Annotated in this window: 109 protein-coding genes, 3 pseudogenes and 1 riboswitch; of the genes and pseudogenes, 49 read left to right on the forward strand and 63 right to left on the reverse strand. The window is 65.9% G+C overall.

Annotation, left to right across the window (positions count from 1 at the left end):
• Nucleotides 1-17: 17 nt before the first annotated feature.
• Nucleotides 18-821, reverse strand: coding sequence for a lipase family protein (locus PTT45_RS06080; protein WP_273812107.1), 804 nt, complete (start codon nt 819-821; stop codon nt 18-20).
• 185 nt (nt 822-1,006) lie between these two features.
• On the opposite strand from PTT45_RS06080, the gene PTT45_RS06085 reads away from it, so the two are divergent.
• Both PTT45_RS06085 and PTT45_RS06090 read left to right on the forward strand, forming a co-directional pair.
• Nucleotides 1,007-1,195 carry a hypothetical protein gene (locus PTT45_RS06085; protein ID WP_273812108.1) on the forward strand — a complete coding sequence of 63 codons (189 nt, stop codon included), beginning with the start codon at nt 1,007-1,009 and terminating at the stop codon, nt 1,193-1,195.
• A gap of 2 nt (nt 1,196-1,197) precedes the next feature.
• On the forward strand, nt 1,198-1,428 hold the full coding sequence (locus tag PTT45_RS06090; RefSeq protein WP_273812109.1) for a hypothetical protein: 231 nt from the start codon (nt 1,198-1,200) through the stop codon (nt 1,426-1,428).
• Here the strand turns inward: PTT45_RS06090 and rnk are convergent.
• From rnk to PTT45_RS06110, 4 genes are all read right to left on the reverse strand, one after another.
• Nucleotides 1,425-1,832, reverse strand: coding sequence for a nucleoside diphosphate kinase regulator (rnk, locus tag PTT45_RS06095; protein WP_273812110.1), 408 nt, complete (start codon nt 1,830-1,832; stop codon nt 1,425-1,427). The genes PTT45_RS06090 and rnk overlap by 4 nt on opposite strands.
• Before the next feature lie 120 nt (nt 1,833-1,952).
• Nucleotides 1,953-2,156: a DUF1289 domain-containing protein gene (locus PTT45_RS06100; RefSeq protein ID WP_273812111.1), complete on the reverse strand. Its 204-nt coding sequence runs from the start codon at nt 2,154-2,156 to the stop codon at nt 1,953-1,955.
• The gene (gene cyaY, locus PTT45_RS06105) at nt 2,128-2,460 is read right to left on the reverse strand and encodes an iron donor protein CyaY (protein ID WP_273812112.1); all 333 of its coding nucleotides are present in this window, start codon (nt 2,458-2,460) and stop codon (nt 2,128-2,130) included. The genes PTT45_RS06100 and cyaY overlap by 29 nt, the downstream gene beginning before the upstream one ends.
• 10 nt (nt 2,461-2,470) lie before the next feature.
• Nucleotides 2,471-3,523 carry an AraC family transcriptional regulator gene (locus PTT45_RS06110; protein WP_273812113.1) on the reverse strand — a complete coding sequence of 351 codons (1,053 nt, stop codon included), beginning with the start codon at nt 3,521-3,523 and terminating at the stop codon, nt 2,471-2,473.
• Nucleotides 3,524-3,685: 162 nt separating this feature from the next.
• Here PTT45_RS06110 and lptM point away from each other — a divergent pair, with 162 nt between their 5' ends.
• From lptM to PTT45_RS06140, 6 genes are read left to right on the forward strand one after another with little or no spacing between them, the layout of a single operon-like run.
• Nucleotides 3,686-3,823 (forward strand): LPS translocon maturation chaperone LptM, encoded by a 138-nt coding sequence (lptM, locus tag PTT45_RS06115; protein ID WP_043307945.1) that lies wholly within the window; start codon nt 3,686-3,688, stop codon nt 3,821-3,823.
• Nucleotides 3,824-3,832: 9 nt separating this feature from the next.
• Nucleotides 3,833-5,080, forward strand: coding sequence for a diaminopimelate decarboxylase (gene lysA, locus PTT45_RS06120; protein WP_273812114.1), 1,248 nt, complete (start codon nt 3,833-3,835; stop codon nt 5,078-5,080).
• Between the two features lie 10 nt (nt 5,081-5,090).
• Nucleotides 5,091-5,921: a diaminopimelate epimerase gene (gene dapF / locus PTT45_RS06125; RefSeq protein WP_273812115.1), complete on the forward strand. Its 831-nt coding sequence runs from the start codon at nt 5,091-5,093 to the stop codon at nt 5,919-5,921.
• Nucleotides 5,918-6,613, forward strand: a complete 696-nt coding sequence (locus tag PTT45_RS06130; RefSeq protein WP_273812116.1) for a DUF484 family protein — start codon at nt 5,918-5,920, stop codon at nt 6,611-6,613. The genes dapF and PTT45_RS06130 overlap by 4 nt, the downstream gene beginning before the upstream one ends.
• A gap of 44 nt (nt 6,614-6,657) precedes the next feature.
• Nucleotides 6,658-7,554 (forward strand): tyrosine recombinase XerC, encoded by an 897-nt coding sequence (gene xerC / locus PTT45_RS06135; RefSeq protein ID WP_273812117.1) that lies wholly within the window; start codon nt 6,658-6,660, stop codon nt 7,552-7,554.
• The gene (locus PTT45_RS06140; protein ID WP_273812118.1) at nt 7,551-8,246 is read left to right on the forward strand and encodes an HAD family hydrolase; all 696 of its coding nucleotides are present in this window, start codon (nt 7,551-7,553) and stop codon (nt 8,244-8,246) included. The genes xerC and PTT45_RS06140 overlap by 4 nt, the downstream gene beginning before the upstream one ends.
• 72 nt (nt 8,247-8,318) lie before the next feature.
• Here PTT45_RS06140 and sutA read toward each other — a convergent pair whose 3' ends face one another.
• The 5 genes from sutA to glnK all read right to left on the reverse strand — a co-directional run bounded on the left by sutA (nt 8,319) and on the right by glnK (nt 12,320).
• Nucleotides 8,319-8,645 (reverse strand): transcriptional regulator SutA, encoded by a 327-nt coding sequence (gene sutA / locus PTT45_RS06145; protein WP_273812119.1) that lies wholly within the window; start codon nt 8,643-8,645, stop codon nt 8,319-8,321.
• A 93-nt stretch (nt 8,646-8,738) separates the two neighbouring features.
• Entirely contained in the window at nt 8,739-9,158 is a 420-nt protein-coding gene (locus PTT45_RS06150) for a secondary thiamine-phosphate synthase enzyme YjbQ (RefSeq protein ID WP_273812120.1), read from the reverse strand.
• Nucleotides 9,159-9,285: 127 nt separating this feature from the next.
• The gene (locus PTT45_RS06155; RefSeq protein ID WP_273812121.1) at nt 9,286-10,536 is read right to left on the reverse strand and encodes an ammonium transporter; all 1,251 of its coding nucleotides are present in this window, start codon (nt 10,534-10,536) and stop codon (nt 9,286-9,288) included.
• A gap of 93 nt (nt 10,537-10,629) precedes the next feature.
• Nucleotides 10,630-11,946 (reverse strand): ammonium transporter, encoded by a 1,317-nt coding sequence (locus tag PTT45_RS06160; protein ID WP_273812122.1) that lies wholly within the window; start codon nt 11,944-11,946, stop codon nt 10,630-10,632.
• A gap of 35 nt (nt 11,947-11,981) precedes the next feature.
• A complete protein-coding gene (gene glnK, locus PTT45_RS06165; protein WP_021700071.1) occupies nt 11,982-12,320 on the reverse strand; it encodes a P-II family nitrogen regulator in 339 nt (112 codons plus the stop codon).
• A gap of 413 nt (nt 12,321-12,733) precedes the next feature.
• On the opposite strand from glnK, the gene PTT45_RS06170 reads away from it, so the two are divergent.
• From PTT45_RS06170 to PTT45_RS06180, 3 genes are all read left to right on the forward strand, one after another.
• Nucleotides 12,734-12,994 carry an accessory factor UbiK family protein gene (locus tag PTT45_RS06170; protein WP_273812127.1) on the forward strand — a complete coding sequence of 87 codons (261 nt, stop codon included), beginning with the start codon at nt 12,734-12,736 and terminating at the stop codon, nt 12,992-12,994.
• Between the two features lie 33 nt (nt 12,995-13,027).
• Nucleotides 13,028-14,524, forward strand: coding sequence for a YifB family Mg chelatase-like AAA ATPase (locus PTT45_RS06175; protein ID WP_273812128.1), 1,497 nt, complete (start codon nt 13,028-13,030; stop codon nt 14,522-14,524).
• 113 nt (nt 14,525-14,637) lie between these two features.
• Complete coding sequence (locus PTT45_RS06180; RefSeq protein ID WP_273812131.1) at nt 14,638-16,614, forward strand: BCCT family transporter; 1,977 nt, start codon at nt 14,638-14,640, stop codon at nt 16,612-16,614.
• Between the two features lie 46 nt (nt 16,615-16,660).
• Here PTT45_RS06180 and PTT45_RS22300 read toward each other — a convergent pair whose 3' ends face one another.
• The 4 genes and pseudogenes from PTT45_RS22300 to PTT45_RS06195 form a co-directional block, all read right to left on the reverse strand.
• Entirely contained in the window at nt 16,661-17,521 is an 861-nt protein-coding gene (locus PTT45_RS22300; RefSeq protein ID WP_443218154.1) for a methyl-accepting chemotaxis protein, read from the reverse strand.
• Nucleotides 17,519-18,637: pseudogene (locus PTT45_RS22305) on the reverse strand (Cache 3/Cache 2 fusion domain-containing protein); the annotation flags it as partial. The gene PTT45_RS22300 and the pseudogene PTT45_RS22305, both read right to left, overlap by 3 nt.
• 211 nt (nt 18,638-18,848) lie before the next feature.
• On the reverse strand, nt 18,849-19,652 hold the full coding sequence (locus PTT45_RS06190; protein WP_273812133.1) for a gamma-glutamyl-gamma-aminobutyrate hydrolase family protein: 804 nt from the start codon (nt 19,650-19,652) through the stop codon (nt 18,849-18,851).
• A 355-nt stretch (nt 19,653-20,007) separates the two neighbouring features.
• A complete protein-coding gene (locus PTT45_RS06195; RefSeq protein ID WP_273812272.1) occupies nt 20,008-20,931 on the reverse strand; it encodes a LysR substrate-binding domain-containing protein in 924 nt (307 codons plus the stop codon).
• 142 nt (nt 20,932-21,073) lie between these two features.
• On the opposite strand from PTT45_RS06195, the gene PTT45_RS06200 reads away from it, so the two are divergent.
• On the forward strand, nt 21,074-22,456 hold the full coding sequence (locus PTT45_RS06200) for a NorM family multidrug efflux MATE transporter (RefSeq protein ID WP_273812134.1): 1,383 nt from the start codon (nt 21,074-21,076) through the stop codon (nt 22,454-22,456).
• 1 nt (nt 22,457) lies between these two features.
• Here the strand turns inward: PTT45_RS06200 and PTT45_RS06205 are convergent, their stop codons facing one another.
• Complete coding sequence (locus PTT45_RS06205; RefSeq protein WP_273812135.1) at nt 22,458-24,131, reverse strand: putative bifunctional diguanylate cyclase/phosphodiesterase; 1,674 nt, start codon at nt 24,129-24,131, stop codon at nt 22,458-22,460.
• Between the two features lie 297 nt (nt 24,132-24,428).
• Between PTT45_RS06205 and rep the strand changes: the two genes are divergently transcribed.
• Nucleotides 24,429-26,438, forward strand: a complete 2,010-nt coding sequence (rep, locus tag PTT45_RS06210) for a DNA helicase Rep (protein ID WP_273812137.1) — start codon at nt 24,429-24,431, stop codon at nt 26,436-26,438.
• Nucleotides 26,439-26,538: 100 nt separating this feature from the next.
• Entirely contained in the window at nt 26,539-27,111 is a 573-nt protein-coding gene (locus PTT45_RS06215; RefSeq protein ID WP_273812273.1) for a xanthine phosphoribosyltransferase, read from the forward strand.
• Between the two features lie 3 nt (nt 27,112-27,114).
• Here PTT45_RS06215 and PTT45_RS06220 read toward each other — a convergent pair whose 3' ends face one another.
• The 6 genes from PTT45_RS06220 to dadA all read right to left on the reverse strand — a co-directional run bounded on the left by PTT45_RS06220 (nt 27,115) and on the right by dadA (nt 33,331).
• The gene (locus PTT45_RS06220) at nt 27,115-29,250 is read right to left on the reverse strand and encodes an acetyl-CoA hydrolase/transferase C-terminal domain-containing protein (protein ID WP_273812139.1); all 2,136 of its coding nucleotides are present in this window, start codon (nt 29,248-29,250) and stop codon (nt 27,115-27,117) included.
• A gap of 113 nt (nt 29,251-29,363) precedes the next feature.
• The gene (locus PTT45_RS06225) at nt 29,364-29,789 is read right to left on the reverse strand and encodes a c-type cytochrome (RefSeq protein WP_273812140.1); all 426 of its coding nucleotides are present in this window, start codon (nt 29,787-29,789) and stop codon (nt 29,364-29,366) included.
• A 127-nt stretch (nt 29,790-29,916) separates the two neighbouring features.
• Nucleotides 29,917-30,465 carry a cupin domain-containing protein gene (locus PTT45_RS06230; RefSeq protein ID WP_043307632.1) on the reverse strand — a complete coding sequence of 183 codons (549 nt, stop codon included), beginning with the start codon at nt 30,463-30,465 and terminating at the stop codon, nt 29,917-29,919.
• A 103-nt stretch (nt 30,466-30,568) separates the two neighbouring features.
• On the reverse strand, nt 30,569-31,642 hold the full coding sequence (alr, locus tag PTT45_RS06235; RefSeq protein WP_273812141.1) for an alanine racemase: 1,074 nt from the start codon (nt 31,640-31,642) through the stop codon (nt 30,569-30,571).
• Nucleotides 31,643-31,704: 62 nt separating this feature from the next.
• Nucleotides 31,705-32,058, reverse strand: a complete 354-nt coding sequence (locus tag PTT45_RS06240) for a RidA family protein (protein WP_273812142.1) — start codon at nt 32,056-32,058, stop codon at nt 31,705-31,707.
• Nucleotides 32,033-33,331, reverse strand: a complete 1,299-nt coding sequence (gene dadA, locus PTT45_RS06245; protein WP_273812143.1) for a D-amino acid dehydrogenase — start codon at nt 33,329-33,331, stop codon at nt 32,033-32,035. The genes PTT45_RS06240 and dadA overlap by 26 nt, the downstream gene beginning before the upstream one ends.
• Nucleotides 33,332-33,545: 214 nt before the next feature.
• Between dadA and PTT45_RS06250 the strand changes: the two genes are divergently transcribed.
• The gene (locus PTT45_RS06250; RefSeq protein ID WP_273812144.1) at nt 33,546-34,034 is read left to right on the forward strand and encodes an Lrp/AsnC ligand binding domain-containing protein; all 489 of its coding nucleotides are present in this window, start codon (nt 33,546-33,548) and stop codon (nt 34,032-34,034) included.
• Between the two features lie 57 nt (nt 34,035-34,091).
• Here PTT45_RS06250 and PTT45_RS06255 read toward each other — a convergent pair whose 3' ends face one another.
• The 3 genes from PTT45_RS06255 to PTT45_RS06265 form a co-directional block, all read right to left on the reverse strand.
• On the reverse strand, nt 34,092-36,605 hold the full coding sequence (locus tag PTT45_RS06255) for a TonB-dependent siderophore receptor (RefSeq protein WP_273812146.1): 2,514 nt from the start codon (nt 36,603-36,605) through the stop codon (nt 34,092-34,094).
• 111 nt (nt 36,606-36,716) lie between these two features.
• Nucleotides 36,717-37,559 (reverse strand): FecR family protein, encoded by an 843-nt coding sequence (locus PTT45_RS06260; RefSeq protein WP_273812147.1) that lies wholly within the window; start codon nt 37,557-37,559, stop codon nt 36,717-36,719.
• Nucleotides 37,556-38,092, reverse strand: coding sequence for an RNA polymerase sigma factor (locus PTT45_RS06265; protein WP_273812148.1), 537 nt, complete (start codon nt 38,090-38,092; stop codon nt 37,556-37,558). Before PTT45_RS06265 ends, PTT45_RS06260 begins: the two co-directional genes overlap by 4 nt.
• Nucleotides 38,093-38,311: 219 nt before the next feature.
• Between PTT45_RS06265 and PTT45_RS06270 the strand changes: the two genes are divergently transcribed.
• On the forward strand, nt 38,312-39,634 hold the full coding sequence (locus tag PTT45_RS06270; protein ID WP_273812149.1) for an NAD(P)/FAD-dependent oxidoreductase: 1,323 nt from the start codon (nt 38,312-38,314) through the stop codon (nt 39,632-39,634).
• A gap of 1 nt (nt 39,635) precedes the next feature.
• Here PTT45_RS06270 and PTT45_RS06275 read toward each other — a convergent pair whose 3' ends face one another.
• A complete protein-coding gene (locus tag PTT45_RS06275) occupies nt 39,636-39,872 on the reverse strand; it encodes a DUF1127 domain-containing protein (protein WP_273812150.1) in 237 nt (78 codons plus the stop codon).
• Between the two features lie 159 nt (nt 39,873-40,031).
• Here PTT45_RS06275 and PTT45_RS06280 point away from each other — a divergent pair, with 159 nt between their 5' ends.
• Together PTT45_RS06280 and PTT45_RS06285 are read left to right on the forward strand one after the other, a co-directional pair.
• Nucleotides 40,032-41,453, forward strand: a complete 1,422-nt coding sequence (locus PTT45_RS06280) for an aminotransferase-like domain-containing protein (protein ID WP_273812151.1) — start codon at nt 40,032-40,034, stop codon at nt 41,451-41,453.
• Nucleotides 41,454-41,510: 57 nt separating this feature from the next.
• Nucleotides 41,511-43,055, forward strand: a complete 1,545-nt coding sequence (locus tag PTT45_RS06285; protein ID WP_443218152.1) for a phospholipase D family protein — start codon at nt 41,511-41,513, stop codon at nt 43,053-43,055.
• Here PTT45_RS06285 and PTT45_RS06290 read toward each other — a convergent pair.
• Both PTT45_RS06290 and PTT45_RS06295 read right to left on the reverse strand, forming a co-directional pair.
• Entirely contained in the window at nt 43,052-44,194 is a 1,143-nt protein-coding gene (locus PTT45_RS06290) for an MFS transporter (protein ID WP_273812153.1), read from the reverse strand. The two genes, PTT45_RS06285 and PTT45_RS06290, sit on opposite strands and share 4 nt — an antisense overlap.
• A gap of 131 nt (nt 44,195-44,325) precedes the next feature.
• The gene (locus PTT45_RS06295) at nt 44,326-45,819 is read right to left on the reverse strand and encodes an aldehyde dehydrogenase (RefSeq protein ID WP_273812154.1); all 1,494 of its coding nucleotides are present in this window, start codon (nt 45,817-45,819) and stop codon (nt 44,326-44,328) included.
• A 216-nt stretch (nt 45,820-46,035) separates the two neighbouring features.
• Between PTT45_RS06295 and PTT45_RS06300 the strand changes: the two genes are divergently transcribed.
• The gene (locus tag PTT45_RS06300; protein ID WP_273812155.1) at nt 46,036-46,398 is read left to right on the forward strand and encodes a cupin domain-containing protein; all 363 of its coding nucleotides are present in this window, start codon (nt 46,036-46,038) and stop codon (nt 46,396-46,398) included.
• A 133-nt stretch (nt 46,399-46,531) separates the two neighbouring features.
• Here the strand turns inward: PTT45_RS06300 and rpmG are convergent, their stop codons facing one another.
• The gene (gene rpmG / locus PTT45_RS06305) at nt 46,532-46,687 is read right to left on the reverse strand and encodes a 50S ribosomal protein L33 (RefSeq protein WP_021702025.1); all 156 of its coding nucleotides are present in this window, start codon (nt 46,685-46,687) and stop codon (nt 46,532-46,534) included.
• A gap of 10 nt (nt 46,688-46,697) precedes the next feature.
• A complete protein-coding gene (gene rpmB / locus PTT45_RS06310) occupies nt 46,698-46,934 on the reverse strand; it encodes a 50S ribosomal protein L28 (protein WP_021702024.1) in 237 nt (78 codons plus the stop codon).
• A gap of 323 nt (nt 46,935-47,257) precedes the next feature.
• Between rpmB and PTT45_RS06315 the strand changes: the two genes are divergently transcribed.
• Nucleotides 47,258-48,829 carry an ABC transporter substrate-binding protein gene (locus PTT45_RS06315; protein WP_273812158.1) on the forward strand — a complete coding sequence of 524 codons (1,572 nt, stop codon included), beginning with the start codon at nt 47,258-47,260 and terminating at the stop codon, nt 48,827-48,829.
• Here PTT45_RS06315 and PTT45_RS06320 read toward each other — a convergent pair.
• Nucleotides 48,826-49,032 (reverse strand): annotated as a pseudogene (locus PTT45_RS06320) (JAB domain-containing protein); the annotation flags it as partial. The gene PTT45_RS06315 and the pseudogene PTT45_RS06320 overlap by 4 nt on opposite strands.
• Nucleotides 49,033-49,193: 161 nt before the next feature.
• Here PTT45_RS06320 and PTT45_RS06325 point away from each other — a divergent pair.
• The 3 genes from PTT45_RS06325 to PTT45_RS06335 all read left to right on the forward strand — a co-directional run bounded on the left by PTT45_RS06325 (nt 49,194) and on the right by PTT45_RS06335 (nt 51,683).
• Complete coding sequence (locus PTT45_RS06325) at nt 49,194-49,892, forward strand: hypothetical protein (RefSeq protein WP_273812159.1); 699 nt, start codon at nt 49,194-49,196, stop codon at nt 49,890-49,892.
• A gap of 598 nt (nt 49,893-50,490) precedes the next feature.
• Nucleotides 50,491-50,766: a hypothetical protein gene (locus PTT45_RS06330; protein WP_273812160.1), complete on the forward strand. Its 276-nt coding sequence runs from the start codon at nt 50,491-50,493 to the stop codon at nt 50,764-50,766.
• Complete coding sequence (locus PTT45_RS06335; RefSeq protein WP_273812161.1) at nt 50,763-51,683, forward strand: hypothetical protein; 921 nt, start codon at nt 50,763-50,765, stop codon at nt 51,681-51,683. Before PTT45_RS06330 ends, PTT45_RS06335 begins: the two co-directional genes overlap by 4 nt.
• On the opposite strand, the gene PTT45_RS06340 is transcribed toward PTT45_RS06335, so the two are convergent.
• Together PTT45_RS06340 and PTT45_RS06345 are read right to left on the reverse strand one after the other, a co-directional pair.
• Entirely contained in the window at nt 51,680-53,413 is a 1,734-nt protein-coding gene (locus PTT45_RS06340; protein WP_273812162.1) for a recombinase family protein, read from the reverse strand. The two genes, PTT45_RS06335 and PTT45_RS06340, sit on opposite strands and share 4 nt — an antisense overlap.
• A 14-nt stretch (nt 53,414-53,427) precedes the next feature.
• A pseudogene (locus tag PTT45_RS06345) lies at nt 53,428-53,931 on the reverse strand (JAB domain-containing protein); the annotation flags it as partial.
• Between the two features lie 167 nt (nt 53,932-54,098).
• On the opposite strand from PTT45_RS06345, the gene coaBC reads away from it, so the two are divergent.
• The 4 genes from coaBC (at nt 54,099) to argB (ending at nt 59,345) form a co-directional block, all read left to right on the forward strand.
• The gene (coaBC, locus tag PTT45_RS06350; RefSeq protein WP_273812164.1) at nt 54,099-55,307 is read left to right on the forward strand and encodes a bifunctional phosphopantothenoylcysteine decarboxylase/phosphopantothenate--cysteine ligase CoaBC; all 1,209 of its coding nucleotides are present in this window, start codon (nt 54,099-54,101) and stop codon (nt 55,305-55,307) included.
• Nucleotides 55,308-55,330: 23 nt separating this feature from the next.
• Nucleotides 55,331-55,786, forward strand: coding sequence for a dUTP diphosphatase (dut, locus tag PTT45_RS06355; protein WP_273812165.1), 456 nt, complete (start codon nt 55,331-55,333; stop codon nt 55,784-55,786).
• 1,217 nt (nt 55,787-57,003) lie between these two features.
• Nucleotides 57,004-58,413 (forward strand): phosphomannomutase/phosphoglucomutase, encoded by a 1,410-nt coding sequence (gene algC, locus PTT45_RS06360; protein ID WP_273812275.1) that lies wholly within the window; start codon nt 57,004-57,006, stop codon nt 58,411-58,413.
• A 23-nt stretch (nt 58,414-58,436) separates the two neighbouring features.
• A complete protein-coding gene (argB, locus tag PTT45_RS06365) occupies nt 58,437-59,345 on the forward strand; it encodes an acetylglutamate kinase (RefSeq protein WP_273812166.1) in 909 nt (302 codons plus the stop codon).
• A gap of 18 nt (nt 59,346-59,363) precedes the next feature.
• On the opposite strand, the gene PTT45_RS06370 is transcribed toward argB, so the two are convergent.
• Together PTT45_RS06370 and pyrE are read right to left on the reverse strand one after the other, a co-directional pair.
• Entirely contained in the window at nt 59,364-59,966 is a 603-nt protein-coding gene (locus tag PTT45_RS06370; protein ID WP_273812167.1) for a DUF4124 domain-containing protein, read from the reverse strand.
• A 20-nt stretch (nt 59,967-59,986) separates the two neighbouring features.
• Nucleotides 59,987-60,628, reverse strand: coding sequence for an orotate phosphoribosyltransferase (pyrE, locus tag PTT45_RS06375; protein WP_273812168.1), 642 nt, complete (start codon nt 60,626-60,628; stop codon nt 59,987-59,989).
• Between the two features lie 91 nt (nt 60,629-60,719).
• On the opposite strand from pyrE, the gene PTT45_RS06380 reads away from it, so the two are divergent.
• A complete protein-coding gene (locus PTT45_RS06380; protein ID WP_273812169.1) occupies nt 60,720-61,499 on the forward strand; it encodes an exodeoxyribonuclease III in 780 nt (259 codons plus the stop codon).
• 22 nt (nt 61,500-61,521) lie between these two features.
• Here the strand turns inward: PTT45_RS06380 and PTT45_RS06385 are convergent, their stop codons facing one another.
• Genes PTT45_RS06385 through rph form a run of 3 tightly spaced genes read right to left on the reverse strand, consistent with a single transcriptional unit; the run spans nt 61,522 to nt 63,624 of the window.
• Nucleotides 61,522-62,457, reverse strand: coding sequence for a DUF808 domain-containing protein (locus tag PTT45_RS06385; RefSeq protein ID WP_273812171.1), 936 nt, complete (start codon nt 62,455-62,457; stop codon nt 61,522-61,524).
• Between the two features lie 57 nt (nt 62,458-62,514).
• Nucleotides 62,515-62,880 carry a DUF4870 domain-containing protein gene (locus tag PTT45_RS06390; RefSeq protein ID WP_043307658.1) on the reverse strand — a complete coding sequence of 122 codons (366 nt, stop codon included), beginning with the start codon at nt 62,878-62,880 and terminating at the stop codon, nt 62,515-62,517.
• Between the two features lie 24 nt (nt 62,881-62,904).
• Nucleotides 62,905-63,624 (reverse strand): ribonuclease PH, encoded by a 720-nt coding sequence (gene rph / locus PTT45_RS06395; RefSeq protein WP_273812173.1) that lies wholly within the window; start codon nt 63,622-63,624, stop codon nt 62,905-62,907.
• Between the two features lie 158 nt (nt 63,625-63,782).
• On the opposite strand from rph, the gene PTT45_RS06400 reads away from it, so the two are divergent.
• The 7 genes from PTT45_RS06400 to PTT45_RS06430 all read left to right on the forward strand — a co-directional run bounded on the left by PTT45_RS06400 (nt 63,783) and on the right by PTT45_RS06430 (nt 69,374).
• Nucleotides 63,783-64,646: a YicC/YloC family endoribonuclease gene (locus tag PTT45_RS06400; RefSeq protein ID WP_273812174.1), complete on the forward strand. Its 864-nt coding sequence runs from the start codon at nt 63,783-63,785 to the stop codon at nt 64,644-64,646.
• Nucleotides 64,647-64,685: 39 nt separating this feature from the next.
• The gene (gene gmk, locus PTT45_RS06405) at nt 64,686-65,306 is read left to right on the forward strand and encodes a guanylate kinase (RefSeq protein ID WP_273812175.1); all 621 of its coding nucleotides are present in this window, start codon (nt 64,686-64,688) and stop codon (nt 65,304-65,306) included.
• 105 nt (nt 65,307-65,411) lie between these two features.
• Nucleotides 65,412-65,678, forward strand: a complete 267-nt coding sequence (gene rpoZ / locus PTT45_RS06410; protein ID WP_273812176.1) for a DNA-directed RNA polymerase subunit omega — start codon at nt 65,412-65,414, stop codon at nt 65,676-65,678.
• Between the two features lie 62 nt (nt 65,679-65,740).
• Nucleotides 65,741-67,849: a bifunctional GTP diphosphokinase/guanosine-3',5'-bis pyrophosphate 3'-pyrophosphohydrolase gene (spoT, locus tag PTT45_RS06415; RefSeq protein ID WP_273812177.1), complete on the forward strand. Its 2,109-nt coding sequence runs from the start codon at nt 65,741-65,743 to the stop codon at nt 67,847-67,849.
• Between the two features lie 45 nt (nt 67,850-67,894).
• The gene (locus PTT45_RS06420) at nt 67,895-68,275 is read left to right on the forward strand and encodes a RidA family protein (protein ID WP_043307666.1); all 381 of its coding nucleotides are present in this window, start codon (nt 67,895-67,897) and stop codon (nt 68,273-68,275) included.
• Nucleotides 68,276-68,280: 5 nt separating this feature from the next.
• Nucleotides 68,281-69,012, forward strand: a complete 732-nt coding sequence (locus PTT45_RS06425) for a hypothetical protein (RefSeq protein ID WP_273812178.1) — start codon at nt 68,281-68,283, stop codon at nt 69,010-69,012.
• A 5-nt stretch (nt 69,013-69,017) separates the two neighbouring features.
• The gene (locus PTT45_RS06430) at nt 69,018-69,374 is read left to right on the forward strand and encodes a hypothetical protein (RefSeq protein ID WP_273812179.1); all 357 of its coding nucleotides are present in this window, start codon (nt 69,018-69,020) and stop codon (nt 69,372-69,374) included.
• Here PTT45_RS06430 and PTT45_RS06435 read toward each other — a convergent pair.
• Entirely contained in the window at nt 69,371-70,222 is an 852-nt protein-coding gene (locus PTT45_RS06435) for an SDR family oxidoreductase (RefSeq protein WP_273812180.1), read from the reverse strand. The two genes, PTT45_RS06430 and PTT45_RS06435, sit on opposite strands and share 4 nt — an antisense overlap.
• Nucleotides 70,223-70,391: 169 nt before the next feature.
• Here PTT45_RS06435 and exbB point away from each other — a divergent pair, with 169 nt between their 5' ends.
• The 6 genes from exbB (at nt 70,392) to PTT45_RS06465 (ending at nt 77,275) form a co-directional block, all read left to right on the forward strand.
• The gene (gene exbB, locus PTT45_RS06440; RefSeq protein ID WP_273812181.1) at nt 70,392-71,504 is read left to right on the forward strand and encodes a tonB-system energizer ExbB; all 1,113 of its coding nucleotides are present in this window, start codon (nt 70,392-70,394) and stop codon (nt 71,502-71,504) included.
• 3 nt (nt 71,505-71,507) lie between these two features.
• Complete coding sequence (gene exbD / locus PTT45_RS06445) at nt 71,508-71,933, forward strand: TonB system transport protein ExbD (protein ID WP_273812183.1); 426 nt, start codon at nt 71,508-71,510, stop codon at nt 71,931-71,933.
• The gene (locus tag PTT45_RS06450; RefSeq protein ID WP_273812184.1) at nt 71,930-72,643 is read left to right on the forward strand and encodes an energy transducer TonB family protein; all 714 of its coding nucleotides are present in this window, start codon (nt 71,930-71,932) and stop codon (nt 72,641-72,643) included. Before exbD ends, PTT45_RS06450 begins: the two co-directional genes overlap by 4 nt.
• A gap of 118 nt (nt 72,644-72,761) precedes the next feature.
• A complete protein-coding gene (locus PTT45_RS06455) occupies nt 72,762-73,694 on the forward strand; it encodes a hydrogen peroxide-inducible genes activator (RefSeq protein ID WP_273812185.1) in 933 nt (310 codons plus the stop codon).
• Entirely contained in the window at nt 73,691-75,766 is a 2,076-nt protein-coding gene (recG, locus tag PTT45_RS06460) for an ATP-dependent DNA helicase RecG (protein WP_273812186.1), read from the forward strand. The genes PTT45_RS06455 and recG overlap by 4 nt, the downstream gene beginning before the upstream one ends.
• A 102-nt stretch (nt 75,767-75,868) precedes the next feature.
• The gene (locus tag PTT45_RS06465; protein ID WP_273812187.1) at nt 75,869-77,275 is read left to right on the forward strand and encodes an aminoacyl-tRNA deacylase and HDOD domain-containing protein; all 1,407 of its coding nucleotides are present in this window, start codon (nt 75,869-75,871) and stop codon (nt 77,273-77,275) included.
• A 42-nt stretch (nt 77,276-77,317) separates the two neighbouring features.
• Here the strand turns inward: PTT45_RS06465 and PTT45_RS06470 are convergent, their stop codons facing one another.
• The 4 genes from PTT45_RS06470 to PTT45_RS06485 form a co-directional block, all read right to left on the reverse strand.
• Entirely contained in the window at nt 77,318-78,046 is a 729-nt protein-coding gene (locus tag PTT45_RS06470) for a hypothetical protein (protein ID WP_273812188.1), read from the reverse strand.
• A 68-nt stretch (nt 78,047-78,114) separates the two neighbouring features.
• Complete coding sequence (locus PTT45_RS06475; protein WP_273812189.1) at nt 78,115-78,513, reverse strand: helicase; 399 nt, start codon at nt 78,511-78,513, stop codon at nt 78,115-78,117.
• A gap of 140 nt (nt 78,514-78,653) precedes the next feature.
• Entirely contained in the window at nt 78,654-78,926 is a 273-nt protein-coding gene (locus tag PTT45_RS06480; protein ID WP_043307679.1) for an HU family DNA-binding protein, read from the reverse strand.
• Nucleotides 78,927-79,208: 282 nt separating this feature from the next.
• A complete protein-coding gene (locus PTT45_RS06485; RefSeq protein ID WP_273812190.1) occupies nt 79,209-79,376 on the reverse strand; it encodes a rubredoxin in 168 nt (55 codons plus the stop codon).
• Between the two features lie 154 nt (nt 79,377-79,530).
• Here PTT45_RS06485 and PTT45_RS06490 point away from each other — a divergent pair, with 154 nt between their 5' ends.
• From PTT45_RS06490 to PTT45_RS06515, 6 genes are all read left to right on the forward strand, one after another.
• Entirely contained in the window at nt 79,531-80,079 is a 549-nt protein-coding gene (locus PTT45_RS06490) for a chorismate--pyruvate lyase family protein (protein ID WP_273812191.1), read from the forward strand.
• 61 nt (nt 80,080-80,140) lie between these two features.
• Nucleotides 80,141-81,034: a 4-hydroxybenzoate octaprenyltransferase gene (gene ubiA / locus PTT45_RS06495; protein ID WP_273812192.1), complete on the forward strand. Its 894-nt coding sequence runs from the start codon at nt 80,141-80,143 to the stop codon at nt 81,032-81,034.
• Between the two features lie 86 nt (nt 81,035-81,120).
• On the forward strand, nt 81,121-81,810 hold the full coding sequence (gene phoB / locus PTT45_RS06500) for a phosphate regulon transcriptional regulator PhoB (RefSeq protein ID WP_043307681.1): 690 nt from the start codon (nt 81,121-81,123) through the stop codon (nt 81,808-81,810).
• 75 nt (nt 81,811-81,885) lie between these two features.
• Nucleotides 81,886-83,139: a phosphate regulon sensor histidine kinase PhoR gene (gene phoR, locus PTT45_RS06505; RefSeq protein WP_273812277.1), complete on the forward strand. Its 1,254-nt coding sequence runs from the start codon at nt 81,886-81,888 to the stop codon at nt 83,137-83,139.
• A gap of 73 nt (nt 83,140-83,212) precedes the next feature.
• Entirely contained in the window at nt 83,213-84,553 is a 1,341-nt protein-coding gene (locus PTT45_RS06510) for a hemolysin family protein (RefSeq protein ID WP_273812193.1), read from the forward strand.
• Nucleotides 84,554-84,696: 143 nt separating this feature from the next.
• Nucleotides 84,697-84,945: a hypothetical protein gene (locus PTT45_RS06515; protein ID WP_273812194.1), complete on the forward strand. Its 249-nt coding sequence runs from the start codon at nt 84,697-84,699 to the stop codon at nt 84,943-84,945.
• Nucleotides 84,946-84,964: 19 nt separating this feature from the next.
• Here PTT45_RS06515 and PTT45_RS06520 read toward each other — a convergent pair whose 3' ends face one another.
• The 14 genes from PTT45_RS06520 to PTT45_RS06585 form a co-directional block, all read right to left on the reverse strand.
• Nucleotides 84,965-85,348 carry a VOC family protein gene (locus PTT45_RS06520; RefSeq protein WP_273812195.1) on the reverse strand — a complete coding sequence of 128 codons (384 nt, stop codon included), beginning with the start codon at nt 85,346-85,348 and terminating at the stop codon, nt 84,965-84,967.
• A gap of 79 nt (nt 85,349-85,427) precedes the next feature.
• Nucleotides 85,428-85,904, reverse strand: coding sequence for a DUF2569 domain-containing protein (locus PTT45_RS06525; RefSeq protein WP_273812196.1), 477 nt, complete (start codon nt 85,902-85,904; stop codon nt 85,428-85,430).
• Nucleotides 85,905-86,015: 111 nt separating this feature from the next.
• The gene (locus PTT45_RS06530) at nt 86,016-86,858 is read right to left on the reverse strand and encodes an ABC transporter ATP-binding protein (protein WP_273812197.1); all 843 of its coding nucleotides are present in this window, start codon (nt 86,856-86,858) and stop codon (nt 86,016-86,018) included.
• A 5-nt stretch (nt 86,859-86,863) separates the two neighbouring features.
• Nucleotides 86,864-87,700, reverse strand: coding sequence for an ABC transporter permease (locus PTT45_RS06535; RefSeq protein WP_273812198.1), 837 nt, complete (start codon nt 87,698-87,700; stop codon nt 86,864-86,866).
• Nucleotides 87,697-88,449, reverse strand: a complete 753-nt coding sequence (locus PTT45_RS06540; protein ID WP_273812199.1) for a hypothetical protein — start codon at nt 88,447-88,449, stop codon at nt 87,697-87,699. Before PTT45_RS06540 ends, PTT45_RS06535 begins: the two co-directional genes overlap by 4 nt.
• Entirely contained in the window at nt 88,446-89,072 is a 627-nt protein-coding gene (locus PTT45_RS06545; RefSeq protein WP_273812200.1) for a cysteine hydrolase family protein, read from the reverse strand. The genes PTT45_RS06540 and PTT45_RS06545 overlap by 4 nt, the downstream gene beginning before the upstream one ends.
• Nucleotides 89,069-89,833 carry a creatininase gene (locus PTT45_RS06550; RefSeq protein ID WP_273812202.1) on the reverse strand — a complete coding sequence of 255 codons (765 nt, stop codon included), beginning with the start codon at nt 89,831-89,833 and terminating at the stop codon, nt 89,069-89,071. The genes PTT45_RS06545 and PTT45_RS06550 overlap by 4 nt, the downstream gene beginning before the upstream one ends.
• On the reverse strand, nt 89,830-90,717 hold the full coding sequence (locus PTT45_RS06555; protein WP_273812203.1) for a DMT family transporter: 888 nt from the start codon (nt 90,715-90,717) through the stop codon (nt 89,830-89,832). Before PTT45_RS06555 ends, PTT45_RS06550 begins: the two co-directional genes overlap by 4 nt.
• Before the next feature lies 1 nt (nt 90,718).
• Nucleotides 90,719-91,468 carry an SDR family NAD(P)-dependent oxidoreductase gene (locus PTT45_RS06560; RefSeq protein ID WP_273812204.1) on the reverse strand — a complete coding sequence of 250 codons (750 nt, stop codon included), beginning with the start codon at nt 91,466-91,468 and terminating at the stop codon, nt 90,719-90,721.
• Nucleotides 91,468-92,241, reverse strand: a complete 774-nt coding sequence (locus PTT45_RS06565) for an SDR family NAD(P)-dependent oxidoreductase (protein WP_273812205.1) — start codon at nt 92,239-92,241, stop codon at nt 91,468-91,470. Before PTT45_RS06565 ends, PTT45_RS06560 begins: the two co-directional genes overlap by 1 nt.
• A 2-nt stretch (nt 92,242-92,243) precedes the next feature.
• Nucleotides 92,244-93,269, reverse strand: a complete 1,026-nt coding sequence (locus PTT45_RS06570) for a fatty acid desaturase family protein (protein WP_273812207.1) — start codon at nt 93,267-93,269, stop codon at nt 92,244-92,246.
• A gap of 47 nt (nt 93,270-93,316) precedes the next feature.
• Nucleotides 93,317-94,324, reverse strand: coding sequence for an ABC transporter substrate-binding protein (locus PTT45_RS06575; RefSeq protein ID WP_273812208.1), 1,008 nt, complete (start codon nt 94,322-94,324; stop codon nt 93,317-93,319).
• A 46-nt stretch (nt 94,325-94,370) separates the two neighbouring features.
• A riboswitch (guanidine-I (ykkC/yxkD leader) is annotated at nt 94,371-94,475 on the reverse strand.
• A gap of 225 nt (nt 94,476-94,700) precedes the next feature.
• On the reverse strand, nt 94,701-96,500 hold the full coding sequence (locus PTT45_RS06580; protein ID WP_273812209.1) for a sensor domain-containing diguanylate cyclase: 1,800 nt from the start codon (nt 96,498-96,500) through the stop codon (nt 94,701-94,703).
• 94 nt (nt 96,501-96,594) lie between these two features.
• On the reverse strand, nt 96,595-97,491 hold the full coding sequence (locus PTT45_RS06585) for a peptidoglycan DD-metalloendopeptidase family protein (protein WP_273812210.1): 897 nt from the start codon (nt 97,489-97,491) through the stop codon (nt 96,595-96,597).
• A gap of 242 nt (nt 97,492-97,733) precedes the next feature.
• Here PTT45_RS06585 and PTT45_RS06590 point away from each other — a divergent pair, with 242 nt between their 5' ends.
• Nucleotides 97,734-99,227, forward strand: a complete 1,494-nt coding sequence (locus PTT45_RS06590; RefSeq protein WP_273812211.1) for an acetyl-CoA hydrolase/transferase family protein — start codon at nt 97,734-97,736, stop codon at nt 99,225-99,227.
• A 117-nt stretch (nt 99,228-99,344) separates the two neighbouring features.
• Here the strand turns inward: PTT45_RS06590 and PTT45_RS06595 are convergent, their stop codons facing one another.
• The 7 genes from PTT45_RS06595 to PTT45_RS06625 all read right to left on the reverse strand — a co-directional run bounded on the left by PTT45_RS06595 (nt 99,345) and on the right by PTT45_RS06625 (nt 108,616).
• Entirely contained in the window at nt 99,345-100,253 is a 909-nt protein-coding gene (locus tag PTT45_RS06595) for a response regulator (protein ID WP_273812212.1), read from the reverse strand.
• A gap of 96 nt (nt 100,254-100,349) precedes the next feature.
• Entirely contained in the window at nt 100,350-101,078 is a 729-nt protein-coding gene (gene phoU / locus PTT45_RS06600) for a phosphate signaling complex protein PhoU (protein ID WP_043307706.1), read from the reverse strand.
• 55 nt (nt 101,079-101,133) lie between these two features.
• The gene (gene pstB / locus PTT45_RS06605; RefSeq protein ID WP_273812213.1) at nt 101,134-101,967 is read right to left on the reverse strand and encodes a phosphate ABC transporter ATP-binding protein PstB; all 834 of its coding nucleotides are present in this window, start codon (nt 101,965-101,967) and stop codon (nt 101,134-101,136) included.
• Nucleotides 101,968-102,029: 62 nt separating this feature from the next.
• Nucleotides 102,030-103,646, reverse strand: a complete 1,617-nt coding sequence (pstA, locus tag PTT45_RS06610; protein ID WP_443218155.1) for a phosphate ABC transporter permease PstA — start codon at nt 103,644-103,646, stop codon at nt 102,030-102,032.
• 82 nt (nt 103,647-103,728) lie between these two features.
• On the reverse strand, nt 103,729-106,008 hold the full coding sequence (locus tag PTT45_RS06615) for an ABC transporter permease subunit (RefSeq protein WP_273812215.1): 2,280 nt from the start codon (nt 106,006-106,008) through the stop codon (nt 103,729-103,731).
• Nucleotides 106,009-106,186: 178 nt separating this feature from the next.
• Nucleotides 106,187-107,152, reverse strand: a complete 966-nt coding sequence (locus PTT45_RS06620; RefSeq protein ID WP_043307711.1) for a PstS family phosphate ABC transporter substrate-binding protein — start codon at nt 107,150-107,152, stop codon at nt 106,187-106,189.
• 153 nt (nt 107,153-107,305) lie between these two features.
• A complete protein-coding gene (locus tag PTT45_RS06625) occupies nt 107,306-108,616 on the reverse strand; it encodes an MFS transporter (protein ID WP_273812216.1) in 1,311 nt (436 codons plus the stop codon).
• 201 nt (nt 108,617-108,817) lie between these two features.
• Between PTT45_RS06625 and PTT45_RS06630 the strand changes: the two genes are divergently transcribed.
• On the forward strand, nt 108,818-109,222 hold the full coding sequence (locus tag PTT45_RS06630; RefSeq protein ID WP_021702135.1) for an acyl-CoA thioesterase: 405 nt from the start codon (nt 108,818-108,820) through the stop codon (nt 109,220-109,222).
• Nucleotides 109,223-109,325: the final 103 nt, after the last annotated feature.

Genomic DNA, 109,325 nt, shown 5'->3' on the forward strand with positions numbered 1-109,325 from the left:
CCCGCCGCCGCTCACGCTCAGCCGTTCATCGGTGCCTGTGGATGCTCCAGGGCGTACAGGTAGCTGCCTTCGAGACTGTGATTGGCCTCCACCCCGGCATAGCTGGCAGTGAAGCTCACCGGCAGCCCCAGGTGCTGGTAGAGCAGGCCATCGACCGCCGCCGCCGGCACCTCGGTCACCAGATCGCTGTCGTTGGCCACGCGGAAGGTAGTGACGCCGAGCGCGTTGTACGCGGCGGCGAAATCCGGGGAGGCCAGCCGCGGGCTGGCGAAGTTGTAGTGCTGCAGCACCTGATCCGGCCAGCGCTCGTGCAGGTCGAGCACCGCCATGCTGGACAGCGCGCAACCCAGGCTGTGCCCGCAGACCCACAGCGGGCCAGTGGGCTGCAGGCTGTCCAGCGCCGCCAAAGCCAGGTCGCGCAGCGAGGTGTAGAGCTTGAGAAAGCCGGCGTGCACCTGGCCCTGGGCATCGTCCGCCCAAGGCCAGGGTGCCTGCTCCGCATCGAGATCATCGAGCCAGTCCTGGGCCGACTCGGTGCCGCGCAGCACCAGGTAGGTCTCGCCCTGGTCATTGGCCGCGGCGAAGCCGAAGGGCTCCGACTCGTTGATGAAGTGCAGGTCGCTGAGGATGCTCCAGATCGGCTGGGAGAAACGCCAGCCCGGCAGGCTCGGCGGGGTCCAGACGAAGTCCTGGGGCCGCCGCGGGCGATCCTGGGTCTGCCACTGGCGATATTGCGCGTAGGCCTGGTCGACCAGCTGCGCACAGAGCAGCGCGCGGTCCAGAGAGAAGTTTTCGGGGAAATAGAGGGGCAGGCTGGACATGTTCGGCCTCCTTGCCGGCGGTGGTTAAGACACTCTAGTCCAGTGACTGAATGACGCCGGCGGAGTTCACCGCAGCCTACAAACAATCAATTTCACTGATACTTGATACGAAGAACGACCATTATTCAATCGACTCAGCCTGAGTGAAGCTGGCGCTACTCCAGCAATCTCCCAGGCAGAGCGACATGGCCAGACTCATTCGCAGACACGCAGACAGCGGCGCCCTCGCCGGCCTCGGCCTGTTCGCCATCGCAGCCAGTGTCGTGCTCGCGCTGGGTCTGAGCAGCATCGATCTGCCGCTGCAGCAGCACGGCACGCCGAACCTGGCGCAGACGCTGCAGAACCTGCTCTCGGTCATCCGGGTGAGGGGCTAGCCATGCAGCTCTCCACACCCAGGGCGTTGTTCCTCTCGTTGTTACTGGCGCTGATCAACGGTCCGGCGCTGGCCGGCAAGGGCCAGATCTCCGGCGGCGGCGTGGCACGCACCATCGAATGCAATCAGAACATCGCGCGCTCTCTGGAACTGGACGACCAGCTCCGGCGCGGCAGCGACACACCGCCCTGCCGCGAGCCGCAGACGTTGCCGCGGCGCTTCTTCCTGGCCTAGCGCTGGTAGGCGCCAGCCGCCTCGGGCTGGTACTCGACCGCCAGCAGCGTCAGCTTCAGCGGCTTGCCGGCCGGGCCCGGCCAGTCGATGTGCTGGCCGACGGACAGGCCGAGCAGCGCGCAGCCCACTGGCGCGAGGATCGAAACGCGGCCTTCGCCACCAGCGTCCTCGGGGAACACCAGGGTCAGGTGCCAGTCCTTGCCGCTGCCTTCCTCGCGGCAATGGACCCGCGAGTTCATCGTCACCACCCCCGAGGGAACCTCGTCATGGCCCACCACCTGGGCGCGCGCCAGCTCCCTTTCCAGTGCCTCGGCGGTCGGGCCGAAGTCCTCCAGGCTGTCGAGCAAGCGCTCCAGGCGCTGCAGGTCGAGACGGGTGATGGTGATCGCGGGGGTGCTGCTCATGGCGTGGATATTCCTCCTTGGGCCAGATAAAGCAAAACCCCGCCCGGAGGCAGGGTTTTGATCGGTTGGTCAGCTTCAGCCGACCCTACCACAAGCCCATCAATAAGCAAGACCGCCCGGTCAAGCACGGCCCGGCGACGCCTGCTGGCGCCCTTGCGCGGCCTGGCAGATCTGCCGGCGCCGGCCGTTGTCCGCCTTGCCCCATTCGAGGATCTCGGCCAGCGAGCGGCCGCAGCCCAGGCAGATGTCCTGATCGTTCAGGCAGCACTGCCGGCGGCAGGGCGACTCGACGGCCTCAGAGCTCGTCGAACTCGAGGTCTTCACCGGCCTGCTCACGGGTCACCCGGTTCAGCAGCTCGCCCAGCGGCTCCTCGCTGGTGTCGCAGATCCACAGTGCCTGGGCTTCGTCGTAGTCGAAGTGGAAGCCACCGGAGCGGGCCGCGACCCACAGCTGGCGCAGCGCTTCCTGGCGGCTGAGGATCACCTGGGTGCCGTTCTCGAAGCGCACGGTGAGCACGCCGGCGGAGTTCTCCAGATCGAGGTCCAGATCGCTGTCGTCGAAAATGTCTTCCACGGCCTGCTGGGCGGCATCGACCAGATCGTGGAAACGGGCTTCGCTCAAACTCATAACAGCATCCTCAGGAATGGGGGGCGGAATCTAACAGACTTTGCCGGTAGGCGCCGGGACTCTGCCCCGTCCAGCGGCGGAAGGCGCGAGCCAGCGAGCCGGCCTCGCTGAAGCCGACCAGGAAGGCGATCTCCGCCAGTTCCAGCGCCGGGTCGCGCAGGTAGTGCAGCACCAGCTGCTGGCGGGTCTCGTCGAGTAGCTCGCTGAACGATAGACCGCCCTCGCGCAGGCGCCGTTGCAGGGTGCGCGCGCTGAGGTCGAGGGTCTGCGCCAAGCGCTCCAGGTCAGCGCCCTGCTCCGGAAGCTGGCGCGCCAGTTCGCGGCGCGCGCGGTCGAGCACGCTGTGGCCCTGGTTGAGCTGGCCGAGCAGACGGTCGGCGTGCGCATCGAGCAGCTGGCGCAGTTGTGCGTCGGCCTGGCCCAGCGGCGTGGCCAGCAGGCGCTTGGGGAACACCAGGGCATTGTCGGCCTGGCCGAACAGCACCGGGCAGCCGAAGATGCGCTCGTGCTCCGAGATATCGGCCGGCGCCGCATGCTGGAAGCGCACCTCGGTGGGCGGAATCTGCAGGCCGGTGATCCAGCGGCCGAAGGTCAGCCAGCCGGCCAGGGTCTCCTCGCTGTGCTGGCGCTGCTGCTCGAGCACCAGCGGCTCCCAGCTGTGCGCCACCTGCGGCTCCAGGCCGTCACGCGGTGGCTCCTCGTCCAGGTCGACGCGCCCCAGGTTGCCCACCAGCGCAGCATAACGGGCCTGGCGATGCAGGGCGTCGGCCAGGGTCGCGCAACTCATGATCAGGTAGCCGAGCACGCCGTAGTAGCCGGGGCGCATGGCCTCGCCCAGGTGCAGGCCGAGGTGGCTGTCGCCGGTCAGGCGCACGCCCTCGCCCAGCAACTCGAGATAGGTGCTGACGGCGATGCGCTGGTCACGCTGGGCCAGGATGCTCGGGCTCAGCTGGACCTTGGCCAGCAGCGTTTCGCTGGCGAAACCCTGGCGGGCGAGATAGTCCAGCAGGCCCTGCAGGTAGGCGACCGAGACCGAGCTGGCGAGTGTGGCGGGGGCGTCCATCGGGGCTCCGTTTTTTTCGCCATGCTAGCCGCAAACGCCCCGCTGCGGGCAAGCCCGAGACGCCAGCCGGACGGTCCCGGCGGGCCCGCCGGGCGTACATAGGCAAGGCGACAGGGGGTCGGTATACTCCGACCCATTCTCGTTTTCGCAAAGGATTCCACCATGAAGCGCCTGCTGCTGCCCTTCATCGCGCTCGCCGTGCTCACTGCCGCCCTCACCGGCTGCGGTCAGAAAGGTCCGCTGTATCACCCGGACGACCAGAAGACCTCGGAAAAACGCGACAAAGACGTCTTCCTCTAAGGGGGTTCCATGCAAGCCTTTACCAGCCGCGACGGGCAACTGTTCGCGGAAGGCGTGGCCCTGTCCGCCATCGCCGAACGCTTCGGCACGCCCACCTACGTCTACTCGCGCGCCCACATCGAGGCGCAGTTCCGCGCCTATGCCGATGCTTTGGCCGGCATGCCGCATCTGGTCTGCTTCGCGGTCAAGGCCAACTCCAACCTCGGCGTGCTGAACGTCCTGGCCCGCCTCGGCGCCGGCTTCGACATCGTCTCGCGCGGTGAACTGGAGCGCGTGCTGGCCGCCGGTGGCGACGCCGCCAAGATCGTCTTCTCCGGCGTCGGCAAGACCCGCGACGACATGCGCCGCGCCCTCGAAGTGGGCGTGCACTGCTTCAACGTCGAGTCGGTGGACGAGCTGGAGCGCCTACAGATCGTCGCCGCGGAAGTCGGCAAGACCGCCAGCATCTCGCTGCGGGTCAACCCGGACGTGGACGCCGGCACCCACCCGTACATCTCCACCGGCCTGAAGGAAAACAAGTTCGGCATCGACATCGAGCAGGCGCCCGCGGTGTATGCCCGCGCCGCCCAGCTGCCGAACCTGAAGATCGTCGGCGTGGACTGCCACATCGGCTCCCAGCTGACCAGCCTGCCGCCGTTCCTCGACGCCCTCGAGCGCCTGCTGCTGCTGGTCGACCAGTTGGCCGCGCAAGGCATCCAGATCAAGCATCTGGACCTCGGTGGCGGCCTCGGCGTGCAGTACCGTGACGAGCAGCCGCCGCTGGCCGGCGACTACATCGCCGCCGTGCGCGAGCGCCTCAAGGGCCGCGAGCTGGCCCTGGTGTTCGAACCGGGCCGCTCCATCGTCGCCAACGCCGGCGTACTGCTGACCCGCGTGGAATACCTCAAGCACACCGCGCACAAGGACTTCGCCATCATCGATGCGGCCATGAACGACCTGATCCGCCCGGCGCTGTACCAGGCCTGGATGGACGTCACCCCGGTGCAGCCGCGCCAGGGCGAGGCACGCAACTATGACCTGGTCGGGCCGATCTGCGAGACCGGCGACTTCCTGGCCAAGAACCGCGAGCTGGTCCTGGCCGAAGGCGACCTGCTGGCCGTGCGTTCGGCCGGTGCCTACGGCTTCGTCATGAGTTCCAACTACAACACCCGCGGCCGCGCCGCCGAGGTGCTGGTGGATGGCGAGCAGACCTTCGAGGTGCGCCGCCGCGAGACCATCGAGGAACTCTACGCCGGCGAAAGCCTGCTGCCGCAGTGAGGGCGCGATCATGCTATTGCGCTTCACCAAGATGCACGGCCTCGGCAACGACTTCATGGTCCTCGACCTGATCAGCCAGCACGCGCACATCCAGCCCAAGCACGCCAAGGCGTGGGGCGATCGCCACACCGGCGTCGGCTTCGACCAGCTGTTGCTGGTGGAAGCGCCGACCAGCCCGGACGTGGACTTCCGCTACCGCATCTTCAACTCCGATGGTTCGGAAGTGGAGCAGTGCGGCAACGGCGCACGCTGCTTCGCCCGCTTCGTGGTGGACAAACGCCTGACTGTGAAGAAGCAGATCCGCGTCGAGACCAAGGGCGGCATCATCGAGCTCAACCTGCGCCCGGACGGCCAGGTGGTGGTCGACATGGGTGCGCCGCGCCTGAACCCGGCGCAGATTCCGTTCCAGGCCGAAACCGAGGCGCTGAGCTATGCGGTCGAGGTGGACGGACAGAGCCATGAGCTGGCCGCCGTATCCATGGGCAACCCACACGCCGTGTTGCGCGTCGATAACGTCGACAGCGCGCTGGTGCACAGCCTCGGGCCCAAGCTGGAACACCATCCGCGCTTCCCGCAGCGGGTCAACGTCGGCTTCCTGCAGGTCATCGACCGCCAGCAGGCGCGCCTGCGCGTGTGGGAACGTGGTGCCGGCGAGACCCAGGCCTGCGGCACCGGCGCCTGCGCCGCCGCCGTAGCCGCGATTCGCCAGGGCTGGATGGATTCGCCGGTGCAGCTGGAACTGCCGGGCGGCAAGTTGTCCATCGAGTGGGCAGGGCCCGGCCAGCCGGTTATGATGACCGGACCCGCCGTTCGCGTGTACGAAGGACAGGTTCGTCTATGAGTGATCAGGATCAGCTCGTGCAACTCGACTCCGAGAGCGTCGCCGCCTACCTGCGGCAGCACCCGGAATTCTTCGTCGATCATGACGAACTGATCCCAGAGTTGCGCATCCCGCACCAGCCCGGTGAAGCCGTGTCGCTGGTGGAGCGCCAGGTCAAACTGCTGCGCGAGCGCAACATCGAGATGCGCCATCGCCTGTCGCAGCTGATGGATGTGGCCCGCGACAACGACCGCCTGTTCGACAAGACCCGCCGCCTGGTGCTCGACCTGCTCGACGCCACCAGCCTGGAAGAGGTCATTGGCGCGGTGGAAGACAGCCTGCGCCACGAGTTCCAGGTGCCCTTCGTCAGCCTGATCCTGTTCAGCGAGACGCCGCTGGGCGTGGGCCGCTCGGTCAGCTCGGCCGAGGCCCACCAGGCCATCGGCGGCCTGCTCGGCGGTGGCAAGACCACCTGTGGCGTACTGCGCCCCAACGAGCTGGAGTTCCTCTTCGGTGCTGACGAGTTCGCCCAGGTCGGCTCGGCCGCGGTGGTCAGCCTCAGCCATCAGGGCCTGCACGGCGTGCTCGCCATCGGCAGCCCGGACCCGCAGCACTACAAGAGCAGCCTCGGCACCCTGTTCCTCGGCTACGTTGCCGAAGTACTGGCCCGCGTACTGCCGCGCTTCGCCGCGCCACTGCGCTCGGTACGCTGATCCCGGGCCGTTCGCGGCCCACCCCGTCGTCTGCCGGAGTCGCCATGCAGAGCAGCCTCGACGCCTTCCTCGATCACCTGCGCCGCGAGCGCCAGGTCTCCGTGCACACCCTCGACGGCTACCGCCGCGATCTGCTCAAGGTGCTCGCCCTGTGCGAGAAGCACGGCATAGCCAGCTGGGACGCCCTGGATACCCGCAGCCTGCGCAGCATGGTTGCGCGCCTGCATGGCCTGGGGCAGTCCAGCCGCTCGCTGGCGCGCCTGCTCTCGGCGGTGCGCGGTTTCTACCAGTACCTGAACCGCGAAGGCCTGTGCCGGCATGACCCGGCCAACGGTCTGTCCGCCCCCAAGGGCGAACGCCGCCTGCCGCGCGCGCTGGATGCCGACCGTACGGCGCAGCTGCTCGACGGCGGCGTGGAGGATGACTTCATCGCCCGTCGCGACCAGGCCATGCTCGAGCTCTTCTATTCCTCCGGCCTGCGCCTGTCCGAGCTGGTCGGGCTCGACCTCGCCGGCCTCGACCTGCCCGCCGGCCTGGTGCGCGTGCGCGGCAAGGGCAACAAGGCGCGCGAGCTGCCGGTCGGGCGCAAGGCCCGCGAGGCCATGGAGGCCTGGCTGCCACTGCGTGCCCTGGCCAACCCGGTGGACGGCGCGGTATTCGTCAGTCGCCAGGGCAAGCGCCTGAGTCCGCGGGCCATCCAGCTGCGGGTGCGCGAGGCCGGCGTACGCGAGCTGGGCCAGCACCTGCACCCGCACATGCTCAGGCACTCCTTCGCCAGCCACATGCTGGAGTCGTCGCAGGACCTGCGCGCCGTGCAGGAGCTGCTCGGCCACGCCGATATCGCCACCACACAGATCTACACCCACCTGGACTTCCAGCACCTGGCCAAGGTGTACGACGGCGCCCACCCGCGCGCCAAGCGCAAGAGCGAGACCCCATGAGCATCCGCCTGATCACCTTCGACCTCGACGACACCCTGTGGGACGTGGCGCCGGTGATGCACGGCGCCGAAGCCGCCCTGCGCGACTGGCTGGCCGTCGAGGCGCCGCGCCTGGGACCGGTGCCGATCGAGCACCTGTGGGCGATCCGCGCGCGCCTGCTGGACGCCGACCCAGGCCTCAGGCACCGTCTCAGCGAGCTGCGCCGACGCATCCTGTTCCACGCCCTGGAAGACGCCGGATACGCCCACGGCGAGGCGGACGAACTGGCCGAGCAGGGCTTCCAGGTGTTCCTCGCCGCACGCCACCAGGTACAGCTGTTTCCCGAAGTGCACCCGACCCTGGAACGCCTGGCGCTGCGCTACACCCTCGGGGTGATCACCAACGGCAATGCCGACGTGCGCCGCCTGGGCCTGGCCGACTACTTCCGCTTCGCCCTGTGCGCCGAGGAGCTGGGCATCGGCAAGCCCGATCCGCATCCCTTCAACACCGCCCTGCAGCGCGCCGGCATGCAGGCGGCGCAGGCGGTGCATATCGGCGACCATCCGAGCGACGACATCGCCGGGGCCAAGTCCGCCGGCCTGCGCGCCATCTGGTTCAACCCGCTGGGCAAGGACTGGAGCGGCGAGACTGCGCCGGACGCCCAGATCCGCAGCCTGGCCGAGCTGCCGGCCGTACTGGAGCGCTGGGACTGAACCCAGCGTAGCGCTGCCGGAGAAATGAAAAAGCCCGCCGATTGGCGGGCTTTTTCATGGCGGCGACCGTCCTCAGATGGGGCGGCTGCCGTACTTGCTGTCTGGCTTCTTGGGCGGATCGGCGACCACGTTGGGCTCGATCTCCTGCACGGCGCCACCGCGCGAAAGGAACTCTTCCATGGCCTTGGCCAGGGCGTCGCGCTCCTTCTGCTTGGCTTCAACGCTCGGCAGTTCATCGACATCGTCAGCGGCCTTGGCCTTCTTGCCGGACTTGCCGGAAGGGGCCGCGGACTCGCCATCGTCCTCTTCGGCATCGCCGTCATCGGCCGCCGCCAGCTCCTCGCCTTCGTCCTCGTCGCCAGCTTCGAGTTCGTCTTGTTCCAGTTCTTCGTCGCTCATGTTCTACCTCATGACTTGCGCAAAGCAGGTTACTTATAGCCCAGCGGCACGCATTGCAAAAATGCCGCTGGAAAAAATTCTTTACCCTCGGGACTACTCGCCCTGCAGGGTCGCCAACACCCGGCGCGAACCGCCTTGGTCGCGGTGCTCGCCGAGATAGATGCCTTGCCAGGTGCCAAGGTTCAACCGGCCTGCAGTGACCGGCAGAGTCAGCTGGCAACCGAGCAGGCTCGCCTTGAAATGCGCTGGCAGATCGTCCGGGCCTTCGTAGTCGTGCTCGTAGCCGCTCTCGCCCTGAGGCACGAGACGGTTGAAGAAGCGCTCGAAGTCACGCCGCACCGCAGCATCGGCATTCTCGTTGATGGTCAACGAGGCCGACGTGTGCTGCAGCCACAGGTGCAGCAGGCCGATCCGGCACTCGGCCAGTTCGGGCAGCGCCGCGACTATCTCGTCGGTCACCAGATGAAAACCGCGCGCACGTGCGCGCAGGCTGATCAGCCGTTGTTGCCACATACCAGGCCCCTGCAGCATCCGATGGCGGCGCATTTTAGAGCCTGTCGCCGGCCATTTCACCTGGCCGGAGCGGGAATTTTCCGCGTTTTGTGCAGGATGAAAAAGGGCGCCCGAGGCGCCCTTTGGTCTACTTGCGAGTGAACTCGGGATAGGCCTCCATGCCGCACTCGACTATATCGACCCCCTCGTACTCATCCTCCTCGCTGACGCGCAGACCCATGACCAGCTGGATCACGCCCCAGATCACCAGGCTGGCGACGAACACCCAGGCGAAGATGCAGGCGGCGCCGAGCATCTGCACGCTGAGGCTGGCGCTGCTGTTGGTCAGCGGCACGGCCAGCAGGCCCCAGATGCCGCTGGTGCCATGCACCGAGATAGCACCCACCGGATCGTCGATGCGCAGGCGCTCCAGCATCAGGATGCTGAACACCACCAGCACGCCTCCGACCGCGCCGATCAGCACCGCCTGGGCGGCGCTCGGCGTGGCCGGCTCGGCGGTGATCGACACCAGGCCGGCCAGGGCGCCATTGAGGACCATGGTCAGGTCGGCCTTGCCGAACAGCACGCGGGCCACCACCAGCGCCGCCAACAGACCGCCGGAGGCGGCCAGGTTGGTGTTGACGAACACCGTGGCCACCGTATTGGCGTCCTCGATGCTGCTGACGCTGAGCTGCGAGCCGCCATTGAAGCCGAACCAGCCGAACCAGAGGATCAGCGTGCCCAACGTCGCCAGCGGCAGGTTGGCACCGGGGATGGCGTTGATCTGCCCCTGGCTACCGTACTTGCCCTTGCGCGCGCCGAGCAGGATGACGCCAGCCAGGGCCGCCGAGGCGCCCGCCAGGTGGACGATGCCGGAGCCGGCGAAGTCCTTGAAGCCGAGCTGCTTGAGGAAGCCGCCGCCCCAGGTCCAGTAGCCCTCGATCGGGTAGATCAGGCCGCACATGACCACCGCGAAGGCGAGGAACGCCCACAGCTTCATGCGCTCGGCCACTGCGCCGGAGACGATCGACATGCAGGTAGCGGTGAACACCACTTGGAAGAAGAAGTCGGCGCGCTTGGAGTAGCCCGGCGCCTCCTCGCCACCGGCGGCCACCACATCGACCGCATGCTCGCTGCCGATCAGGAAGCCGAAGTTGGGCAGCACGCCACCGTGGGCGCCGCCGTACATCAGGTAGTAGCCAACGAGCAGGTACATCACCCCGGCCAGGGCGTAGAGGACGATGTTCTTGGTGAGGATCTCGGCGGTGTTCTTGGCCCGGACCAGGCCGGACTCGAGCATGGCGAAACCAGCCGCCATCCACATCACCATGGCACCGCAGATCAGAAGATAGAAGGTATCCAGCGCGTACTGCAGGGGAATCAGGGCCGTGCTTTCCATCTAGTACTCCGTTGTACCGGTTGCACAGTGCGCCGCCGTTGGCGCGGAAAGAAAAACGCCCGGCGAACCGGGCGTTTGGTGTTGCTGCAGGGCTTACAGGTTGTAGCCGCGCTCGTTGTGCTCGGAGAGGTCGAGACCGACGGTCTCGGACTCCTCGCTGACGCGCAGGCCCATCACCAGGTCCAGCACCTTGAGGATCACGAAGGTGACGATACCGGTGTAGACCACGGTGACCAGTACGCCGACGATCTGGATCCAGACCTGACCACCGATGTCTTCCACGGTGCCGAAGCCACCCAGGGCCGGAGCGGCGAACACGCCGGTCAGGATGGCGCCGACGATACCGCCGATGCCGTGCACGCCGAAGGCGTCCAGGGAGTCGTCGTAGCCCAGCTTGCGCTTCAGGCTGGTGGCGCAGAAGAAGCAGATCACGCCGGAAGCCAGACCGATTACCAGGGCGCCCATCGGGCCGGCGGTACCAGCAGCCGGGGTGATGGCGACCAGACCGGCGACCACACCGGAGGCGATGCCCAGGGCGCTCGGCTTACCGTGGGTGATCCACTCGGCGAACATCCAGCCCAGGGCGGCGGCGGCGGTGGCGATCTGGGTGACCAGCATGGCCATGCCGGCGGTGCCGTTGGCGGCTACTGCGGAGCCGGCGTTGAAGCCGAACCAGCCGATCCACAGCATGGCAGCACCAATCAGGGTGTAGCCCAGGTTGTGCGGAGCCATCGGGGTGGTCGGGTAGCCCTTGCGCTTGCCCAGCACCAGGCAGGCCACCAGGCCAGCGATACCGGCGTTGATGTGCACCACGGTGCCGCCAGCGAAGTCGAGTACGCCTTCGTCCCACAGGAAGGCACCGTCACCGGACCAGACCATGTGGCACATCGGGGCGTAGACGACGGTGAACCATACGGCCATGAAGATCAGCATCGCGGAGAACTTCATGCGCTCGGCGAAGGCACCGACGATCAGGGCCGGGGTGATGATGGCGAAGGTCATCTGGAAGACGATGAACACGCTCTCCGGGAAGGCAGCGATCAGGCTGTCAGTGGTCAGGCCACTGAGGAACGCCTTGTTCAGGCCGCCGACGAAGGAGTTCAGGTTGGTAACACCCTTCTCCATGCCGGTGGTGTCGAAGGCCAGGCTGTAGCCGTAGACCACCCAGAGGATGCTGATCAGGCCGGTGATGGCGAAGCACTGCATCATCACCGACAGAACGTTCTTGGAGCGAACCATGCCGCTGTAGAACAGCGCCAGGCCAGGGATGGTCATGAACAGCACCAGAGCGGTGGCGGTCAGCATCCAGGCGGTGTCGCCGGAGTTGAGGACGACCTCGTCAGCCATGGCCAGGCCAGGGGTTACGAGGGACAAAAGGGCTCCTAGCCCTGCGATCTTACGCAGAGTCATGTGTTTTTCTCCTGGGGCGTGTTGGGTTCTGAGGCTTAAACTGCGTCGGTGCCGGTTTCGCCGGTACGGATGCGGATGGCCTGTTCCAGGTTGACGACGAAGATCTTGCCGTCACCGATCTTGCCGGTGTTGGCCGCCTTGGTGATCGCCTCGATGACCCGATCCAGCTGGTCGTCGGCGATGGCCACGTCGATCTTCACCTTGGGCAGGAAATCGACCACGTATTCCGCGCCGCGATACAGCTCGGTGTGGCCCTTCTGCCGACCGAAGCCTTTGACTTCGGTCACGGTGATGCCCTGCACGCCGATCTCCGACAGCGACTCGCGCACGTCGTCCAGCTTGAACGGCTTGATGATGGCAGTGACTAGCTTCATGAAACTCTCTCCCGTATGGATGGACTCGCCCCAGGAAAAACGAACCCGGCTCAAGTCTAAGCGCAGTGTCTGGCTTTTGAAACGCATCGCCCGCCCTGGTACCGAACGATTCGATGCCAACCAACCGCATCCGTTGAGGCACTCCCCCGCCTCATCGTGTGCACCGGTACTGCATCGGTGCACGCGTCATGAGGTGTTAAGCAGAAAGCTTGCCAGCTATGCCAAAAGGCCACTTTTTCATGCATTTAGCCGAGTAATGACGTTCCCACGAAAAATCGACTGGCAGGTCATTGCACAACATTAGTGCACCGCCACTGCCCGGCATGATCAAAAATCGTGCACCTGCGGGCCCCGCCTGGGCGCAAGGGGTCGCGTGCTACACTGGCCGCCGTTTGCCATCGGAAATGCCCGCCATGCTGCCGCCCAAAGCCATTCTCGACACCCTCGCCAGCCACGCCTCGCGCCTGTTCAGCGGCGACAGCCCCTTGCCGCGCAGCGAATTCGAGACCCAGTTCAAGGCCCTGCTACAGAGTGCCTTCAGCAAGCTGGACCTGGTCAGCCGCGAGGAGTTCGATAGCCAGATGGCCGTACTGGCCCGCACCCGCACCCGCCTCGAAGCCCTGGAAGCCAAGCTGGCGGAACTGGAAGCGCAACAGAAACCACCCGCCGAGTAAGCCTTCGGCGGGCATGCGATCAAGGAGTGATCCATGTCCCTGGCCATAGTGCATAGCCGCGCCCAGGTGGGCGTCGAGGCACCCAGCGTCACCGTCGAGGCGCACCTCGCCAACGGCCTGCCCGGCATGGCCCTGGTCGGCCTGCCGGAAACCGCGGTGAAGGAAAGCAAGGACCGCGTGCGCAGCGCGATCCAGAACTCCGGGTTCGATTTCCCCGCCCGCCGCATCACCCTCAACCTGGCCCCGGCCGACCTGCCTAAGGACGGTGGGCGCTTCGACCTGGCCATCGCCCTGGGCATCCTCGCCGCCAATGGCCAGGTGCCGAGCACCGCCCTGGCCGGACTGGAATGCCTGGGCGAGCTGGCATTGTCTGGAGAGTTGCGTGCAGTGCAGGGTGTGTTGCCCGCGGCCCTCGCCGCCCGCGCCGCCGGACGCACCCTGCTGGTGCCGAGCGCCAATGCCGAAGAAGCCTGCCTGGCATCGGGGCTGACCGTACTGGCCGCCGACCACCTGCTGCAGATCACCACCCACCTTAATGGCCAAACCCTGCTCGAACCCTACCGGGCCAATGGCCTGGCCCAGCATGCCTCGGCCTATCCCGACCTGGCCGAGGTGCAGGGCCAGCTGGCCGCCAAGCGCGCCCTGCTGATCGCCGCCAGCGGCAATCACAACCTGCTGCTGAGTGGGCCGCCAGGCACCGGCAAGACCCTGCTGGCAAGCCGCCTGCCCGGCCTGCTGCCACCGCTGAACGAAGAGGAGGCGCTGCAAGTGGCGGCGATCCACTCGATCGCCAGCCACACGCCGCTCGACAGCTGGCCGCAGCGCCCCTTCCGCCAGCCACACCACTCCGCGTCCGGGCCGGCACTGGTCGGTGGTGGCAGCCGTCCACAACCCGGAGAAATCAGCCTCGCGCACATGGGCGTGCTGTTCCTCGACGAGCTGCCCGAGTTCGACCGCAAGGTCCTGGAGGTGCTGCGCGAGCCGCTGGAAAGCGGGCAGATCGTCATCGCCCGGGCCCGCGACAAGGTGCGTTTTCCTGCGCGCTTCCAGTTGGTGGCGGCGATGAACCCCTGCCCCTGCGGCTATCTGGGCGACCCCAGCGGCCAGTGCCGCTGCAGCTCGGAGCAGGTGCAGCGCTATCGCAACAAGCTGTCCGGCCCGCTGCTCGACCGCATCGACCTGCACCTGACCGTCGCCCGCGAGAGCACCAGCCTGGGCGCCGCGCCGGATGCCGACAACAGCAGCGCCCGGGTCGCTGCTCGCGTGGCCGCAGCTCGTGAGCGCCAACGGCAACGCCAGGGCTGCGCCAATGCCGCCCTGGGGCTCGACCAGCTGCGCGAACATTGCGCCCTGCAGGCCGACGACCAGCGCTGGCTGGAGCAGGCCGCCGAGCGCCTGCGCCTGTCGCTGCGCGCTACCCACCGCCTGCTCAAGGTGGCCCGCACCTTGGCGGACCTGGAGGGGCTCGCCAACATCCAACGCCAGCACCTGGCCGAGGCCCTGCAGTACCGCCCCAGCGCCACCGTATAAGCGCATAAATCTATCAACACAAATGCATCCAGAGATTTCAGCTATCAACTTGTGCTAGAATGCGCCGCCTCCCGCCCTTGGCGGCCCATCCGATCACAAGGAGAGCTAGCTCAATGGAGGCAAATACGTCTTCTCGCTCCACCATCAACCCGCCGGTGTTCTTCGGTTCCGCCGCCCTTCTCATCGCCCTGGTCCTGTTCAGCGTACTGCTGCAGGCGCAGACCCAGGCCCTGTTCAACCACCTGCAGGTCTGGATCACCACCAACCTCAGCTGGGTCTATGTCCTCTCCGTCGCGCTGATCCTCATCGCGGTGGTCTTCCTCGCCGTCAGTCGCTACGGCGACCTCAAGCTCGGCCCCGACCACAGCGAGCCCGATTACAGCCGCACCACCTGGTTCGCCATGCTGTTCTCTGCCGGCATGGGCATCGGCCTGATGTTCTTCGGCGTCGCCGAGCCGGTGATGCACTTCATCAACCCGCCGGTGGGCGTCGGCGGCACCGTCGACGCCGCGCGCGAGGCGATGAAGATCACCTTCTTCCACTGGGGCCTGCATGCCTGGGCGATCTACGCCATCGTCGCGCTGATCCTCGCCTACTTCAGCTTCCGCCACGGCCTGCCGCTGACCCTGCGCTCGGCGCTGTATCCGCTGATCGGTGAGCGCGTGCACGGCCCTATCGGCCATGCCGTGGATATCTTCGCCATCCTCGGCACCGTGCTCGGCGTCGCCACCTCGCTGGGCGTCGGCGTCACCCAGATCAACACCGGCCTCAACCACCTGTTCGGCGTGCCGATCAGCGTGCCGGTGCAGATCGTCCTGATCGTCGGCACTACCGCGCTGGCCACCGCCTCGGTGGTCAGCGGCCTGGACGTCGGCATCCGGCGCCTGTCCGAGCTCAACCTGGGCCTGGCGGTGCTGCTGTTGCTGATGGTCCTGGTGCTGGGGCCGACCGTGTTCATCCTGCAGACCTTCGTGCAGAACACCGGCGGCTACCTCTCCGACCTGGTGAACAAGACCTTCAACCTCTACGCCTACCAGCCGAACGACTGGATCGGCGGCTGGACCCTGTTCTACTGGGGCTGGTGGCTGGCCTGGTCGCCCTTCGTCGGCCTGTTCATCGCGCGCATCTCGCGCGGGCGTACGGTGCGCGAGTTCGTCACCGGGGTAATGCTGGTGCCGACCGCCTTCACCCTGCTGTGGATGACCGTGTTCGGCGATACCGCCATCCACATGATCATGATCGACAAGATCCAGGGCCTGGCCACGGCGGTGGATGCCGATTCGGCGCTGGCATTGTTCGCCTTCCTCGAACACTTCCCCTTCGCCTCGGCCCTGTCGCTGCTAGCCATCGTCATGGTGGTGGTGTTCTTCGTCACCTCGGCCGATTCCGGTGCCATGGTGGTGGACATGCTCGCCTCCGGCGGCGCCAGCGATACGCCAATCTGGCAGCGTATCTTCTGGTCCAGCTCGATGGGCCTGGTGGCCATCGCCCTGCTGCTGGCCGACGGCCTCAAGGCCCTGCAGACCGCCACCATCGTCAGCGCCCTGCCCTTCACCCTGGCCCTGATGTGCGCGATCTGGGGGCTGTTCAAGGCGCTCAGGCTGGACGCCACCAAGCGCGGCATCCGCTACCAGGCGCTGAACACCTTGCGGCCGGCGCCACGGCATGCCGGCGGCTGGCAGCGCCGGGTGCGCAACCTGATGATGTTCCCGCGCCGCGCCCACGTGGTGCGCTTCCTCGCCGAGGTAGCGCGGCCGGCGCTGGAGGGGGTGGCCGAGGAACTGCGCAAACAGGGTTGTGCGACCCAGGTCGAAGACGGCGAGGATGGCCGCGTCAGCCTGGTACTCGGCGCGCCCGAGTCGCCCGAGTTCATCTACCTGATCCGCCCGCGAGCCTACGTGATGCCGAGCTTCGCCCTGGTCGGCAGCCAGGAGGACAGCCGCGACGAGCGCAAGTACTTCCGCGCCGAGGTGCACCTCAAGGAAGGCGGCCAGGATTACGACGTGATGGGCTGGAGCCGCGACGACCTGATCGGCGACATCCTCGACCAGTACGAGAAACACATGCATTACCTGCACGTGGTGCGCTGAAACGAAAAAGCCCGGCACTAGCCGGGCTTTTTCATGCCACTCAGGATCACTGGAAGCGGCTCACCTCGCGCTGCAGCTCCCCGGCCAGGCGATCCATCTCGCGCGCGGTCTCGGCCAGGTTGGCCACCACCTCGCGCTGCTCGCTGTTGGCCAGAGCGATGCTCTGCAGGTTGCTGCTGAGCAGCGTGGCGGTGCTGCTCTGCTCCTGGGTAGCGGTGGTGATAGCGGCAAACTGCTCGCCGGCCTCGTTGGTCTGCTCGGCGATCTGCGCCAGCGCCGCGGCCACCTTGGCGTTGCGCGCCAGGCCTTCCTGCATCAGCGCCTGGCCCTGCTCCATGGTGCGGATGGCGCTGGCCGTCTCCTCCTGGATGCTGCCGATCATGGCCGAGATCTCGGTGGTCGCCTCGCGGGTACGCGCCGCCAGGTTGCGCACCTCGTCCGCCACCACGGCGAAGCCACGCCCCATCTCGCCGGCGCGTGCCGCCTCGATGGCGGCGTTGAGCGCCAGCAGGTTGGTCTGGTCGGCGATGCCGGTGATCACGCCGACGATGCCGCCGATCTCCTGCGAGCGCTGGCCGAGGGTGTTGACCACCGTGGCAGTGGCGTCGAGGGACGCGGAAATCTGCTGCAGCGCCGCCGAGGCCTCGTCCATCGAGGCGCGGCCGATGCGCGTCTGCTGGGCGTTGTCGCTGGCCAGGCGCTCGGTGTTGCGCATGTTGTCGGCGATGTCCTGGGCGGTGGCGCTGAACTCCTCCACCGCGCCGGCCATGCTGCTGATCTCGCCGGACTGCTGGTCGATGCCCTCGTAGGCACCGCTGGACAGGCCGCTGAGCACCTGCGAACGGCTGCCGACCTGCTGCGCGGCGCTGCGGATGTGCTCGACCATGGTCGCCAGCGCCTCGCCCATCTGGTTGAAGCCACGCGCCAGCTCGCCGATCTCGTCGGCGCTGCTGGCTTGCGAGCGTGCGCGCAGGTCACCGGCACCGAGAGCCTGGGCCTGGTCGACCAGCTCGCCCAGCGGGCGCAAGCGCCGACGCAGCAGCACGATCACCGCCGCCACCGCCAGCACCATGGCAGTCACGCTGCCGAGGGCCAGCTGGCCACCGACGCTCCAGGTCACTTCGCGGATTTCCTCCTTGGGCATGTTCGCCAGCACCTGCCAGGGGCCATCGGCAAACGGCGCGGCGACGCTGAAGAAGTCCTGCGCGCCATCGTTCCAGAAATGCCCTTCGCCTGGCTTGCTCAGCAGGCCCTGCAGACGGTCACCGACCGACTCGGGGCGCTGCACGCCGGCCGGCGGCACCAGCCACTTGCCCTGCTCGTCGAGCAGCGCCAGCGAGCCGCTGCGGCCGATGCGGAAGCGGCCGAGGTCAGCGAACTGGGCGTTCTGCGCGTCGGTGTAGTCGAAGCCGACGAACAGCACGGCATTCACCTGGCCGCTGGCGTCGCGCACCGGGGTGTACTGGGTCATGTAGAAGCGGTCGAACAGCAGGGCGCGGCCGACGTAGCTCTGCCCAGCCAGCAGACGCTGGTACGCCGGGTTGGCGTGGTCGAGCACGGTGCCGATGGCGCGGTTGCCGTCCTGCTTGGTCAGCGAGGTGGTGATGCGCACGAAGTCGGCGCCGTCGCGGACGAACACCGTGGCCACGCCGGCGGTGAGGTGGCGGAATTCATCGACCAGGGTGAAGTCGTTGTTCAGCGCCTGACCGTTGAGGTACAGCGCCGGCGGGTTGAGCCCGGCGACCGGCACGCGCTCCTCGGCATGCACCGACAGGCCGCTGGCGAAGCGCTGCTCGAACAGGCCGGCCAGGCGGCTGGTGCTCTCGCGCAGGGTGCCGTGGAAGGTGGTGAGCTGGTCGGCGAGCAGGCGGGCCTCGCTGGCCAGGTGCTCTTCGCGGGTGGTCAGGCTGGCCTGATCAAGGGAGCGCAAGGCGAACAGGGTACTGCCGCTGATGAGCAGGATCAGGAGTATCGCGAGGGCAACGGCGAGTTGCCAGGCGATGCGGGACCTGGGCTGGGACATTTTCTGTGTCTCTCCGGACGGTATTTGGATGCACGCAAAGGCGCGGGATCACCGCCAGCCCTTGGGGGGCGGCGAGAATACCTGATCGGAAGAGTATGGATTATGAATTTGAAGGCATTGCGCCATCAAAAGTCATCAGACAACGTACCAGCGAGACTTTTCGGTCAACCCATGGCCGAAACACCCTCGTGTTTCGGCCATGGGTTGTGTCTCAGCTGGCCAGGTTCAGCGGCACGCCGGCCTGGCGCTGGCGGCAGGCTTCGCCGAAGGCCTCGAAGATTTTCACCGAATCGGGGTTCAGCGCGGCCTGCCATTCCGGGTGCCACTGCACGGCGAACAGGAACGGCGAAATGCTCGGCGCATGAATGGCCTCGACCAGGCCGTCCTCGGCGCGCGCCAGCGGCTCCAGGCCCTTGCCCAGGGTCTTCAGGCCCTGGCCATGCAGCGAGTTGACGCCGATCTCCTCGCTACCCAGCACCTTGGCCAGCCAGCTACCGGACTCGATGCGCACCTTGTGCGCCTCACCGTACTGCACGGCGACCGGGTCGTCCGAATTCTCGCGGTGATCGTTGAAGCCCGGCTCGGCGTAGAGCTTCTGGTACATGTCGCCGCCCAGCGCCACGTTGATTTCCTGCATGCCACGGCAGATGCCGAAGATCGGCAGGCCACGGGCGATGGCCGCCTTGATCAGCGGCAGGTCGAACAGGTCGCGGTCGCGGTCCTGGCCCTTCTCGGGGGTCAGGTTCTCCTGGCCGTAGAGGGTCGGGTCGATGTTCGAGCCGGCACCGGTCAGGTACACGCCATCGGCCATGTCGAGGTACTGCTCGAGGTCATCGGTACCGCAGCAGGTGGGCACCAGCACGGGTACGCAGCCGGCGATCTCCACCAGCGGCGTAATGTATTTGTGGGTCATCACCTGATAGTCGTGGCCCTTGCGCTCCTGAGTCCCCATGGACATCAGCACGACGGGCTTACGCTTGGCAGAAGGGTTCTTTGTACTGTTGTTGTTGGACATACGTCACCTTGGGGCAGATCGGGTCTGCCGTTGCTGTGCAGGTGGGTCGGGAGATCGACGCACTACCTGTTTGGCACGGTTTCCGTCTGTCGGCGGCGTAGCTGGCCTCGCCTGGAGGCATGGGGATGGAAGGTAACGAGCCTCCCGCGACGGCCGCTTTGGACAGACGAACCGCCAACACAGTCTGCCTGAGCCGTAAAATATGTCAAACAATTCAAGCGCATGGCGTTTGAAAATCAGAGCAAAGCCAGACGCCGCAAGGGCCGCATAACGGCGCATGCAGACGAGCGACGGCTAATCAGCCACTCAGGAAGTCCATTATTTTTTACGCCGCATGTACAAAATCCTGAATGCCTCAGCTACCGATGCGCGTCACTGCCGGCAGGTGCATCTGCGCCACCTCGGCCAGCAGGAAGTCACGCAGGCGGCGCAGGCGCTCTTCGCCGCGACGGCCCTTCGGCCACACCAGGTAATAGCTGTCGCCACTGGCCACGGCGCTGGGCCAGGGCAGACCGAGGCGCCCCTGCTCAGCGTCCTCGGCAATCATCACCAGGTCGCCGATCGATACCCCGTAGCCGCGCTCGGCGGCGACTATGCCCAGTTCCAGGGTGTCGAACACCTGGCCGCCGCGCAGCGGCACCTGCTCCTCCAGCCCCATGGCCTGCAACCAGCGCCGCCAGTCGCGACGGTCCGGCGTCGGGTGCAGCAGCTCGACGGCCTGCAGCCGCGGCAGGTCCCAGGGTTCGTCCACCGCCTGCGGCGCGCACACCGGGATCAGCCACTCGGCGAACAGCTCGGCACTCTCCCACTCGGTCGGGAAGCTGGCACTGCCGGCCAGCAGCACGGCGCAGTCGAACGGCTCCTGATGGAAGTCGACCTTGTCCACATCCATCCAGGCGCTGGTCAGCTGCACCTCGATGTCCGGGTTATGCAGGCGAAAACGCGACAAGCGCGCCAACAGCCAGCGCATGGTCAGGGTCGACGGCGCCTTCAGGCGCAGCGTGGTGTCGTCGGCGCTTAGCGCGGTGCAGGCCCGCTCCAGCGCATCGAAACCATCGCGCACGCCGGGCAGCAGCAGGCGCGCGCTCTCGCTCAGGCGCAGATGGCGCCCGGCTCGCTCGAACAGGCTGCAGCCGAAGTGCTCCTCCAGCGTACGTATATGCCGGCTCACCGCGCTCTGAGTGATGGCCAGCTCTTCGGCGGCGCGGGTGAAGGAGGCGTGCCGGGCGGCAGCCTCGAAGGCACGCAGGGCATACAGGGGGGGCAGGCGACGCGCCATGGCGATGCTTTCCATGAGTATTAGTCATGCCAAGCATCGCATTTTTCCTTTTGTGCGTGGCGTAACCGATCCCGAGAATAAGCGGCACTCTCCTGCCAGCCGAGGGCCACTCGGCGGCACTTCTCTCTGAGCCGTACTCATCATGCCGCACAACACCCGCGCCGAGCTGGGCGCCCTCTTTCGCCTCGCCGGCCCGCTGATCACCGCGCAACTGGCCCACGTGCTGATGGTATTCACCGACACCATCATGATGGCCAAGCTCGGCCCGGAGCAGCTGGCCGGCGGCGCCCTGGGCGCCACCTGCTACTACATGCTGTCGCTGTTCTGCGTGGGCATGATGGCTGCGGTGGGCAGCCTGGTCGCCATCCGCCACGGCGCCGGTGATGCCGGCGGGGCCACGCGCCTGCTGCAGAGTGGCCTGTGGCTGGCGCTGCTGCTGGGTATCGGTGCGGCGCTCTGCCTGCGCTCCCTCGGCCCGCTGCTGCCGTACCTGGGCCAGCAGCCGGACACCGCGGTGCATGCCATGGACTTCCTCGGCGCCCTGGCCCTGGCCCTGCCCGGCTACCTGTGCTTCATGGCCTTGCGCGGCTTCACCAGCGCCATCGGCCATCCCGGCCCGGTGATGACCATCGGCATCGTCGGCGCTCTGGCCAACTTCGTCATCAACTACGCGCTGATCGAGGGCTGGCTGGGCCTCAACCTCGGCCTGGGCGGCATCGGCATGACCACCGCGCTGGTCAGCACCGGCATGGCGCTGGCCCTGGCGTTGTACATCCTGCGTTCGCCGGTCTATCGCCAGTACGCACTACTGCGCGGCCTGCTGCGCCCACGCAAGGTGGAGATGCATGCGTTGCTGCGCCTGGGCCTACCGATCGGCGGCACCTACGCCGCCGAGCAGGGCATGTTCACCTTCGCCGCGCTGTGCATGGGCGCCCTCGGCAGCGTGCAGCTGGCGGCGCACCAGATCGCCATCCAGGCGGTGACGCTGGCCTTCATCCTTCCCCAGGGCCTGTCCTACGCCGTGACCTTCCGCGTCGGCCAGCACTATGGCGCCGGGCGCCTGGCCGAGATGCGCCACGCCGGCCGGCTGGGCATCGCCAGCGGCGCCTGCTGCATGCTGTTCTTCGCCCTGCTGTTCTGGCTGGCACCGGAGCAGGTGGTGGGGCTGTTCGTCGATCGCAGCGATCCGGCCTTCAACGAGGTGATCGGCCTGGCCGTGAGCCTGCTGGCGGTGGCCGCGCTGTTCGAGCTGTTCGACGGTATCCAGAGCATCGCCATGGGCACCATTCGCGGTCTGGGCGACGGCAAGACCACCCTGCTGGTCGGCCTCGGCTGCTACTGGCTGGTGGGCATCCCGCTGGCCTGGACCCTGGCCTTCCCGCTCGGCTGGGGTGCGCATGGCGTGTGGTGGGGGCTGGCCGGCGGCCTGGCCTGTGCGGCCATCGGCCTGACCCTGGGTTTCGAATGGAAGACCGCGCGCCCGTTGCCCCTGCAGCCGGGTGCGGCCGAGGCCTGCCCGGGCTGACTCAGCAGGGCACGCCGGCGAGCAGCGGCTGGCGTATGCCGAACACCAGGAAGCGCGCCAGGTCGGTCAGCGGCAACGGCTTGCTGATCAGGTAGCCCTGCACCTGGTCGCAGCCGAACTGGCGCAGCAGGGCCAGCTGCTCGGCGTTCTCCACGCCCTCGGCGACCACTTCCAGATGCAGGTTGTGCGCCAGGTTGATCATCGCCCGCACCAGCTGGCGGTTCTCCGCGCGCGCGCCCATGCCGGCGACGAAGCTCTTGTCGATCTTCAGCAGGGTGATCGGCAGGTTGTTGAGGTGCACGAAGGAGGAGAAGCCGGTACCGAAGTCGTCCAGCGAGAAGCGCACGCCGAGCCGGCCGAGGGCCTGCATGGTCTGCTGCACCTGCTCGCTGCGGCGCATCACGGCGGTCTCGGTCAGTTCGAACTCCAGCCACTGGGCGTCGACCCCGCGCTCCTCGATCAGCCGGCCGAGGGTGGCCAGCAACTGGCTGTCCTGGAACTGGCGGAACGACAGGTTGACCGCCATGTGCAGCGCCGGAAGACCGCGCCCGCGCAGCCACTGCATGTCGCGCAGGGCACGCGAGATGACCCAGTAGCCCAGCGGCACGATCAGCCCGCTCTCCTCGGCCAGCGGCACGAACTCGTCCGGGCCGAGCAGGCCGCGCTCGGGATGGCGCCAGCGCACCAGCGCTTCCAGGCCGACGATACGTCCGCTGGCCAGGCACAGGCGCGGCTGGTAGTGCAGCTCCAGCTCGTCGCGGCGCAGCGCCCGGCGCAGCTCGCTCTCCAGGTCAGCCATGCTGCGCGCGCCACGGTGGATGCGCTCGTCGTACAGATGATGGGTGCAGCCCTGGGCCGCCTTGGCCTGCTGCATGGCGATGTGCGCATGCCATAGCAGCGGGTCGGCGCTCTCGCCGGCGCGGGCGTGGGCCAGGCCCAGGCTGCAGCCGAGCAGCAGGCTCTCGCCATCGACCCAGTAGGGCTCGGACAGCGCCTCGGTGATGCGCTCGGCCAGGCGCTCGGCACGTTGCGGGTCGCGGCGGTTGTCGATGAGCAGGGCGAATTCGTCGCTGCCCAGCCGCGCCAGGTCGTCGCCGGGCTCCAACTGGGCCTTGAGCCGCCCGACCACCTGCAGGATCAGGCGGTCGCCGCCCTGGTAGCCGAGCGAATCGTTGACGTGCTTGAAGTTGTCCAGATCGAGGTGGCCGAGGACCAGGCCACGGCCCTGATGCTCGGCCAGGCGCGCCGCCAGCAGGGTCTGGAAGCCCTGGCGGTTGGCGATGCCAGTCAGCGGGTCCTGCTCGGCCAGGCGCTGCAGGGTGTTCTGCAACCGGGCGCGCTCGCCGGCGTAACGCAGGCAGCGGCGCAGCAGGTCGACACTGAGGTTGTCGCGCACCAGCCAGTCGTAGACATCGGCGGGCGCTTCGGCGGGCTCTTCCTCGAGCAACAGAACGGTGGGTAGCGGGCAGCAGCCGGGCACGGGCTGGTAGGCGGGGGTGGCCAGCAACAGTCCGCTGCCGCCATCGTCGAACAGGCTGCTGGCGGCCTGCCAGGAGGGAGCGGTGATCAGCGGCACGGCGCTGCCCATGGCCGCCAGGCGCGCGCGCAGCAAAACGGCCCACTCCGGCTCGTCGGCCAGCAGGACCAGGCGCATGGGTTCGGCGTGCGCGGACAAATGACCTCCCCAGGGTCAAGGGCGACGGGTTGGCTCCGTCTGTTGTGCACCGTTCTGCGGTGTTCTTGTCTGCCAGTCCTTGTGCAGATATCTGCGCATCCTGCGGGAAAGACATAGCAGCGACAACCGTACAGGGTGTCGCACTGTGTCCAGTATGTTTAAAAATAGTGACTTAGCACACATTCCTGATGCTTTTTATCGGGAACCAGCCCCGCCGAGCGGCAGTCTGCATGCGCCCCGCCGAGCTTCGTCGGCTGCTAGAATGCCGCCTCGTTTTTTCTGACCCGATTTCTTCCCATGTCCCGACTCAATCCTCGGCAGCAGGAAGCCGTGAACTATGTCGGCGGCCCTCTATTGGTGCTCGCCGGCGCCGGCTCCGGCAAGACCAGCGTGATCACCCGCAAGATCGCCCACCTGGTGCAGAACTGCGGCATCCAGGCTCGCCACATCGTCGCCATGACCTTCACCAACAAGGCCGCGCGCGAGATGAAGGAGCGTGTCGGCACGCTGCTCAAGGGCGCCGAGGCGCGCGGCCTGACCGTGTCGACCTTCCACAACCTGGGCATGAACATCATCCGCAAGGAATACGCGGCGCTGGGCTACAAGCCGGGTTTCTCGATCTTCGACGACGGCGATATCAAGGCCCTGCTGACCGACATCATGCAGAAGGAATACGCCGGCGATGACGGTGCCGATGAGGTCAAGAACTACATCGACAGCTGGAAGAACGACCTGATCCTGCCCGACGAGGCCCTGGCCAATGCGCGCGGGCCCAAGGAGCAGACCGCCGCCGTCGTCTACCTGCACTACCAGCGCACGCTCAAGGCGTACAACGCGGTGGACTTCAACGACCTGATCCTGCTGCCGGTGAAGCTGTTCCAGGAGAACAAGGACATCCTGGAGAAGTGGCAGAACCGCATCCGCTACCTGCTGGTGGACGAGTACCAGGACACCAACTCCAGCCAGTACCTGCTGGTGAAGCTGCTGGTGGGCATGCGCAACCAGATCACCGTGGTCGGCGATGACGACCAGTCGATCTATGCCTGGCGCGGCGCGCGGCCGGAGAACCTCAACCTGCTCAAGGAAGACTACCCGTCGCTGAAGGTGGTGATGCTGGAGCAAAACTACCGCTCCACCAGCCGCATCCTCAAATGCGCCAACATCCTCATCGCCAACAACCCGCACGCCTTCGAGAAGCAGCTGTGGTCGGAGATGGGCATGGGCGACGAGATCCGTGTGATCCGCACGCGCAACGAGGACGCCGAGTGCGAGCGCGTGGCGCTGGAGATCCTCACCGAGCACCTGCGCACCGAGCGACCGTACAGCGACTTCGCGATCCTCTACCGCGGCAACTACCAGGCCAAGCTGATGGAGCTGAAGTTGCAGCACCACCAGATTCCCTATCGACTGAGCGGTGGCACCAGTTTCTTCGCCCGCCAGGAGGTGAAGGACCTGATGAGCTACTTCCGCCTGCTGGTCAATCCGGACGACGACAACGCCTACCTGCGCGTGATCAACGTGCCGCGCCGCGAGATCGGCTCCACCACCCTGGAGAAGCTCGGCAACTACGCCAGCGAGCGTGGCGTGTCGATGTACGCCGCCAGCGACGAACTGGGCCTCGGCGAGCAGCTCGACAGCCGCTATACCGAGCGCCTCTCGCGGTTCAAGCGCTACATGGACAAGATCCGCGAGCTCTGCGCAGGTAACGACCCGATCGGCGCCATTCGCAGCATGATCATGGATATCGATTACGAGAACTGGCTGCGCCAGAACGCCTCCAGCGACAAGGTCGCCGAGGCGCGCATGGGCAACGTCTGGTTCCTCGTCGAGGCGCTGAAGAACACCCTCGACAAGGACGAGGACGGCGACATGACCATCGAGGACGCCATCGGCAAGCTGGTCCTGCGCGACATGCTGGAGCGCCAGCAGGAAGAGGAAGACGGCGCCGAGGGCGTGCAGATGATGACCATGCACGCTTCCAAGGGCCTGGAATTCCCCTCGGTGTACATCATCGGCTTCGAGGAGGAGATCCTCCCGCACCGCTCCAGCATCGAGGCCGACACCATCGAGGAAGAACGCCGCCTGGCCTACGTCGGCATCACCCGCGCCAAACGCAACCTGGCGCTGACCTTCGCCGCCAAGCGCAAGCAGTACGGCGAGATCATCGACTGTTCGCCGAGCCGTTTCCTCGACGAGCTGCCACCTGAAGACCTGGTCTGGGAAGGCCAGGAAGATGCTCCCGCGGAAGTGAAGAGCGCACGCGGCAATGACGCCCTGGCCAACATGCGGGCAATGCTGAAAAAATAGCCGCTGGCTATTTTCAGCGGCGCGCAGTGGCGACCTGACTGCCAGGCCCAGCCTGACAATGAAAAATCCTGATCTGCCAATGAACAAGAGGGCAATGGGCGTGGAAGCGCTGAAAGAGAAAATCCGTGAAATGGGTGTCGTGCTGTCGGAGCAGGTGCTGAAGGTCGACGCCTTCCTCAACCACCAGATCGACCCGGCGCTGATGAAGCTGATCGGCCACGAATTCGCCGAACGCTACCGCGACCAGGGCGTGACCAAGATCGTCACCATCGAGGCCTCCGGCATCGCCCCGGCGGTCATGGCCGGCCTGGAGCTGGGCGTGCCGGTGATCTTCGCGCGCAAGTTCCAGTCGCTGACGCTGAAGAACGAGCTGCTGATCTCCAAGGTGTTCTCCTTCACCAAGCAGACCGAGAGCACCATCGCCATCTCCGCGCGCCACCTGACGCCGGCCGACCACGTGCTGGTGATCGACGACTTCCTCGCCAACGGCCACGCCGCCAAGGCGCTGATCGACCTGATCCAGCAGGCCGGCGCGAGCATCGCCGGGCTCGGCATCGTCATCGAGAAGTCCTTCCAGGACGGCCGCGCCCTGCTCGAGAGCGAAGGCTACCGGGTCGATTCGCTGGCCCGCGTGGCCTCGCTGGCCGACGGCCAGGTGCGCTTCCTCGACTGAGCCTCAGGCCACCGCGGTGGCCTTGAGCCCCGCCAGCAGCAGGCGCTGGTAGAGCTGCTCGCGCATGCCGCGCGGCTGTTCCAGCCCCATGCGCTGCAGGTGGGCGATGTACTCGGCGGTTTCCGGCAGGTCGAACAGGGTCGCCGCGCCCAGTTCGATCAGCTCGCTGGGGCGCAGCTTGCCCTGCACCCACTGCAGCGCGCGCAGCAGGTCCTGCTCTTCCTGGGTGAAATCGCAGCCCAGCGGATACTCGGGAAACAGCGCGGGGAACTCGGCACGCCAGGCCTGCAGGCGCTCCGGCCGGTTGTTGCGGTACTCGGCGCCCAGCTGGAAATCCTCGGCCAGCTTGCCGGCCTTCTGCGCGGCCACGATCAGCTCGTCCTGGAAACGCGAATCGGCGATGCGCAGCAGCGCCTCAATCACCTGCGCGTCGTTCCTGCCGCGCAGGTCGGCGATGCCGTACTCGGTCACCACGATGTCGCGCAGATGCCGTGGGATGGTGGCGTGGCGGTAGTCCCAGCGGATGTTCGAGCTGATCTCGCCGCCCACGCCACGCCAGCTGCGCAGCATCAGGATCGAGCGCCCGCCCTGCAGCTCGTGGGCCTGGGCGACGAAGTCGTACTGCCCACCCACGCCGCTGAGCACGCGGCCATCGTCCAGCTGGTCGGCGACGGCCGCACCGAGCAGGGTGACGGTGAAGCAACTGTTGATGAAGCGCGCATCGCGGCGCTGCAGGCGCTTCAGGGTCTCGCCGCCGTACAGGCGGTTGATGTAGCTGATGGCGGTCATGCCGATGCGCCGGCGCTGTTCATCGTCCAGCTCGGCGAGGCGCCGATAGAACGCCTGCGGGCCGAGGAAGAAACCGCCATGCACCAGCACCCCACCACGCGCCGGCCCAAGGTATGGCGCCAGCGCGGCGAAGCTGGCCGCATCGCCGAGGTCGGCCGTCAGGCGCTGGCCGTCAGGCAGCAGCAGCTCTCCCAGTTGCAGGCGCACCTGCCCATCGAGCAGGCCGTTGCGCTGCAACCAGGCCAGGGCCGGACCATCGAGGCGCAGCGGCAGGCCGACGCGGCGCAGCGCCTCGGCATTGCACAGGCGTCCGTCGCCATCCAGCCCGCCCTCCTCGGCCAGGCGCTGCAGGCGTTCGTCGGGATAGACCGCACGGCGAATCACCCCGGCCTCGAGCAACGCCAGCAGGCCCTGCATGAACATCTCGCTGCAGCCATACAGCCCACTGGCGAACGGGCGCACCCCACCCTCGCGCTCGATCAGCTCGCCCCAGCGCTGCGGCACTTCCATGGCATGCAGCAGCGCACAGTAGGCGTGGTTGTCCGCCTGGCGAGCCAGCAGCGCCGCCGCCACCGCGTCGCCCATGGCGCCGATGCCCAGCTGCAGGGTGCCGCCGTCGCGCACCAGAGTGCTGACGTGCAGGCCGATGGCGTGGTCCTGCAGACCGACCGGCAGGCTGGGTGTGGAGAACAGGGTATGGCGCTCGACCGGCTCGATAAGCAGATCGAACGCCGTGGTCGGCACCTCGGCGGCGCCGCACATGTAGGGCAGATCGGCATGCGGCTGGGCGATGCACAGGATGGTCTCGCCGGCGCGACGACGCTCGTCCAGGCCGGGCAGCAGATCGAGGGTGATGTCCGGGTTGCAGCTCAGGCTGACCTGCCCTGGGCGCTGCGGGTCCAGCGCCACCAGCTGGGCGATGACGTTGATGCCCTTGCGCTGCAGGTCGCGCGCCACCTGGCTGTAGTTAAGGCTGATGTAGTTCTGCTGCGCCTGCGGGTTGTGCAGCTGGCTGCCCGGCTGCAGATAGAACTCCTCGATGCGCACGTTGCCCGGCAGGTCACCGCAGCGCAGGTCGGTCAGGTAGTCGAGCTCGACATGGTCGCCATACACCCGGCGCAGGAACGGGCCACTGAAGCGCTGCTCCAGTTCGCTGCGCGGCTGCGGGCGGGCCAGCGACAGCGCGGTGTAGATGATCAGCTCGCGCTGCGGCAGCTCCTTCATGCGCTGGTACAGCGCGTTGACGAAGCGGTTGGGCTTGCCCAAGCCCAATGGCAGGCCGAGCCGAATCGGCCCATCGATGCGGGCCAGCACCCGCTCCACGGCATGTTCCAGTGTGCAGCTCGACACCCGGCGCCCTCCTCTCGCGATGGGAGGTTGGACCGCTGCGGTGGTTTTTCGCTCAGGTAAAAACGACAAAGCCGCCCGGAGGCGGCTTTGCAATCAACGCGAGAAGACGGCGATCAGAGACCGGACATCTTCTGGATGGCGCCTTTCAGCTCGTCATCGGAGCAGGTGGCGCAGGTGCCTTTCGGCGGCATGGCGTTGATACCGGAGATGGCCTTGGCCAGCAGGCCGTCGAGGCCGCCCTGCTCGCTGGCGCGTTTCTTCCAGTCGGCAGCGTCGCCGATCTTCGGCGCGCCCAGCACGCCGGAGCTGTGGCAGGCGCCACAGTGAGCGGCGATCACGTCGTCAGGCGACTTGGCGCCACCACCACTGGCAGCGGCAGCCACGGCGCCGACGCCTTTGCATTCTTCACCCTGGATGCAGACCTCGCCCACCGGCTTGATACGCTCGGCGATTTCGTCGTTGGTCGCAGCCTGAGCGCTCACAGCCCACAGGGCCAATACGGCGGCTTGAGCCACCAGCATCTTTTTGATCAGGTTCACGGTACACCCTCATTGTGGCTAGTCACGCTCGCGGCCACGGTTTCGCGAGCGCGCGCAGTATAACGGTTAGACCGCCCCGCCGGAACAACCCAACTTGTCGCAGGGGCATTGCCCTGCGCCACGGCTCTTAGAAGTTGGCCGGTGTCGTTGCGCTGATCAGCCGGGCCGGCTGGTCGAACGGGTTGCGGAAGCGGTGCGGCTTGGTGCTGTCGAAGTAGTAGCTGTCGCCCGGCTCGAGGACAAATACCTCGGCGCCCACGGTCAGCTCGAGACGCCCGTCTACCAGCATGCCGGCCTCTTCGCCGTCGTGGTTGAGCATCTCCTCGCCGGTATCGGTACCCGGTGGGTAGATCTCGTCGAGGAAGGTGATGGTGCGGTTGGGATGCGCCTTGCCGATCAGTTTCATCGTCACGGCACCGCTGGAAAGGTCGGTCAGTTCGTCGGCCCGGTAGACCACCTGGGTCTGATTATCCTGTTCCAGATCGAGGGAGAAGAACTCCACCAGCGACATGGGGATCCCGCCGAGCACCTTTTTCAGCGAGCTGATCGAGGGGCTCACGCTGTTCTTCTCGATCATCGAAATGGTGCTGTTGGTGACGCCCGCACGTTTGGCGAGTTCACGCTGGGATAGGCCTTTGAGTTTGCGAATAGATTGCAGTCGAACACCGACGTCCAATGCGGGGGTCCTCCTTGGGAGCAAGGCATTTGGGTGGCGGTATCATGCGGCCAGTGTTCAGTATTTACAACACTGCAAACGCGATTGCTCCAGCGAGCGCCCACTAGCCCCCGGAATAGAGCCTCGGCACGCGCTTGAGGTTGCAGAACAGCTGGTACGGAATGCTGCCGCAGCCATAGGCCACCGCGCTGGCGGAGACGTTGCGCCCCCAGAGTTCGACCCGGCTGCCGAGGCCGGCGCCCGGCAGGTCGGTGAGGTCCACGGTGAGCATGTCCATGGACACCCGGCCGATCAGGCGGGTCATCTGCCCATCGACCAGCACCGGAGTGCCGGTGGCCGCATGGCGTGGGTAGCCGTCGGCATAACCCATGGCGACCACGCCGACGCGGGTCGGCCGCTCGGCGATGAAGCGCGCACCGTAGCCCACCGGCTCGCCGGCCGGCAGCTCGCGCACGCTGATGATCTTCGACTCCAGGGTCATCACCGGGCGCAGGCGCGCGGCCTGGGCCTGGTCGTGTTCGAAGGGGGTGGCGCCGTAGAGCATGATGCCGGGGCGCACCCAGTCACTGGGAATCTCCGGCCAGCCGAGAATGGCCGGTGAGTTGCGCAGGCTGATCTCGGCCTGCAGGCCACCACGCGCCTCGTGGAACAGCGCCAGCTGCTCGGCGCTGCGCGGGCTGTCCAGCTCGTCGGCGCGGGCGAAGTGGCTCATCAGCACGATCTTCTCGACCTTGCCGCTGGCCAGCAGGCGGGCATGGGCATCGCGGTACTCGGCCGGATGCAGGCCGACCCGGTGCATGCCCGAGTCGACCTTCAGCCACACGCGCAGCGGCCGCGCCAGGCGAGCGCGCTCGATCGCTTCGATCTGCCAGGCCGAGTGCACCACGCACCACAATTGGTGCTGGTCGATCAGGCCCAGTTCGCTCTCCTCGAAGAAGCCTTCGAGCAGCAGGATCGGCTGGCGGATGCCGGCGTAGCGCAGCTCCAGCGCCTCCTCGATGCAGGCCACCGCGAAGCCGTCGGCCTCCGCCTCCAGCGCCTGGGCACAACGCACGGCGCCGTGGCCGTAGGCATCGGCCTTGACCACCGCCAGGGCTTTCGCGCCGCTGATCTCGCGGGCGAGACGGTAGTTGTGACGCAGGGCTTCGAGGTCGATCAGGGCACGGGCGGGGCGCATTTCGGCTTCTTCGATTCGCTTAAAAAAAACCCGGCGGGGGCGCCGGGCGAGTCAGGGATGAATCAATTCTGTGCAGCGACGACCATCATCTCCACCAGCACCCGCGGGTCGTACAGCTTGCCCTCGACGCAGGCGCGGGCCGGGGCGGCGCCTTCGGCGACCCAGGCGTCGTACACCTCGTTGAGGCCGGCGTAGTCGGCGCTGATGTCCTTCAGGTAGATGGTCACCGAGAGGATCTTCGACTTGTCGCTGCCGGCCTCGGCCAGGAAGCGATCGATGTTGGCCAGGGTCTGGCGGGTCTGCTCACGGATATCGCCGGCGTAGTCGTCAGCCAGCTGACCCGCCAGGTAGACGGTGCCGTTGTGGATGACGATTTCGCTGTAGCGCTTCTCAATGCGCAGGCGCTGGATGGACATGCTTGTGGCTCTCCTTGGTGCGGCCATAACGGGAAATATCCAGGCCTTCGGCGCTGATCTGCGGGCGCTTGTTCGCCATCAGGTCGGCGAGGAAGCGACCGGAGCCGCAGGCCATGGTCCAGCCAAGGGTACCGTGTCCGGTGTTGAGGAACAGATTGCGGAATGCCGTGCCACCCACGATCGGCGTGCCGTCCGGGGTGGCCGGGCGCAGGCCGGTCCAGAAGCTGGCCTGGCTGACATCGCCGCCTTCCGGGTAGAGATCGTTGGTGATCATCTCCAGGGTGGCGCGACGCTTGGGGTTGAGGGAGAGGTCGAAGCCGGCGATCTCGGCCATGCCGCCGACGCGGATGCGGCCGTCGAAGCGGGTGATGGCGACCTTGTAGGTCTCGTCGAGAATGGTCGAGCTTGGCGCCATCGCCGCGTTGGTGATCGGCACGGTCAGCGAGTAACCCTTGAGCGGGTACACCGGGGCATTGATGCCCAGCGGCTTGAGCAGTTGCGGGCTGTAGCTGCCGAGAGCCAGCACGTAGCGGTCGGCGGTCTCCAGCTTGCCGTCGATCCACACGCCGTTGATGCGATCACCGGCCGCATCCAGGCGCTGGATGTTCTGGCCGAAACGGAATTCCACGCCCAGGGCCTTGGCCATGTCCGCCAGCTTGGTGGTGAACATCTGGCAGTCGCCGGTCTGGTCGTTGGGCAGGCGCAGGGCGCCTGCCAGCTTGTGCTTGACCCCGGCCAGGGCCGGTTCGACACGGGCGATGGCGTCGCGGTCGAGCAATTCGTAGGGCACGCCGGAAGCTTCCAGCACGGCGATGTCCTTAGCGGCGGCATCGACCTGGGCCTGGCTACGGAACAGCTGGGTGGTACCGAGCTGGCGGCCTTCGTAGGCGATGCCGGTTTCGGCGCGCAGTTCGTCGAGGCAGTCGCGGCTGTACTCGGACAGACGCACCATGCGCTCCTTGTTCACCGCGTAGCGCGCGGCGGTGCAGTTGCGCAGCATCTGCGCCATCCACAGGTACTGGTCGACATCACCAGTAGCCTTGATCGCCAGCGGCGCGTGTTCCTGCAGCAGCCACTTGATGGCCTTCAGCGGCACGCCGGGGGCGGCCCAGGGCGAGGCATAGCCGGGGGAGACCTGGCCGGCGTTGGCGAAGCTGGTCTCCAGGGCCGGGCCGTTCTGGCGGTCGACTACCACCACCTCGAAACCGGCGCGGGCCAGATAGTAGGCGCTGGCGGTACCGATCACACCGCTGCCAAGAACCAGAACGCGCATTGTGGCCTCCCTCGTAGGCGTTTGTTTTGCTGAGCGTTATGGCAGGCAGTATAGGAAGGAGAAGGTAGAGATATTCACTGTTTATCAGTGGCCATTTGGCGTTAGTTCCCGACGCAGAGCAATTTCACAGGATTCCAGCAGGCGATATGGCTGGACTTTAGCCATACTCCCAGTGAATTATCCCGTTCAGTTATTTCGCACACCGGAGCCCACCATGCGCACCCAGCACCAGAGCCGCCGCGAACTGGACAAGATCGACCGCAACATCCTGCGCATCCTCCAGGAGGACGGGCGCATCAGCTTCACCGAGCTGGGCGAGCGCGTCGGCCTGTCCACCACGCCCTGCACCGAGCGCGTGCGGCGCCTGGAGCGCGAGGGGATCATCATGGGCTACCACGCCCGCCTCAATCCGCAGCAGCTCAAGGCCAGCCTGCTGGTGTTCGTCGAGATCAGCCTGGACTACAAGTCCGGCGACACCTTCGAGGACTTCCGCCGCGCCGTGCTCAAACTGCCGCACGTGCTGGAATGCCACCTGGTCAGCGGCGACTTCGACTACCTGGTGAAGGCGCGGATCAACGAGATGGCCAGCTACCGCAAGCTGCTCGGCGACATCCTGCTCAAGCTGCCGCATGTGCGCGAATCGAAGAGTTACATCGTCATGGAAGAGGTGAAGGAAAGCCTCAGCCTGCCGGTAGCGGAGTAGTCCCGGCGCAATGAAAAACGCCCGCGAAAGCGGGCGTTTTGGCATCTGCGGGCAGGCTTACCAGAAGGTGCCGCGCAGGGTCAGCATGTAGTTGCGCGGCTCGCCGTAGTAGTTGCCGTACTCGGAGGTGCCGACGCTGGCGTAGTAGCGACGGTCGAACAGATTGTTGCCGTTGAGCGCGACGGTCCAGTGCTCGTCGACGTCGTATTCGATCAGCGCATCGTAGACCGCATAGCCCGACTGGCTGAAGTCGTAGGGCTGCGAGTCGATGACATTCCAGCTGCTGTCGAAACGGTAGGCCTCGCCCTTCACGTAGGTCGCGCTGGTCGCCGTCACCCCGGCGCCGACGCGCCAGTCGGACAGCGCGCCCGGCAGGGTGTAGACGCTCCACAGCTTGAACAGGTGCTTGGGCGTGACCGTGCTGTAGAGCGTCTCCTCGGTGTCGTTGCTGATCTGGTTGTAGGTGTAGCCGGCCATGATGTCCCAGCCCGGCGCGAGCTGCCCGGTGACCTCCAGGTCGACTCCCTTGCTGGTGATCTTGTCCTGCGCCAGGTAGCAGCAGGAGGCGCTGTAGCTGAACGGCGGATTGGGATAAGCCGGATCGAGCGCCGCCTGGTTCTCGCGGGTGGTGTAGAACAGCGCCGCGCTGACATTCAGGTCGCCGTCGAACAGCTCGCCCTTGATCCCAGCCTCGTATGTCTTGCCGGTCATCGGATCGATGGAGTTGCCGGAACCCTCCGGCCCGGACAGCTTCTGCGCCTGGGGCTTGAACACCTCGGCGTAGCTGACGTAGGTCGACCACTGGTCATCCAGCGCATAGATCAGGCCGCCGTAGGGCACCAGGGTGGTCGGCTCGCGCTCGGATACGCTGTCCTGGTTCACCCAGGTACCCGTGCCGTCGCTGTTGCGCATGCTGTAGGCCTGCTCGAACTTGTAGCGCTGGGCTCGCGCGCCCAGCACCAGCTTGAGCGGGTCGGTCAGCTGCAGGCGCAGGGTCGAGTAGAGGCCGTATTGCTCACGGCTATTGGGGTAGTAGTCGCGCCAGAAGCTGTGGTTGCTCTCGTCGCTCGGCAGCGGCGTGGCCTTGGGGTCCCACAGATCGATCATGCCGCCCTTGTCCAGCATGCCCGGAGCGCCACGCCAGCGGCTGGTGACCTTCTGATAGTCGCCGCCGACGAGCAGTTCGTGGGTGCGGCCGAACGCATCGAAGTAGCCCGACAGGTTCACATCGACCACCGACTGCTTGCTCCAGCTGGAGACGTAGCTGCCCCACCAGTACGGGCCGGTGTCGGTTGTCTCATCGACCGAGCCGTAGGGAATCACGCCCTCGGTGACGGAGTGGTTGTAGGAGTAGGTGTAGGAGGTATTGAGCTTCCAGTCATCGTTGAACTGGTGATCGAGCTTGGCGAACCACTCGCGGTTGTAGCTATCGGACCAGGCCTGGTCGGTGGTGTACCAGGTATGCCGCGGCAGCTTCACGTCACGGCCGGTGCTGTAGCGCGGCAGGCCGTCACCGGTGCCGTTTTCCTTGAGTTTGTCGTAGCTGCCGCCGAGGGTCAGCATGGTGGCGTCGCTGAGATCCAGTTCGAAGATGCCGTAGAGGAACGGCTTCTCGGTGCTGCGGTTGTCCATGAAGTATTGGCGGTCGGTATAGGCCGCCACCACGCGCCCGCGCAGGCGGCCGTCGTCGGTCAGCGGCCCGGTCAGGTCGACCTCGCTGCGGTAGTTGTCCCAGGACCCGGCCGAGGTGTTGAACTTGAGCTGGTAGCTGTCCAGCGGGCGCTTGCGCACCAGGTTGACGATGCCGCCCGGATCGCCCGTACCGCCCAGCAGGCCACTAGCGCCTCGCAGTACCTCGACGTGGTCGTAGGACGCCATGTCGTACAGGCGGTCGCTGTAGAACGTGCCCAGGCCATTGCCGATATCCATGGGCGCCGCGCCATCGATCTGCACGTTGTCGATGCTGAAGCCGCGGGAGAAGAACTGCTCGACGTGGTAGTTGTTGTTGCGCACGGTGATGCCCGGCGTTTGCTTCATCGCCTCGGGCAAGGTGGTGATGCGCTGGTCCTCGATCATCTGCTGGCTGATGATCGACACCGTTTGCGGCGTGTCCTTGAGGCTGGTCGGGGTCTTGGAACCGACACTGATCAGGCCGGTGGTGTAGGACCCCGAGTTCTCGGTGGCCTCGCCCATGCCCTGCCCCTGGATGGTGGTAGTCCCCAGCTCCGTCACGGAACTGTCCGCCACAGGCGCGGCGATCAGGAAGCCGCCGTCACTGGTCTTTTCCACCTGCAACCGCGAACCCTGCACCAGCCGCTGCAGCGCCTGCTCCACCGTCAGCTCCCCGCTCAGCGCCGGGGCATCCAGCCCCTCGGCGGCCTCGGTGGCGAACAGGATGCGACTACCGGTCTGCCCGGCCAGGGCGTTGATCGCCTGGTCCAGCGGCTGGGCCGAAAGATCGAGAACGTAGGTGCCCTCCTGGGCATGCAGCGCAGAGGCCAGCGTCAGGCTGGCGACCAGCAGGGAAAGGCGACTGCGCGGCGACTGCGCACGTAACGATTGCTTATCCATGAAACTCCCCATGAACGATCAGAAATTGGCGATCACAGGGAGTGGCGGATGAGGCGCAGGCAATGTTGAGGTCACCTGAGAAAAATTCTCGTTATTCTTTCTGCTGCCCATTCAACGCCCGCTGAGCGTCACGCTGCCGTCGCCGGCACGCGCCAGGCGCACCGGCAGAATCGCCGGCAGCAGGTCGATCAGCGACTCGATGGCGGCACTGTCGTACTCGCCGGACACCCGCAGCGCACCAAGGCGCGGATCGGCCAGACGCACCGGGGCCTGGCGGTAGCGCTGGATATCGATGATTACCTCGCGCAGCGGCGTGCCGTCGAAGCGCAGCTTGCCTTGCTGCCAGGCCGTCACCCGGGCTGGATCGACTCGCTCGGTCGCGCCGAGCTGTCCCGCCTGCACCAGCAACTGCTCGCCACCGTGCACTCGGCGCGCTGCGGCAGCGGGTGCAGACACCTCGACCTCGCCCTCGATCACCGCCACGGCCACGCCGCGACTGTCGCTGCGCACGTTGAACACCGTGCCGATATCGAGCACTTCGGCCTGCTGGCTGCGCACGATGAAGGGCTTGTCGCCATGCACCACGGTGAAGGTCGCCTCGCCCTCGACCAGCTCGATCTGCCGGCTGCGCAGCCGTTGCTCGACGCGTAGATGGGTGGCGCCGTTGAGCAGCACCTGGCTGCCGTCGGCCAGGCTCAGGCTCTCGCGCCGACCCGCGGCCGTGCGCACGTCCTCGCTGCGCCAGGCGGGGTCGACCAACCACAGGCCGGTCGCCAGCAACACCATCGACAGGGCGCTACCGGCAACCTGCTTGCGCCGCCGCTGCCTCGCGCTCTGCGCCTTGCCCTCGGCGAGCAGGGCCTCGCGGGACGGAACGCGGGCACGTAGCGCCTGCTCGAAGGGCGCGAGCGGGTCCTGGGCCTCGCCCTGATCGGGACGCTGCACCTCGCTCATGCTCTACCCGCCAGGGCCAGGCGCGCCGGCTCCCAGTCGCGGGCGATGGTGCGCATGGCACGGGCAAAATGCTGCGTCACCATGTTCACCGAGATGCCCAGCTCCTCGGCGATCTCGCGCTGCGGCATGTCGTGGATGCGGTGCAACAGGAAGACCTGGCGGGCACGCGCCGGCAGCGCGTCGATGATCGCCAGCAGCGCCTCGAGTTGCTGTTCGAAGTGCAGTGCGGCGGCGCCATCCAGGTCATGCACATGCCAGTCGGGCACCTCGGCGACCGACTCGAAACGGGCATTACGGGTGCTGTCGGCGCGGCGCCGGTCGATGGCGCGGTTGAAGGTGGCCCGTCGCAGGAAGGCAAACGGCAGCTTGATCGGCTGCTGTGGCGGCTTCTCCAGCAGTTGCACGCAAACGTCGTGCACCACTTCCCGGGCGAACTGGCTCCCCTGAAAGCGCCGGCGGATGTATTCGATCAGCTCGTCGTAATGCAGCGTCAGGGCATCTACCAGCGCGGCGTCGTGAGGGGATCGAGTCATTTCGGCGATCAAGGCCTAATTGTGAGTGAGTCGCATTATACCGACGACGAGACAAATGCCTAGCTGACGAGCCATAACCCGAATGCCCTAGCCGCGGCCTCGGCGAGCGAGTCTTTCCCACCAGGCACGGCGGTTTTTCCTGGCGGCCTCTTGGTCGCAGGCATCGCGCGCGCTTATCCTGCGTCAAACTTTAACAACACCTTACTCAGGATTTCGCACATGAACGCCCGGCTCAATCAGCCCGTCCACAGTGACCAGCACGCCGCCTCCTACTATGCGGCCACGGTCAACCGGCAGCTGGCGCAGCCGCCCCTGGCCGGCGAGGTGGTGGCCGACGTGTGCGTGGTCGGTGGCGGCTTCTCCGGCCTCAACACCGCCATCGAGCTGGCCCGCAAGGGCTTCTCGGTGGTCGTGCTGGAGGCCCACCTGCTTGGCTGGGGCGCCAGCGGCCGCAACGGCGGCCAGCTGATCCGTGGCGTTGGCCACGGTGTCGAACAATTCGAGCCACAGATCGGCGCCGAAGGCGTGCGCCAGCTCAAGCTGATGGGCCTGGAAGCGGTGGAGATGGTGCGCCGCCGCGTCGAGGAATACGCCATCGACTGCGACCTGACCTGGGGCTACTGCGACCTGGCCAACAAGCCCGCCCACCTGCAGGGCTTCGCCGAGGACAAGGCCGAGCTGGAAAGCCTCGGCTACCGCCACGAGCTGCGCCTGCTGCAAGCGGAGCAGATGCACCAGGTGGTCGGCTCCGACCGCTACTGCGGCGGCATGATCGACATGGGCTCGGGCCACCTGCACCCACTCAACCTGGCCCTGGGCGAGGCCGCCGCGGCACTGTCCCTCGGCGTGCAGCTGTTCGAGCACTCGCCGGTGACGCGCATCGACCATGGTCCCGAGGTGAAGGTGCATACCGCCAAGGGCACAGTGCGCGCCAAGACCCTGGTGCTGGCCTGCAATGCCTATCTCAATGGCCTCGACCCGACCCTGGGCGGCAAGGTGCTGCCCGCCGGCAGCTACGTGATCGCCACCGAGCCGCTGGGCGAGGCCCGCGCCCGCGCACTTATCCCGCAGAACATGGCGCTGTGCGACCAGCGCGTGGCGCTGGACTACTACCGTCTCTCTGCCGACAAGCGCCTGCTGTTCGGCGGCGCCTGCCACTATTCAGGTCGCGATCCAGCAGACATCGCCGCCTATATGCGGCCGAAAATGCTGCAAGTCTTCCCGGAACTGGCCGACGTGCGCGTCGACTTCCAGTGGGGCGGGATGATCGGCATCGGCGCCAACCGCCTGCCGCAGATCGGCCGCCTCAAGGACCACCCCAACGTCTACCACGCCCAGGCCTACGCCGGACACGGAGTGAACGCCACCCACCTGGCCGGCAAGCTGCTGGCCGAGGCCATCGCCGGCGAACAGGGCAGCGGTTTCGACCTGTTCGCCAAGGTGCCGCACATGACCTTCCCCGGCGGCAAGCACCTGCGTTCGCCGCTGCTGGCGCTGGGCATGGCCTGGTACCGCCTGAAAGAGGCCATCGGCCTGGTCTAACCTACTCGGCCTCGCGCCACAGGGTCCACAGCGGGCGCTCGGCCTCGGCCAGCGCCTCTGCCCTGTTCAGGCCGATGTCGCTCAGCTGCGCATCGCTCAGGCGCAGCAGCGCCTTGCGCGTACTCAGGCGCCGCTGAAAGGCGCTCCAGCGCCCCAGCAGGCGCAGCACTCCTACCAATGCGCCGCCCTGGCGCGGCTCTGCGCTCGGCAGGCACTGCTGTTCTGTGGCCCGGGTCATGTCGTTCTCCTTGCAGCCAACTGTATGGAGGAACATGATGCAAAGCGGCGAGACAAGGATACAGATTCAAATAATCTGCTTTTTACCCATACAGACTGCACGAAATCGCCTCTGAATCGTCTTTTTTGCCGCCATCTGTATGGTCGAGCAGGAGGCCACATGCTTTATCGCAACCTTGCCGAGATCCTCGGCGACCGCATAGAACAGGGTCTGTACCGCCCCGGCGACCGCCTGCCCTCGGTGCGCGCCCTCAGCCAGGAGCACGGCGTCAGCCTGAGCACCGTACAGCAGGCCTACCGCGAGCTGGAGGACGGCGGCCTGGTCGAGCCACGCCCCAAGTCCGGCTACTTCGTGCCACAGGGCAGGCAGAAGCCGGCGCTGCCGATGGTCAGCCGTACAGCCCAGCGCCCGGTGGAGGTATCGCAGTGGGACCAGGTGCTGGAACTGGTCAGCACGCCGCCCTATGGCGAGGTGGTACAGCTCGGTCGCGGCATCCCCGACATCAGTACGCCGACTCTCAAGCCGCTGCTGCGCAGCCTGTCGCGCCTGAGCCGGCGCCAGGGTCTGAAGGAGCTGAGCTACGGCAGCCTGGAGGGCGAGATCCTGCTGCGCGAGCAGGTGTCACGCCTGGCACTGGACTCCGGCTGCCAGATTCCCGCGGCGGACATCATTATCACCACCGGCTGCCACGAGGCGCTGTCCGCCGCGCTGCGCGCCGTGTGCCAGCCCGGCGACATCGTCGCGGTGGACTCGCCGAGCTTCCACGGCGTGATGCAGGCGCTCAAGGGCTTCGGCCTCAAGGCCCTGGAGCTGCCCACCGACCCGCTCACCGGGATCAGCCTGGAGGCCCTGGAAATGGCCCTCGAGCAGTGGCCGATCAAGGCCATCCAGCTGACCCCGACCTGCAACAACCCGCTCGGCTACATCATGCCCGAGGCCAACAAGCGCGCCCTGCTGGAGCTGGCGCAGCGCTACGACGTGGCGATCATCGAGGACGACATCTACGGCGAGCTGGCCTACAAGTACCCGCGCCCACGCACCATCAAGTCGTTCGACGAGGACGGCCGCGTGCTGCTCTGCAGCTCCTTTTCCAAGACCCTGGCACCGGGCCTGCGCATCGGCTGGATCGCCCCCGGCCGCTACCTGCAGCGGGTGCTGCACATGAAGTACATGAGCACCGGCATGAGCGCCCAGCTGCCGCAGCTGGCGCTGGCCGAGTTCATCGGCGCCGGCCAGTACGAGCCGCACCTGCGGCGCATGCGCGCGCAATACGCACGCGGCCGCGAGCTGATGACTTCCTGGGTCAGCCAGTACTTCCCCGCTGGCACCCGCGCCAGCCAGCCGCAGGGCGGCTTCATGCTCTGGGTGGAGATGCCGCAGGGCTTCGACAGCCAGCGCCTCAATCGCCTGCTGGCGCCACACAAGGTGCAGGTGGCGCCGGGCAGCATCTTTTCCGCCGCCGGCAAGTACCGCAACTGCCTGCGCATGAACTTCGCCAGCGCCCAGGGTGGCGCCATCGAGCAGGCGGTACGGCGGGTCGGCGAGACGGTGGGCGAGCTGCTGGGCGAACTTTCCACCTGAATCTTTGCGCTGCGGTTGGCGTCCCAATGTGACGAGAAGATCCATGCGGAGACCGGAGTGCGCCACGCCCTGCTGTTCGTCCTGCTGCTGGCCCTGGGCGCCTGCGGCAGCCACGTCGCCATCCAGCCCAGCCAGACGCTGCCGGCCGCCGCCTCGCCCTTCGGCCGCCAGCTGCAGACCCTGGCCGCCCGGCATGAGGGCCGCTCGGGCTTTCGCCTGCTGCCGGCCAGCGACGAGGCCTTCGCCGCCCGCGCCGAGCTGATCCGCGCCGCGCAGGGCAGCCTCGACCTGCAGTACTACATCGTCCACGACGGCCTCAGCACCCGCACCCTGTTCGACGAATTACTGAGCGCCGCCGATCGCGGCGTGCGCGTACGCCTGCTGCTGGACGACACCAGCAGCGATGGCCGCGACTACGAGATCGCCCTGCTCGCCGCCCACCCAAACATCCAGGTGCGGGTATTCAACCCCCTGCACCTGGGCCGCGCCACTGGCGTCACCCGCACCCTGGGGCGCGCGCTGAATCTCGGCCAGCAGCACCGGCGCATGCACAACAAGCTGTGGCTGGCCGACGGCGCCGCCGCCATCGTCGGCGGGCGCAACCTGGGCGACGAGTACTTCGACGCCGAGCCCAGCCGCAACTTCACCGACATCGACCTGCTCGCCGTCGGCCCGGTGGCCGAACAGCTGGCGCACGGCTTCGACCAGTACTGGAACAGCGCGCTGAGCAAGCCGATCCAGCAGTTTCTCTACCGCGCGCCGGATGCCGCCGACCTGGCCAAAGCCCGCCAACGCCTGCGCGCCTACATGGCCGAGGCCAGCGTCAAGCAGAAGGAGCTCTACCAGCGCCTGCAGAGCTACCGCGAGAAACCGCGCCTGCAGCACTGGCTGGGCGAGCTGATCTGGGCGCCGGGCCAGGCGCTTTGGGATGCACCGGCCAAGGTCCTGGCGGATGGCGAGCCGGACCCGCAACTGCTGCTGGCCACCCAGCTGGCGCCGCGCCTGGAGGCCCTGCAGGATGAGCTGATCCTGGTCTCGGCCTACTTCGTGCCCACCGAGGACGGCATGCGCTACCTGGTCGGGCATGCCGAGGACGGAGTCAGCATCCGCCTGCTGACCAACTCCCTGGAGGCCACCGACGTACCGGCGGTGCACGGCGGCTATGCACCCTATCGGCACGAGCTGCTGGAGCACGGCATCCGTCTGTTCGAGTTGCGTCGCCAGCCAGGCGAAGGCTCCGGCGGCAGCGGCCCGTACAGCTTCAGTGGCGCCTCCAACTCCAGCCTGCACAGCAAGGCCATCGTCATCGATCGCCGTTACGCCTTCGTCGGCTCACTGAACTTCGACCCGCGCTCGCTGCTGTGGAATACCGAGGTCGGCGTGCTGGTGGACAGCCCCGAGCTGAGCGCGCACGTGCGCCGCCTGGCCCTGGAGGGCATGCAGCCTGCGCTCAGCTACGAGGTGCACCTGGTCGATGGCCAGCTGCGCTGGCGCGCCGAGCAGAACGGCAGCCTGCGCGAACTCACCCACGAGCCCGGCAGCACCTGGCGCCGCTTCAACGCCTGGTTCGCCGACCTGATCGGCCTGGAGCGCATGCTCTAGCGTTCGGCGATCAGCTCGCCGTTGCGCTCGCGCCAGGTCAGCCAGACGAAGCCAGCGGCGCCCAGCGCCATCATCAGCGGCAGCGCATGCCCGCTCAGCCACTGGCTGGCGGCGCCGGTCAGCAGCGGGCCGAGCAGGCAGCCGATACCCCACAGCTGCGAGACGTGGGAGTTGGCGCGTACCAGCTCGTCATCGCGGAAGCGCTCGCCGATAAGGATCAGCGACAGGGTGAACAGGCCGCCGGCGCTGGCGCCGAACAGCACCCAGATCGGCCAGATCAGCGGCGTGTGCAGGAACAGCGGAATGCTCAGGCTGGACAACAGCAGGACCACGCCACACAGGCGGAACAGCGAGCTGCGCGATACCCGGTCGGCCAGCCAGCCGATCGGCAGCTGCAGCGCCGCATCGCCCACCACCACCACGCTGGCCATCAGCAGCGCCACGTCCTGACTGAAGCCCTGGTGCAGGCCATAGACCGGCAGCAGGGTCAGCATCATCGCCTCGAAGGCGGCGAACAGGCCGACCGCCCAGGCGATGGTCGGCATGCGCCGGCAGAAGTCGAACAGGCCGCGGCCGGAGGCGCTGTGGGCATCGACCCGCGGCGCACCGCTGCGACCGAGCAGCACCAGCGAACCGAACACCAGCAGGCCGGTGCCGCTCCAGAAGCCCAGGTCGGTGTCGGTACCGAGCAGCGTCAGCAGCAGCGGTCCGGCCAGCTGGCTGAGCGCGTAGCCGGTGCCGTACAGCGCCACCAGGCGGCCGCGCCAGCGCTCCACCGCCAGCTGGTTGATCCAGCTCTCGCCGAGGATGAACACCACGGTCAGCGCCACGCCGAGGAACAGGCGCAGCCCCAGCCACACCGGGTAGTGCTGCACCAGCGCCAACAGCGCCACCGACAGCGCGCCGATCAGCAGGCACAGCTGCATCACCAGGGTGGTGCCCAGGCGCGCGGCCAGGCGCCCGGCGATCAGCGAGCCGAGCAGCACGCCGACTGCCGGGGTGGCGGCCATCACGCCGATGGCGAAGTTGCCGTGCCCCCAGCTCTCCAGGCGCAACGACACCAGCGGCATGGTCACGCCCAGCGCCAGACCGATGCTGATCACCGCGGCACAGACCGCGAAGTAGGTTCCCCAACGCATAGCCAAATCCTTTGCGGCAAAGCAAAACGGCCGAGTTTCCCCAAGGAAACCCGGCCGCAGGTGTGGCTCATCGAGAGCCGGCCCCGAGGGGCGGACCTTCAGGCGCCGCAGGGGCGCCCGTCAATCGGTGCTTACAGCTTGATCCAGGTGGATTTCAGTTCGGTGTACTTGTCGAACGCGTGCAGTGACTTGTCGCGGCCATTGCCGGACTGCTTGAAGCCACCGAACGGCGCGGTCATGTCACCCATGTCGTACTGGTTGATCCACACGCTGCCGGCACGCAGGGCCTTGCCGACCAGGTGCGCCTTGGACAGGTTGCTGGTCCACACACCAGCGGCCAGGCCGTAGATGGTGTCGTTGGCGATGGCCACGGCTTCCTCGGTGCTGTCGAAACCGATCACCGACAGGACCGGGCCGAAGATCTCTTCCTTGGCGATGCGCATGGCGTTGGTCACGCCGTCGAAGATGGTCGGCTCGACGTAGGTGCCGCCGGTCTCTTCCAGCACGCGCTTGCCGCCGGCCACCAGCTTGGCGCCGTCATCGTGACCGGCCTGGATGTAGCTCAGCACGTTGTTCAGCTGGGTGGTGTCGACCAGAGCACCGACGTTGGTCGCCGGGTCCAGCGGGTTGCCCGGTTTCCAGGCCTTGATCGCCTCGACCACCATGGGCACGAACTTGTCCTTGATCGAGTTCTCCACCAGCAGGCGCGAGCCGGCGGTGCAGACTTCGCCCTGGTTGAAGGCGATGGCGCTGGCCGCGCCCTCGGCGGCGGCCTGCAGGTTAGGCGCGTCGGCGAAGACGATGTTCGGGCTCTTGCCGCCGGCTTCCAGCCAGACACGTTTCATGTTCGATTCGCCGGCGTAGACCATCAGCTGCTTGGCGATCTTGGTCGAACCGGTGAACACCAGGGTGTCGACGTCCATGTGCAGGGCCAGGGCCTTGCCCACGGTGTGGCCGAAGCCCGGCAGCACGTTGAACACGCCGGCCGGGATGCCGGCCTCAATGGCCAGCTGGGCGATGCGAATGCCGGTCAGCGGCGACTTCTCGGACGGCTTGAGGATGATCGAGTTGCCGGTGGACAGTGCCGGGCCCAGCTTCCAGCAGGTCATCAGCAGGGGGAAGTTCCACGGCACGATGGCGGCGACTACACCGACCGGCTCACGGGTGACCAGGCCCAGCTCGTCATGGGCGGTGGCGGCCACTTCGTCGTAGATCTTGTCGATGGCCTCACCGCTCCAGCGGATGGCGCGCGAGGCAGCCGGCACGTCGACGCTCAGCGAGTCGCTGATCGGTTTGCCCATGTCGAGGGTTTCCAGCAGGGCCAGCTCCTCGGCGTGGGCGTCGATCAGGTCGGCGAAGCGGATCATGATCTCCTTGCGCTGGACCGGCGCCATGCGCGACCACACGCCGGACTCGAAGGTGGCGCGGGCATCCTTGACCGCCAGTTCGGCGTCGGCCAGGTCGCAGCTGGCCACCAGGCCGAGCAGGCGGCCATTGACCGGGCTGATGCACTCGAAGGTGGCGCCGGACACCGACTCGGTGTATTCGCCATGGACGAAGGCACGGCCCTCGATCTTCAGGTTCTGGGCGCGCTGTTCCCAGTCGGCACGGGTCAGGGTGGTCATGCGAGGATCCTCGAGTGAAGCGTGTGGCAAATAGGCAACACGCACTGTCAATTATTCTGTCAGGCCGATTGCCGGCCATCGTGCAGGCAACACTAAACCAGAGCGCCCAGGCTTTTCAATATTTTTGACAGATGCCGGAGTAAACGCCTTGCATTGTTCGTTTTATCAAACATAGACTGCCGAGCATCCGCGCCTTACAACAATAGGAAGAACGCCATGCACATCGACCAGATCGTCGACTTCGCCAGCGCCGGGACCACGCCCGAGCACTATCGCCCCGCCGCCGAGAAGATCCTCAAGGGCGACCCCGAGCAGAGCGTGCGCAACCACTACGGTAGCCCGTGCGGCCAGTTCAACGTCGGCATCTGGGAAGGCGCCGTCGGCCAGTGGACCATCAATTACACCGAACACGAGTACTGCGAGATCCTCCAGGGCGTATCGGTGATCCGCGACCAGGACGGCAACGCCAAGACCGTGCGCGCCGGCGATCGCTTCGTCATCCCGGCCGGCCTCAAGGGCACCTGGGAAGTGCTGGAAGCCTGCCGCAAGGTCTATGTGATCTTCGAAGCCAAGGCCTGAGCCCGCCCCGAACAGCAGCAGATTTCGAGTCACCCTGATTAGCCCGCGCCCGCGGGCTTTTTTTCGCCCGCACTTTTTCGCAGGCAAGAAAAAACCCGCCGAGGCGGGTTTCTTCGTACAAGGGCCGGATCAATTACTTGATCTTGGCTTCCTTGTAGGTCACGTGCTTACGGACGACCGGATCGTATTTCTTGATCTCGATCTTGTCCGGAGTAGTGCGCTTGTTCTTGTCGGTGGTGTAGAAGTGGCCGGTACCGGCGCTGGACACCAAACGGATCAGTTCACGCATGATTAGCTCCTTAAACCTTTTCGCCGCGAGCGCGCAGCTCGGACAGAACTACGTCGATGCCGCGCTTGTCGATGATGCGCATGCCCTTGGCGGAAACGCGCAGACGCACGAAGCGCTTCTCGGACTCGACCCAGAAGCGATGGTGCTGCAGGTTCGGCAGGAAACGACGACGGGTTTTGTTGTTTGCGTGGGAAACGTTGTTCCCGGTTACCGGACCCTTACCGGTAACTTGACAGACTCTCGACATGCCTCAGCCCTCTAAAACCACATGCCCAACCCGGCATGGGTTGGCCGCTTGAACTCAATAGTCATTTGGCGCTCAGCGCCGCGTTTCTCGGGGGTCTTACCGGCGTTTAGCGTCTCCGCTGGACCGGGCCCCTAGAAAAGAGCGCTGCTTTATACCAGAACACCCAACCGCTCGCAAGGATGAGGCTGCGCGAAAAACACCGGTCGCGGCCAGGAACGGCGGCCCTTCGCGGCGCCCCGAGCTCGACCGCTCGTCGCCCCGCGTCGTTGTCTGCCAGGCCCCTTTGCTCTACGGTGTGACGTTCGTCGTCCGGAGGAACCCCGATGCGCCTAGCCGCCCTGCCCCTGCTGTTCGCCCCCCTGCTGAGCCAGGCCGCCACTCTGGCCGTGTGTACCGAGGCCAGTCCGGATGGTTTCGACGTGGTGCAGTACAACTCGCTGACCAGCACCAACGCCTCCGCCGACATGCTGATGAATCGCCTGGTCGAGTTCGACGCCGCGGCCGGCAAGCTGGTACCCAGCCTGGCCGAGCGCTGGGAGGTGTCCGCCGACGGCCTGAGCTGGACCTTCCAGCTGCGCGCCGGGGTGAAGTTCCAGCGCACCGCCTGGTTCGCCCCGAGCCGCGAACTGAACGCCGACGACGTGCTGTTCAGCTTCCAGCGCATGCTCGATACCGCCCACCCCTGGCACAAGGTGGCCGCCAGCGGCTATCCGCATGCCCAGTCCATGCAATGGCCGGCGCTGATCGAGCGCGTCGAGGCGCCAACCCCGACGAGCGTGCGCTTCGTCCTCAAACACCCGGACGCCACCTTCCTCGCCACGCTGAGCATGGGCTTCGCCTCCATCTATTCCGCCGAGTACGCCGACCAGCTGCTGACCGCCGGCAAGCCTGCGCTGCTCAATAGCCAGCCGGTCGGCACCGGCCCGTTCATCCTCAAGCGCTTCCAGAAGGACGCGGCGATCCGCTATGTCGCCAACCCGGACTACTTCGCCGGCAAGCCGGGCGTCGACGGCCTGGTGTTCGCCATCACCCCGGACGCCAACGTACGCCTGCAGAAGCTCAAGCGCGGCGAATGCCAGCTCGCCCTGTCGCCCAAGCCCCTGGACGTACAGGCCGCCCGCCAGGACGAGCGGCTGGCGATCAGCGAGACGCCGGCTTTCATGACCGCCTTCGTCGCCCTCAATAGCCAGCACCCGCCGCTGGACAAGCCGCAGGTGCGCCAGGCGATCAACCTGGCCTTCGACCGGACCGCCTACCTGCAGGCGGTCTTCGAGGGCAGCGCCAGCGCTGCCAATGGCCCGCTGCCCGCCAACACCTGGAGCTACGCCGAGCTGCCCGGCTACCCGCATGACCCGGCCAAGGCCAAGGCGCTGCTGGCAGAAGCCGGGCTGGCGGACGGCTTCAAGACCACGATCTGGACCCGCCCCTCCGGCAGCCTGCTCAATCCCAACCCTACCCTCGGCGCCCAGTTGCTGCAGGCCGACCTGGCCAAGATCGGCATCCAGGCGGAGATTCGCGTGATCGAATGGGGCGAACTGATTCGCCGCGCCAAGGCCGGCGAGCATGACCTGCTGTTCATGGGATGGGCCGGCGACAACGGCGACCCGGACAACTTCCTCACCCCGCAATTCGCCTGCGCCTCGGTCGAGTCCGGGCTGAACTTCGCCCGCTACTGCGACCCGCAGCTGGACAAGCTGATCACCGAAGGTCGCACCGGCGGCGACCAGGCGGCGCGCAGTGTGCTGTATCGCCAGGCCCAGGAAATCATCCAGCAACAGGCACTGTGGCTGCCGTTGGCCCATCCCACCGCCTACAGCCTGCTGCGCAAGGGCGTGACGGGCTACCAGGTCAGCCCCTTCGGCCGCCTCGAGCTGTCCAGGGTCACGCTGAACTAGACCCAGCCGTACTCGGCCATCGACAGCGGCTCACCGTCGCCAACGATGAAGTGGTCAAGCACGCGCACCTCGATCATCCCAAGCGCCTCCTTGAGCCGCTCGGTGAGCAGGCGGTCGGCCTGGCTGGGCTCGGCGACGCCGGAGGGGTGGTTGTGCACCAGGATGGCCGCAGCTGCGTTGTGTGCCAGGGCACGCTTGACCATTAGGCTCAACCATTAGAAGCATAGTATTTGTGCAGCTGGCTAGCAGTGCGGAGGCTTGCATCCGTGCTGCTAGCTAGCCAAGATCAAGGCAAAGAGGCACGACCCGATGGCTACAGCATCGACTACGTGCGGTCTATAGCTATGTGTGGAGTGGGAACACCATGAAAGCCTGGACGCTGCTCAAAGATAAGCTTGTTCTAAAGCGAAAAGAGGACGAGGCATTCTATGCTGCAGCCCTCAATGAATTTAGCACTGGACAAATTCGTCCGGGCCTTATGGCCAAAGCAATGGCAAAGTGCAAAGGAAATGAAAGCGAGGCTAGGGCCGAATATATTAATCTCCTAACTCAGGCCATAAGAGACGACCATTATCTACATACTCGGTCCCAAGAGGAGAAGGAACGTGCTGCTAAGCTTTTACAGGAAAAGAAAACGGGCTCCTGGGTAGAAGACAAAGAGCCACAAAAAAAGCAGCCAAATCCACAGAAGCGTTGGAGGTGGGACGAAATCCTTTCCTACTCAATAGTCGCTGTTATGATTGTTCTCTTTGCTGCATATAAGTCTGGGCTTTCGATAGATCCTCGACATTATCTGTCAAAGTATCAACAAGCCAACCCTACACCCACGCCGCAATTACCGCAGAAGACGAGCTATCAGGTCTTATTGGAAAGATATGAGGCTCGGTATCCTCAAATAAATCCTAACTCGCCCTATTACAACGATGCCACTACGCAAAGAATAGCGGCAAGAATTACTGCCCTCAAGAACTCTGGATACTCGCCAGAGCAGGCTCTAGGCATTTCGATTGAAGAGGCCTTCAAAGCCTCTGCGACCCCTAACCCCCTTCAACCCCCTGCCTGAAGGCAAAACTCTCCCTTGAGCTAGAGAGTTAGCGTCCAGGCTGGGGCCTATGCATAATTGGGTATTAAAAGAGCTTCACTCTCCTGCAATCGGCAGTCCTCAAGATTTAAGTCCTCGGACCTTGGCGTTTCACTTCTCAAAAAGTCTTACAGATATCGCCACAACTTTGTTTGTCATTTTAATCTATGCCACCACGACATAAATACACGTTTTAAGGTAACGGATTCCACTCACCTGAACAACAATCTAATACTCCCTATTATTAGAACCAAAGCCAACCTCCAAATCTCGCTGCCTATGTAAGCCCACGGTAGCAGCACCCCACCCATAACCCCCGCGACACTTTTCCCACCTTGGTTATGAGTTTACGAACTATCTCGGATTAACCTCCTATCTATTCAATTTGCCACAAATAAAATCGTTGTCAAATTGGGAATATCTTTAAAGGGTGTCGGGACTAAGTCCTGACCAAGAAGCAAGACGAAGTCGTTAACTCGAAGAGTTATGCTATCTTGAAAATCAAACGCAAATAACAAACAAGCCAACTTGACAATGACGATATTCATGTTATTTGTATATCTACAATAAGGAGACATACATGAATACACCAATTGAAAAAGAGCGTTTTAAAGAGTCATTCCTAGAGCTCGAAAAAGTTGCATACACCCACACCAATCAAGGATATAGAGCAAGGAACTTTCTTTTGTGCTTTCACAACAACAGAAAGGTCGATATTTTTGGCTTTGTAAGTCTCGACCGCAAACTCCAAAGATGTGCAATGTATCTTTTGGAGTCCCACATATCCTCACCGCACTGCGTAGGAGATGCCTTCAAGGACAAACTAGATGAATTATCAAAATTTGAGGACTTGTGAGCAGATTAAAAAACTGGTTTGTACGCAGCGAACGAATAAAAGACAGGCACGGCGGCCTTATCCAATACCTTAAGTATTTGACTGCTAACGAACATCCAAACCACAAGGGAAGAACAACCATAAAGCCGCTTTATGGTGATGTGGACGCAGTGATTCAAGGCTGCTCAAGCGAAGCCATTCAACTTGACCTAAAGAACAGCCAAAGCAAGGGCGGCAGGCCAGTTAACTCCTATGCCCAATCCTTCACATTCGTGCTTCCAGGAACCGTCAAACAGCCTACCACTGAGCAATGGAGGCTAGTATTCAAAGACGTTGCTATTACCTTGGCACAAAAGCTCGGCATACCCGCCGACAGCCTAAAGGGTAAAGCATTCGCAAACATACACGACCAGAACAACCCCCATTTAAACCTGGTTGTCTCTCGTGTAATAAACGGTAAATACCAAAGAAAACTAGACCAAAAGGCCACTATAAACACTCTTAAAAAATCATTTACAGCAGCAACGCTAAAGCACTGCGGGCTTAACATAGACACCTATATGCCCGAACAAAGCAACCTAGGGAAGCGTCAGTCTAATTGGCAACGCCAACAAGAGGAATCGCAAAAGCAGTTAAAGGCAGCTACTGATGCAGCTAAGAAACTGGAGGAAGAGATCGAACGAGCAAAGCTACTGGGGAAATATACGGCGATGCTCAATAATCAAATTCAAAAATGGATGCTAGCAGTTCAAGAGAATGATACAGAGCAAGAAAATAGGCAGGCAAACAGAATAGACAAATCCATCACAAGCCTAAACGAGTTAAATGTAGACCCTGGCACAGCTGAGTTAATCGAAGCACTAGTGTCTTCAGTAGAGAAAAAAGCTGGCCGCCCAATAACCGTCAAACGTAAGCATAAACCTTGGCCTAACCCTTAAATTTCAACCTTTAAGGGCACTATATCAAGCCCTGCCTCCTGATACTTTCTGGCCTTCTCTTCATCTGTCAGGCCGTTCCAAGCATATATTTCCGCAAGATCTCTCTCTCGCTGCTCACCTTCAGCCTTGGGTGCTAGATTGGCGAATATGCCATCATTGTGGAACTCACGAACAACCCCGCTTTTGAAAGTGACGCTGGCGTAGCGTGAAGGGAAGTCAATGGAGATTGAAGCTATGATTTCCCGCAGGTGAGCGTTAATTTTGTCCCGTAGTTGCGGCTCCATCTGACTTTGACTGATTAACTCGCGAGAGTTTCTCAGTGTCTCCTTGTGTTTCTCTATGTCTTGACTTCGCAAGGAGGCAAGCTGCTGGTGTTTCTCCCTTACCCGCTGCCTCGAACTATTTACGTCTTGCTCCAAGCTAATAAGCAGACTATTCAGCGTCGCTGAAACCGTTTCGCTCTCATACACTTGACGAACGAGAACCTCTATTTTTCTCTCCTGCTTTGCCAGACTTACCTCAATAGAGGAAATCTCGGACATAACGGTTTCGATTTCACTATTTGCAGCACTAAAAATTTCGTCCAGATTCAAGCGACCAGCGTACTGAAAAAACATCGCCTCAAACTCATCGTAACGCCAAGCTCTATTGCCTGGGGAAACACAATGGCCATAGAGCGAGTTATAGCATTTTAGATACCGATATTCTTTGTATCCATTATGGTGCTTCTGATGCTTGATGGAGCCTCCGCATTCGTTGCATCTCAGAAGCTTCAAGAATAGGTTTGGCATATCTGCCCGCCTTCCGCCCCCGCCGACTTTCCTAGATTGAGTTTTGACCTGAACCTCATCAAATAGGGCGGGTTCTATTACGAAGGGGAAAACCCCTGTTATTGGGGGCTCGTTGGAAGGGACATACTCCAGCCTTTTCCGCCCTTCTTTCCGAACTGAAACCCTAGGCTGATACTCCCCTATTAATGCTCGGTTATGAACAAGTCTCTTAACAATATCAAACGTCCAGGCTCGCCCGGAATTATCCAGCCTAGGAATGTTGTTCTCATTCAGGTGCTTGGCAATTTTCATAAACCCGTAATTTCGTCTGGAGCACAACTCAAAGATAAGCTTGACGACAACGGCCTTGCCTTCATCAACTCGGATATCTCTGCCATCAACCGTCAGCCAGAGCGGGACGGTTTTGGTGAACTCCGCCCTTGCGGATGCCGGATCTTCGGCATCCCTTAATCGTTGTTTCTTTAATAGCCAGTTATCTATCCCTTTATTACTCTTGTCTCTACTTTCAGCGTGTGCAACTTCAAAGCGTAAAACCGCCTTGAGGTAATCCATTGAGGTTAAACTTTCAGCCGTAAAAACCTGCTTTTCTTCAAGCACGGCGATATTTACGCCATTAGCAAGTATTTCGTTAAATAGGCTTATTGACTTGATAAGGGGAAGCCGGGACAACCTATTGAAGTGTTCAATAATCAGCACCGAGCCCTTCTCAACCTTCCCCTGCTTTACTTTCTCCAAGAAGAGGTGAAGTGCCCCTCCTTTTTCAAGGTGCTGACCGGCATATCCCGACTTACCCAAGTCCTCGAGGTTTAGCCGCTTATCCACCTCAAGATGAGGGTTCTCAGCGAGGTAAGCCTGGATAGCCTTGGTCTGCCTCAGCAGGCTATTGCCGTCCTTTTGAACGTCGGAGGAAAAGCGGATGTAGGGGTAGGCATAAGGCATCGCCTGTGCTCCTAGGCTTGTATGCTTCTAATTATGCCACTATTGACCACCTGCCGCGGGTAGACGCTGGCGCCGTCGATGGAGCCGAAGAACAGCGCCTCGAAGCAGATAACCCGGTGCTTGGCATCGAGAAACAGGCAGCCGAAGACCTCGTGCGGCTCATGGCGCAGGCGCGCCTTGAGGTAGTCGCGCACCGCCTGCGGGCTCTCCAGCGCCGAGTCGCGGCGTAGCCGCTCGGCCAGGTGGCGGCGCCCCATCTCCAGCACCGCCTGCAGCTGGGCGAACTTGGCGGGGCCCAGGCCCAGGCGCTGGCTGAAGGAAGGCAGATCGGCCTCGAGCAACGCGCGCAGGCTGCCGAAATCGGCGAGCAGATGACGCGCCAGGTCCACCGCGCTCTGCCCCGCCACCCCGGTGCGCAGGAAGATCGCCAGCAGCTCGGCGTCGCTCAACGCCGCCGCCCCCAGCTCCAGCAATTTCTCCCGCGGCCGCTCCGCCGCAGGCCAGTCGCGAATGCTCATCCAACCTCCTTGTCGAAAACCCTGCCGGCAACCCTTGCCAGCCCCGTGCAGCCCGCTGTTCCGGCGCAGGCCCTGTGCTATCTTAGCCCGGTTTTTTCGCACGCCGACCGATCTGGGGAGGGAGGTCGCCGTGCTGCTATCCACACCACATTATTAAAGGCAGGCCTATGCAGCGGCTGTATCGGAAACGCATCGTCCTGGGCGTCGGCGGCGGCATCGCCGCCTACAAGAGCGCGGAGCTGGTCCGCCGCCTGCGCGACCAGGGTGCCGAAGTGCGCGTGGTGATGACCCGCGGTGGCCGCGAGTTCATCACTCCGCTGACCCTGCAGGCCCTCTCCGGCCACCCGGTGCACCTCGACCTGCTCGACCCGGCCGCCGAGGCCGCCATGGGTCATATCGAGCTGGCCAAGTGGGCCGACCTGGTGCTGATCGCCCCCGCCACCGCCGACATCATGGCGCGCCTGACCCAAGGCGTGGCCGACGACCTGCTGAGCACCCTGGTGCTGGCCACCGATGCCCAGGTCGCCCTGGCGCCGGCGATGAACCAGGCCATGTGGCGCGACGCCGCCACCCAGGTCAATGCCCAGGCGCTGCAGACGCGCGGCTACCACCTGTTCGGCCCGGCCGCCGGCAGCCAGGCCTGCGGCGATGTCGGCCTCGGCCGCATGCTCGAAGCGGATGAGCTGGCCCAGCGCGCCGCCGACTGCTTCCAGCGCCAGGCGCTGACCGGCAAGCACGTGCTGATCACCGCCGGCCCAACCCAGGAAAACATCGACCCGGTGCGCTACATCACCAACCACAGCTCCGGCAAGATGGGCTTCGCCCTGGCCGAAGCCGCCGTGGAAGCTGGTGCCAAGGTGACCCTGGTGACTGGCCCGGTGCACCTGCCGACGCCCGACCGGGTCAACCGCATCGACGTGGTCAGCGCCCGCGACATGCTGGCCGCCTGCGAGGCCGCCATGCCCTGCGACCTGCTGATCGCCTCCGCCGCCGTGGCCGACTACCGCCCGGAAGTGGTGGCCACGCAGAAGATGAAGAAGGACCCCAACAGTGGTGACGGCCTGCTCCTGCAGCTGGTGCGCAACCCGGACATCCTCGCCACCATCGCCGGCCGTGAAGATCGCCCCTTCAGCGTGGGCTTCGCCGCAGAAACCGAGAACCTTCTCGACTATGCTGCGCGCAAGCTGAAGGACAAGAACCTCGACCTGATCGTCGCCAACGATGTGGCCAACCCGACCATCGGCTTCAACAGCGAAGAGAACGCCATCACCGTGATCGACCGCGAGCTGCAGGCGAGCGCCTTCGCCCAGACCAGCAAGAGCAAGATCGCCCGCCAGCTGGTGGCCTTCATCGCCGAGCGCCTCAACCGCGCCTGATTCATTCGTCTACGGAACCCGCCATGCACGCTCTGCAAGCCAAGATTCTCGACCCGCGCCTGGGCAGTGACTTCCCCCTGCCACAGTACGCCACCCCCGGTTCCGCCGGCCTCGACCTGCGCGCCATGCTCAAAGAAGACACCGTGCTCGAGCCGGGCCAGACCCTGCTGATCCCCACCGGGCTGTCCGTATACATCGGCGACCCCGGCCTGGCCGCGCTGATCCTGCCGCGCTCGGGACTCGGCCATAAGCACGGCATCGTGCTCGGCAACCTGGTCGGCCTGATCGACTCGGACTACCAGGGCGAGCTGATGGTGTCGTGCTGGAACCGCGGCCAGACGCCATTCACCATCGCCATCGGCGAGCGCATCGCCCAACTGGTGCTGGTACCGGTGGTGCAGGCGCACTTCGAGCTGGTCGAAGAGTTCGACGCCAGCCAGCGCGGCGCCGGCGGCTTCGGCCACTCCGGCAGCCACTGAGTTCGTCCATTCGGGAAGAATCGCCAGGGAGACGTTGCGTGAAATTCAAACGTGCAGCCAAGGATAACGACTCGCTCATCGCCGCCGCGCCGGCCAAGGCCAGCCCCAAGGGTGGCAATGACCAGAAAGCCCTGATGCCGGGCGCCATCGCCGCCCTCGGCGGGCTGATTCTGGCTGGCGCCCTGATCGGCTATAGCGTCAGCAACAGCGGCAATCAGCAGCAACAGCAGCTGATCGAGGCCTGGGGTAGCAGCCAGGCCGGTGCTCTGCAGCAGGCCCAGCGCCAGCTGCAGGCCGATGTCCAGGCTGCGGCCCAGGACCCGGCACTGCTGGTCGCCCTGCAGAGCGGCGACCGCGGCCTGATCGGTACCGCCGAACGCGGCCTGCAGCACTGGCAGGGAGTGGTCGACGCCCACATCAACCTGCCGGCCCGCGCCGCGCTAGACGTCGGCCGCAGCGGGCCGATGAACTTCGCCGCGCTGGACATGCTGCGACGCCTGGAAAACGGCCAGCAGCCACCGATCGAGGCCTACAAGATCGGCGAGCGCTGGCTGGCCTATAGCGCCGCGCCACTGCGCGCGCCGGGCAGCGACCAGCTGCAGGGCACCCTGCTGCTGGTGGTCGACCTCGGCCGCCTGCTCAACGCCCTGCCCGCCTTGCCGGCGGAGGCCGGGCAGGTCCAGCTCAGCCAGCAGTTCGGCAACACCGGCGCACAGCTCCTGCTGCAGCGCGGCACGGCTGGCGAGGCCGCGGCAAAGCGCTTCGACACCGGCAACCCGAACTGGCTGCTCGACTTCACCCCCGGCCCAGGCATGGGCGGCGGCCCGCTGCCACCGGCGATCCTGGCCATCGCCGCCCTGTTGGCCCTGGCCGGCGCCCTGCTCGGCCTGATGCTGACCCGCAATCACCTGCTCGGCCGCCTGCGCGGCGACGTTCAGCAACTCGCTGGCATGTTGCAGGAGCTTTCCAGCGGTAAGTCGGTCAAAGCCTTCAGCTTGCAGTTCGCTGCCCTCGACGGGCTGGCGCAGAGCCTGGCGCGCCTGCCGCGCCCCAAACAAGAAGCCTCTCGCAACGAGGCCGGCAGTCCCCAAGCAACTGCCCAAGCGGCAGCGGCCAAGCCCGCCCAACTGGCGGACCCGCTGTTCCAGGCTACCGATATCCTCGATATCGACATTCTCGACGAAGACCAGGACCTCCTGGGATTGGAGCAACCATTCATGGATAGCGCCGTGCAACAGAACGTACAGACCCCACCCAAGCTTCCCGCCACCATTTTCCGCGCCTACGACATCCGTGGCGTGGTCGGTGACACCCTGACCCCGGAAGCCGCCTACTGGATCGGCCGCGCCATCGGCTCGGAGAGCCTGGCCAAGGGCGAGCCCAACGTGGCCGTCGGCCGTGACGGCCGCCTGTCCGGCCCGCAACTGGTTCAACAACTGATCCAGGGCCTGCTGGACTGCGGTTGCAACGTCACCGATGTCGGCATGGTGCCGACCCCGGTGCTGTACTTCGCCACCAACGTGCTGGAAGGCAAGTCCGGCGTGATGCTAACCGGCAGCCACAACCCGCCGGACTACAACGGCTTCAAGATCGTCATCGCCGGCGACACCCAGGCCAACGAGCAGATCCAGGCACTGAAGACCCGCATCGACAACAACGACCTGGCCAGCGGTGTTGGCAGCGTCGAGCAGATCGACATCCTCGATCGCTACTTCAAGCAGATCCGCGACGACATCGCCATGGCCAAGCCGATCAAGGTAGTGGTCGACTGCGGCAACGGCGTGGCCGGAGTGATCGCACCCAAGCTGATCGAGGCCCTGGGCTGCAGCGTGATCCCGCTGTTCTGCGAGGTAGACGGCAACTTCCCCAACCACCACCCGGACCCGGGCAAGCCGGAGAACCTGGAAGACCTGATCGCCCGCGTGAAAGCCGAGGGCGCCGATCTGGGCCTGGCCTTCGACGGCGACGGCGACCGCGTCGGCGTGGTGACCAACACCGGCACCATCGTCTACCCGGACCGCCTGATGATGCTGTTCGCCAAGGACGTGGTATCGCGCAACCCCGGCGCCGACATCATCTATGACGTCAAGTGCACCCGCCGCCTGGGCGCGCTGATCAGCGGCTACGGTGGTCGCCCGGTGATGTGGAAGACCGGCCACTCGCTGATCAAGAAGAAGATGAAGGAAACCGGCGCCCTGCTGGCCGGCGAGATGAGCGGCCACGTGTTCTTCAAGGAGCGCTGGTTCGGCTTCGACGACGGCATCTACAGCGCCGCGCGCCTACTGGAGATCCTCAGCCAGGATCGCCGTGACGCCGAGCACGTGTTCTCCGCCTTCCCGCTGGACATCTCCACGCCGGAGATCAACGTCACCGTCACCGACGAGAGCAAGTTCCGCCTGATCGACCGCCTGCAGCGCGACGGCGTGTGGGGCGAGGCCAACCTGACCACCCTCGACGGCGTACGCGTCGACTATCCGAAGGGCTGGGGCCTGGTGCGCGCCTCCAACACCACTCCGGTGCTGGTGCTGCGCTTCGAGGCGGAGACCGAAGAAGAGCTCACGCGCATCAAGGAAGTGTTCCGCGCCCAGCTGTACAACGTCGCCCCAGACCTCAATCTGCCGTTCTGATCTGCTTCGGAGTCCGTTCCACCATGACCCTCAATCGTGATGCCGCCACCAATGTCGCCAAGGTCCTGTCCGAAGCGCTGCCCTATATCCGTCGCTTCGTCGGCAAGACCCTGGTGATCAAGTACGGCGGCAACGCCATGGAGAGCGACGAGCTCAAGGAAGGCTTCGCCCGCGACATCGTGCTGATGAAGGCGGTCGGCATCAATCCGGTGGTGGTGCATGGTGGCGGCCCGCAGATCGGCGATCTGCTCAAGCGCCTGTCGATCGAGAGCCACTTCATCGACGGTATGCGCGTCACCGACGCGCAGACCATGGACGTGGTGGAGATGGTCCTCGGCGGCCAGGTCAACAAGGACATCGTCAACCTGATCAACCGCCACGGCGGCAGCGCCATCGGCCTGACCGGCAAGGACGCGGAGCTGATTCGCGCGAAGAAGCTCACCGTGACCCGCCAGACGCCGGAGATGACCCAGCCTGAGATCATCGACATCGGCCATGTCGGCGAAGTGGTCGGAGTCAACACCGACCTGCTGAGCATGCTGGTCAAGGGCGACTTCATCCCGGTGATCGCGCCGATCGGCGTCGGCGCCAACGGCGAGTCCTACAACATCAACGCCGACCTGGTGGCCGGCAAGGTGGCCGAAGCGCTGAAGGCGGAGAAGCTGATGCTGCTGACCAACATCGCCGGCCTGATGGACAAGCAGGGCGAAGTGCTGACCGGTCTGACCACCGAGCAGGTCGACAGCCTGATCGCCGACGGCACCATCTATGGCGGCATGCTGCCGAAGATTCGTTGCGCTCTGGAAGCGGTACAAGGTGGCGTGACCAGCGCGCACATCATCGATGGGCGCGTACCGAACGCGGTACTGCTGGAGATCTTCACCGACAGCGGCGTCGGCACCCTGATCACCAACCGCAAGCGCCATCACTGATGGCGCCGCGCGGCGGGATCACTCGCCGCGCAGTTCGATCAAGCGCTCACGATCTGCCGCAAACGAGGCCTTCGCATCGAGACGGCCCTGCTGATAGCGCTGGATATCCTTCTCGATACCCGCCTGCTCGGCCTTGAGGTTGTCGATCTGCACCAGCAGATGCTCAGGCACCTGGCGACCGACCCGCTCGAAGTCGGCTGCCTGCCCCTGGAGATTGGCCTGCTGGGTGCGCAGCGAGTGCAGATTGCTCTGTGCCACGCTGATCACTCCGTCCAGCTCCGCCAATTTACGATCACGAGCCCGGTCCACATCGGACGGCTCGGAATAGATGCGCAGGAGCTGGGCGTCGGATTTGGCCCGCGCCTTCTCCTGAACTAGCCGCTGACGCTCCTCAAGACTGGGAGCCGGCGCAACGGTGCGAAGCACTCGCCCGTCGACATCGAGCACCTCGTAGCCATTGGCAATGAACTCCGGAGGCACGCCCTGCCGGCTCAGCACCACCCGACCCTGATTGTCCTTGTAGCGATAGGACTCCGCGCCTTCATCCTGCGCGCCAGCCGCGGAAGCCAGCAGGGGTATTGCGGCGAATATCAGAACCAAGAGCTGTGCCGATCGGAGCATGGAGCTTTCCTTGTTCGAGTTCAGATGCCGTACTGCGCGCGGTAGGCCTCCACCGCCGGCAGGTGTTTCTTCAGCTCAGCATCACCAGCCAGATAATCCAGTACCTGCTCCAGGGAAACAATACTGACCACCGGCATGCCGTAGTCGCGCTCCACTTCCTGGATCGCCGACAGCTCGCCCTTGCCGCGCTCCTGGCGGTTCAGCGCGATCAGCACACCGGCTGCCTGGGCGCCTTGGGCCTGGATGATCTGCATGACTTCGCGGATCGCGGTACCAGCGGTGATCACGTCGTCGACGATCATCACCCGCCCGGCCAGAGGCGCACCGACCAGGGTGCCGCCCTCGCCATGGTCCTTGGCTTCCTTGCGGTTAAAGCACCAGGGCAGGTCGCGCTCGTGCTGCTCGGCCAGAGCCACGGCAGTGGCAGCAGCCAGAGGAATGCCCTTGTAGGCCGGACCGAACAGCACGTCGAAGTCGATACCTGCATCCATCAGCGCAGACGCATAGAAGCGCCCGAGCTTGGCCAGGGCCAGGCCGCTGCTGAACAAACCGGCATTGAAGAAGTAGGGGCTGGTGCGCCCGGACTTGAGGGTGAACTCACCGAAACGCAGCACGCCGCGTTCGATGGCAAAACGGATGAATTCGCGTTGATACGCCTGCATGCAAAGCTCCGTAGGCACGGATTTAGCTATGAATTTAGCTAATGGGAATGAGCTCGGGTATCATACACGCAGGTGTTTTTGGGGGCCATTTATGCGGATCATCAGTGTGAACGTGAATGGTATTCAGGCCGCAGTCGAGCGAGGTTTGCTCAGCTGGCTGCAGGCCCAGAATGCCGACGTGATCTGCCTGCAGGATACAAGAGTCTCCTCCTTCGAACTGGACGATCCGGCCTATCAGCTGGATGGCTACTTTCTCTATGCGGCCGATGCCGAAGTGCCCGCTCAAGGTGGCGTGGCGCTCTACTCGCGCCTGCAACCCAAGGCGGTGATCCACGGCCTCGGTTTCGAGATGGCTGACCGTTACGGACGTTACCTGCAAGCCGATTTCGACAAGGTGAGCATCGCCACCCTGCTGCTGCCGTCCGGCCTGGGCGGCGACGAGAGCCTGAACCACAAGTTCAAGTTCATCGACGACTTTACTGGCTACCTGGACAAACAGCGCCGCAAGCGTCGCGAGTACATCTACTGCGGCTCGCTCTACGTGGCGCACCAGAAGCTGGACGTGAAGAACTGGCGCGACAGCCAGCAGCTACCGGGTTTCCTGGCGCCTGAGCGTGCCTGGATGGATGAGGTGATCGGCAACATGGGCTATGTCGATGCCCTGCGCGAAGTAAGCCGCGAAGGCGACCAGTACAGCTGGTGGCCGGATAGCGAGCAGGCCGAGCTCCTCAACCTCGGCTGGCGCTTCGACTACCAGTTGCTGACGCCGGGCATGCGCCGCATCGTGCGCAACGCCAAGCTGCCACGCCAGCCGCGCTTCTCCCAGCACGCGCCGCTGATCGTCGACTACGACTGGCTGCTCAGCGTCTAAGCAGCCAGCCTGCCGCTCGTGGTCAGGCGCGCAACGCGCCCCAGGCCTTGCCCACCACGCTTACCAGCGCCAGCACCAGAGCGCCGACCAGCACGCCGAACAGGGCGTCGATCAGGGTCGGCGCCAGCACGGCCAGCACCCCGCCGACGGCAGGCAGCGCCGCGATCGGCTCGATCCAGTGATGGATCAGCTCGTGAGCGCCAGGGATGCCATGGGTCAGGATGCCGCCACCAACCATGAACATGGCCGCGGTCCCTACCACCGACAGCACCTTCATCAGCCAGGGCGCCAGCCACAGGATGCCGCGCCCCAGGCTCTGCGCCGCCGCACTGGCGCGCTGACTCAGGTACAGACCGGCGTCATCCAGCTTGACGATGCCGGCGACTAGGCCATAAACCCCCACCGTCATCAGCAGGGCGATACCGGACAGCACGATGACCTGCTGCAGGAAGGCCTGCTCGGCCACTACACCCAGGGTGATGGCGATGATCTCGGCGGAGAGGATGAAGTCGGTGCGCACCGCACCCTTGATCTTGTCCTTCTCGAAGGCCTGCATGTCCACCGCCGGATCGGCTAGCGCCTGCACATGCTCGGCATGGTGCTGCTGATCTTCCTCCTTGCTGTGCAGATACTTGTGCGCCAGCTTCTCGAAGCCCTCGAAGCACAGGAAAGCACCGCCGAGCATCAGCAGCGGCGTGACCAGCCAGGGCGCAAACGCACTGATCAGCAGCGCCGCCGGCACCAGGATCAGCTTGTTGATGAACGAGCCCTTGGCCACCGCCCAGACCACCGGCAGCTCGCGCTCGGCCTTGACCCCGGTGACCTGCTGCGCGTTCAGCGCCAGGTCGTCGCCCAATACACCAGCGGTCTTCTTCGCCGCCACCTTGGTCATCACCGAGACGTCGTCCAGCACACTGGCGATGTCGTCGAGCAGGGTTAACAGACTGGCTCCGGCCACTTCAGGCTTCCTTGTTCCTTAGGTTGCAGAAAAAGGCCCCGCATGCGGGGCCCGAGATTATTTGATCAGCCGCCAACACAGCGGGTAGCGATAGCTGCGCCCCTCGTTGGCCTTGATGCCGCCGATGATGGTGAGGATCAGCGCGGCCAGGCCGAGAAGCGGCAGCAGCAGGAAACCGATCACCACCACCGCGAGCAGGATGCACACCAGTGCGGCGATGGAAACGGTGATATGGAAGTTCAGCGCTTCCTTGCCCTGGTCGTCGACGAAGGGATCGAGGTCACGCTTGAGCTGCCAGATGATCAGCGGCCCGAGCAGATTGCCGAAGGGAATCAGCAGGCCGGCGAAGGCCGCGAAGTGACAGAACATCGCCCATTGGCGGGCTTCCGAACTCGGGGTGGGATTGACGCTCTGCTCTTCCATGGGGCTCTCCGCGACGGGTTGGGATCAGTCGGCCAGGCTCGCGCGTTGCAGCTCGAACAGCTCGCGCATGCCCTGTTGGGCCAGCGCCAGCATGGCATTGAGCTCTTCCGGCTGGAAGGGGGCGCCTTCGGCAGTGCCCTGCACCTCGATGAAACCACCGCTGTCGGTCATCACCACGTTGAGGTCGGTCTCCGCGGCGGAGTCTTCCAGGTAGTCCAGGTCCAGCACCGGCTCGCCCTGGTAGATGCCGACCGAGACGGCAGCGACCATCTGCTTGAGCGGTTCGCCCTTCAGCGAGCCACGCTTCTTCAGCACCTTCAGCGCGTCGGCCAGGGCCACCATGGCACCGGTGATGGAAGCGGTACGGGTGCCGCCGTCGGCCTGGATTACATCGCAGTCGATGTAGATGGTGTTCTCGCCCAGCTTGCTCATGTCCAGCGCGGCGCGCAGCGAGCGGCCGATCAGGCGCTGGATCTCCAGGGTGCGACCACCCTGCTTGCCCTTGCTCGCCTCACGCTGGTTACGGTCGCCAGTGGCGCGCGGCAGCATGCCGTACTCGGCGGTCAGCCAGCCCTGGCCCTGGCCCTTGAGGAAGCGCGGCACGCCAGATTCGATGCTGGCGGTGCAGATGACCTTGGTGTCGCCGAACTCGACCAGCACCGAACCCTCGGCGTGCTTGGTGTAGTTGCGGGTGATGCGCACGGAACGCAACTGGGTGGAAGCACGGCCGCTGGGACGTTTCATCTGCTGGTACCTGTAGGAAAGCGGAAATCTCGGGCGCGGCAACGCCCGACCTGCCGGCATTATAGGGCCGCTGCCGACGGCACGACACGCCAGATTGGGCCGACGGTCGCTCTGCGCTACAATCTCGCGCCTCATTCAACTTCCACGAGGTTCTCCCCATGGTGCACAGCATGACCGCCTTCGCCCGCGTCGAGGGCGCCGAGGCCAACGGCACCCTGAGCTGGGAACTGCGCTCGGTCAACCACCGTTATCTGGAACCGCACCTGCGCCTGCCGGAAGCCTTCCGCGACCTCGAAGGCGCCGTGCGCGAAGCCCTGCGCCAGGGTCTGTCGCGCGGCAAGGTGGAATGCACCCTGCGCTTCGCCGAGGAGAATGCCGGCAAGAGCCTGCAAGTGGACGAGAACCGCGCACGCCAGCTGGTCGCCGCCGCCGAGCAGGTCGCTGCACTGATTCAGCAGCCGGCTCCGTTGAATCCGCTGGAAGTGCTGGCCTGGCCCGGCGTGCTGGTGGCCGACGCTGCCGATCCGCAGGCTCTCAATGCTGCCGCGCTCAAGCTGTTCGAGCAGGCCCTTGGCGAACTGAAGAACGGCCGCGCCCGCGAAGGCGCCGAGCTGGCCAAGCTGCTCAACGAGCGCCTGGACAACATCCTCGAAGAAGTCGCCGCCCTGCGCGTACTGATCCCGGAGATGCTCGCCAATCAGCGGCAGAAGATCGAGACACGCTTCGCCGAGATGAAGGCCGAGCTGGACCCGCAACGCCTGGAGCAGGAGCTGGTGCTGCTGGCCCAGAAGAGCGATGTCGCCGAGGAACTGGATCGCCTGAGCACCCACGTCACCGAGGTACGCCGCGTGCTCAAGGCCGGCGGTGCCGCTGGCCGTCGCCTGGACTTCCTCATGCAGGAACTCAACCGCGAAGCCAACACCCTCGGCTCCAAGGCCTTCGACCCGCGCAGCACTCAATCCGCCGTGACCCTGAAGGTCCTGATCGAGCAGATGCGCGAGCAGGTCCAGAACATCGAATAAGCCGCTAGGCTTGATCCAAAGCGCTACCAGGACAGACAGATGACCGCCACCACCGGCACCCTCTATATCGTTTCCGCCCCTTCCGGCGCCGGCAAGACCAGCCTGGTCAAGGCCCTGCTCGACGGCGAGCCACGCATCCGCGTTTCCGTCTCGCACACCACCCGTGCCATGCGCCCGGGCGAGCAGGATGGGGTCAACTACCACTTCGTCGACCATGGCGCCTTCGCCGCGATGATCGAACGCGGCGAGTTCATCGAGCATGCCCAGGTCTTCGACAACTTCTACGGCACCTCGCAGAAGTGGCTGGAGCAAACCCTGGCCGAGGGCTTCGACCTGATCCTCGAGATCGACTGGCAAGGCGCCCAGCAGGTACGCAAGCTGATGCCGCAGGCCAAATCGATCTTCATCCTGCCGCCGACCCAGGAGGCCCTGCGTCATCGCCTGACCAACCGCGGCCAGGACAGCGCCGAGATCATCGAGCGGCGCATGCGCGATGCAGTCAGCGAAATGAGCCACTATGTCGAGTACGACTACCTGGTGATCAACGACGATTTCGACCATGCACTGAGCGATCTGCAGGCTATCTTCCGTTCCAACCAGCTGCTCAGCGGCACGCAGAGCCAGCGCCATGCCGGCCTGCTCGGCGAGTTGTTGGGATAAGCGGGCACCGAAAGGCCTTCCCTAATTGCTGGTGATTTTTTAGACTATTCAGTCCGCTCGCCCATCCGGGCCCAGCCTTATTTGCTATTTGCCACGAGGAACACCATGGCCCGCGTTACCGTTGAAGACTGCCTGGACAACGTCGATAACCGCTTCGAGCTGGTCATGCTCGCCACCAAGCGTTCCCGTCAACTGGCCACCGGCGGCAAAGAGCCGAAAGTCGCCTGGGAAAACGACAAGCCGACCGTAGTGGCCCTGCGCGAAATCGCTGCTGGCCTGGTTGATGCCGAGTTCGTCGCCCAGGAAGACCTCGTCGAGGAAGAGCCGCTGTTCGCCGCTGCCTTCGAGGAAGAGGCCAACGAGCCTCTGTAGCCTATGCCTGGTCGAAGTCACGCGGCACCGGGTCTATACCAAGCGCGGCAGGGGGCAATCCCATGCCGAGCATAGACACCCTCGCCGACCGACTATCGACTTACTTGGCCGCGGATCAGGTCAACCTGGTCCGCCGCGCCTACTTCTACGCCGAGCAGGCACACGACGGGCAACGCCGCCGCAGCGGTGAGGCCTACGTTACCCACCCGCTCGCCGTCGCCAACATCCTCGCCGACATGCACATGGACCATCAGAGCCTGATGGCCGCGATGCTGCACGACGTGATCGAGGACACCGGCATCGCCAAGGAAGCCCTCCACGCGCAGTTCGGCGAGACCGTGGCGGAGCTGGTGGACGGGGTCAGCAAGCTGACCCAGATGGACTTCCAGACCAAGGCCGAGGCGCAGGCCGAGAACTTCCAGAAGATGGCCATGGCCATGGCCCGCGATATTCGCGTGATCCTGGTCAAGCTGGCCGACCGCCTGCACAACATGCGCACCCTGGAAGTGCTGTCCGGCGAGAAGCGCCGGCGCATCGCCAAGGAAACCCTGGAAATCTACGCACCCATCGCCAACCGGCTGGGCATGCACAGCATGCGCGTGGAGTTCGAGGACCTCGGCTTCAAGGCCATGCACCCGATGCGTTCCGAGCGCATCCGCACCGCGGTCAAGCGTGCCCGCGGCAACCGCAAGGAAATCGTCGCCAAGATCGAGGAATCGATCACCGCCTGCCTCGAGCGCGAGGGCATGCACGGCGAGGTGATCGGCCGCGAGAAGCACCTCTACAGCATCTACCAGAAGATGCGTGGCAAGCGCCGAGCGTTCAACGAGATCATGGACGTCTACGCCTTCCGCATCATCGTCGACAAGGTCGACACCTGCTACCGCGCCCTCGGCGTGGTGCACAACCTGTACAAACCCTTGCCGGGCCGCTTCAAGGACTACATCGCGATTCCCAAGGCCAACGGCTACCAGTCGCTGCACACCACCCTGTTCGGCATGCACGGCGTGCCCATCGAGATCCAGATCCGCACCCGCGAGATGGAAGAGATGGCCAACAACGGCATCGCCGCCCACTGGCTATACAAGGCCGACGGCGACGAAGCGCCCAAGGGCAACCATGCCCGCGCCCGCCAGTGGGTCAAGGGTGTGCTGGAGATGCAGCAGCGCGCCGGCAACTCGCTGGAGTTCATCGAGAGCGTGAAGATCGACCTGTTCCCCGACGAGGTCTACGTCTTCACCCCGAAGGGCAAGATCATGGAGCTGCCGAAAGGCTCCACCGCGGTCGACTTCGCCTACGCCGTGCACACCGACGTCGGCAACAGCTGCATCGCCTGCCGCATCAACCGCCGCCTGGCGCCGCTGTCGCAGGCCCTGGAGAGCGGTTCGACGGTGGAGATCGTCACCGCTCCCGGCGCGCGACCGAATCCGGCCTGGCTCAACTTCGTGGTCACCGGCAAGGCGCGCACGCACATCCGCCACGCGCTCAAGCTGCAGCGCCGCTCCGAATCCATCAGCCTGGGCGAGCGCCTGCTGAACAAGACCCTCACCGGCTTCGACAGCCACCTGGAGAAGATCACCCCCGAGCGCATCCAGGCCGTGCTGGGCGAGTACCGCCTGGAAGTGTTCGAGGACCTGCTGGAAGACATCGGCCTGGGCAACCGCATGGCCTACGTGGTCGCCCGCCGCCTGCTCGCCGAGACCGGCGAAGCCGCGCCGAACACCGATGGCCCGCTGGCCATCCGCGGCACCGAAGGCCTGGTGATGAGCTACGCCAAGTGCTGCACGCCGATCCCGGGCGACCCCATTGTCGGCTACCTGTCGGCCGGCAAGGGCATGGTGGTGCACCTGGAGAACTGCAAGAACATCGCCGACATCCGCCACAACCCGGAGAAATGCATCCAGCTCAACTGGGCCAAGGATGTCGCCGGCGAATTCAACGTCGAACTGCGCGTCGAACTGGAACACCAGCGCGGCCTGATCGCCCTGCTGGCCAGCAGCGTCAACGCCGCCGACGGCAACATCGAGAAGATCAGCATGGACGAGCGCGACGGCCGCATCAGCGTGGTCCAGCTGGTCGTCAGCGTGCATGACCGCGTGCACCTGGCCCGCGTGATCAAGAAGCTGCGCGCCCTCGCCGGCGTCATCCGCATCACCCGCATGCGCGCCTGACGCGCGGCCGCCACAGAACAACAAATCCCTGGAATCGGAGTTCCCATGAGCAAGACCGTCATCACCTCGCCCAACGCCCCGGCCGCCATCGGCACCTACTCCCAGGCGATCAAGGCGGGCAACACCGTGTACCTGTCCGGGCAGATCCCGCTGGACCCGAAGAGCATGGAACTGGTGCAGGGCTTCGAGGAACAGACCGTCCAGGTGTTCGAAAACCTCAAGGCCGTGATCGAGGCCGCCGGCGGCTCGTTCAAGGACGTGGTCAAGCTGAACATCTTCCTCACCGACCTGTCCCACTTCGCCAAGGTCAACGAAGTCATGGGCCGCTACTTCGAGCAGCCCTACCCGGCCCGCGCCGCCATCGGCGTAGCCGCCCTGCCGCGCGGCGCGCAGGTGGAAATGGACGGCATCCTGGTTCTCGACTGAACCCCATGCGCCACCTTCTGCCGCTCGCCCTGAGCGCCGGGCTGCTGGCCGGCTGCGCCGGTCCGCAAAGTCCGGACGGCACCTGGATCAACCAGCCGATCATCGATGCCGCGCGCACCGGCATTCCGCTGCGCGAGGCCCTGCTGGCCCACGGCCCGAACCTGGAATGGCGCCTGGACAGCCAGCGCGGCCAAGCCGCCTACAGCAACGGTTTCGAGGCTCCCGAGGGGCGCCTGAGCACGACTGCGGACGGCTTGCTGCAGGTGGACTACCAGGGCGATTACCAGGAGCAGCTGCAGCTGCAGGGCGACGAACTGGTGCAACAGGCCAGCGCCTACGGCCCCGAGCAGCACTTCAGCCGCCCGCAGCAGCAGGCCGAGGCCGGCGCGCCGCTCGGCAGCAGCTTCGAGTGGGCGCTGTACCAGGCCTACCTGGGCGGCGAGTGGAAGATTCTTGAGGGTGTCGGCGAGGGCGGCCTGGTGCTGTTCCACCCGGACGGTCGCCTGGAAGGCCTGCCCGGCGCCGAGCGCTATGCGCTGTGCCTGGCTGGCGACTGCGCCTCCATGGCCGGCGAGAATGACAGCCTGTGGCTGCAGCTCGGCAACCAGGGCGCGCCCTGGCTGTTCGAGCGCGACGGCGATCAGTTGCGCATCGTCGAGGCGCTCAACCAGTCCACCGCCGATGAGGTGCCCAGCTACCGCCCCGGTCGCCAGGCCTGGCTGCTGGAAAGGGACTGAACGACATGCGCCCGATCCTGCTCTGCCTCCTGCTGGCGAGCCTGACTGCCCAGGCCGAACAGCGCCATTACGACGACAGCGGCCGCTATCTGGGGCGTACCGACGACGACGGGCGCAGCTACGATGACAGCGGGCGCTACACCGGCCGCACCGATGCGGACGGCCGCCACTACGATGCATCCGGCCATTACACGGGACGCCTTGACGCCGATGGTCGTAGCTATGACGACAGCGGCCGCTATACCGGCCGCCAGGATCCGGATGGCCGCCACTACGACGACTCCGGACACTATCAGGGGCGCGAAGACCCGGACGGGCGCCGCTACGACGATAGCGGGCACTACACCGGACGCAGCGACTAGTCGGCTGCCAGCACCACCGCATAGCCCTCGCGATAGCTGGGGTATTGCGGCGCCCAACCCAGGGCCCGCGCCCGCGCATTGCTGCAACGCTTGCTGCCAGCACGCCGCACGCTGTTCTCCTCGGCCCACTGGGTCACCCCCATCTGCTCGCGCAGCCAGCCGACCACCTCGTGCAGCGGCGCCGGCTCGTCGTCCACGCCCAGGTAACAGTCAGCCAGCTCGGCGCCCTCGGCGTCGGCCTGCAGCAGGAAGGCCAGCAGGCCGGCGGCATCCTCGGCATGGATGCGGTTGGCGTACAGCGGCGGCTCGCTGGCCACCCGGTAGCCCTGGCGCACCTGATTGAGCAGCCACTGGCGACCGGGGCCGTAGATGCCGGTCAGGCGCACCAGGCTGGCCGGCACACCGCTGGCCAGCGCCAGTTGCTCGGCCTCGAGCATCACCTTGCCGCTGTAGCCCTCGGCCTCGGCTGGCGCGGTCTCGTCGATCCATTCGCCATCCTGCTGGGCGTAGACACCACTGCTGGAGACGAACAGCAGGCGCTTGGGCCGCTGACCACGCTCGCCCAGCCAGGCCAGCACATGGCGCAGGCCATCGACGTAGGCGCTGCGGTAACCGGCCTCGTCATGCTGGCTAGCTGCCGCACAGTACACCAGGTAGTCCAGCTCCCCCGCGGGCCAGGCCGCCGGGCACACCGGCTGCTGCAGGTCGCCGGCCACCGGGTGGATCCCCGCCGGCAACTGCGCGACATCACGCCGCAGGCCATACAGGGTCCAGCCGCAGGGCTGCAGACGCAGGGCCAGGCGGCTGCCGACATCACCGCAGCCAGCAATCATCAGGGTCTTGGACATGGAGAAGGTCTACCTCGCAGGAAAGGACGGTGGTTACAGAAAAACCGGGGCGGGTGGAATAGTTACATTATTGCTTTCACAAACAAGAATTACTTGCAATAATACAGGCCGTTTTTGCACGGGGTTCTCATCCCCGTCCGACGCTCCCCCCACTTCAGGTCCGGCCAGCATGAATTCTACCGCCCTCCGCGCCCAGCCCACTTTCTTCTCCCGTCTTTCGCTGCCAGCCCTGCTGCTCGGCCTGCTGCTGCCGTTCGGCGCGCATGCCGAAGAAGTAGCCCCGGCCACCCAGCAGCCTGCCGCCACTGCTCCGGCAGCTGCATCCACCGGCACTCCGGCTGACCCGGCCGCAACCGCTCCGGCGGCTACCGGCGAGGCCCTGGCCACCGCTCCCGTGGCCCACCCGCAAGCCGAGGCCCTCAAGGCCAAGCTGGACGGGCTGGGCGAAGAGGCCACCGCCGAGCAGGTCGAAGCCGCTCGCCTGGAGTTCCTCCAGCAGAACAACATCGTCGGCGCCGATGCCGAGCAACTGCAGGCCGCCCTGCAGGCGCTGCAAGGCGACGCCGAACAGGTCGAGGAAGAAGTGCTGCACGACCTGTCGCCGTGGGGCATGTACCAGAACGCCGACCGCGTGGTGAAGAGCGTGATGATCGGCCTGGTCCTGGCCTCGATCCTCACCTGGACCGTCTGGGTCGCCAAAGGCCTGGAACTGGTCGTCGCCCGCCGCCGCCTGCAGCGTGAGCTGCCGGAACTGAAATCCGCGCGCACCCTGGCCCAGGCCGCCGAGCAGGCTCGCACCAAGCACAGCTTCAGCTCCCAGCTGATCGAGGACGCCCGCGACGAACTGCGCCTGTCCGCCGGTTGCAAGGAGAAGGAAGGTATCAAGGAACGCGTCAGCTTCCGCCAGGAGCGCCTGGTCGCTGCCAGCGGCCGCGCCATGAGCCAGGGTACCGGCGTGCTCGCCACCATCGGTTCCACCGCCCCCTTCGTCGGCCTGTTCGGCACCGTGTGGGGCATCATGAACAGCTTCATCGGCATCGCCGAGTCGCAGACCACCAACCTGGCCGTGGTCGCCCCGGGCATCGCCGAGGCCCTGCTGGCCACCGCGCTGGGCCTGGTCGCCGCCATCCCGGCCGTGGTCGTGTACAACGTCTTCGCCCGCTCCATCACCGGCTACAAGGCGCAGGTCGCCGATGCGTCGGCCCAAGTCCTGCTGCTGGTCAGCCGCGATCTCGACCAGCCGGTCGGCGAGCGCGCCCAGCCTGTCGCCAAGGCGGTATGAAGCATGGGGCTGCATCTGCACGAGGGCAGTGACGACCTCCAGGAAAACCACGAGATCAACGTCACCCCGTTCATCGACGTCATGCTGGTGCTGCTGATCATCTTCATGGTCGCCGCACCGCTGGCGACCGTGGACGTGAAGATCGACCTGCCGGCATCCACCGCCAAGCCTGTGCCACGCCCGGACAAGCCGGTCTACCTGAGCATCAAGGAAGACACCAGCCTGTACCTGGAAAACCAGCAGATCGATCCGACCCAGCTCAAGGCGTCGCTGGACCGCATGACCGGCGGCGACAAGGAGAAGACCATCTTCGTTCGTGGCGACAAGGGCGTGGACTACTCCGACCTGATGAACGTGATGGATCAGCTGCGCGGTGCCGGTTACCTGAAGATCGGCCTGGTCGGCCTGGAAACGGTCGGTAGCAAATGAGCCAAGCGCGCCGCCTGCCGCTGTGGGCCGTCAGCCTGATCGCCGTGATCGCCCTGCACCTGGTCGTCTATTACGCGGCCCTGCTGTGGAAACCGGCGATGACTCCGGTCCTGCTCGAACCGGCTGCCATGCTGATCGAGCTGGAGCCGGTTGCCGCGCCGCCGGAACCGACTCCGCCGCAGCCGATCGTCGAGCCTGAGCCGGAGCCGATTCCCGAAGTGGTCGAGGCGCCCAAGCCGAAGCTCGCCATCGTCAAGCCCAAGCCGAAGCCCAAGGTCAAACCGCAGCCGCCCAAGCCCGAGGTCAAGCCGCAGCCCGAGGCGCCCAAGGTCGCCAGCCAGGAGAAGGCCGCCGCCCCGGTGCGCGCACCGGTCCAGCAGCAGACCAACCAAGGCGAGATCGACCGCGAGAAGGCCCTGTGGATGGCCAAGCTGCAGGCCTACCTGAGCAAGCGCCTGCACTATCCGGAGCGCGAGCGGCGAATGAACCGCGCGGGCAGCAAGCATGCCCTGCTGGTCAACTTCACCATCGACGCCCATGGCCGCATCCTCGCCAGCGAAGTGAAGAGTTCCACCGCGCGCGGTTCCTTCGACCAGGACGTGCAGCGCCAGCTGCGCCGGGCCAGCCCGGTCCCAGCGCCACCCGCCAAGGTGCTGAGCGGCAACAGCATGTCGATCGACTATCCGCTGAACTTCACGCTGACCCGCTGAACACCTGCCGGAACCCCGGCAGGCGGCATGGCCAGCCGGGTCGCATCTTTCTGAGCGGCCCGGTTGGTTCCGTTGAATGCAGCCGCTATGCTTGGCCGCATCTCAATGGAATTTACCTATGACCCTCACCGAACTGCGCTACATCGTCACCCTCGCACAGGAACAGCATTTCGGCAGGGCCGCCGAACGCTGCCACGTCAGCCAGCCGACCCTGTCGGTCGGGGTGAAGAAGCTGGAAGACGAGCTCGGCGTGCTGATCTTCGAGCGCAGCAAGAGCGCGGTACGCCTGACCCCGGTCGGCGAGGGCATCGTCACCCAGGCGCAGAAGGTGCTGGAACAGGCCCAGGGCATCCGCGAGCTGGCCCAGGCCGGCAAGAACCAGCTGGCTGCGCCGCTGAAGATCGGCGCCATCTACACCGTCGGCCCCTATCTCTTCCCGCACCTGATCCCGCAGCTGCACCGCGTCGCGCCGGACATGCCGCTGTACATCGAAGAGAACTTCACCCACATCCTGCGTGACAAGCTGCGCACCGGCGAGCTGGACGCGATCATCATCGCCCTGCCGTTCCAGGAAGCCGATGTACTGACCAAGCCGCTGTACGACGAGCCGTTCTTCGCCCTGCTGCCGGCTGGCCATCCCTGGGCCGAGCGCGAGACCATCGACAAGGAACTGCTCAACGACAAGAGCCTGCTGCTGCTCGGCGAGGGCCACTGCTTCCGCGACCAGGTGCTGGAAGCCTGCCCGTCGCTGCGCAAGGGTGGCGAGGATTCGGCCAAGCACACCACGGTGGAATCCAGCTCGCTGGAGACCATCCGCCACATGGTCGCCTCCGGCCTCGGCGTGTCGATCCTGCCGTTCTCCGCGGTCGACAGCCACCACTACGCCCCCGGCGTGATCGAGGTGCGCCCGCTGACCGCGCCGGCGCCGTTCCGCACCGTGGCCATCGCCTGGCGCGCCAGCTTCCCGCGGCCCAAGGCCATCGAAGTGCTGGCCGACTCGATCCGCCTGTGCTCGGTCGCCCGCCCCCAGGGTGAAGCCACCCCGGCATGACCGAGCTGGCACAGGTCCCGGTCACCGTGCTCAAGGGCGTCGGTGACGCGCTGGCCGAGAAGCTGAGCAAGGTCGGCCTGGAGAACCTGCAGGACGTGCTGTTCCATCTGCCACTGCGCTACCAGGACCGCACCCGCATCACCCCGATCGGCGCCCTGCGCCCGGGCCAGGACGCCGTGGTCGAAGGCATAGTGGCCGGCGCCGACGTGGCCATGGGCCGCCGCCGCAGCCTGCTGGTGCGCCTGCAGGACGGTACCGGCACGCTCTCCCTGCGTTTCTTCCACTTCAGCCAGGCGCAGAAGGATGGCCTCAAGCGCGGCACCGCCCTGCGCTGCTACGGCGAAGTGCGCCCCGGCGCCACCGGTCTGGAGATCTACCACCCGGAATACCGCGCGCAGAGCGGTGACGAGCCGGCGCCGGTAGAGCAGACCCTGACGCCGATCTATCCGACCACCGAGGGTCTGACCCAGCAGCGCCTGCGCCAGCTCAGCCAGCAGGCCCTGGCCCGCCTCGGCCCGCAGAGCCTGCCGGACTGGTTGCCCGCCGAACTGGGCCGCGATTACCAGCTGGGCCCGCTGGACGAAGCCATCCGCTACCTGCACCGGCCGCCTCCGGACGCCGACCAGGAAGAGCTGGCCGAGGGTCGTCATTGGGCCCAGCATCGCCTGGCCTTCGAGGAACTGCTGACTCATCAGCTGTCGCTGCAGCGCCTGCGCGAACAGGTACGCGCCCAGGCCGCACCGGTGCTGCCGCCGGCCAAGAAGCTGCCGCAGCAGTTCCTCGCCAACCTCGGCTTCGCCCCCACCGGTGCGCAGCAACGGGTCGGTGCCGAGATCGCCTACGACCTGGCGCAATCCGAGCCCATGCTGCGCCTGGTGCAGGGCGACGTCGGCGCCGGCAAGACCGTGGTCGCCGCCCTCGCCGCCCTGCAGGCGCTGGAGGCCGGCTACCAGGTGGCGCTGATGGCACCGACCGAGATCCTCGCCGAGCAGCACTACCTCAACTTCACCCGCTGGCTGCAGCCGCTGGGCATCGAGGTCGCCTGGCTGGCCGGCAAGCTCAAGGGCAAGGCGCGCAGCGCAGCGCTGGAGCAGATCGCCGGCGGCGCACCGATGGTGGTCGGCACCCATGCGCTGTTCCAGGACGAGGTGCGCTTTTCCAGACTCGCGCTGGTGATCATCGACGAGCAGCACCGCTTCGGCGTGCAGCAGCGCCTGGCGCTGCGGCAGAAGGGCATCGACGGGCGCCTGTGCCCGCACCAGTTGATCATGACCGCCACGCCGATCCCGCGAACCCTGGCGATGAGCGCCTACGCCGACCTCGACACCTCGATCCTCGACGAGCTGCCGCCCGGGCGCACCCCGGTGAACACCGTGCTGGTGCCCGATAGCCGCCGCTTCGAAGTGGTCGAGCGGGTGCGCGCGGCCTGCCGCGAGGGGCGCCAGGCCTACTGGGTGTGCACCCTGATCGAGGAGTCCGAGGAGCTCACCTGCCAGGCCGCCGAGACCAGTTTCGAGGAGCTCTCCAGCGCACTGGGCGAGCTGCGTGTCGGCCTGATCCACGGGCGCATGAAGCCGGCCGAGAAGGCCGAGGTGATGGACGCGTTCAAGCGCAACGACCTGCAGCTGCTGGTCGCCACCACCGTCATCGAAGTCGGCGTCGACGTGCCCAATGCCAGCCTGATGATCATCGAGAACCCCGAGCGCCTGGGCCTGGCCCAGCTGCACCAGCTGCGTGGCCGGGTCGGCCGTGGCAGCGCCGCCAGCCACTGCGTGCTGCTCTACCACGCGCCGCTGTCACAGCTCGGCCGCGAACGCCTGGGCATCATGCGCGAGACCTGCGACGGCTTCGTCATCGCCGAGAAGGACCTGGAACTGCGCGGCCCCGGCGAGATGCTCGGCACCCGCCAGACCGGCCTGCTGCAGTTCAAGGTCGCCGACCTGATGCGCGACGCCGACCTGCTGCCAGCCGTGCGCGAAGCCGCGCAGGAGCTGCTGGCACGCTGGCCGCAACATGTCAGCCCGCTGCTCGAACGCTGGTTGCGTCATGGCCAACAGTATGGCCAAGTGTGATGTGGCGCACGAAACGCCGCCGGTCGCCCGTCCGACGGCCGCGCGTCGGCTCAGCCCCGCTGGTTATACTCCAGAAAAAGTAGTCCCTGCCGGATCCCGCATATGACCGAAGTCGCCCTCGCTCCTGATTCCGCCCCGCGCCCGCCGGCGGTAATCCTGCAACTCCTCGAGAAGCTCGGCGTACCTTGCCTCATCCGCGCCGAACATCCCGCCCACCCGGCCGCCCGCCGCGTGCAGGCCGCGCTGCTGGAAGATGCGGTCGGTGCGCTGCTGGTGCTGTTCCCGCAGAGCCAGCTGCTCGACCTCAACCGCCTGGCCGAACTGACCGGACGCAAGCTCACCGCAGTCAAGCCCGAGCGCATGGAGCGCATGCTGGCCAAGCACGACCTCGGCCTGCTGCCGGGCCTGCCGCCGCTGACCAGCTCGCCCTGCCTGTACGACGAGCGCCTGCTGCAGGAGCCCAGTCTGCTGGTCGAGTCCGGCCAGCCCGGCGTGCTGCTGGAAATCGACAGCGAACATTACAAATCGGTGCTGCTGGCCAAGGCCAGCGCCGCGCGTTTCGGCGAGCCGCTGGCCGGCATTCGTCCGAATCTGAATCGCCCCGACGACGACCGCGCCGAGATCACCCAGGCGGTGCAGGCCTTCACCGCTCGCCGCATCCAGCAGCGCCTCGAGGAAACCATCGAGATCCCGCCGCTGCCGGAAACCGCACAGAAGATCATCAAGCTGCGCGTCGACCCGGACGCCACCGTCGACGACATCACCGGCGTGGTCGAAACCGACCCGGCGCTGGCCGCCCAGGTGGTCAGCTGGGCCGCCTCGCCCTACTACGCTGCGCCCGGCAAGATCCGCTCGGTGGAAGACGCCATCGTTCGCGTACTGGGCTTCGACCTGGTGATCAACTTGGCCCTCGGCCTGGCCCTGGGCAAAACCCTTGCCCTGCCCAAGGACCAGCCGCAACAGGCCACGCCCTACTGGCAGCAGGCGATCTACACCGCCGCCATCATCGAGGGCCTGACCCGCGCCATGCCGCGCGCCCAGCGCCCGGAAGCCGGCCTGACCTACCTCGCCGGCCTGCTGCACAACTTCGGCTATCTGGTCCTGGCCCACGTCTTCCCGCCGCACTTCTCGCTGATCTGCCGGCACCTGGAGGTCAACCCACACCTGTCCGCCGGCTATGTCGAGCAGCACCTGCTGGGCATCACCCGCGAGCAGATCGGCGCCTGGCTGATGCGCTTCTGGGACATGCCGGAAGAGCTGGCCACCGCTCTGCGCTTCCAGCACGACCCGGCCTACGATGGCGCCCATGCCGCCTACCCGAACCTGGTGTGCCTGGCGGTCAACCTGTTGCGCAGCCGTGGTATCGGCAGCGGCCCGCAGCATGATCTGCCGGACGCGCTATTCGAGCGCCTGGGCATCAGCCGCGACAAGGCCGAGGACGCGCTGAACAAGGTGCTGCAGGCGGAAGCGGCGCTGCGCGAACTGGCTTCGCAGTTCAATCATCACTGATCGCTGCAGCGCATGAAAAGGGGCCCTCGGGCCCCTTTTGCGTTACTTGAGCTTGGCTCGCCTGGCGGCGAACACTTCCGGCAGCGCCTTGACGCTGGCATCCAGCACCGCTCGCAGCGGCGCCTGCTCATACAGCGCAGCGTACTCGCCGAGCTGGTCGCTGGGCGTCTGCCGGTAGGCATAGAGCATGAACGCCTCGATGCCCTTGGCACTGGACTCACGCAGCGGCGCAAGCTGCGCAGCGGTCTGCTCGGCCAGGGCCTTCTCGTCGAGATTGCCGCCACGCGCACGCAGCGCCAGCAGCGCCTGGGTCTTGCCGACCTCATAGCGCAGCAGGGTAGCCAGCTCGGTGGTGTGCGCGGCCTTGTCCAGGCGCTGCACCAGTTCCAGGCGCTTGCCCAGCGGCGGGCGCTCCTGCAGCTGCTGGCGGTAGGCGGCCAGGCCACCATCTCCACCCACCGCACGCTCGGCGGCGGTGAAATGCTGGGCCAGCGGACTGTCCAGCAGCGTCAGCGCCTGTTGCAGCTGCGCCGGTTTCACCTTGGCGGCCACCCGCTTGGCCAGGTCGGCGCACAGCGGCTCCGCGGCGAAGGCCTGGCCCAGCGCCTTCTGCTGCTCAGCGTTCATGCCGCGCTGCAACAATGGCGCACTCTGCTCGCAGAGCAGCTTGACCCCGGCCAGGTCGAGAACCCGCTCGAGGGTGGCATCGGCAGCCTGCACGGGAGGAGCCAGCGCGAACAGGGTAGCGGCGAGGAAAAGTGGCAAACGCATGACGACGGTTCCGTGGAAAAGCCCAGCCTAGCCAAGCGGCAGGCGGCAAACCAGCCCGGGAAAGCGGCTCAGGCCGCTTTCTTGAGCTCGGTCTTCTTTTTCTTCTTCGGCACCACGTGCTTGAGCAGGCCCTGGAACCAGATCACCAGCGCCGGGTTGCCCTGGATCTGGATGTCCTTGTTCTGGATGCCCTGCATGAAGGCCAGCTGCTTGTTCTTGGCGTTCATGGTGGCGAAGCCGTAGACCGCATCCTTGAAGCCGATGGCGAAGGCCGGCTCGCTGGCAACACCGGCATGGCTGGTGACGCGCTGATCCTTGATGCGGTAGTGACGGGCAACCTTGCCGTCGAGGGTGTGCAACTGGAAGACCAGCTCCTTGCCGTCTAGCTGCTGCTGGAATTCGGGATTGGTACGGCTGGCCTTGGCCATCAGGCGGCCCAGCATCCAGAGGAGAAAGCGGAACTTCATGGCGCGCGGCCTCGCGAGTGATGGATTCGGCGGCGCATTGTAGCGACTTGCGCAGGACACTACATCCTGTCTGGGAAGCGGCTGGCGCGGAACTGCGGAGGGAGTGGCCCGGAGCCTGACGGCTCCGGGCCGGGAGTAGCTTAGTTGACGGCGTCTTTCAGGGACTTGCCCGGCTTGAAGGCCACGGTGTTGCTGGCCTTGATCTTGACCGGTGCACCGGTCTGCGGGTTCTTGCCAGTGCGGGCGCCGCGATGGCGCTGCAGGAAGGTACCAAAGCCGACCAGGGTGACGCTGTCCTTGCGATTCAGCGCGCTGGTGATCTCTTCGAGCACGGCGTTGAGTACGCGGTTGGCCTGGTCTTTGGTCAGATCTGCCTTTTCGGCGATGGCCGCGGCGAGTTCAGGTTTGCGCATAGATGCCTCTTTGACGGTTTGTTGTTGTTGTGTCCGTGCTGTCCGTCCGGAACAGCGCCAAAGGCGCCGCAACGGCTCTGCGCTGCGGCAGACCGGTGGAGAATGGCACGCCATCCGGGACTGCGCCAGTGCTGCCGGGCAGTTTGCACGGCAGAAATCAGGGCGATAGCGACAGAACAACCGTCATTTCAGCCACAAGCTGATCAACGCTCCGCATCCCCTTCCCCAAAACGCCAGCGGCGGCCCTGGGGCCGCCGCTGCGAAGCCTCGGAGCAGGGGCTATCAGGCGATTTCGATCATCTCGAAGTCGGCCTTGCCCACGCCGCAATCCGGGCACAGCCAGTCGGCCGGCACGTCTTCCCAGCGGGTGCCCGGCTCGATGCCGTCGTCAGGCCAGCCCTGGCTCTCGTCATAGATCAGACCACAGACCACACATTGCCACTTCTTCATGCTCTACCTCATCGTGGGCCGTCTCTGCGGACGCTGCGCCCTGGTCAAAAAATCAGCAGGCTTTTTACTGGCATGCGCCGCCATGTGCAAGTGCCGGACGACCGGTACCGCTGTGTTAAGCTCGCGGCCTTCCCAGGCAGTCGAAGCCGTTGTCGTGCCCTCCTCCGTCCTCGCCCACCCGCCGCGCTGGCTCAGCGCCTCCCAGCTGCATCCGGTACCCGCGCCGTTGCTGCGTGACTGGCTGTTCAACCAGGAGTCGCTGACCCGCCGCCTCACCGCCCTCAGCCAGCAGCGCTTCTCCGTGCAGCCACTGCAGCAGGGCTGGCAGGTGCTGCGCGCCGACGAGTGCACCGCCCTGCAGGTGCCGGCCGGTAGCATGGGCTGGGTCCGCGAGGTGTTCCTGCTCGGTGCCGGCCAGCCCTGGGTGTTCGCCCGCAGCGTGGCGGCGCGACAGGCCCTGGAGGGCTCCGGCCTCGACCTCGGCAAGCTGGGCAGCCGTTCGCTCGGCGAGTTGCTGTTCAGCGACCGCGCCTTCGCCCGTGGCGAGCTGCAGGCCTGCCGCTACCCGGCGGCCTGGCTGCCGGCCGAGGTACGCACCGAACAGCTCTGGGGGCGCCGCTCGTGCTTCCGCCGCGATGCACTCGGCGTGCTGGTGGCCGAAGTCTTCCTGCCGAGCTTCTGGTCTCACACGGCCGAGAACTAGACGCCGCCCTCGCCGCGCGCCTGCCCATATAATCGGCACACCTGGCCCGGAGACATCGTCGATGTACCAATCCTTCCTGCTCGCCCTCAATCGCGTCCACCCGCGCACCTGGGACTTCGTCCAGCTGATGCGCCTGGAGAAGCCCATCGGCATCTACCTGCTGCTGTGGCCGACCCTGTGGGCCCTGTGGGTGGCGAGCAAGGGCGTGCCGAGCCTCAAGCTGCTGCTGATCTTCGTGCTCGGCACCCTGTTCATGCGCGCCGCCGGCTGCGTTATCAACGACTATGCCGACCGCAATATCGACGGCCATGTGGCGCGCACCAAGGCCCGCCCGCTGGCCGACGGCCGGGTGAGCCCGCGCGAGGCGCTGATCCTGTTCGCCGTGCTGGTGGCGATGAGTTTCGTGCTGGTGCTGTTCACCAACCTCACCACCATCCTGCTGTCGTTCGGCGGCCTGGCCCTGGCGGCCTGCTACCCCTTCATGAAGCGCTACACCTACTACCCGCAGGTGGTGCTGGGCGCGGCCTTCTCCTGGGGCATGCCGATGGCCTTCAGCGCGGTGACCGGCGAGCTGCCGCCGCCCGAGGCCTGGCTGCTGTACATCGCCAACCTGCTATGGACGGTGGCCTACGACACCTACTACGCGATGACCGACCGCGAGGACGACCTGAAGATCGGCGTGAAATCCACCGCCATCCTGTTCGGCGACGCCGACCGCGTCATCATCCTCACCCTACAGGGCCTGGCGCTGCTGTGCCTGGCCATGGCCGGCGCGCGCTTCGGTCTGGGCATCTGGTTCCTGCTCGGCCTGCTCGGCGCAGCCGCCTGCTTCGCCTGGGAGTTCTGGTACACCCGCGAGCGTGACCCGCAGAAATGTTTCGCCGCGTTCCTGCACAACCACTGGGCCGGACTGGCGATTCTGCTCGGCATCGTCATCGACTACGCGCTGCGCTAGATCGATGGCTGCCGCAGGCTTGTCACATCGCTGCAATAATTCCGTTATCTAATGCGGCGCAATACAGACGACCCGAGGCTCGGTCCATGGTTGGCAAGAACATCCTGATCGTTGATGACGAAGCTCCTATCCGCGAGATGATCGCAGTGGCCCTGGAGATGGCCGGCTACGATTGCCTGGAAGCGGAGAACACCCAACAGGCGCACGCGCTGATCGTCGACCGCAAGCCGGATCTGATCCTGCTCGACTGGATGCTCCCCGGAACCAGCGGTATCGAACTGGCGCGCCGCCTCAAGCGTGACGAGCTGACCGACGACATCCCGATCATCATGCTCACCGCCAAGGGCGAAGAGGACAACAAGATCCAGGGCCTGGAAGTTGGCGCCGACGACTACATCACCAAGCCCTTCTCGCCGCGCGAGCTGGTGGCCCGCCTCAAGGCTGTGCTGCGCCGTACCGGCCCGAGCGACGGCGAGGCGCCGATCGAAGTCGGCGGCCTGCTGCTCGACCCGATCAGCCACCGCGTGACCATCGACGGCAAACCGGCCGAGATGGGCCCCACCGAATACCGTCTGCTGCAGTTCTTCATGACCCACCAGGAGCGCGCCTACACCCGTGGCCAGCTGCTCGATCAGGTCTGGGGCGGCAACGTCTACGTCGAGGAGCGTACCGTCGACGTGCATATCCGCCGCCTGCGCAAGGCCCTCGGCGAAGCCTACGAAAACCTGGTGCAGACAGTGCGCGGCACCGGTTATCGTTTCTCCACCAAGAGCTGATCCCCCCGGTAAGGACGCATCCCGGTGAACCAGAATTGGCGTGGCGCCATCGGCCGCCATCTGTTGCTGCTGCTGATGTTCTGCGGCGTGCTCGGGCTGATCAGCGGCGAATACGCCTGGGCCCTGGTACTGGGCCTCGGTGGCTACCTGCTGTGGCACATTAAGCAGCTGCTGCGCCTGCATCGCTGGCTGCGCGAGCGCCAGCCCGACGAGGCACCGCCCGAAGGCTACGGCCTGTGGGGCGAGGTGTTCGACAACATCTACCACCTGCAACGCCGTGACCAGCGCGTGCGCGGCCGCCTGCAGGCGGTGATCGACCGCGTGCAGGAGTCCACCGCGGCCCTGCGCGATGCGGTGATCATGCTCGACGCCGACGGCAACCTGGAGTGGTGGAACCGAGCGGCCGAGCAGCTGCTGGGCCTGAAGACCCCGCAGGACAGCGGCCAGTCGATCACCAACCTGGTACGCCATCCGCGCTTCAAGGAATACTTCGACGCCGGCCTGTACCAGGAAGCCCTGGAGCTGCCGTCGCCGATCAACGATCGCCAGCGCCTGCAGATGCAGATCACCCGCTACGGCAACAACGAACACCTGATGTTCGTCCGCGACGTCACCCGCATCCACCAGCTGGAACAGATGCGCAAGGACTTCGTCGCCAACGTCTCCCACGAGCTGCGCACACCGCTGACGGTGATCACCGGCTACCTGGAGACCCTGCTGGACAACGTCGAGGACGTGAATCCGCGCTGGCTGCGCGCCCTGCAGCAGATGCAGCAGCAGGGTTCGCGCATGCAGAACCTGCTGAATGACCTGCTTCTGTTAGCGAAGCTGGAAGCCACCGACTATCCCTCGGACAACCAGCCAGTGGCGGTCGACCTGCTGCTGCTGAGCATCAAGAACGACGCCCAGGCGCTGTCCGGCAACCGCAACCATCGGATCAAGCTGGAGGCCGACCAGCAGGTGCGTCTCAAGGGCAGCGAGGCGGAACTGCGCAGCGCCCTCTCCAACCTGGTGTTCAACGCGGTGAAGTACAGCCCCGAAGACAGCGAGATCCGCATCCGCTGGTGGGCCGACGAGCAAGGCGGGCACTTCAGCGTGGCCGACAGCGGCATCGGCATCGAGACCAAGCACCTGCCGCGGCTGACCGAGCGTTTCTACCGGGTCGACTCCAGCCGCGCCTCCAACACCGGCGGCACCGGCCTCGGCCTGGCCATCGTCAAGCACGTGCTGCTGCGCCACCGCGCCCGCCTGGATATCGCCAGCGTGGTCGGCAAGGGCAGCACCTTCACCTGCCATTTCCCGCCCCAGCAACTGAGCGTGCGCGAATAGCGCGCGCCTGTCGCTTGCAATCGCCCATGGCAGCCGCCACCCTGTAGCGATCTTTTGCCAGCCCCAGCCCCCAATGGACCCTTCCAGTAGCCTCTCTACCTCTGCACTCTTCGCCGATCTCGGCCTCGTGCTGTTCGCCTTCTTTCTCGTCCTGCTCAACGGCTTCTTCGTCGCCGCCGAGTTCGCCATGGTCAAGCTGCGCTCGACCAAGGTCGAGGCCATCGCCGAGAAGCACGGCTGGCGCGGACACATCCTGCGTACCGTACACAACCAGCTGGATGCCTACCTCTCGGCCTGCCAGCTGGGCATCACCCTGGCCTCCCTCGGCCTCGGCTGGGTGGGCGAGCCGGCCTTCGCCGAACTACTGACCCCGCTGCTGAGCATGCTCGGCCTGGACTCGGAGAAGCTGGTCCACGGCATCTCGTTCTTCTTCGCCTTCTTCATCATTTCCTACCTGCACATCGTGGTCGGCGAGCTGGCGCCCAAGTCCTGGGCGATCCGCAAACCCGAGCTGCTGTCGCTGTGGACCGCCGCGCCGCTGTACGCCTTCTACTGGCTGATGTACCCGGCCATCTACCTGCTCAACGCCAGCGCCAACGCCATCCTGCGTATCGCCGGACAAGGCGAGCCGGGGCCGCACCACGAGCACCACTACAGCCGCGACGAACTGAAGCTGATCCTCCACTCCAGCCGCGCCCGCGACCCCAGCGACCAGGACATGCGCGTACTGGCCTCGGCCGTGGAGATGGGCGAGCTGGAAGTGGTGGACTGGGCCAACTCGCGCGAGGACCTGATCTACCTGGAGCTGCACGCACGCCTCGACGAGGTGTTCGCCCTGTTCCGCCGCCACAAGTTCAGCCGCTACCCGGTGTTCGATGAGACCAGCGGCAGCTTCGTCGGCGTGCTGCACATCAAGGACCTGCTGCTGCAGTTGTCGCTGTTCGAGATGCTGCCGTCCAAGTTCAACCTGGCCGAGCTGATGCGCCCGCTGGAGCGGGTGACCAAGCACATGCCGCTGTCCGAGCTGCTGGAGACCTTCCGCAAGGGCGGCGCGCACTTCGCCCTGGTCGAGGAGGCCGACGGCAAGGTGGTCGGCTTCCTGACCATGGAAGACGTGCTGGAAGTGCTGGTCGGCGATATCCAGGACGAGCACCACAAGGCCGAACGCGGCGTGCTCGCCTACCAGCCGGGCAAGCTGCTGGTACGCGGCGACACCCCGCTGTTCAAGATCGAGCGCCTGCTCGGCGTCGACCTCGACCATATCGAGGCCGAAACCCTGGCCGGCCTGGTCTACGAGAGCCTCAACCGGGTACCGGAAGAGGACGAGATGCTGGAAACCGACGGCCTGCACATCATCATCAAGAAGATGAAGGGCCCGAAGATCGTCCTGGCCAAGGTCCTCAAGCTGGACTGAATGCCGACTGCACCGGCCCGCTCGGGTCCGGTGCCCTTCGTCAGGTAGCGGCGCCGGCCGCGCCCGACTGCCTTATGGTGAAACCGACACTCACGCTGCGAATTCGGGCCTGCGGGCCTGGCGGCCAGCTGGAGGTACACGCCATGACCACCCTGCAATGCACCCATCGCAACCACGCCATCCGCGCCGCCGTCGTCGAGCACCCGGGCATTCCCACACCCTGGGCGGCCGCCTGCGAGATCACCCTGCCCGACGGGCAGACCACCCGGAGGCTGTCGCTACCACTGAACCAGCGCTTCCTCGCCGAACTGGACAGCGCCCAGCACGCCGCCCTGGCGCACGGCAAATGGCTGGTGGATCAGCACCTGGACCACGGCCTGGTGCTGCACTGAGGCGTTGAAGCGCGCCCTCTCAGGGCGCGTAGTGGAACACGCAGAGCTTGTTGCCCAGCGCATCGCGGAAGTAGCAGCCGTAGAAGCCGCTGCCCTCGCCACCGCGCTCGCCCGGCGCACCTTCGTCACGTGCGCCGTGCTCCAGCACCCAGGCGTAGACCTGGTCGACCAGCGCCGGTGAAGCGCACGGCAGGGCGACCATGCTGCCGTTGCCGGCGCTGGCCGGCTGGCCGTCGTACGGCAGGGTGATGGCGAACATCGGCTTGCCCGGCTGGCTGACGTAGAAGGTGCTGCGCTCGTTGCTCCACTCGCCGGGAACAGCACCCAGCATGGCCAGCAGCGGGTCGTAGAACTCGCGTGCCTGGTTCAGATCTGCAACGCCCAACATCACGTAACCAATCATCGGTGTAGCTCCTTGGTAAGGGTGCGCCAGACGCTAGCGCAGTTTCGCCGGTGGATAAATCGGTAGCCGCCGTGGCGGACTACCTGACAAACGTCGCGCGGACGCGCTTGGACACGCGCATGTACGGCACCCAGATCAGCGCCGGGATCACCGCACGCATCAGCTCCAGGCTGGTGGCCGGGTCGAACACCGGCTCGTCCGGGGCCACCAGCAGGAAGGCATAGGCATCGGCCGTGATGAAGACTGGCGTGATCAGCAGGATGCCGACGTACAACCGGGGGAACAGGCGCCGGCGAGTGAAGAACAGTACGCCTGCGGCCAGCCAGGCGCAGACCAGCGCGGTGTTGAGCACGATCTCGGCATAGATCAGCGGCGCGAAGTAGACGTTGTACTCGGGCGTGCCAGGCGTGCTGAGCAGGGCGAAGGTGCCGTCCTCGAACAGGCCAATGTAGAGCGGCGCGTACTCGTAGAGCATGCGCAACGGGGCGATGATCAGTCCCAGGCCGACCAGGATCAGCCAGCCGCCGAGGCCCTCGAGATTCTTTTCTGTACTCATGCTGCATCCCTGCCAGGCTGCATGGCTGGCGCGCCCTTCGCGCCGCTCGCTGCAGCGGCCGCCACGCTAGCGCATGCGTTGGCGGCAGAAAAGCCCAGCGCCGCACCAACCTCACGCCGGCACGGTGCGGGTCAGCTGCTCCAGCAGTTCCAGGTCGGTGTTCATCCCCGAGGTCTCGCGGATGCGGCCGAGGATCTCCTTCTTCAGCGCTAGAAACTCGGGGGCGAGCTTCATGTCCTGGTTGCGCTCGGTCGGCAGCGGCACCTCGTAGATGGTGTCGATGCGCCCCGGGCGCGGCGCCATCAGCACCACGCGACCACCGAGATAGATGGCTTCCTCGACGTCGTGGGTGACGAACAGGATGGTGCTCTTCTCCAGCCGGTGCACATGGCGGATCAGGTCGTGCATGACCTCGCGGGTCTGCGCATCCAGCGCGCCGAAGGGCTCGTCCATCAGCAGGATCTGCGGCTTGGGCATCAGCGCGCGGGCGATCGCCACCCGTTGCTGCATACCGCCGGAGAGCTGGTTGGGATAGGCCCTGGCGAAGGCCGACAGGCCCATCAGGCTGAGCAGTGCATCGGCGCGGCCGCTGGCCACCTCGACGTCGGCATCGCCACGCACGGTGTCGCTGACCACCTTGAGCTGGCGGCAGAACTTGATGTTGTCCATCACCGTCAGCCAGGGGTACAGGCTGTAGTGCTGGAACACCATGGCGCGGTCGATGCCGGGGCCGAGGATCGGCGCGCCCTCGACCTGGATCGAACCAGCGCTGTGCTGTTCCAGGCCGCCGATTGAGCGCAGCAGGGTCGACTTGCCGCAGCCGGAGGCGCCAACGAAGGTGATGAATTCGTTGGCGCGAATGTCCAGGCTGACGTCCTGCAGCGCCTGCACTTCGCGGCCCTTGCTCTTGAACACCTTGTCGACGTGACGGATCTGAATCTTGCTCTCGCTCATGGCGCTTACCTCTTCATCCAGGGGAAGGCCACGCGGCCGAGCCAGCGGAACGCCTGGTCGGTGAGCAGGCCGATGATGCCGATCAGGATGATCCCGGCGAAGATCTTGTCGGTGTGCATGTAGCGCTGCGCCTTGAGGATGGCGTAGCCGAGGCCGGAGTTGGCGGCGACCAGCTCGGCGACCACCAGGTAGGTCCAGGCCCAGCCGCAGGTGATGCGCAGGGTATCGAGCAGCGCCGGGCGCGCCGACGGCAGGATCACCAGCTTGACGATCTCGCCGCGCGAGGCGCCCATGGTCTGCGCCGCCTCGATCTGCGCCATGGGTACGCGGCGCACGTCCTCGGCGACCATCAGCACCATCTGGAAGAAGGTACCGATGAAGATGATCAGCACCTTGGAGCCTTCGTCGATGCCAACCCACAGCATGATCAGCGGGATAAAGGCCACCGCCGGCATGTAGCGGATGAAGTCGGTGAGCGGCTCGAGGAAGGCCTGCACCGGGCGGTAGGTGCCGATGTACAGGCCAATCGGCAGGGCAATCAGCGCCGAAGCGGCGAAGCCGGCCATGACCCGGTACACGCTGATGCCGATATCGGCGAGCAGGCCCTCCTCGCTCCACCAGCGGCCAACCCGCGCCAGCACCGCATCCGGGCCGGGCAGGAACATCGGGTTGGAGATTCCGGCGGCGCTGGCCAGCCACCACAGCAGCAGCGGCAGCAGCAGGCCGGCGGCGGCCAGGCCCCAGATCGCGCCACGCGGCAGCTCGCCACGGATGATCCACCAGCGCACGCGCGGCGGCCTGGCCACGGCGCGGCTCTCAGGCAAGGGTTGATGGGCGGTCATGGCGTCACCTCCTCGGCGAACACGGGTGTCTCGCTACGCTGCCAGCCACCCGGCGGCGGCAATGCACCGAGTTCGGCCAGCAGCGCGGGGCTCAGGTCGGCGTCGAGCGCATCGGGTGCGAGCGTCGCCGGCAACAGAGCCTGGCCGGCACGACCGGCCAGGGTGGACAGCTCGATGGCCCAAGGCGTGCGCCCGCCCTGGTGGCGGCCGAAGGACAGCTCGAAGGCCAGCAGGGCCTCGGCATCGCCACCTTCCAGCAGCGCGCTCAGCGACTCGGCCGGCGGCAGCGCCTGCGGGCGTCCGGCGGCAAACAGGAAGCAGTCGCCGGCCAGCAGCAGGCAGCCCTGACGGCCGTCTTCCGCCGCCAGCCAGGTGCCCCAGTTGCGTCCCAGCGATTCCGGCAGGCGCTCCCAGACCTCGTGGTAGCTGCCGTCGAGGCCGTCCTCGAGCAGGTAGTCGGCGCGCTCGAAGCGCATGCGGCCGATGTCATCGCGGCCATTGGGCGGCTGGAAGTCGATCGCCCGGTGCCATTGGCAGATCTCGCCGTCGATGGCGGTGATGCCGGCGAAACCGGCCTGCAGCGCGCGCCCGGCAGCATCCTGTGGGGCCGGCTGGGGAATGCGCAGGTCGGCGAACAGGCGCGCGGTCTGCAGCCAGTACACGGCGGTGCTGGTGTCGTGCACGCCGCCGGTGGTGGTCAGCAGGGTGCGCTGCCACACGCCCAAATAATGCTCGGGTACGGCGTTCATAGGCCCTCCCACTCGGCCAGCAGCGCAGCGCTGTCCAGCACGCGGCCGAAGATGCCGCCCTCCACCGCGACCATGGCCAGGGCGGCGGCGTGCAGCGCCGGGTCGGCCGAGGCGCAGGCGTCGGAGACCAGAGTGCAGGCATAACCGAGGTCCACCGCGCTACGCAGGGTCGAGGACACGCAGACCTCGGTGGTCACCCCGGTGATGATCAGATCGGTGATGCCGCGGTTGCGCAGCAGCAGCTCCAGGTCGGTGGCGGCGAAGGCGCTGTAGCCGGGCTTGTCGATCACCGGCTCGCCCGGCTCCGGGCGCAGCTCGTCGATCAGGTCGTGGCCGAACTCGCCACGCACCAGCAGGCGGCCGAGCGGGCCACGCCCACCGATTGGCGCGCCGGCGGCCTCGGCGCGGCGGCGCTTGAGTTCAGGCAAGTCGGACAGATCCGGGCGATGACCCTCGCGGGTGTGCAGCACCAGCAGGCCACGGGCACGGGCGCCGGTCAGCAGGCGCTGGATCGCCGGGATCGGTTCGCGCAGGCGGCCGACGTCGAGCCCGGCTCGGTCGGCGTAGCCGCCCGGCGCGCAGAAGTCGCGCTGCATGTCGATCACGATCAAGGCCGTGCTCACAGGGCGAACTCCTTGCGTACCGCGCTGGCGATGCCGCCGGCGATATCGGCGGCCATCAGTGCGCCCTTCTCCGCCGTCGAGCCCTTGGCCGAGGACAGCACGCCGGACGGCGGCACCCACTCGGTACGGCTCGGGTACATGTCGTAGGGCGGGAAGTCCGCCGGCGCCTCGTCCGGGATCAGGTCGAGGCGCACCAGGTTGGGCAGGTAGTGCAGCATCAGCGAGGTCTCGATCACCGCCGCGTGCTCCAGGGCGAAGCCGGGGAAGCCGGCGGGGAACACATCGGCCAGGGTCTGCTCGGTGCAGAAGTCCCAGTGCTCCAGGCGCATCACCTGCAGCTTGCTGGTCGGACCCAGCTCGCGGATGGCCAGCTCGATGCCCTCGGTGACGAACCACTGGTTCTCGTAGTGGCCGTCGACCAGCACCAGGCGCGTCACGCCATGGCGGGCGAACTCGCGCACGGCGTCGCGCACCAGGGCGATCAGGGTCTGCCCGTCGAGGCTGGTGGTGCCGCAGAAATGGTTGCCGCCGCCGCACTTGGGCTGCGACTTGTAGCCGTAGGACAGCGCCGGGGCGACCAGGCCGCCGACGCGTGCGGCGACGTCCTCGCAGATGGCGCTGGCGAGCAGCGCGTCGGTGCCCAGCGGCAGGTGCGGGCCGTGCTGTTCGGTGGCGCCGCAGGGCAGGAACACCACCGGCGACAGTTCGCGCACGCGGCGCGCGTATTCGACCCAGCTGAGCTGGTCCATGCGTACGGTCATGACTTGGCCTCACAGAGAACGGAAGAAGAAGGTCGGCTCGGCCGCTCGGCGAGCAGCGCGGCGATCAGCACCAGGGCGCCGCCACACCATTCGCGCAGGCCCAGCTCGCGTTCGCCGAGCCAGGCGGCGGTGAGCACCGCCACCACCAGCTCGATCACCACCAGCACCGCCGCGCGGCTGGCCTCGACGTGGCTGAAGCCGTATTGCGCGGCGCTCATGGCCAGCAGCCAGAACACCCCGAACAGGGCGATCTGCGCCCACAGGCCGGGGCTGGTCGCTGGCAGCGCGGTGCCCTGCAGCAGGCAGAACAGGCCACCGAGCAAGGCTGCGCCGACGAAGGCCACCACCGCCTTGCTGGCCAGCGGCACGCGGTCGGCGGCGCGGGTCGCCAGGTTGTTGCAGGCGAAGGCCAGGCCGGCGGACAGCGCCAGCCAGTCGCTGGCGCCGAGCGGGCGGAAGGTATCGGCGCTGATGCCGAGGGTCAGGGCGATGCCGAGCATGGCCAGCGCCAGGGCGCCGACGCGCACGGCGCTGAGCCGCTCGCCGAGCAGCAGCCAGCCGCCGAGCAGGCCCCACACCGGCGCCAGGTAGAACAGCAGCATGGCGCGCACCACGTCGCCCTCGGACAGCGCGCCGACCAGCCCGGCAGTGGCCCAGCCGCCGCACAGGCAGATCACCGTCAGCGCGCGGCGCTGTGGCCACCAGGCGGCGCGCTGGCGCCACAGCAGCGGCAGCGCCAGCAAGCACAGCAGGCCGTAGGTGTAGAGCACCACCGGCATGCCGCGCAGACCCTGGCCGGCGAGGTGTTCCAGCGGCAGCCAGCCCAGGCCCCAGAAGCTGGCGCCGAGCAACAGGACCAGCTCAGGTCTGAAGAGGGAGCGCATCTCAGCCACCCATCCAGGCGCCGCCATTGGCGCCCAGGGTCTGGCCATGGAAGAAGCTGGCCTCGGCCGAGACCAGGAAGCACACGGCGGCGGCGATCTCCTCGGGACGGCCGAGGCGCGCGGCGGGAATCGCCACCTCGCGGGCGACCATCTCCGCGCTCATGTGCTCCACCGAGACCATCGGCGTGTCCACCGGACCCGGCGCCACCGCGTTGATGCGGATGGCCGGGGCGAATTCGCGGGCCAGCGCCTTGCTCAGGCCGATCACCCCGGCCTTGGCCGTGCAGTAGGCCGCGTAGCGCTCGCGGCCGATCTGCCCGAGCTCCGAGGCGATGTTGACGATGCAGCCGTCGCCGCGCGCCTGCATGTGCGCCAGGGCATGACGGCAGCAGCGATACACCGCATGCAGGTCGACGCCGAGCACGCGGGCCCAGTCGTCCTCGCTGGTATCGAGGAACGGCCGCTCGAGGATGATCCCGGCGTTGTTGACCAGGATGTCCAGGTCGCCCTCGGCGAGCACCCAGCCGAACATGTCGGCGACCTGCTCGGGCGCGGTGACATCGGCCTGTACCGCGCGCGCCTGACCACCGGCGGCGGCGATCTGCGCGACCAGGGCGGCAGCCGCCTCGGGCTGGTCCAGATGGTTGATCCACACCGTCGCGCCAGCCTCGGCCAATGCCAGGACAATGGCCCGGCCGATGCCCTGGGTGGCGCCGGTGACCAGCGCAGTCTTGCCTGCCAGGTTTTTCATCAGTGCATGACCTCGCCATGGCTGACCGACAGCGCCTGCCCGGTGACGGGCGCGGCCAGCGGGCTGCCGAGGAACAGGAAGGTGCCGGCCAGGTCCGCCGGGGTGAGCAGTTCGGGCACCGCCTGGGCGGCGAGGATCAGCGCCAGCTCGTCGGCCTCGCTGCGGCCGCTGGCCTGGGCCATCACCGCCAGCGAGCGCATCGCCGCGTCGGTGCCGATCCAGCCCGGACACACCGCGTTGACCCTGATACGCCGTGGCCCCAACTCCCACGCCAGCGAACGGGTCAGGCCGATCACCGCGTGCTTGCTGGCGACATAGGCGGAGAAGCCCGGCACGCCCTTGAGGCCCCAGATCGAGGCCTGGTTGATCACGCTGCTGCCGGCGCGCAGCTGGTGCTGTAGGGCGCGGGTCAGGCGCAGCATCGACGCCACGTTGTTGTCCAGCAGCGCCTGCCAGTGCGCGTCGGCTGCGGCACCGGTGTCCGCCAGTGGGGTGGCGTATTCGACGCCGGCGTTGTTGATCAGCACGTCCAGCGGCAGCTCGCCACGGCGTTCGGCGTAGGCAGCCACGGCGGCGCTGTCGGCCAGCTCGACGCAGGCCCAGGCCACGTCGGCCAGCGGCGCCAGTTCGTCGGCTACCGCGGCCAGGGCCTCGGCGTTGCGGTCGAGCAGTTCCAGGGTCGCGCCGGCCTCGGCGAAGGCCCGTGCCAGGCCACGGCCGATGCCGCTGGCGGCGCCGGTGAGCAGCACGCGTTTGCCGCGATAGTCGATCATCGTCACACCGCCGTCAGGAAGGACACGCCCACCGCCCCGTAGAAGCCATCGGCGCGCTGCGCGCCGCTCGCCTCGACCGCGCCGTAGTCGTCATCGATGACGCGGCGCAGACGGTGCTGGTGGAAGCTCTTGAACAGCAGGTGCATCGGCAGCACCTGGCCGTAGGCGTCGCCGTACAGCTCGTGGTGCAGCTTGCGCAGGCGGTACCAGGGCGCCACCGGCTTCTCGTGGTGGGCGTTGTGGTAGGCGAAGTTGAGCAGCAGCAGGTCGAGCACCGGCCAGCGCACCGAGACCACGTTGCTGAAGGTGTTCATCTGCTCGTAGGGGCGGTCGCGCACCTTGTCGTCGGGGATCTTGCCGCCGTCTTCGAGCACCGCGAAGGCGTCGTAGGTGTGCTGATAGGCGTCGGTGAAGCGCAGCACGGTGAGCATGATCGACCAGGCCACGAAGTAGAGGATCGCCGCCTTCAGCGACACCGCGGCGAACAGGCCGAACAGCACGCAGCGCAGCAGCAGGGTCAGCGCCACCTTGCGCCGGTTGGCGCGGTGCTTCTCGTTGCGGGTGATGAAGGGCAGCACGATCACGTACCAGTGCATGATCAGCTCCACCGCCGGCACGTAGGCCCACTCGGCGGCCAGCACCAGCTTGCGCAGCCATCCCGGGCACTGCTGGTTGAGGAACAGCTTGGTGTCGAAGGTGATCACGTCGGCGCGGTCGACGTGGTGGCGCATGTGTTTCTTGCGCAGGTCCTGGAAGCCGGCGTAGCAGCTGCCGCAGATCCAGCTGGCGACTTCGCCGGCCCACTCGTTGTGCTTGGGCTTGGCGAAGATGGTGCCGTGGGCGAATTCGTGGATCAGGTAGGCGCTGACGATCATCGCGTGGCCGAGCAGCAGGGTGCCGGCGGCGTTGAGCAGCCAGCCATCGGCCAGCAGCAGGCCGATGCCGAGCGCGTAGCCGCCGAGGGCGTAGGCGATGGCCAGGCTGTTGGGCAGGCGGCCATCGGCGTAACGATAGAGCTGGGTAGACATGGGAGTCCTCCGCAGGCGGCGGCGCCAGGCGCCGCCGACACTGGTGGTTACTTGGCCAGGGCCTCGACGAACTGGGCGTCGAAGGTGCTGGCGAAGTCCGGGATGACGGGGATCTGGCCGTTGTCCTTGAGCAGCTTGGCGATCACCGCGCCGCTGCCGTAGAACGAGCTGGTGGCCTCGGACTGCTCGAAGTTCTTGCTCATCTCGGCCAGCGGGATGTTGTACACGCCGCTCATCTGCTCCTTGGCTTCCTCGGCGGTGACGCCGAGTACCTTGCCGATGATCGCGGCGGCCTCGTCCGGGTGGCTCTGCATGTAGGCCAGGCCGTCCAGGTAGCCCTGCATCAGCGCCTTGATCGCCGCCGGGCGCTTGGCGATGACCTTGGCGTCGAACACCAGTACGTCGGTGATCAGGCCCGGGGCGTCCTTGGAGGAGTACACGACGTGGAACTTGTCACCGGGCATGCCGAGGATCTGCGACACGTTGGGCTCGTAGGTCACGCCCACCGGCAGACTGCCGCTGGCCATGGCGCCGGGAATGCCCTCGGGGGTCATGTTCACCGGGCTGATGTCCTTCTCCGACAGGCCGTTGCTCTTCAGCGCATAGGCCAGCAGGAAGTCGGACGGCGACAGCGGGTTGAAGCCGACCTTCTTGCCCTTGAAGTCGGCCACCGAGGCGATCGACTTGTCAGCGACGATGGCATCACCGCCGTTGGAGAAGTCGATGGGCATCACCACCTTGTGCGCCAGGCCCTTGGCCACGCCGCCGACCACCTGATCGTAGGTCAGCATGCCACCGTCGAGAGCGCTGCCAAGCATGGCCGAGGGAATCAGCGCCGGGTCGTTGAAGAACTGCAGTTCGACCTTGAGGTCGTGCGCCTTGTACAGGTCGAGGGCATCGGCGACGTAGAACGGCGCATAACCGGCCCAGACCACGGTACCGATCTTCATCTGTTCGACGGCTTGGGCGGAGAACGGCAGGACCGCGGCGAAGGTGGCGAAACAGGCACCGAACAGGGTCTTGCGCAGCGAACGCGGGGACAGCGAAAGGCTCATGGCATTGCTCCTACACGTTTGGAATTCAGGCACGGGATGACGTCACGTCTCCCGGGCTTTTCTCCCGCCGTGTAGCCCTGATCCTTAGGGCCGGAAAACTCTCGGACCAGCCATCCACTGTCTGTGGACCGGAACCCTAGTTCGCCTCTGGTGCAACTCCAATGTGCCAAGCGTCATGAGCGCCAGCCGACTGCTGCCGGCGCGGGTGACTCATCCCGTTCGAGGGTGATTTTGCAAGTCCGGTGCCAGGCCGCCGCGAGCGATCAGAAAATCGCCGGCTTTCAGTGACTTGCGGGTTCTGCCATGGCTCAGCAGCGGGCTCTGCAGCGGGCCTGTGCCGCGCGCAGGCGCACCACGGGCTGGCAGGCGCCTGCTTTCAGTGCGCGCCGCCGACTCGGTTGCGCCCGGCCTGTTTCGCCGCGTACAGCGCGGCATCCGCCTCGGCCACCAGCGGTTCGACGGCGTAGCCGCCCGCCGCGCCATGGGCCAGGCCGACGCTGACCGTGAGCGCGACCGATTCGCCCTGGTGCTCCAGGCGCAGCGCCTCGACGTTGGCGCGGATGCTCTCGGCGATGCGCTCGGCGGCCGGTCGCGCGCAGCCACGCAGCAGCACGATGAACTCCTCGCCGCCGTAGCGCGCGGCCAGGTCGCCACTACGCCGTACCTGCTGGCGCAGCACCTCGCCGACGGCGGCGATGCAGCGGTCGCCGAAGGGGTGGCCGTAGCTGTCGTTGATGCGCTTGAAGTGGTCGATGTCGAGCATCAGCACCGCCAGCTCGTCGCTGCCCAGCAGCGGCAGCTGCTCGTCGACCTGGCGCCGGTTGGGCAGGCGGGTCAGCGCATCGGTGTAGCTGAGCCGAGTCAGCTCGCCGTTGGCGCGCTCCAGCTCGTGGCGCGCCTGCTCCAGCTCCTGGGTGCGTTCCTGCACGCGGCGGTCGAGCTCCTCGTTGACCCCGCGCTGCGCCGCCAGGCTCAGCTCACGTTCCGTCAGCAACGCGTCTTGGGCCTGAATGCGCGCCGCCCGCTCGCGGTTGATGCGGTCGGCCAGGGCGATCGACAGCAGGATGAATTCGACGAAGAAGCCGAAGGTCTGGCTGCGCAGGGTGAACTGGTTGATCGGCAGCGCGCCCTGCAGCGCCGCCACGTGCACCGCGGTGCAGACGATCAGCAGCGCCCAGGCCAAGGCGAACAGCGGCGCCGAGGGGTTGCCACGGCGCCACAGGCTGAGCGCGGTGACCAGCGCCAGCACGCAGCTGAACAGCGCCACCGCCGGCGTGCCCAGGAGTACCAGCCATTGCGGGTGGAGGAACAGCAGGGCAATCGCCAGCAGCCAGTAGCCGAGCAGCAGATTGTTGGCCCACAGCACCCAGCCACCGTAGCGCGGGATGCGCAGGAACACGCGGGCGAACATGGTCGCCGCGAGGAAGCTCCACAGCGCCGAGCCGGCGTAGATCAGCCCCGCCGGGCGGCCCAGCTCCGGCCACAGGAGCAGCACGCCGAAACCGCTCAGGCTGAGTTCGTAGATCACCACGCCGAGCAGGTACAGGCTGTACCACAGGTAGCTGGGGTGGCGGGTGAACAGGTACAGGCTGGAGTTGTACAGCAGCACCGCCAGCATGGCGCCGAAGAACAGTCCCAGCAGCAGGCGCTGGTCCATCTCCTGGGCCTGGTAGGCCTCGGCCGTGAGCACCTGCATCGGCGCCACCACCGACTCCTTGCTGTGCAGGCGCAGGTACACCCAGCGCTGCTCGCCGGGCTCGATCTGCAGCGGGAACAGCGGTTGCCGGCCTGGCTCGGCCCAGGCGCTCAGTCGCAGGTGGTCGCCGGCCAGCAGCAGCGGGCCCCAGTGGTCGGTGGCGGGGTCGTACAGGCGCAGTTCGACGCGGTCGAGGATCGGCCACTCGACCAGCAGGCGCCAGTCGTCACGCGCGGAGGTGTTGTGCAGGGCCAGGCGTACCCACACCGGATGCGCCTGGTAGCCCAGGCTCAGCGAGCGGCCGCCGAGTGCGCGCCAGCCCTCGGCGCGGGCGGCTGCAGGGTAATCCAGCTCCTGCTCCGACAGCAGGTACTCCAGCCACGGCGCAGGGCGCACCACCGGATGATCATCAGCGAGTTGCAGCGGGCTGGCCGAGGCCAGCGTTGTCAGCAGGCAGAACAGCAGGATGAATGAACGCACGGGCAGGTCGATCCCTCAACTCGACGCCACACAGGAGGACGACAGGCGCCAGTCCGTCCAGCATTGCCGCTAAACGGGCAATGCGCCAGTACGACTATTCGCCACCCAGGGCGAAGTTGGGCAGGCTGTCGACCGGTTGGGCGAAGTTGAAGGGGATGGATTCCAGGGCCAGGCCGACGTTGCGCTGCACCACGAAATGCAGGTGCGGGCCGGTGCTGTTGCCGGTGTTGCCGGAGCGGGCGATCTGCCGGCCGGCCTCGATGTGCTCGCCCTCACGCACCGCCACCGAGCCGCGCATCAGGTGCAGGTAGACGCCCATGGTGCCGTCGTCGTGCAGGATGCGCACATAGTTGCCTGACGGGTTGTTGCCGCGCCCGCTCTGGTGGTTCTCGGTCTTCACCACCACGCCGCTGCGCGAGGCAACGATGGCCGTGCCCTCGGGCATGGCGATGTCCATGGCGTAGCGACCCTTGCGCGTGAAGTGGCTGTACTGGCCGTTGGCGCCCTGGGTCAGCTTGAACGGCCCGCCCAGCCATGGCAGCGGGTAGCGGAACAGCAGCGGCTGCAGGCGCGGGTCACCCATGGCGTAGCGCAGCTTGGGCTTGTAGCGCATGGGCTGGGCCGGATCGAGCGGCGCCAGGGTGGTCAGGCGGATGTGGCTGCGCGGCGGCAGCACCCAGCGGATCGGGCCGTCCGGCGCGCCGGAGACATTGACCAGGCGATCCAGGCTCAACTCGATCTCCACCGGCGCATACAGGTCGTTGCGCAGCACCAGGGTCTCGCCGGCGTCGTGCTTCTTGGTTTCCAGCTTCACCAGGTTGTCGAGCTTCTCCACCATGCGGTCGCGGAACACGAACACCTGGGCACCGGGCACGGCCTTGTCGCTATAGGTCACCGTGCCGTGCTTGTCGACATACTTGTAGATGGTCAGCGCACTGGCCTGGCTCGCGGCCAGCAGCAGTGCGCAGAGAATGAATGAACGCCCTAGCATAACTTCGCGGATTTATTGGTTATTGGTATCCGGGACGAGCAAGACTAGCAGCGCCGCCTACGCCCCGCGAGCACTGGCGGCGCGGGCTGTGCGGCAATCGGCAGGGTGATGCGGGGAAAATCCGCGATATCCGACGAAAGGCTCGGCGTAGAGCGCTCAATCCGACCTTGGTCGAACTGGCGCAGGCCGGCGTGGCGCCTAGACTGCCGGCCTTCGCACTTTCTGCCTGCCGAGGTTCCGCCATGTATTCCGACCGCATCCGCCTGCCTGCCCTGCTGGACAAGCTGATGAGCGCGGCCGATGCCGCCGCCCTGATCGAGGACGGCATGACCGTCGGCATGAGCGGCTTCACCCGCGCCGGCGAGGCCAAGGCCGTGCCTCGCGCCCTGGCCGAGCGGGCCAAGGCTACGCCGCTGCAGATCAGCCTGATGACTGGTGCCAGCCTGGGCAACGACCTCGACAAGCAGCTCACCGAGGCCGGCGTGCTGGCCCGGCGCATGCCGTTCCAGGTCGACAGCACCCTGCGCAAGGCGATCAACGATGGCAGCGTGATGTTCATCGACCAGCACCTGTCCGACACCGTCGAGCAGATCCGCAACCTGCAGCTGAAGAAGCCGGACATCGCGGTGATCGAGGCGGTCGCCATCACCGAGGACGGCCACATCGTGCCGACCACCTCGGTGGGCAACTCGGCCAGCTTCGCGATCTTCGCCGACAAGGTGATCGTCGAGATCAACCTGGCGCACAACCCGAATCTGGAAGGCCTGCACGACATCTACATCCCGACCTACCGGCCGACGCGCACGCCGATCCCGCTGGTGAGCGCCGAGCAGCGCATCGGCAGCGGCGCCATCCCGATCCCGCCGGAGAAGATCGTCGCCATCGTCATCACCGAACAGGCCGACTCCTATTCCACTGTCACCCCGCCGGACGCCGACACCCAGGCCATCGCCGACCATCTGATCGCCTTCTTCGGCCGCGAGGTCGATGCCGGGCGCCTGCCGTCCAACCTCGGTCCGCTGCAGGCCGGCATCGGCAGCATCGCCAACGCGGTGATGTGCGGCCTGCTGGAGTCGCCGTTCGAGGATCTGGTGATGTATTCCGAGGTCCTGCAGGACTCCACCTTCGAGCTGATCGACGCCGGCAAGATGCGCTTCGCCTCGGGCTGCTCGATCACCCTGTCCGAGCGCTGCAACGCGCGGGTGTTCGGCAACCTGGAGCAGTACAAGGACAAGCTGGTGCTGCGCCCGCAGGAAATCTCCAACCACCCGGAGATCGTCCGCCGTCTTGGCATCATCGGCATCAACACCGCGCTGGAGTTCGACCTGTACGGCAACGTCAACTCGACCCACGTCGGCGGCACCCGGATGATGAACGGCATCGGCGGCTCGGGCGACTTCGCCCGCAACGCGCACCTGGCGATCTTCGTCACCAAGTCCATCGCCAAGGGCGGCGCGATTTCCAGCGTGGTGCCGATGGTCAGCCACGTCGACCACAGCGAGCATGACGTCGACATCCTGGTCACCGAGCAGGGCCTGGCTGACCTGCGTGGCCTGGCGCCGCGCGAACGCGCCCGGGCGATCATCGACAACTGCGTGCACCCGGACTTCCGCGGCCCGCTCAACGACTACTTCGAGCGCGCCTGCGCCAAGGGCGGCCACACCCCGCACCTGCTGCGCGAGGCGCTGCAGTGGCACATCAACCTGGAAGAGTGCGGACGCATGCTGGCCGGCTGATTTCGGGCCATGGCCCGAATGACGAAGCCGCTCCCGCCACGATCGGGAGCGGCTTTTTTATTGGCTCGGTGACAATGGCCGGATGGCTCCGGCCACGGGAAAGGCTCAGGCGCCCGACTACGCGCCCGGAACGAAGTGCTTCTGCGCGGTGCCGCGGGCGATCAGGCGCGACAGGTAGTCGAGCTTCTGCGGATCCTTGTCGACGAACTTGAAGGTCAGCTGCAGCCACTCGCTGTCCGGCTTGGGTTCCAGCGCCGCCACCGAGTGCAGGTAGCCGTTGAGGCGCGCGGTCTCGGCGGCCTCGCCCTGCTCCAGGTCGAGCACAGCGCTTTCCAGCACCTGCGGCAACAGCTCGGCGCGTTTGACCACCAACAGCGCCTCCTTGAGGCTCAGCGCCTTGATCACGCAGGCCATGCTGCCGCCGGGCAGGCGCAGCTGACCCTGGCCGCGACCGGCGGGTGCGGCAGCAGCCTTGGCTGCGGGTTCAGGTTTGGCGAATGCCGCAGCAGCGGCAGGAGCAGCAGCCTTGGCGGCCGGTTTGACCACCTCGGCCTTGCCGCCAGTGAGGGCGGCCAGCGAGTCGTTGGCGAAGGCGCCGCTGCTGAGCATCTTCGGCGGCGCCGAGGCGGCCAGGGCCTGCAGCTTGCCGGCACGGTGCAGGGCTTTCTTGACCTTGGTGATCAGCTGTTCGTTGGAGAAGGGCTTGCCGATGTAGTCGGTGACGCCGGCCTGGATGGCCTGCACCACGTTCTCCTTGTCACCACGGCTGGTAACCATGACGAACGGCGTGGTCTTCAGGGTTTCCTGCTCGCGGCACCAGGTGAGCAGCTCGAGGCCGGACATCTCCGGCATCTCCCAGTCGCAGAGGATCAGGTCAACGGGTTGGCGGGCGAGCATCTGCTGGGCCTTGCGCCCGTTGACCGCCTCCTCGATCTGGATGCCGGGGAAGTGGTCGCGCAGACCCTTCTTCACCAGATCACGGATAAAGGTGGCGTCGTCCACCACCAGCACACTGACTTTGCTCATCGACCACTCCCTACAACGATGTCGACAAGCATAGCCGGGGATACTGGCCCATGGCCAACGGATGCACCCGACGCAGCCGGGGCATCCGTCACAGGCTTACTCGGTCTTGCCGGCCTGCACTTCTTCCTGCATGCGCGCCAGGCCCATGTGGCGCACATCGGTGCCGCGCACCAGGTAGATGACCAGTTCGGCGATGTTGCGCGCGTGGTCACCAATGCGCTCCAGCGAACGCAGGACCCAGATGATCGACAGCACGCGGGTGATCGAGCGCGGGTCTTCCATCATGAAGGTGACCAGCTCGCGCAGGGCGGTCTTGTACTCGCGGTCGATGGTCTTGTCGTACTGCGCCACCGACAGGGCCAGCTCGGCGTCGAAGCGGGCGAAGGCGTCCAGCGACTCCTGCACCATCTTGCGCACCTGGTCGCCGATGTGACGCACCTCGACGTAGCCGCGCGGGGCCTCGCCGCTCTCGCACAGCTCGATGGCGCGCTTGGCGATCTTCGAGGCCTCGTCACCGATGCGCTCGAGGTCGATCACCGACTTGGAGATGCTGATGATCAGGCGCAGGTCGGAAGCGGCCGGCTGGCGACGGGCGAGAATGCGCAGGCATTCCTCGTCGATGTTGGTTTCCATCTGGTTGATCTGGTCGTCGATCTCGCGCACCTGCTGGGCCAGGCCGGAGTCGGCCTCGATCAGCGCGGTGACCGCGTCGTTGACCTGCTTCTCGACCAGGCCGCCCATCGCCAGGAGGTGGCTACGCACTTCCTCCAGCTCGGCGTTGAACTGCTGAGAGATGTGATGGGTGAGGCTGTCTTTGTTGATCATCGCGGAATCCTATGCAAACCGGTTTCGAGTTGGTTTTTGTTAGACCACCACACCACTAGCCGTAACGGCCGGTGATGTAGTCCTCGGTTTGCTTCTTGGCCGGGTTGGTGAACAGGGTATCGGTGTCGCCGAACTCGATCAGTTTGCCCATGTACATGAACGCGGTGTAGTCGGAGACGCGCGCCGCCTGCTGCATGTTGTGGGTGACGATGACGATGGTGTACTTGCTCTTCAGCTCGTAGATCAGCTCTTCGACCTTGAGGGTCGAGATCGGGTCGAGTGCCGAGCAGGGTTCGTCGAGCAGCAGCACTTCCGGCTGCACCGCCACGGTACGGGCGATCACCAGACGCTGCTGCTGGCCACCGGAGAGGCCGAGGGCGGAGTCGTGCAGACGGTCCTTGACCTCGTCCCACAGGGCGGCGCTCTTCAGGGCCCACTCGACGGTCTCGTCGAGCACGCGCTTCTGGTTCACACCCTGGATGCGCAGGCCGTACACCACGTTCTCGTAGATGCTCTTGGGGAACGGGTTGGGCTTCTGGAACACCATGCCGACGCGGCGACGCAGCTCGGCGACGTCCACGCCCTTCTTGTAGATGTCGTGGCCGTCGAGGCGGATCTCGCCCTGTACGCGGCAGCCGTCGACCAGATCGTTCATCCGGTTGAAGGTACGCAGCAGGGTCGACTTGCCGCAGCCGGACGGGCCGATGAAGGCGGTCACGCGCTGCTTCGGAATGTTCATGCTGACATCGAACAGTGCCTGCTTCTCGCCGTAGAACAGGCTGAGGCCAGGCACTTCCAGGGCGACGGTTTCTTCCGCCAGGTTGAGGCCCTGCTTTTGGCGGCCGAGGGCGGCCATGTCGATACCGTGGGTGTGTACTTCGTGCTGCATGGGAGGCTCCCTACGCTAACAATTCGTTCAGGTCGCCCGGCCAGGCCAGGCGACGCCATTGATCAATGATCCAGCGCCTTGTACTTCTCGCGCAGGTGGTTACGGATGAATACGGCGCTCAGGTTGAGCAGGGCGATCACCAGCACCAGCAGCAACGCGGTGGCGTACACCAGCGGGCGGGCGGCCTCGACGTTGGGGCTCTGGAAGCCGACGTCGTAGATGTGGAAGCCCAGGTGCATGATCTTCTGGTCCAGGTGCAGGTACGGGTAGTTACCGTCGACCGGCAGGCTCGGTGCCAGCTTGACCACGCCAACCAGCATCAGCGGTGCCACTTCGCCAGCGGCGCGGGCCACGGCGAGGATCATGCCGGTCATCATGGCCGGGCTGGCCATCGGCAGCACCACCTTCCACAGGGTCTCGGCCTTGGTCGCGCCGAGCGCCAGGGAACCTTCGCGCAGGGCCCGCGGGATACGCGCCAGGCCTTCCTCGGTGGCGACGATCACCACCGGCACGGCGAGGATCGCCAGGGTCAGCGAGGCCCACATCAGGCCCGGGGTGCCGAAGGTCGGCGCCGGTGCGGCCTCCGGGAAGAACAGGCGGTCGATCGAGCCACCCAGCACGTAGACGAAGAAGCCCAGGCCGAACACGCCGTAGACGATGGCCGGCACACCGGCCAGGTTGTTCACGGCGATGCGGATGATCCGGGTCAAGGCGCCCTGCTTGGCGTACTCGCGCAGGTAGATGGCTGCCAGCACACCGAACGGGGTGACGATCACGGCCATGATCAGGGTCATCATCACGGTGCCGAAGATGGCCGGGAAGATGCCGCCCTCGGTATTGGCCTCACGCGGCTCGTCGCTGAGGAATTCCCACAGCTTGGCGAAGTAGAAGCCGATCTTGCTACCGGTGCCCATGGCGTTGGGCTGGTAGGCACGCACCACCTTGCTCAGGGCGATCTCCTGCTCGCGGCCGTCGACGGTCTTCACCGTCACGCTGTCGCGGGCCAGCTCGTTGTGCAGGGCGATCAGCTTGCCTTCGAGCACCTTGTACTGGGCATCCAGCTCGGCGCGCTGGGCGTCGAGGTCGGCCTGGGCGGCGGCGCTCAGCTGGTCCTTGAGTTCCAGCTTGCGGCCTTCCAGGCGCAGCTGCTCGAGGCCGTGGTTGATGTGGCCGATGTCGCTTTTTTCCAGGCGCACCTGCTGCGCATGCAGCTCGTCGACGCGGGTGATGCGGCTCTGCAGCTCGTTCCAGGCGGCATCGCCCTCGGCAACGACCTGACCACCCTGTTTGACGTTGAGCAGGTAGCCATAGAAGTTGCCCCACTCGCGGCGCTCCATGACCATCAGGCTCTCGGGAGTGCGCGGCTCGCTCAGCCACTCGGCTACCACCCAGCTGAAGTCGGCGCCGTAGACCTCACGGTTGCCGACCTTGAACAGCTCACGGGTGAGGAACTCGCCACCGCTGATATCCACCGGCAGGCCGGCAGCGGCCAGACGGGCACGCGGGACTTGTTCTTCCTGCACCAGCTCGCCGGCCATCACGCGGGCAGCTTCGCCCGGCACCTGGTACTTGGCCTCGATCACGTCGGCCGGCCAGAAGTGGCCGAGACCGCGTACGGCGATCACGGCGAGCAGGCCGATGGTCATGATCACAGCAATGGACACGCCACTGGCGGTCATCCACACCCAGGGCGAGCCACTCTTGAACCAGGATTTGAAGTTTTGCTCTTTGGTTTTCACGGACGTCTACCTTTCCCAGTTCTCAGAGCGACGCGTATTTCTTGCGCAGGCGAGTACGGATCAATTCCGCCAGCGTGTTCATCACGAAGGTGAAGCCCAGCAGCACCAGCGCGGAGAGGAACAGCACGCGGTAGTGGGTACTGCCCACCTCGGACTCCGGCATCTCCACCGCCACGTTGGCGGCAAGCGTGCGCAGACCCTGGAAGATGTTCATGTCCATGATCGGCGTGTTGCCGGTGGCCATCAGCACGATCATGGTCTCGCCGACGGCGCGGCCGAGGCCGATCATCAGCGCCGAGAAGATGCCCGGGCTGGCGGTGAGGATCACCACGCGGGTCAGGGTCTGCCAGGGCGTGGCACCCAGGGCCAGGGAGCCGAAGGTCAGGCTCTTCGGCACGCTGAACACGGCGTCTTCGGCGATCGAGTAGATGTTCGGGATCACCGCGAAGCCCATGGCCAGGCCGACCACCAGGGCGTTGCGCTGGTCGAAGGTGATTCCCAGGTCGTTGCTGATCCACAGGCGCATGTCGCCGCCGAAGAACCAGTTCTCCAGGTGGCCGCTCATGCCCAGCGAACCGGCACCGATCAGCAGGATCACCGGGATCAGCAGAGCCGCTTCCCAGCCGTCCGGAATCACCAGGCGGATGCGCTCCGGCAGGCGGCTCCAGGCGTAGGCGGCGAGCAACACGCCGACCGGCATGAGCAGCAGCAGGCTGAAGATGCCCGGCAGGTGGCCTTCGACGTAGGGCGCCAGGAACAGACCGGCGAAGAAGCCGAGGATCACCGTCGGCAGGGCCTCCATCAGTTCGATCACCGGCTTGACCTTGCGGCGCATGCTCGGGGCCATGAAGTAGGCGGTGTAGATGGCCGCGCAGATGGCCAGCGGAGCGGCCAGCAGCATGGCGTAGAAGGCGGCCTTGAGGGTACCGAAGGTCAGCGGCGCCAGGCTCATCTTGGGCTCGAAGTCGGTGTTGGCCGAGGTCGACTGCCAGACGTACTTAGGCTCGTCATAGCTCTCGTACCAGACTTTGCCCCACAGCGCGCTCCAGGATATCTCCGGGTGCGGGTTGTCGATGACGAAGCGCTGCAGGCCGTTCTTCGACTCGACCAGCACGCGGTTGGCGCGCGGCGACAGGGCGCCCACGGTGGCGCCATCGGCGACCTTCTCGGTCAGCAGAGTACGGTGTGCGGTGCTGTGGAAGATGCCCAGGTGGCCTTCGGCGTCCAGCGCCAGGAAGCCCTTGCGGCGCTCTTCCGGAAGAATCTGGGTGATCGCCGCATCGTTCAGCTGGAAGCCGCGGATGTGGGTCAGTGCGGCCTTGCCGTCGGCGTCACGCACCATGAACCACTGGCCGATGCCGCCCTTGCTGTCGCCGACCATCAGCGAGATGCCGCCGAGCAGCGGGTTGACCGTGGTCACTTCGGCTTCGCCCTGCAGCAGCTTGTAGCGGCCGTTGAGCGACTTGTTGCGCAGGTCGAAGACGTCGGCGGTGGCCTTGCCGTTGATCACGAACAGCCACTGCTGGCGCGGGTCGATGATCATCGCCTTGATCGGCTCGGCGATCTGCGGCAGGTCGATGCGGGTCTCGTCGAGGCTGACCTCGCCGGTCATCAGGTTCTCTTCACGGCTGATGTTCAGCAGCTGCAGCTCGGCACCGGTGGAGGCGCTGAGCATCAGGCTGTCGCCGTTCTCGCTGATTGCCACGTGCTCCAGGGCACGGCCCTGCGCATCGAGGGTGATCGGCGCCTCGCCGAAGGGGTATTCCAGCTGCGGCGTGATGGTCTTGACGTTGTTCGGGTAGCTCACCTTGTAGACATGCTCGAACACCAGCGCCTGGCCGTTGGACAGGCCCAGCACCACGCGGTGGCTGCCGGGCTGGTCCTGGCTCACCGAGGCGATGCTGGCACCAGCCGGCAGGGCCAGCTGGTAGGCGTTCATGGCGATGCCGTCCTTCAGGCCGAAGAACTGCACCTGGCCGCTGCGCGACAGGCGCATGGCGACCTTGTTCTGCTCTTCCACGGAGAGCAGCAGGGCCTCGCCCGAATCGGTCAGCCAGCTCGGTTGTTGCGGCTGGCGGGCTTCCATGTCGGCACCGCCGAACATCGGCGCGACCACATAGGCGAGGTAGAAGAAGATCAGGGTGATACAGGCCAGCACGGCCAGGCCGCCGATGGACACGTACCAACGCGCCATGCGGTCCTTGAGGGCGCGCATGCGCCGCTTGCGTTGCAGGGCTGGGGTATCGAAATCGATCCGATGGCTGTTGGAAGCACTCATGCGGTTATTGGCCAGGTCATTCATGAGGAGTTCTCGGACGGGGCATACACAGCCCGCTCGTTGTGAGGTACGTCAATCTATCCGGCTCGTGTGACAGAAAGATTACAGAGCGGTGACGTGACAACGCCCACGGCTCCGAAGAGTCGCGGGCGTGTCGGATGATGCGCCGGGGATGGGGTCCCGGCGCATCTCGGGGCTGCTATTACAGACCCAGTTCCTGCTTGGTTTTCTCGACCACTTTGGCCGGCAGCGGGATGTAACCATCCTTCACTACCACTTGCTGGCCTTGCTGGGACAGGACGAGTTTGACGAACTCGGCTTCCAGCGGGCTCAGCGGCTTGTTCGGCGCCTTGTTCACGTAGACGTAGAAGAAGCGAGCCAGCGGGTACTTGCCGGACAGGGCGTTGGTTTCGTTGGCTTCCTCGACTTCGCCCTTCTTGTTGACCAGGGGAACGGCGCGCACGCTAGCGGTGCGGTAGCCGATGCCCGAGTAACCGATGGCGTTGACGGTGCTGGAGATCGACTGGACCACGGAAGCCGAACCCGGCTGCTCGTTGACGTTGGCCTTGAAGTCGCCTTTGCACAGGCCTTCTTCCTTGAAGTAGCCGTAGGTGCCGGATACCGAGTTACGACCGAACAGCTGGATCGGCTTGTCGGCCCACTCGCCGCTCAGGCCAACGTCGCCCCAGGTCTTGATGTCGCTACCGCCGCACAGCTTGGTGGCGGAGAAGATGCCGTCGATCTGCTGCATGGTCAGCTGCTTGATCGGGTTGTCCTTGTGCACGAACACGGCCAGGGCGTCGATGGCAACCGGAACGGCGGTCGGCTTGTAGCCGAACTTCTCTTCGAAGGCCTGCAGCTCGTTGTCCTTCATGGCGCGGGACATCGGGCCCAGGTTAGCGGTGCCTTCGGTCAGCGCGGGCGGCGCGGTGGAGGAACCGGCAGCCTGAATCTGGATGTTCACGTTCGGGTACAGCTTCTTGTATTCCTCGGCCCACAGGGTCATGAGGTTGGCCAGGGAATCGGAGCCGACGCTGGACAGGTTGCCCGATACACCAGCGGTCTTCTGATAGCCGGGGATGGACGGGTCGACAGCGGCGAACGCGGATGCAGCGCCTACGCCAGCGGCGGCGAAGGTCAGGGCCGCCATCAAACGCTTGAGTTTCATGCCTTGCTCCTAAGCAGGAATGGGGTTGGATGGAACGGGCCCAAGTATCTGCAGGCCGCATGAAGACTCTATGACTGGATTGTGACAATCAGGTTAAAGCGTGCAAAAAACACGAAGGCCCGCGAACGGGCCTCCGGCTGACGGCTACAAGCCTCAGGCCAGAGCCTCTGCCGCGCCCCGGCGCTGCCACAGCCAGACGCCGAGCAGCATCAGCAGCAGGCACAGCGCGGCGACGTAGATGGCCGGGCCCAGCGGATTCCAGGCCAGCAGCAGGCTGACCAGGATCGGCGTCAGGCCACCGAAGATGGCGTAGGCCAGGTTGTAGGAGAACGACACCCCGGTGAAACGCACCGGTACCGGGAAGGCCTTGACCATGACCATGGGGATGGCGCCGATGGTGCCGACGAACAGCCCGGCCAGGGCATACAGCGGTACCAGCAGCTCCGGATGGCTCTTGATCCCGGTATAGAACGACCAGGAACTGAGCAGCAGCGCCAGGCCGCCGACCAGGAAGGTGCGCCCCGGGCCGAAGCGATCGGCCGCCAGGCCCGCCAGTATGCAGCCGACGCTCAGGCAGACAATGGCCACGCCGTTGGCCAGCAGCGCCTGCGCCGCGGGGAAGCCGTACAGGGTCTGCAGCAGGGTCGGGGTCATCAGGATCACCACCACGATGCCGGCCGACAGCACCCAGGTCAGCAGCATCGACAGCAGCACCGCCGGGCGATGCTCGCGCACCACCGCCTTGAGCGGCAGCTCGGCAGCCAGCGACTGGCGCTCCTGCAGCTCGGCGAACACCGGGGTCTCGTGCAGGTAGCGGCGCAGGTAGACGGAGATCAGGCCGAACACCCCACCAATGATGAAGGGAATCCGCCAGGCGTAGTCGGCCAGCTCTTCAGGGGTGAACACGCGGTTGATCACGCTGGCAGTCAGCGAGCCGAGCAGGATGCCGGTGGTCAGGCCCGCGGTCAGGGTGCTGCAGGCGAAGCCTATGCGCCGCGCCGGCACGTGCTCGGCGACGAACACCCAGGCGCCCGGCACTTCGCCACCGATGGCCGCGCCCTGCAGTACGCGCAGGGCCAGCAGCGCCAACGGCGCCCAGATGCCGATCTGCGCGTAGGTCGGCAGCAGGCCCATGATCAGGGTCGGCACCGCCATCAGGAAGATGCTCAGGGTGAACATGCGTTTGCGCCCGAGCAGGTCGCCGAAGTGGGCCATGACGATGCCGCCCAGCGGCCGCGCCAGGTAGCCGGCGGCGAAGATGCCGAAGGTCTGCAGCAGGCGCAGCCATTCCGGCATCTCGGCGGGGAAGAACAGCTTGCCGACCACCGCGGCGAAGAACACGAAGATGATGAAGTCGTAGAACTCCAGCGCACCGCCCAGGGCGGACAGCGAGAGGGTCTTGTAGTCACCACGATTGAGGGGACGCGCGGCAGGCGCGCCGGCAGCGGAAAGCTCGGCAGGCATGGTTATCTTCTTGGAGGGTGCAAGGCTGGCCGCACCTTAGCAAATCGGCACCGTGACCGCAGCAGCGCCGGAACGTGATGGAACCCCGCAGTCGTACTACGACGGGTCGTTCTTTACCGCGCACCTCTATATACTGCGCACGGCCCGCCCCGCTTGGGCCGCAGCCTGTCAACGACAAGAATCTACCTCGGGCCCTGCAGCATGATCGAACTCGAACAGGAAGACCCCATCCCTCAGGGCGATCTGGCCCTGCAGATCACCGCCCTGCCGCGCGAAACCAACGGTTTCGGCGACATCTACGGCGGCTGGCTGGTCTCGCAGATGGACCTGGCCGGCACCGCCATGGCCAGCAAGGTCGCCGGCGGCCGCGTCGCCACCGTGGCCATCGACCGCATGGCCTTCCTGGTACCGGTAGCCGTGGGCGCGCAGCTGTCCTTCTATACCCAGGCACTGGAGATCGGCCGCAGCTCGATCCAGATGCTGGTCGAGGTGTGGAGCGACGACCCGCTGTCCAGCGAGTGGCGCAAGGTCACCGAGGCGGTGTTCGTCTTCGTCGCCATCGACGGCAGCGGCCGCACCCGCCCGGTACCGCCACGCCGCGGCTGAGCCACAAGCCCCGATCCAGACAACGCCGACCTCGAGTCGGCGTTGTTCATTGGGTTTGGCCTTTTGCGCCGCGCTGCGGTCAAATGTGCCGAGACTTCAGGGA

Origin of the sequence: Pseudomonas sp. Gutcm_11s, from assembly GCF_028649395.1 — a bacterium.
Taxonomy (GTDB): Bacteria; Pseudomonadota; Gammaproteobacteria; order Pseudomonadales; family Pseudomonadaceae; genus Aquipseudomonas.

Excerpts from the sequence above, each read along its gene's own strand:
- PTT45_RS06435 (WP_273812180.1), bottom strand. The coding sequence starts at position 70,222 with ATGTCCAAGACCCTGATGATTGCTGGCTGCGGTGATGTCGGCAGCCGC.
- PTT45_RS06570 (WP_273812207.1), bottom strand. The coding sequence starts at position 93,269 with ATGTCTACCCAGCTCTATCGTTACGCCGATGGCCGCCTGCCCAACAGC.
- algC (WP_273812275.1), top strand. The coding sequence starts at position 57,004 with ATGGATAGCGCCGTGCAACAGAACGTACAGACCCCACCCAAGCTTCCC.
- PTT45_RS06150 (WP_273812120.1), bottom strand. The coding sequence starts at position 9,158 with ATGTGGCAACAACGGCTGATCAGCCTGCGCGCACGTGCGCGCGGTTTT.
- PTT45_RS06575 (WP_273812208.1), bottom strand. The coding sequence starts at position 94,324 with ATGAGCCTTTCGCTGTCCCCGCGTTCGCTGCGCAAGACCCTGTTCGGT.
- recG (WP_273812186.1), top strand. The coding sequence starts at position 73,691 with ATGACCGAGCTGGCACAGGTCCCGGTCACCGTGCTCAAGGGCGTCGGT.
- PTT45_RS06400 (WP_273812174.1), top strand. The coding sequence starts at position 63,783 with ATGGTGCACAGCATGACCGCCTTCGCCCGCGTCGAGGGCGCCGAGGCC.
- PTT45_RS06140 (WP_273812118.1), top strand. The coding sequence starts at position 7,551 with ATGAGCATCCGCCTGATCACCTTCGACCTCGACGACACCCTGTGGGAC.
- rpmG (WP_021702025.1), bottom strand. The coding sequence starts at position 46,687 with ATGCGTGAACTGATCCGTTTGGTGTCCAGCGCCGGTACCGGCCACTTC.
- PTT45_RS06540 (WP_273812199.1), bottom strand. The coding sequence starts at position 88,449 with ATGAACGCCGTACCCGAGCATTATTTGGGCGTGTGGCAGCGCACCCTG.
- lysA (WP_273812114.1), top strand. The coding sequence starts at position 3,833 with ATGCAAGCCTTTACCAGCCGCGACGGGCAACTGTTCGCGGAAGGCGTG.
- PTT45_RS06565 (WP_273812205.1), bottom strand. The coding sequence starts at position 92,241 with ATGATCGACTATCGCGGCAAACGCGTGCTGCTCACCGGCGCCGCCAGC.
- PTT45_RS06595 (WP_273812212.1), bottom strand. The coding sequence starts at position 100,253 with ATGAGCAAAGTCAGTGTGCTGGTGGTGGACGACGCCACCTTTATCCGT.
- phoB (WP_043307681.1), top strand. The coding sequence starts at position 81,121 with ATGGTTGGCAAGAACATCCTGATCGTTGATGACGAAGCTCCTATCCGC.
- argB (WP_273812166.1), top strand. The coding sequence starts at position 58,437 with ATGACCCTCAATCGTGATGCCGCCACCAATGTCGCCAAGGTCCTGTCC.
- PTT45_RS06380 (WP_273812169.1), top strand. The coding sequence starts at position 60,720 with ATGCGGATCATCAGTGTGAACGTGAATGGTATTCAGGCCGCAGTCGAG.
- PTT45_RS06270 (WP_273812149.1), top strand. The coding sequence starts at position 38,312 with ATGAACGCCCGGCTCAATCAGCCCGTCCACAGTGACCAGCACGCCGCC.
- spoT (WP_273812177.1), top strand. The coding sequence starts at position 65,741 with ATGCCGAGCATAGACACCCTCGCCGACCGACTATCGACTTACTTGGCC.
- PTT45_RS06175 (WP_273812128.1), top strand. The coding sequence starts at position 13,028 with ATGTCCCTGGCCATAGTGCATAGCCGCGCCCAGGTGGGCGTCGAGGCA.
- PTT45_RS06295 (WP_273812154.1), bottom strand. The coding sequence starts at position 45,819 with ATGACCACCCTGACCCGTGCCGACTGGGAACAGCGCGCCCAGAACCTG.
- PTT45_RS06080 (WP_273812107.1), bottom strand. The coding sequence starts at position 821 with ATGTCCAGCCTGCCCCTCTATTTCCCCGAAAACTTCTCTCTGGACCGC.
- PTT45_RS06510 (WP_273812193.1), top strand. The coding sequence starts at position 83,213 with ATGGACCCTTCCAGTAGCCTCTCTACCTCTGCACTCTTCGCCGATCTC.
- PTT45_RS22300 (WP_443218154.1), bottom strand. The coding sequence starts at position 17,521 with ATGGGCGAGGCGCTGGCGACCATGGTCGAGCACATCCGCAGCGCCGCG.
- gmk (WP_273812175.1), top strand. The coding sequence starts at position 64,686 with ATGACCGCCACCACCGGCACCCTCTATATCGTTTCCGCCCCTTCCGGC.
- pstB (WP_273812213.1), bottom strand. The coding sequence starts at position 101,967 with ATGCAGCACGAAGTACACACCCACGGTATCGACATGGCCGCCCTCGGC.
- PTT45_RS06110 (WP_273812113.1), bottom strand. The coding sequence starts at position 3,523 with ATGGACGCCCCCGCCACACTCGCCAGCTCGGTCTCGGTCGCCTACCTG.
- PTT45_RS06155 (WP_273812121.1), bottom strand. The coding sequence starts at position 10,536 with ATGGAAAGCACGGCCCTGATTCCCCTGCAGTACGCGCTGGATACCTTC.
- coaBC (WP_273812164.1), top strand. The coding sequence starts at position 54,099 with ATGCAGCGGCTGTATCGGAAACGCATCGTCCTGGGCGTCGGCGGCGGC.
- PTT45_RS06485 (WP_273812190.1), bottom strand. The coding sequence starts at position 79,376 with ATGAAGAAGTGGCAATGTGTGGTCTGTGGTCTGATCTATGACGAGAGC.
- lptM (WP_043307945.1), top strand. The coding sequence starts at position 3,686 with ATGAAGCGCCTGCTGCTGCCCTTCATCGCGCTCGCCGTGCTCACTGCC.
- PTT45_RS06525 (WP_273812196.1), bottom strand. The coding sequence starts at position 85,904 with ATGAGTACAGAAAAGAATCTCGAGGGCCTCGGCGGCTGGCTGATCCTG.
- alr (WP_273812141.1), bottom strand. The coding sequence starts at position 31,642 with ATGCGCCCCGCCCGTGCCCTGATCGACCTCGAAGCCCTGCGTCACAAC.
- PTT45_RS06425 (WP_273812178.1), top strand. The coding sequence starts at position 68,281 with ATGCGCCACCTTCTGCCGCTCGCCCTGAGCGCCGGGCTGCTGGCCGGC.
- PTT45_RS06255 (WP_273812146.1), bottom strand. The coding sequence starts at position 36,605 with ATGGATAAGCAATCGTTACGTGCGCAGTCGCCGCGCAGTCGCCTTTCC.
- PTT45_RS06200 (WP_273812134.1), top strand. The coding sequence starts at position 21,074 with ATGCCGCACAACACCCGCGCCGAGCTGGGCGCCCTCTTTCGCCTCGCC.
- pstA (WP_443218155.1), bottom strand. The coding sequence starts at position 103,646 with ATGACCGCCAGTGGCGTGTCCATTGCTGTGATCATGACCATCGGCCTG.
- sutA (WP_273812119.1), bottom strand. The coding sequence starts at position 8,645 with ATGAGCGACGAAGAACTGGAACAAGACGAACTCGAAGCTGGCGACGAG.
- PTT45_RS06265 (WP_273812148.1), bottom strand. The coding sequence starts at position 38,092 with ATGACTCGATCCCCTCACGACGCCGCGCTGGTAGATGCCCTGACGCTG.
- phoU (WP_043307706.1), bottom strand. The coding sequence starts at position 101,078 with ATGATCAACAAAGACAGCCTCACCCATCACATCTCTCAGCAGTTCAAC.
- PTT45_RS06515 (WP_273812194.1), top strand. The coding sequence starts at position 84,697 with ATGACCACCCTGCAATGCACCCATCGCAACCACGCCATCCGCGCCGCC.
- PTT45_RS06590 (WP_273812211.1), top strand. The coding sequence starts at position 97,734 with ATGTATTCCGACCGCATCCGCCTGCCTGCCCTGCTGGACAAGCTGATG.
- PTT45_RS06290 (WP_273812153.1), bottom strand. The coding sequence starts at position 44,194 with ATGCGTTGGGGAACCTACTTCGCGGTCTGTGCCGCGGTGATCAGCATC.
- PTT45_RS06250 (WP_273812144.1), top strand. The coding sequence starts at position 33,546 with ATGCGCACCCAGCACCAGAGCCGCCGCGAACTGGACAAGATCGACCGC.
- rpmB (WP_021702024.1), bottom strand. The coding sequence starts at position 46,934 with ATGTCGAGAGTCTGTCAAGTTACCGGTAAGGGTCCGGTAACCGGGAAC.
- PTT45_RS06470 (WP_273812188.1), bottom strand. The coding sequence starts at position 78,046 with ATGCGTTTGCCACTTTTCCTCGCCGCTACCCTGTTCGCGCTGGCTCCT.
- phoR (WP_273812277.1), top strand. The coding sequence starts at position 81,886 with ATGTTCTGCGGCGTGCTCGGGCTGATCAGCGGCGAATACGCCTGGGCC.
- PTT45_RS06130 (WP_273812116.1), top strand. The coding sequence starts at position 5,918 with ATGAGTGATCAGGATCAGCTCGTGCAACTCGACTCCGAGAGCGTCGCC.
- rep (WP_273812137.1), top strand. The coding sequence starts at position 24,429 with ATGTCCCGACTCAATCCTCGGCAGCAGGAAGCCGTGAACTATGTCGGC.
- ubiA (WP_273812192.1), top strand. The coding sequence starts at position 80,141 with ATGTACCAATCCTTCCTGCTCGCCCTCAATCGCGTCCACCCGCGCACC.
- PTT45_RS06465 (WP_273812187.1), top strand. The coding sequence starts at position 75,869 with ATGACCGAAGTCGCCCTCGCTCCTGATTCCGCCCCGCGCCCGCCGGCG.
- dadA (WP_273812143.1), bottom strand. The coding sequence starts at position 33,331 with ATGCGCGTTCTGGTTCTTGGCAGCGGTGTGATCGGTACCGCCAGCGCC.
- PTT45_RS06275 (WP_273812150.1), bottom strand. The coding sequence starts at position 39,872 with ATGACCCGGGCCACAGAACAGCAGTGCCTGCCGAGCGCAGAGCCGCGC.
- PTT45_RS06475 (WP_273812189.1), bottom strand. The coding sequence starts at position 78,513 with ATGAAGTTCCGCTTTCTCCTCTGGATGCTGGGCCGCCTGATGGCCAAG.
- PTT45_RS06340 (WP_273812162.1), bottom strand. The coding sequence starts at position 53,413 with ATGCCTTATGCCTACCCCTACATCCGCTTTTCCTCCGACGTTCAAAAG.
- PTT45_RS06450 (WP_273812184.1), top strand. The coding sequence starts at position 71,930 with ATGAGCCAAGCGCGCCGCCTGCCGCTGTGGGCCGTCAGCCTGATCGCC.
- glnK (WP_021700071.1), bottom strand. The coding sequence starts at position 12,320 with ATGAAGCTAGTCACTGCCATCATCAAGCCGTTCAAGCTGGACGACGTG.
- PTT45_RS06550 (WP_273812202.1), bottom strand. The coding sequence starts at position 89,833 with ATGACCGTACGCATGGACCAGCTCAGCTGGGTCGAATACGCGCGCCGC.
- PTT45_RS06630 (WP_021702135.1), top strand. The coding sequence starts at position 108,818 with ATGATCGAACTCGAACAGGAAGACCCCATCCCTCAGGGCGATCTGGCC.
- PTT45_RS06535 (WP_273812198.1), bottom strand. The coding sequence starts at position 87,700 with ATGACCGCCCATCAACCCTTGCCTGAGAGCCGCGCCGTGGCCAGGCCG.
- cyaY (WP_273812112.1), bottom strand. The coding sequence starts at position 2,460 with ATGAGTTTGAGCGAAGCCCGTTTCCACGATCTGGTCGATGCCGCCCAG.
- PTT45_RS06160 (WP_273812122.1), bottom strand. The coding sequence starts at position 11,946 with ATGACTCTGCGTAAGATCGCAGGGCTAGGAGCCCTTTTGTCCCTCGTA.
- PTT45_RS06430 (WP_273812179.1), top strand. The coding sequence starts at position 69,018 with ATGCGCCCGATCCTGCTCTGCCTCCTGCTGGCGAGCCTGACTGCCCAG.
- PTT45_RS06240 (WP_273812142.1), bottom strand. The coding sequence starts at position 32,058 with ATGTCCATCCAGCGCCTGCGCATTGAGAAGCGCTACAGCGAAATCGTC.
- pyrE (WP_273812168.1), bottom strand. The coding sequence starts at position 60,628 with ATGCAGGCGTATCAACGCGAATTCATCCGTTTTGCCATCGAACGCGGC.
- rph (WP_273812173.1), bottom strand. The coding sequence starts at position 63,624 with ATGAAACGTCCCAGCGGCCGTGCTTCCACCCAGTTGCGTTCCGTGCGC.
- PTT45_RS06480 (WP_043307679.1), bottom strand. The coding sequence starts at position 78,926 with ATGCGCAAACCTGAACTCGCCGCGGCCATCGCCGAAAAGGCAGATCTG.
- PTT45_RS06180 (WP_273812131.1), top strand. The coding sequence starts at position 14,638 with ATGGAGGCAAATACGTCTTCTCGCTCCACCATCAACCCGCCGGTGTTC.
- PTT45_RS06620 (WP_043307711.1), bottom strand. The coding sequence starts at position 107,152 with ATGAAACTCAAGCGTTTGATGGCGGCCCTGACCTTCGCCGCCGCTGGC.
- PTT45_RS06330 (WP_273812160.1), top strand. The coding sequence starts at position 50,491 with ATGAATACACCAATTGAAAAAGAGCGTTTTAAAGAGTCATTCCTAGAG.
- PTT45_RS06455 (WP_273812185.1), top strand. The coding sequence starts at position 72,762 with ATGACCCTCACCGAACTGCGCTACATCGTCACCCTCGCACAGGAACAG.
- xerC (WP_273812117.1), top strand. The coding sequence starts at position 6,658 with ATGCAGAGCAGCCTCGACGCCTTCCTCGATCACCTGCGCCGCGAGCGC.
- rpoZ (WP_273812176.1), top strand. The coding sequence starts at position 65,412 with ATGGCCCGCGTTACCGTTGAAGACTGCCTGGACAACGTCGATAACCGC.
- PTT45_RS06090 (WP_273812109.1), top strand. The coding sequence starts at position 1,198 with ATGCAGCTCTCCACACCCAGGGCGTTGTTCCTCTCGTTGTTACTGGCG.
- PTT45_RS06280 (WP_273812151.1), top strand. The coding sequence starts at position 40,032 with ATGCTTTATCGCAACCTTGCCGAGATCCTCGGCGACCGCATAGAACAG.
- PTT45_RS06560 (WP_273812204.1), bottom strand. The coding sequence starts at position 91,468 with ATGAAAAACCTGGCAGGCAAGACTGCGCTGGTCACCGGCGCCACCCAG.
- PTT45_RS06420 (WP_043307666.1), top strand. The coding sequence starts at position 67,895 with ATGAGCAAGACCGTCATCACCTCGCCCAACGCCCCGGCCGCCATCGGC.
- PTT45_RS06300 (WP_273812155.1), top strand. The coding sequence starts at position 46,036 with ATGCACATCGACCAGATCGTCGACTTCGCCAGCGCCGGGACCACGCCC.
- rnk (WP_273812110.1), bottom strand. The coding sequence starts at position 1,832 with ATGAGCAGCACCCCCGCGATCACCATCACCCGTCTCGACCTGCAGCGC.
- dapF (WP_273812115.1), top strand. The coding sequence starts at position 5,091 with ATGCTATTGCGCTTCACCAAGATGCACGGCCTCGGCAACGACTTCATG.
- PTT45_RS06260 (WP_273812147.1), bottom strand. The coding sequence starts at position 37,559 with ATGAGCGAGGTGCAGCGTCCCGATCAGGGCGAGGCCCAGGACCCGCTC.
- PTT45_RS06555 (WP_273812203.1), bottom strand. The coding sequence starts at position 90,717 with ATGCGCTCCCTCTTCAGACCTGAGCTGGTCCTGTTGCTCGGCGCCAGC.
- PTT45_RS06315 (WP_273812158.1), top strand. The coding sequence starts at position 47,258 with ATGCGCCTAGCCGCCCTGCCCCTGCTGTTCGCCCCCCTGCTGAGCCAG.
- PTT45_RS06370 (WP_273812167.1), bottom strand. The coding sequence starts at position 59,966 with ATGCTCCGATCGGCACAGCTCTTGGTTCTGATATTCGCCGCAATACCC.
- exbD (WP_273812183.1), top strand. The coding sequence starts at position 71,508 with ATGGGGCTGCATCTGCACGAGGGCAGTGACGACCTCCAGGAAAACCAC.
- PTT45_RS06625 (WP_273812216.1), bottom strand. The coding sequence starts at position 108,616 with ATGCCTGCCGAGCTTTCCGCTGCCGGCGCGCCTGCCGCGCGTCCCCTC.
- PTT45_RS06530 (WP_273812197.1), bottom strand. The coding sequence starts at position 86,858 with ATGAGCGAGAGCAAGATTCAGATCCGTCACGTCGACAAGGTGTTCAAG.
- PTT45_RS06085 (WP_273812108.1), top strand. The coding sequence starts at position 1,007 with ATGGCCAGACTCATTCGCAGACACGCAGACAGCGGCGCCCTCGCCGGC.
- PTT45_RS06585 (WP_273812210.1), bottom strand. The coding sequence starts at position 97,491 with ATGCTAGGGCGTTCATTCATTCTCTGCGCACTGCTGCTGGCCGCGAGC.
- dut (WP_273812165.1), top strand. The coding sequence starts at position 55,331 with ATGCACGCTCTGCAAGCCAAGATTCTCGACCCGCGCCTGGGCAGTGAC.
- exbB (WP_273812181.1), top strand. The coding sequence starts at position 70,392 with ATGAATTCTACCGCCCTCCGCGCCCAGCCCACTTTCTTCTCCCGTCTT.
- PTT45_RS06195 (WP_273812272.1), bottom strand. The coding sequence starts at position 20,931 with ATGGCGCGTCGCCTGCCCCCCCTGTATGCCCTGCGTGCCTTCGAGGCT.
- PTT45_RS06390 (WP_043307658.1), bottom strand. The coding sequence starts at position 62,880 with ATGGAAGAGCAGAGCGTCAATCCCACCCCGAGTTCGGAAGCCCGCCAA.
- PTT45_RS06325 (WP_273812159.1), top strand. The coding sequence starts at position 49,194 with ATGAAAGCCTGGACGCTGCTCAAAGATAAGCTTGTTCTAAAGCGAAAA.
- PTT45_RS06190 (WP_273812133.1), bottom strand. The coding sequence starts at position 19,652 with ATGTCCAACAACAACAGTACAAAGAACCCTTCTGCCAAGCGTAAGCCC.
- PTT45_RS06170 (WP_273812127.1), top strand. The coding sequence starts at position 12,734 with ATGCTGCCGCCCAAAGCCATTCTCGACACCCTCGCCAGCCACGCCTCG.
- PTT45_RS06520 (WP_273812195.1), bottom strand. The coding sequence starts at position 85,348 with ATGATTGGTTACGTGATGTTGGGCGTTGCAGATCTGAACCAGGCACGC.
- PTT45_RS06615 (WP_273812215.1), bottom strand. The coding sequence starts at position 106,008 with ATGAATGACCTGGCCAATAACCGCATGAGTGCTTCCAACAGCCATCGG.